General features: G+C 72.2%; 95 protein-coding genes, 1 tRNA gene, 1 rRNA gene and 1 pseudogene. 59 read left to right on the top strand and 39 right to left on the bottom strand.

Going from position 1 to position 102483, the window contains the following annotated elements; translation table 11 throughout:
* From rrf to ACZ4XJ_RS29580, 9 genes are all read left to right on the top strand, one after another.
* A 5S ribosomal RNA gene (gene rrf, locus ACZ4XJ_RS29620) occupies nucleotides 1-68 on the top strand; the annotation flags it as partial.
* A 167-nt stretch (nucleotides 69-235) separates the two neighbouring features.
* A complete protein-coding gene (locus tag ACZ4XJ_RS29615) occupies nucleotides 236-889 on the top strand; it encodes an HAD family hydrolase (protein WP_384002063.1) in 654 nt (217 codons plus the stop codon).
* A gap of 43 nt (nucleotides 890-932) precedes the next feature.
* A complete protein-coding gene (locus ACZ4XJ_RS29610; protein ID WP_468497983.1) occupies nucleotides 933-2156 on the top strand; it encodes an MFS transporter in 1224 nt (407 codons plus the stop codon).
* A complete protein-coding gene (locus tag ACZ4XJ_RS29605) occupies nucleotides 2128-3276 on the top strand; it encodes an acetoin utilization protein AcuC (RefSeq protein WP_468497992.1) in 1149 nt (382 codons plus the stop codon). Before ACZ4XJ_RS29610 ends, ACZ4XJ_RS29605 begins: the two co-directional genes overlap by 29 nt.
* A 79-nt stretch (nucleotides 3277-3355) precedes the next feature.
* On the top strand, nucleotides 3356-4186 hold the full coding sequence (locus tag ACZ4XJ_RS29600; RefSeq protein ID WP_468497982.1) for a phosphatase: 831 nt from the start codon (nucleotides 3356-3358) through the stop codon (nucleotides 4184-4186).
* Nucleotides 4187-4300: 114 nt separating this feature from the next.
* Nucleotides 4301-4510 (top strand): helix-turn-helix domain-containing protein, encoded by a 210-nt coding sequence (locus ACZ4XJ_RS29595; protein ID WP_162688852.1) that lies wholly within the window; start codon nucleotides 4301-4303, stop codon nucleotides 4508-4510.
* Between the two features lie 150 nt (nucleotides 4511-4660).
* Nucleotides 4661-4759, top strand: a complete 99-nt coding sequence (locus ACZ4XJ_RS29590) for a 30S ribosomal protein bS22 (RefSeq protein WP_003948845.1) — start codon at nucleotides 4661-4663, stop codon at nucleotides 4757-4759.
* Between the two features lie 95 nt (nucleotides 4760-4854).
* Nucleotides 4855-5934, top strand: a complete 1080-nt coding sequence (locus ACZ4XJ_RS29585; RefSeq protein WP_362884639.1) for an NAD-dependent epimerase/dehydratase family protein — start codon at nucleotides 4855-4857, stop codon at nucleotides 5932-5934.
* Nucleotides 5934-6962, top strand: coding sequence for a lysophospholipid acyltransferase family protein (locus ACZ4XJ_RS29580; protein ID WP_468497981.1), 1029 nt, complete (start codon nucleotides 5934-5936; stop codon nucleotides 6960-6962). Before ACZ4XJ_RS29585 ends, ACZ4XJ_RS29580 begins: the two co-directional genes overlap by 1 nt.
* 68 nt (nucleotides 6963-7030) lie before the next feature.
* On the opposite strand, the gene ACZ4XJ_RS29575 is transcribed toward ACZ4XJ_RS29580, so the two are convergent.
* The 3 genes from ACZ4XJ_RS29575 to ACZ4XJ_RS29565 form a co-directional block, all read right to left on the bottom strand.
* Nucleotides 7031-8263, bottom strand: a complete 1233-nt coding sequence (locus tag ACZ4XJ_RS29575; protein ID WP_362883990.1) for a DUF5667 domain-containing protein — start codon at nucleotides 8261-8263, stop codon at nucleotides 7031-7033.
* 295 nt (nucleotides 8264-8558) lie between these two features.
* A complete protein-coding gene (locus ACZ4XJ_RS29570) occupies nucleotides 8559-9368 on the bottom strand; it encodes an ECF subfamily RNA polymerase sigma factor, BldN family (protein WP_362883992.1) in 810 nt (269 codons plus the stop codon).
* A gap of 340 nt (nucleotides 9369-9708) precedes the next feature.
* Nucleotides 9709-10665 carry an HAD family hydrolase gene (locus ACZ4XJ_RS29565; RefSeq protein ID WP_362883994.1) on the bottom strand — a complete coding sequence of 319 codons (957 nt, stop codon included), beginning with the start codon at nucleotides 10663-10665 and terminating at the stop codon, nucleotides 9709-9711.
* Between the two features lie 99 nt (nucleotides 10666-10764).
* Here ACZ4XJ_RS29565 and ACZ4XJ_RS29560 point away from each other — a divergent pair, with 99 nt between their 5' ends.
* The 7 genes from ACZ4XJ_RS29560 (at nucleotide 10765) to ACZ4XJ_RS29530 (ending at nucleotide 19243) form a co-directional block, all read left to right on the top strand.
* A complete protein-coding gene (locus ACZ4XJ_RS29560; RefSeq protein WP_362883996.1) occupies nucleotides 10765-11043 on the top strand; it encodes a glutaredoxin family protein in 279 nt (92 codons plus the stop codon).
* Nucleotides 11044-11316: 273 nt separating this feature from the next.
* Entirely contained in the window at nucleotides 11317-12135 is an 819-nt protein-coding gene (locus tag ACZ4XJ_RS29555) for a redox-sensing transcriptional repressor Rex (protein ID WP_384002084.1), read from the top strand.
* On the top strand, nucleotides 12132-13847 hold the full coding sequence (locus ACZ4XJ_RS29550; protein ID WP_362883999.1) for a glutamyl-tRNA reductase: 1716 nt from the start codon (nucleotides 12132-12134) through the stop codon (nucleotides 13845-13847). The genes ACZ4XJ_RS29555 and ACZ4XJ_RS29550 overlap by 4 nt, the downstream gene beginning before the upstream one ends.
* Nucleotides 13844-14848 carry a hydroxymethylbilane synthase gene (gene hemC, locus ACZ4XJ_RS29545; protein ID WP_468497980.1) on the top strand — a complete coding sequence of 335 codons (1005 nt, stop codon included), beginning with the start codon at nucleotides 13844-13846 and terminating at the stop codon, nucleotides 14846-14848. The genes ACZ4XJ_RS29550 and hemC overlap by 4 nt, the downstream gene beginning before the upstream one ends.
* The gene (locus ACZ4XJ_RS29540) at nucleotides 14845-16512 is read left to right on the top strand and encodes a bifunctional uroporphyrinogen-III C-methyltransferase/uroporphyrinogen-III synthase (protein WP_362884003.1); all 1668 of its coding nucleotides are present in this window, start codon (nucleotides 14845-14847) and stop codon (nucleotides 16510-16512) included. Before hemC ends, ACZ4XJ_RS29540 begins: the two co-directional genes overlap by 4 nt.
* 187 nt (nucleotides 16513-16699) lie before the next feature.
* Complete coding sequence (locus ACZ4XJ_RS29535) at nucleotides 16700-17794, top strand: oxidoreductase (RefSeq protein ID WP_468497979.1); 1095 nt, start codon at nucleotides 16700-16702, stop codon at nucleotides 17792-17794.
* 111 nt (nucleotides 17795-17905) lie between these two features.
* Nucleotides 17906-19243, top strand: coding sequence for an ankyrin repeat domain-containing protein (locus ACZ4XJ_RS29530; RefSeq protein ID WP_468497978.1), 1338 nt, complete (start codon nucleotides 17906-17908; stop codon nucleotides 19241-19243).
* On the opposite strand, the gene ACZ4XJ_RS29525 is transcribed toward ACZ4XJ_RS29530, so the two are convergent.
* The gene (locus tag ACZ4XJ_RS29525; protein WP_468497977.1) at nucleotides 19221-19466 is read right to left on the bottom strand and encodes a DUF397 domain-containing protein; all 246 of its coding nucleotides are present in this window, start codon (nucleotides 19464-19466) and stop codon (nucleotides 19221-19223) included. The two genes, ACZ4XJ_RS29530 and ACZ4XJ_RS29525, sit on opposite strands and share 23 nt — an antisense overlap.
* Complete coding sequence (locus tag ACZ4XJ_RS29520) at nucleotides 19463-20248, bottom strand: helix-turn-helix domain-containing protein (RefSeq protein ID WP_468497991.1); 786 nt, start codon at nucleotides 20246-20248, stop codon at nucleotides 19463-19465. Before ACZ4XJ_RS29520 ends, ACZ4XJ_RS29525 begins: the two co-directional genes overlap by 4 nt.
* Nucleotides 20249-20285: 37 nt before the next feature.
* On the opposite strand from ACZ4XJ_RS29520, the gene ACZ4XJ_RS29515 reads away from it, so the two are divergent.
* The 3 genes from ACZ4XJ_RS29515 to ACZ4XJ_RS29505 all read left to right on the top strand — a co-directional run bounded on the left by ACZ4XJ_RS29515 (nucleotide 20286) and on the right by ACZ4XJ_RS29505 (nucleotide 22267).
* On the top strand, nucleotides 20286-20834 hold the full coding sequence (locus tag ACZ4XJ_RS29515) for an ATP-binding protein (protein WP_362884011.1): 549 nt from the start codon (nucleotides 20286-20288) through the stop codon (nucleotides 20832-20834).
* Between the two features lie 43 nt (nucleotides 20835-20877).
* Nucleotides 20878-21879: a porphobilinogen synthase gene (gene hemB / locus ACZ4XJ_RS29510; RefSeq protein WP_362884013.1), complete on the top strand. Its 1002-nt coding sequence runs from the start codon at nucleotides 20878-20880 to the stop codon at nucleotides 21877-21879.
* A gap of 121 nt (nucleotides 21880-22000) precedes the next feature.
* Complete coding sequence (locus ACZ4XJ_RS29505; protein WP_362884015.1) at nucleotides 22001-22267, top strand: DUF1876 domain-containing protein; 267 nt, start codon at nucleotides 22001-22003, stop codon at nucleotides 22265-22267.
* A 63-nt stretch (nucleotides 22268-22330) separates the two neighbouring features.
* On the opposite strand, the gene ACZ4XJ_RS29500 is transcribed toward ACZ4XJ_RS29505, so the two are convergent.
* Together ACZ4XJ_RS29500 and ACZ4XJ_RS29495 are read right to left on the bottom strand one after the other, a co-directional pair.
* On the bottom strand, nucleotides 22331-23095 hold the full coding sequence (locus ACZ4XJ_RS29500; RefSeq protein WP_468497976.1) for an ABC transporter permease: 765 nt from the start codon (nucleotides 23093-23095) through the stop codon (nucleotides 22331-22333).
* Nucleotides 23092-24018 (bottom strand): ATP-binding cassette domain-containing protein, encoded by a 927-nt coding sequence (locus tag ACZ4XJ_RS29495; protein WP_468497975.1) that lies wholly within the window; start codon nucleotides 24016-24018, stop codon nucleotides 23092-23094. Before ACZ4XJ_RS29495 ends, ACZ4XJ_RS29500 begins: the two co-directional genes overlap by 4 nt.
* A 112-nt stretch (nucleotides 24019-24130) precedes the next feature.
* Between ACZ4XJ_RS29495 and ACZ4XJ_RS29490 the strand changes: the two genes are divergently transcribed.
* Nucleotides 24131-24907: a TetR/AcrR family transcriptional regulator gene (locus ACZ4XJ_RS29490; RefSeq protein ID WP_362884021.1), complete on the top strand. Its 777-nt coding sequence runs from the start codon at nucleotides 24131-24133 to the stop codon at nucleotides 24905-24907.
* Between the two features lie 61 nt (nucleotides 24908-24968).
* Here ACZ4XJ_RS29490 and ACZ4XJ_RS29485 read toward each other — a convergent pair whose 3' ends face one another.
* From ACZ4XJ_RS29485 to argS, 3 genes are all read right to left on the bottom strand, one after another.
* Nucleotides 24969-25766, bottom strand: coding sequence for a VOC family protein (locus ACZ4XJ_RS29485; RefSeq protein WP_362884031.1), 798 nt, complete (start codon nucleotides 25764-25766; stop codon nucleotides 24969-24971).
* A 304-nt stretch (nucleotides 25767-26070) separates the two neighbouring features.
* A complete protein-coding gene (locus tag ACZ4XJ_RS29480; protein ID WP_468497974.1) occupies nucleotides 26071-27891 on the bottom strand; it encodes a hypothetical protein in 1821 nt (606 codons plus the stop codon).
* Nucleotides 27892-28079: 188 nt separating this feature from the next.
* Complete coding sequence (gene argS, locus ACZ4XJ_RS29475) at nucleotides 28080-29852, bottom strand: arginine--tRNA ligase (RefSeq protein WP_362884025.1); 1773 nt, start codon at nucleotides 29850-29852, stop codon at nucleotides 28080-28082.
* Nucleotides 29853-30005: 153 nt separating this feature from the next.
* Between argS and lysS the strand changes: the two genes are divergently transcribed.
* The gene (gene lysS / locus ACZ4XJ_RS29470; RefSeq protein WP_362884027.1) at nucleotides 30006-31766 is read left to right on the top strand and encodes a lysine--tRNA ligase; all 1761 of its coding nucleotides are present in this window, start codon (nucleotides 30006-30008) and stop codon (nucleotides 31764-31766) included.
* Between the two features lie 88 nt (nucleotides 31767-31854).
* Here the strand turns inward: lysS and ACZ4XJ_RS29465 are convergent, their stop codons facing one another.
* The 3 genes from ACZ4XJ_RS29465 to ACZ4XJ_RS29455 all read right to left on the bottom strand — a co-directional run bounded on the left by ACZ4XJ_RS29465 (nucleotide 31855) and on the right by ACZ4XJ_RS29455 (nucleotide 35250).
* On the bottom strand, nucleotides 31855-33243 hold the full coding sequence (locus ACZ4XJ_RS29465; protein ID WP_468497973.1) for a DUF2637 domain-containing protein: 1389 nt from the start codon (nucleotides 33241-33243) through the stop codon (nucleotides 31855-31857).
* 89 nt (nucleotides 33244-33332) lie between these two features.
* Nucleotides 33333-34148, bottom strand: coding sequence for a DUF3558 domain-containing protein (locus tag ACZ4XJ_RS29460; protein WP_468497972.1), 816 nt, complete (start codon nucleotides 34146-34148; stop codon nucleotides 33333-33335).
* 136 nt (nucleotides 34149-34284) lie between these two features.
* Complete coding sequence (locus ACZ4XJ_RS29455) at nucleotides 34285-35250, bottom strand: DUF3558 domain-containing protein (RefSeq protein WP_468497971.1); 966 nt, start codon at nucleotides 35248-35250, stop codon at nucleotides 34285-34287.
* 176 nt (nucleotides 35251-35426) lie between these two features.
* Here ACZ4XJ_RS29455 and ACZ4XJ_RS29450 point away from each other — a divergent pair, with 176 nt between their 5' ends.
* Nucleotides 35427-36620, top strand: coding sequence for an RtcB family protein (locus ACZ4XJ_RS29450; protein ID WP_468497970.1), 1194 nt, complete (start codon nucleotides 35427-35429; stop codon nucleotides 36618-36620).
* A 53-nt stretch (nucleotides 36621-36673) separates the two neighbouring features.
* Here the strand turns inward: ACZ4XJ_RS29450 and ACZ4XJ_RS29445 are convergent, their stop codons facing one another.
* Nucleotides 36674-36835 (bottom strand): hypothetical protein, encoded by a 162-nt coding sequence (locus ACZ4XJ_RS29445; RefSeq protein ID WP_468497969.1) that lies wholly within the window; start codon nucleotides 36833-36835, stop codon nucleotides 36674-36676.
* A 680-nt stretch (nucleotides 36836-37515) separates the two neighbouring features.
* On the opposite strand from ACZ4XJ_RS29445, the gene ACZ4XJ_RS29440 reads away from it, so the two are divergent.
* Both ACZ4XJ_RS29440 and ACZ4XJ_RS29435 read left to right on the top strand, forming a co-directional pair.
* The gene (locus ACZ4XJ_RS29440; RefSeq protein ID WP_468497968.1) at nucleotides 37516-38520 is read left to right on the top strand and encodes a DUF8094 domain-containing protein; all 1005 of its coding nucleotides are present in this window, start codon (nucleotides 37516-37518) and stop codon (nucleotides 38518-38520) included.
* A gap of 78 nt (nucleotides 38521-38598) precedes the next feature.
* Nucleotides 38599-38934 (top strand): polysaccharide deacetylase family protein, encoded by a 336-nt coding sequence (locus ACZ4XJ_RS29435; RefSeq protein WP_468497967.1) that lies wholly within the window; start codon nucleotides 38599-38601, stop codon nucleotides 38932-38934.
* 33 nt (nucleotides 38935-38967) lie between these two features.
* Here the strand turns inward: ACZ4XJ_RS29435 and ACZ4XJ_RS29430 are convergent, their stop codons facing one another.
* Nucleotides 38968-39738, bottom strand: a complete 771-nt coding sequence (locus tag ACZ4XJ_RS29430; protein ID WP_468497966.1) for an SDR family NAD(P)-dependent oxidoreductase — start codon at nucleotides 39736-39738, stop codon at nucleotides 38968-38970.
* Between the two features lie 89 nt (nucleotides 39739-39827).
* Nucleotides 39828-40163, bottom strand: coding sequence for a YnfA family protein (locus tag ACZ4XJ_RS29425; RefSeq protein ID WP_362879880.1), 336 nt, complete (start codon nucleotides 40161-40163; stop codon nucleotides 39828-39830).
* Nucleotides 40164-40295: 132 nt separating this feature from the next.
* On the opposite strand from ACZ4XJ_RS29425, the gene ACZ4XJ_RS29420 reads away from it, so the two are divergent.
* Entirely contained in the window at nucleotides 40296-40763 is a 468-nt protein-coding gene (locus tag ACZ4XJ_RS29420) for a hypothetical protein (protein WP_362879881.1), read from the top strand.
* A gap of 104 nt (nucleotides 40764-40867) precedes the next feature.
* Here the strand turns inward: ACZ4XJ_RS29420 and ACZ4XJ_RS29415 are convergent, their stop codons facing one another.
* The 3 genes from ACZ4XJ_RS29415 to ACZ4XJ_RS29405 all read right to left on the bottom strand — a co-directional run bounded on the left by ACZ4XJ_RS29415 (nucleotide 40868) and on the right by ACZ4XJ_RS29405 (nucleotide 43003).
* Entirely contained in the window at nucleotides 40868-41602 is a 735-nt protein-coding gene (locus tag ACZ4XJ_RS29415) for a Mut7-C RNAse domain-containing protein (protein ID WP_362879882.1), read from the bottom strand.
* 192 nt (nucleotides 41603-41794) lie between these two features.
* Nucleotides 41795-42316: a GNAT family N-acetyltransferase gene (locus ACZ4XJ_RS29410; RefSeq protein ID WP_468497965.1), complete on the bottom strand. Its 522-nt coding sequence runs from the start codon at nucleotides 42314-42316 to the stop codon at nucleotides 41795-41797.
* Between the two features lie 69 nt (nucleotides 42317-42385).
* A complete protein-coding gene (locus tag ACZ4XJ_RS29405; protein ID WP_362879884.1) occupies nucleotides 42386-43003 on the bottom strand; it encodes a hypothetical protein in 618 nt (205 codons plus the stop codon).
* Nucleotides 43004-43136: 133 nt separating this feature from the next.
* Here ACZ4XJ_RS29405 and hemL point away from each other — a divergent pair, with 133 nt between their 5' ends.
* The 7 genes from hemL to ccsB all read left to right on the top strand — a co-directional run bounded on the left by hemL (nucleotide 43137) and on the right by ccsB (nucleotide 50947).
* Nucleotides 43137-44471, top strand: coding sequence for a glutamate-1-semialdehyde 2,1-aminomutase (gene hemL / locus ACZ4XJ_RS29400; protein ID WP_468497964.1), 1335 nt, complete (start codon nucleotides 43137-43139; stop codon nucleotides 44469-44471).
* A gap of 23 nt (nucleotides 44472-44494) precedes the next feature.
* Nucleotides 44495-45142: a histidine phosphatase family protein gene (locus ACZ4XJ_RS29395; RefSeq protein ID WP_362879974.1), complete on the top strand. Its 648-nt coding sequence runs from the start codon at nucleotides 44495-44497 to the stop codon at nucleotides 45140-45142.
* Between the two features lie 257 nt (nucleotides 45143-45399).
* Complete coding sequence (locus ACZ4XJ_RS29390) at nucleotides 45400-46635, top strand: polysaccharide deacetylase family protein (RefSeq protein WP_468497963.1); 1236 nt, start codon at nucleotides 45400-45402, stop codon at nucleotides 46633-46635.
* 66 nt (nucleotides 46636-46701) lie between these two features.
* Nucleotides 46702-47343 carry a TlpA family protein disulfide reductase gene (locus ACZ4XJ_RS29385; RefSeq protein WP_468497962.1) on the top strand — a complete coding sequence of 214 codons (642 nt, stop codon included), beginning with the start codon at nucleotides 46702-46704 and terminating at the stop codon, nucleotides 47341-47343.
* A 4-nt stretch (nucleotides 47344-47347) separates the two neighbouring features.
* Complete coding sequence (locus ACZ4XJ_RS29380; RefSeq protein ID WP_362879888.1) at nucleotides 47348-48121, top strand: cytochrome c biogenesis CcdA family protein; 774 nt, start codon at nucleotides 47348-47350, stop codon at nucleotides 48119-48121.
* Nucleotides 48122-48134: 13 nt separating this feature from the next.
* Nucleotides 48135-49871 carry a cytochrome c biogenesis protein ResB gene (gene resB / locus ACZ4XJ_RS29375; protein WP_468497961.1) on the top strand — a complete coding sequence of 579 codons (1737 nt, stop codon included), beginning with the start codon at nucleotides 48135-48137 and terminating at the stop codon, nucleotides 49869-49871.
* Nucleotides 49868-50947, top strand: a complete 1080-nt coding sequence (gene ccsB / locus ACZ4XJ_RS29370; protein ID WP_468497960.1) for a c-type cytochrome biogenesis protein CcsB — start codon at nucleotides 49868-49870, stop codon at nucleotides 50945-50947. Before resB ends, ccsB begins: the two co-directional genes overlap by 4 nt.
* Before the next feature lie 130 nt (nucleotides 50948-51077).
* On the opposite strand, the gene ACZ4XJ_RS29365 is transcribed toward ccsB, so the two are convergent.
* Both ACZ4XJ_RS29365 and ACZ4XJ_RS29360 read right to left on the bottom strand, forming a co-directional pair.
* A complete protein-coding gene (locus ACZ4XJ_RS29365; protein ID WP_362879891.1) occupies nucleotides 51078-51614 on the bottom strand; it encodes a hypothetical protein in 537 nt (178 codons plus the stop codon).
* 141 nt (nucleotides 51615-51755) lie between these two features.
* The gene (locus ACZ4XJ_RS29360; protein ID WP_468497959.1) at nucleotides 51756-52184 is read right to left on the bottom strand and encodes a PLD nuclease N-terminal domain-containing protein; all 429 of its coding nucleotides are present in this window, start codon (nucleotides 52182-52184) and stop codon (nucleotides 51756-51758) included.
* A 90-nt stretch (nucleotides 52185-52274) separates the two neighbouring features.
* Between ACZ4XJ_RS29360 and ACZ4XJ_RS29355 the strand changes: the two genes are divergently transcribed.
* Genes ACZ4XJ_RS29355 through mqnP form a run of 3 tightly spaced genes read left to right on the top strand, consistent with a single transcriptional unit; the run spans nucleotide 52275 to nucleotide 55134 of the window.
* Nucleotides 52275-53732, top strand: a complete 1458-nt coding sequence (locus ACZ4XJ_RS29355) for a menaquinone biosynthesis decarboxylase (RefSeq protein WP_362879893.1) — start codon at nucleotides 52275-52277, stop codon at nucleotides 53730-53732.
* Nucleotides 53729-54214, top strand: a complete 486-nt coding sequence (locus ACZ4XJ_RS29350) for a hypothetical protein (protein ID WP_468497958.1) — start codon at nucleotides 53729-53731, stop codon at nucleotides 54212-54214. Before ACZ4XJ_RS29355 ends, ACZ4XJ_RS29350 begins: the two co-directional genes overlap by 4 nt.
* Nucleotides 54211-55134 carry a menaquinone biosynthesis prenyltransferase MqnP gene (gene mqnP, locus ACZ4XJ_RS29345; protein ID WP_362879895.1) on the top strand — a complete coding sequence of 308 codons (924 nt, stop codon included), beginning with the start codon at nucleotides 54211-54213 and terminating at the stop codon, nucleotides 55132-55134. The genes ACZ4XJ_RS29350 and mqnP overlap by 4 nt, the downstream gene beginning before the upstream one ends.
* On the opposite strand, the gene ACZ4XJ_RS29340 is transcribed toward mqnP, so the two are convergent.
* Complete coding sequence (locus ACZ4XJ_RS29340; RefSeq protein ID WP_468497990.1) at nucleotides 55131-55673, bottom strand: rhomboid family intramembrane serine protease; 543 nt, start codon at nucleotides 55671-55673, stop codon at nucleotides 55131-55133. The two genes, mqnP and ACZ4XJ_RS29340, sit on opposite strands and share 4 nt — an antisense overlap.
* Nucleotides 55674-55833: 160 nt before the next feature.
* Between ACZ4XJ_RS29340 and ACZ4XJ_RS29335 the strand changes: the two genes are divergently transcribed.
* Nucleotides 55834-56523 carry a UbiX family flavin prenyltransferase gene (locus ACZ4XJ_RS29335; protein ID WP_362879897.1) on the top strand — a complete coding sequence of 230 codons (690 nt, stop codon included), beginning with the start codon at nucleotides 55834-55836 and terminating at the stop codon, nucleotides 56521-56523.
* Here ACZ4XJ_RS29335 and ACZ4XJ_RS29330 read toward each other — a convergent pair.
* On the bottom strand, nucleotides 56520-56654 hold the full coding sequence (locus tag ACZ4XJ_RS29330; RefSeq protein WP_362879898.1) for a hypothetical protein: 135 nt from the start codon (nucleotides 56652-56654) through the stop codon (nucleotides 56520-56522). The two genes, ACZ4XJ_RS29335 and ACZ4XJ_RS29330, sit on opposite strands and share 4 nt — an antisense overlap.
* Before the next feature lie 121 nt (nucleotides 56655-56775).
* On the opposite strand from ACZ4XJ_RS29330, the gene ACZ4XJ_RS29325 reads away from it, so the two are divergent.
* From ACZ4XJ_RS29325 to ACZ4XJ_RS29310, 4 genes are all read left to right on the top strand, one after another.
* Entirely contained in the window at nucleotides 56776-57231 is a 456-nt protein-coding gene (locus tag ACZ4XJ_RS29325; RefSeq protein WP_281206151.1) for an Lrp/AsnC family transcriptional regulator, read from the top strand.
* 53 nt (nucleotides 57232-57284) lie between these two features.
* Nucleotides 57285-58448 (top strand): aminofutalosine synthase MqnE, encoded by a 1164-nt coding sequence (gene mqnE, locus ACZ4XJ_RS29320; protein ID WP_362879899.1) that lies wholly within the window; start codon nucleotides 57285-57287, stop codon nucleotides 58446-58448.
* Nucleotides 58449-58689: 241 nt separating this feature from the next.
* Nucleotides 58690-58959: a DUF4229 domain-containing protein gene (locus ACZ4XJ_RS29315; RefSeq protein ID WP_383996220.1), complete on the top strand. Its 270-nt coding sequence runs from the start codon at nucleotides 58690-58692 to the stop codon at nucleotides 58957-58959.
* A 417-nt stretch (nucleotides 58960-59376) separates the two neighbouring features.
* Nucleotides 59377-60729 carry a dicarboxylate/amino acid:cation symporter gene (locus ACZ4XJ_RS29310; RefSeq protein WP_468497957.1) on the top strand — a complete coding sequence of 451 codons (1353 nt, stop codon included), beginning with the start codon at nucleotides 59377-59379 and terminating at the stop codon, nucleotides 60727-60729.
* Nucleotides 60730-60849: 120 nt separating this feature from the next.
* On the opposite strand, the gene ACZ4XJ_RS29305 is transcribed toward ACZ4XJ_RS29310, so the two are convergent.
* Together ACZ4XJ_RS29305 and ACZ4XJ_RS29300 are read right to left on the bottom strand one after the other, a co-directional pair.
* Nucleotides 60850-61095 carry a DUF397 domain-containing protein gene (locus ACZ4XJ_RS29305; RefSeq protein WP_468497956.1) on the bottom strand — a complete coding sequence of 82 codons (246 nt, stop codon included), beginning with the start codon at nucleotides 61093-61095 and terminating at the stop codon, nucleotides 60850-60852.
* Complete coding sequence (locus ACZ4XJ_RS29300) at nucleotides 61092-61949, bottom strand: helix-turn-helix domain-containing protein (protein ID WP_468497955.1); 858 nt, start codon at nucleotides 61947-61949, stop codon at nucleotides 61092-61094. The genes ACZ4XJ_RS29305 and ACZ4XJ_RS29300 overlap by 4 nt, the downstream gene beginning before the upstream one ends.
* 156 nt (nucleotides 61950-62105) lie before the next feature.
* On the opposite strand from ACZ4XJ_RS29300, the gene ACZ4XJ_RS29295 reads away from it, so the two are divergent.
* The 3 genes from ACZ4XJ_RS29295 (at nucleotide 62106) to ACZ4XJ_RS29285 (ending at nucleotide 64323) form a co-directional block, all read left to right on the top strand.
* The gene (locus ACZ4XJ_RS29295; RefSeq protein WP_468497954.1) at nucleotides 62106-62564 is read left to right on the top strand and encodes an ATP-binding protein; all 459 of its coding nucleotides are present in this window, start codon (nucleotides 62106-62108) and stop codon (nucleotides 62562-62564) included.
* A gap of 276 nt (nucleotides 62565-62840) precedes the next feature.
* The gene (locus ACZ4XJ_RS29290; RefSeq protein ID WP_468497953.1) at nucleotides 62841-63734 is read left to right on the top strand and encodes a helix-turn-helix domain-containing protein; all 894 of its coding nucleotides are present in this window, start codon (nucleotides 62841-62843) and stop codon (nucleotides 63732-63734) included.
* A gap of 115 nt (nucleotides 63735-63849) precedes the next feature.
* Entirely contained in the window at nucleotides 63850-64323 is a 474-nt protein-coding gene (locus ACZ4XJ_RS29285; protein WP_468497952.1) for a MarR family transcriptional regulator, read from the top strand.
* A 63-nt stretch (nucleotides 64324-64386) separates the two neighbouring features.
* On the opposite strand, the gene ACZ4XJ_RS29280 is transcribed toward ACZ4XJ_RS29285, so the two are convergent.
* Nucleotides 64387-64782, bottom strand: coding sequence for a contact-dependent growth inhibition system immunity protein (locus ACZ4XJ_RS29280; protein ID WP_362879905.1), 396 nt, complete (start codon nucleotides 64780-64782; stop codon nucleotides 64387-64389).
* 66 nt (nucleotides 64783-64848) lie between these two features.
* On the bottom strand, nucleotides 64849-65670 hold the full coding sequence (locus ACZ4XJ_RS29275; RefSeq protein ID WP_468497951.1) for an LppU/SCO3897 family protein: 822 nt from the start codon (nucleotides 65668-65670) through the stop codon (nucleotides 64849-64851).
* Nucleotides 65671-66173: 503 nt separating this feature from the next.
* On the opposite strand from ACZ4XJ_RS29275, the gene ACZ4XJ_RS29270 reads away from it, so the two are divergent.
* Both ACZ4XJ_RS29270 and ACZ4XJ_RS29265 read left to right on the top strand, forming a co-directional pair.
* The gene (locus tag ACZ4XJ_RS29270; protein ID WP_362879907.1) at nucleotides 66174-68036 is read left to right on the top strand and encodes an AMP-dependent synthetase/ligase; all 1863 of its coding nucleotides are present in this window, start codon (nucleotides 66174-66176) and stop codon (nucleotides 68034-68036) included.
* Nucleotides 68037-68130: 94 nt separating this feature from the next.
* Entirely contained in the window at nucleotides 68131-68712 is a 582-nt protein-coding gene (locus ACZ4XJ_RS29265; protein WP_362879909.1) for a hypothetical protein, read from the top strand.
* Nucleotides 68713-68828: 116 nt separating this feature from the next.
* On the opposite strand, the gene ACZ4XJ_RS29260 is transcribed toward ACZ4XJ_RS29265, so the two are convergent.
* The gene (locus tag ACZ4XJ_RS29260; protein ID WP_362879910.1) at nucleotides 68829-69995 is read right to left on the bottom strand and encodes a lipase family protein; all 1167 of its coding nucleotides are present in this window, start codon (nucleotides 69993-69995) and stop codon (nucleotides 68829-68831) included.
* Nucleotides 69996-70120: 125 nt separating this feature from the next.
* Nucleotides 70121-71136: pseudogene (locus ACZ4XJ_RS29255) on the bottom strand (AraC family transcriptional regulator).
* Nucleotides 71137-71253: 117 nt separating this feature from the next.
* Between ACZ4XJ_RS29255 and ACZ4XJ_RS29250 the strand changes: the two are divergent.
* Both ACZ4XJ_RS29250 and ACZ4XJ_RS29245 read left to right on the top strand, forming a co-directional pair.
* The gene (locus ACZ4XJ_RS29250) at nucleotides 71254-72990 is read left to right on the top strand and encodes an AMP-dependent synthetase/ligase (RefSeq protein WP_468497950.1); all 1737 of its coding nucleotides are present in this window, start codon (nucleotides 71254-71256) and stop codon (nucleotides 72988-72990) included.
* Between the two features lie 261 nt (nucleotides 72991-73251).
* A complete protein-coding gene (locus ACZ4XJ_RS29245) occupies nucleotides 73252-74151 on the top strand; it encodes a hypothetical protein (protein WP_468497949.1) in 900 nt (299 codons plus the stop codon).
* Between the two features lie 240 nt (nucleotides 74152-74391).
* Here ACZ4XJ_RS29245 and ACZ4XJ_RS29240 read toward each other — a convergent pair whose 3' ends face one another.
* From ACZ4XJ_RS29240 to ACZ4XJ_RS29230, 3 genes are all read right to left on the bottom strand, one after another.
* The gene (locus tag ACZ4XJ_RS29240) at nucleotides 74392-74604 is read right to left on the bottom strand and encodes a DUF397 domain-containing protein (protein WP_383996146.1); all 213 of its coding nucleotides are present in this window, start codon (nucleotides 74602-74604) and stop codon (nucleotides 74392-74394) included.
* A gap of 214 nt (nucleotides 74605-74818) precedes the next feature.
* On the bottom strand, nucleotides 74819-75703 hold the full coding sequence (locus tag ACZ4XJ_RS29235; protein WP_362879917.1) for a helix-turn-helix domain-containing protein: 885 nt from the start codon (nucleotides 75701-75703) through the stop codon (nucleotides 74819-74821).
* Nucleotides 75704-76020: 317 nt separating this feature from the next.
* Nucleotides 76021-76761, bottom strand: coding sequence for a GOLPH3/VPS74 family protein (locus tag ACZ4XJ_RS29230; RefSeq protein WP_362879919.1), 741 nt, complete (start codon nucleotides 76759-76761; stop codon nucleotides 76021-76023).
* A 269-nt stretch (nucleotides 76762-77030) separates the two neighbouring features.
* Between ACZ4XJ_RS29230 and ACZ4XJ_RS29225 the strand changes: the two genes are divergently transcribed.
* From ACZ4XJ_RS29225 to ACZ4XJ_RS29215, 3 genes are all read left to right on the top strand, one after another.
* Nucleotides 77031-80537, top strand: coding sequence for a D-alanyl-D-alanine carboxypeptidase (locus ACZ4XJ_RS29225; protein ID WP_468497948.1), 3507 nt, complete (start codon nucleotides 77031-77033; stop codon nucleotides 80535-80537).
* Nucleotides 80538-80643: 106 nt separating this feature from the next.
* Nucleotides 80644-82563 (top strand): MFS transporter, encoded by a 1920-nt coding sequence (locus ACZ4XJ_RS29220; RefSeq protein ID WP_362879922.1) that lies wholly within the window; start codon nucleotides 80644-80646, stop codon nucleotides 82561-82563.
* Nucleotides 82564-82689: 126 nt separating this feature from the next.
* A complete protein-coding gene (locus tag ACZ4XJ_RS29215; RefSeq protein WP_468497947.1) occupies nucleotides 82690-82899 on the top strand; it encodes a hypothetical protein in 210 nt (69 codons plus the stop codon).
* A 107-nt stretch (nucleotides 82900-83006) separates the two neighbouring features.
* Here the strand turns inward: ACZ4XJ_RS29215 and ACZ4XJ_RS29210 are convergent.
* A tRNA-Arg gene (locus ACZ4XJ_RS29210) sits at nucleotides 83007-83082 on the bottom strand.
* 441 nt (nucleotides 83083-83523) lie between these two features.
* Between ACZ4XJ_RS29210 and ACZ4XJ_RS29205 the strand changes: the two genes are divergently transcribed.
* A complete protein-coding gene (locus tag ACZ4XJ_RS29205; RefSeq protein WP_468497946.1) occupies nucleotides 83524-87171 on the top strand; it encodes a HelD family protein in 3648 nt (1215 codons plus the stop codon).
* 12 nt (nucleotides 87172-87183) lie between these two features.
* Here the strand turns inward: ACZ4XJ_RS29205 and ACZ4XJ_RS29200 are convergent, their stop codons facing one another.
* The 3 genes from ACZ4XJ_RS29200 to ACZ4XJ_RS29190 all read right to left on the bottom strand — a co-directional run bounded on the left by ACZ4XJ_RS29200 (nucleotide 87184) and on the right by ACZ4XJ_RS29190 (nucleotide 90279).
* Nucleotides 87184-88173 carry an endonuclease/exonuclease/phosphatase family protein gene (locus tag ACZ4XJ_RS29200; protein WP_468497945.1) on the bottom strand — a complete coding sequence of 330 codons (990 nt, stop codon included), beginning with the start codon at nucleotides 88171-88173 and terminating at the stop codon, nucleotides 87184-87186.
* A gap of 91 nt (nucleotides 88174-88264) precedes the next feature.
* Nucleotides 88265-88747: a RidA family protein gene (locus tag ACZ4XJ_RS29195; protein WP_468497989.1), complete on the bottom strand. Its 483-nt coding sequence runs from the start codon at nucleotides 88745-88747 to the stop codon at nucleotides 88265-88267.
* Nucleotides 88748-89001: 254 nt separating this feature from the next.
* The gene (locus ACZ4XJ_RS29190; RefSeq protein ID WP_362879928.1) at nucleotides 89002-90279 is read right to left on the bottom strand and encodes a M6 family metalloprotease domain-containing protein; all 1278 of its coding nucleotides are present in this window, start codon (nucleotides 90277-90279) and stop codon (nucleotides 89002-89004) included.
* Nucleotides 90280-90629: 350 nt separating this feature from the next.
* Between ACZ4XJ_RS29190 and ACZ4XJ_RS29185 the strand changes: the two genes are divergently transcribed.
* The 4 genes from ACZ4XJ_RS29185 (at nucleotide 90630) to ACZ4XJ_RS29170 (ending at nucleotide 95437) form a co-directional block, all read left to right on the top strand.
* On the top strand, nucleotides 90630-91364 hold the full coding sequence (locus ACZ4XJ_RS29185; protein ID WP_362879929.1) for a TetR/AcrR family transcriptional regulator: 735 nt from the start codon (nucleotides 90630-90632) through the stop codon (nucleotides 91362-91364).
* Between the two features lie 62 nt (nucleotides 91365-91426).
* The gene (locus ACZ4XJ_RS29180) at nucleotides 91427-92968 is read left to right on the top strand and encodes an MFS transporter (protein WP_468497944.1); all 1542 of its coding nucleotides are present in this window, start codon (nucleotides 91427-91429) and stop codon (nucleotides 92966-92968) included.
* A gap of 205 nt (nucleotides 92969-93173) precedes the next feature.
* Nucleotides 93174-93998: a dioxygenase family protein gene (locus ACZ4XJ_RS29175; protein WP_362879933.1), complete on the top strand. Its 825-nt coding sequence runs from the start codon at nucleotides 93174-93176 to the stop codon at nucleotides 93996-93998.
* A 461-nt stretch (nucleotides 93999-94459) separates the two neighbouring features.
* Entirely contained in the window at nucleotides 94460-95437 is a 978-nt protein-coding gene (locus ACZ4XJ_RS29170) for a sigma-70 family RNA polymerase sigma factor (protein WP_362879935.1), read from the top strand.
* A 127-nt stretch (nucleotides 95438-95564) separates the two neighbouring features.
* On the opposite strand, the gene ACZ4XJ_RS29165 is transcribed toward ACZ4XJ_RS29170, so the two are convergent.
* Nucleotides 95565-96512, bottom strand: coding sequence for a helix-turn-helix transcriptional regulator (locus ACZ4XJ_RS29165; protein ID WP_468497943.1), 948 nt, complete (start codon nucleotides 96510-96512; stop codon nucleotides 95565-95567).
* A 62-nt stretch (nucleotides 96513-96574) separates the two neighbouring features.
* On the opposite strand from ACZ4XJ_RS29165, the gene ACZ4XJ_RS29160 reads away from it, so the two are divergent.
* The 3 genes from ACZ4XJ_RS29160 (at nucleotide 96575) to pfkB (ending at nucleotide 100038) form a co-directional block, all read left to right on the top strand.
* Nucleotides 96575-98179, top strand: coding sequence for an MFS transporter (locus tag ACZ4XJ_RS29160; protein WP_468497942.1), 1605 nt, complete (start codon nucleotides 96575-96577; stop codon nucleotides 98177-98179).
* A gap of 150 nt (nucleotides 98180-98329) precedes the next feature.
* Nucleotides 98330-99091: a DeoR/GlpR family DNA-binding transcription regulator gene (locus tag ACZ4XJ_RS29155; protein WP_468497941.1), complete on the top strand. Its 762-nt coding sequence runs from the start codon at nucleotides 98330-98332 to the stop codon at nucleotides 99089-99091.
* Nucleotides 99088-100038, top strand: a complete 951-nt coding sequence (pfkB, locus tag ACZ4XJ_RS29150; RefSeq protein ID WP_362879943.1) for a 1-phosphofructokinase — start codon at nucleotides 99088-99090, stop codon at nucleotides 100036-100038. Before ACZ4XJ_RS29155 ends, pfkB begins: the two co-directional genes overlap by 4 nt.
* A 33-nt stretch (nucleotides 100039-100071) precedes the next feature.
* Here pfkB and ACZ4XJ_RS29145 read toward each other — a convergent pair whose 3' ends face one another.
* Nucleotides 100072-100845: a DUF6227 family protein gene (locus ACZ4XJ_RS29145; RefSeq protein WP_362879945.1), complete on the bottom strand. Its 774-nt coding sequence runs from the start codon at nucleotides 100843-100845 to the stop codon at nucleotides 100072-100074.
* A 183-nt stretch (nucleotides 100846-101028) separates the two neighbouring features.
* Between ACZ4XJ_RS29145 and ACZ4XJ_RS29140 the strand changes: the two genes are divergently transcribed.
* The gene (locus tag ACZ4XJ_RS29140) at nucleotides 101029-101679 is read left to right on the top strand and encodes a vitamin K epoxide reductase family protein (RefSeq protein ID WP_468497940.1); all 651 of its coding nucleotides are present in this window, start codon (nucleotides 101029-101031) and stop codon (nucleotides 101677-101679) included.
* Between the two features lie 127 nt (nucleotides 101680-101806).
* Here the strand turns inward: ACZ4XJ_RS29140 and ACZ4XJ_RS29135 are convergent, their stop codons facing one another.
* Nucleotides 101807-102217, bottom strand: coding sequence for a rodlin (locus tag ACZ4XJ_RS29135; RefSeq protein ID WP_468497939.1), 411 nt, complete (start codon nucleotides 102215-102217; stop codon nucleotides 101807-101809).
* Nucleotides 102218-102483: the final 266 nt, after the last annotated feature.

Genomic DNA, 102483 nt, shown 5'->3' with positions numbered 1-102483 from the left:
AAGCTAAGCCTTTCAGCGCCGATGGTACTGCAGGGGGGACCCTGTGGGAGAGTAGGACGCCGCCGAACAATCATTGTGGGAAAGCCCCGCACCAGGTAACTGGTGCGGGGCTTTTCTGCGTTTACGGCCAGGTCGTTTACCGGCGGGCCGCCGGCCCGGCCGCGGGGCCAGAGTTCCTCCGTTTACCAGCACCGGCCTGCCGGGAACCCGGACCGAACGCTCGTACTGTGGGTGGATGGGCTATGAGCTGGTCATCTTCGACAACGACGGCGTCCTCGTGGACAGCGAGCCGCTCTCGAACACCATCCTCTCCGCGTACCTGACGGAGGTCGGGCACCCGACGACCTATGAGGAGTCCCTGCGCGACTACATGGGCGGCGCGGTGCACCGGGTGCACGACCTGATCCTCGAACGGACCGGGCAGCGGCTGCCCGCGGACTTCGACCGGGTCCTGCACGACCGGATCTTCGCCGCGTTCGAGCAGGACCTGCGGCCCGTCCCCGGCGTGACCGAGGTGCTGGCGGAGCTGTCCGCGCAGGGAGTGCCGTACTGCGTCGCCTCCTCCGGGAGCCACGAGCGGATCCGGGTCGGGCACCGCAGTGCCGCGCTCGGCGAGTGGTTCGAGGAGGAGTGGATCTTCAGCGTGGACGACGTCGGTCATGGCAAGCCTGCGCCCGACCTGTTCCTGCACGCCGCCGACATGATGGGCGTCCTGCCCGCGCGGTGCGTCGTCGTCGAGGACAGCCGGCTCGGGATCGACGCCGCCCGCGCCGCCGGGATGGACGTGCTCGCCTTCACGTCGATGACCCCCGCCGAGGGTCTCCCCGGTGCCAACGCCTACTTCGGGGAGATGAAGGAGCTCTACGGGCTGCTCGGATTGGGTGTGTGATCGCTCTACCCACCGGTAGCCCCTGGGCCTACGCTCAGCCGCCATGACAGTTGATGCGCGGCTGCGGCGTGGCCGCCGGGCCCTGGGGTTCAGCTTCTTCGCGCAGGGGGTGGCCTTCGCCCTCCTGGTCACCCGCATCCCGGCCATCCAGGACCGGTACGGGATATCCGACGGGCTGTTGCCCGCCTTCCTCGCCGCCGTGCCGGTCCTGGCGGGGGTGTCGAGCGTCGCCACCGAGCACCTGGTGAAGAGGGTCGCGCCCAGCGCCGTGCTGCGGTGGGCGCAGCCGGTCGTACTGCTGTCGCTGCTGGGGGTGGGGGCCGGCACCTCCATGTGGCAGGTCGCCGTGGCCCTCGGGGTGTTCGGGCTGGCCGTGGGCGTGTTGGACGCCTCGATGAACATGCTCGGGGTCAGCCTGCAACGCGCGTACGGGCGCAGCATCATGCTGGGGTTCCACGCCTCGTACAGCCTGGGCGGGATCCTCGGCGCGTCCGCGGCGTGGGCGGGGGCGCATTGGCACCTGGAGCTGTTCACCGGGTACCTGCCGGCGGTGGTCGTGGTGCTGCCGTTGGCGTTGCTGGCGAGCCGGTTCTACGTCGACGCGGTGGCCGGGGCGAAGGACGGGGCGCAGGGGTGGCCGGCCGGGGGCGGGAAGTTGTTGCTGCCGCTGTGCCTGGTGATGGCGTGCGCGTACATAGGGGACTCGACCGTCGCGAACTGGAGTGCCAAGTACCTCCAGGACGTGCTGGGGGGTTCGGAGCAGCTGGCGACGGTTCCGTACAACGTGTACATGGTGACGACGCTGATGGGGCGGGCCGTCGGGGACCTCGGGGTGCGCCGGTTCGGGGCGGTGGCCGTGGTGCGGGGCGGGACGGTAGTGGCCGCGGGCGGGTTCGCGGTGGTGGCGTCGGCGCCGGGGGCCTGGTGGGGGATGCTCGGGTTCACGTTGCTGGGGATCGGGCTGTGCGTGATCGTGCCGCAGACGTTCGCGGCGGCGGGGAGGCTGTTCCCGGGGGCGTCCGACACGGCCGTCGCGCGGCTGAACATCTTCAACTACGTCGGGTTCCTGATCGGGTCCCCGCTGGTCGGTGGGGTCGGGGACGCGTGGAGCTACCGGGGCGCGATGCTGATCCCGATGGTGTTGGTGTTGGTGCCGCTGTTCAGTACCCGCTCGTTCGGCTCCGGTGGGGCCCGATACGGTGGCGGGCATGAGCGGCGAGCCGGTGACCGGGTTGTTGATGTGGGACGAGGCGGTAACGAAGTATGACTTCGGGCCGAGCCATCCGATGGACCCGGTGCGTCTGGCGCTGACCATGGGCCTGGTACGGGCCTTCGGGCTCGACCGGGAGGTCGAGGTGCGGGCGGCCCGCGCGGCCGGGGATTCGACGCTGCGGCTGGTGCACCGCGAGGAGTACGTGGCGGCGGTGCGGGCGGTGTCGGCGGATCCGGGGGCGGCGGACGGCTCGTACGGGATCGGGACCCTGGACGATCCCGCGTTCCGCGGGATGCACGAGGCGTCGGCGCTGATCGCGGGTCAGTCGGTGGCGGCGGCGGAGGCGATCTGGCGGGGTGAGGCCGCGCACGCCGTGAACTTCGCCGGGGGGCTGCACCACGCGATGCCGGGCGGGGCCGCCGGTTTCTGCGTGTACAACGACGCGGCGCTGGCGGTGGCGCGGCTGTTGGAGCTGGGCGCGGAGCGGGTCGCGTACGTGGACGTGGACGTCCACCACGGCGACGGGGTCCAGGCGGCGTTCTGGGACGACCCGCGGGTGCTGACGATCTCCCTGCACGAACACCCGCGCACCCTGTTCCCGCAGACGGGTTGGCCGGAGGAGACCGGGGGCGACGGCGCGCCGGGGAGCGCGGTGAACGTGGCGCTGCCGGCCGGGACGGGGGACGAGGCGTGGCTGCGGGCGTTCCACGCGACGGTGCCCGAGCTGCTGGCGGACTTCCGGCCGCAGGTGCTGGTGAGCCAGCACGGCGCCGACACGCACTTCGAGGATCCGCTGGCCCACCTCGCGGTGTCGCTGGACGCGCAGCGGTCGGTGCAGGAGGCCTGCCACCGGCTGGCGCACGAGCACAGTGAGGGGCGCTGGCTGGCGTTGGGCGGCGGCGGGTACGCGGTGGTGGACGTCGTACCGCGATCGTGGACGCACCTGGTGGGGATCGCCGCGCACCGGCCGGTGGACCCGGCGGCGGAGGTTCCGCAGGCGTGGCGGGACGAGGTGTACGCGCGGACGCGGCAGTCGGCGCCGGCGCGGATGACGGACGGTCGGACGGTCGGGTGGCGGGAGTGGGAGGCCGGCTACGATCCGGCGGACCGTACGGATCAGGCCGTTCTCGCGACGCGGCGGGCGGTGTTCCCACTGCGCGGAATGTTGACCTGACGCAGCATGTGTTACGCCAACTGTGGGGCTGTTCGCTGGAATTGATGACCCGCCAGGTGGGGTGCGACAGCATCGGAGCGTGTTGAGCACCGGAGCGCTGCGTGCGCATCTGCTGGCCGCCCGGTTGGCCGGGCCCGTCGCCACGACGCGGGAGGAGAGCCTGCGCAGTTACCGTCTGTTCGCGGCGCGCGATCCGCGGGTGCTGCTGGGGCTCGACCCGGAGCGGGTGTGGGGCGAGGGCGAGTTGTTGGGGCTGATGGCGGCCAAGTGCGGGGTCTCGGCGGACCCCGCGCACGTCAGCGGACCGGACGTGATCGATCCGGAGCGGACGGTGGCCGCCCTGGGCGCGTTCGCGGAGCGGCTGGGTGCGGTGGCGGGAGCGCGGGCTCCCGTGCTGTTCGGGACGGGTCATCCGCATCGCCTCCTGGAGTTCTACGCCAGTTTGGCGGCGGCGCTGTCGGCGGCGGGATGTGATGTCCTCACTCCGGCGCAGGGGGTGCGTGTCGACATGGCGACCCGGTTCGGCGTACGCCCGCACCGCATCGATTACGTACGGGGAGTCGCGTTGGTGCGGGAACCCGGCGTGCGGCCGTCGGGGAGTGCGACCGGCGTGCACTCCCATTCGCCGCTGCCGGTTCGGGTCGCGCTCGGGGCGTTGGCGGAGGCCGGCGAGCGGCTGCCGGAGTTGGTGGTGGGGGATCACGGTTGGGTCTGCGGTGCAGGTCAGCTCGGTGTCGAGGCGATCGGGCTGGGGGACACGGATGATCCCGCGCTGTTCGTCGGGGAGGCCGAGGGGCGGCTGGCGGTGGCCGTTCCGCTTGATGACGGGGTGCGCCCGGACTACTACCGACCGCTTACGCGATACCTGCTGCACCGCGCAAGACTGCCGGGCCGCCAGGAGTGGCCGTAGCTCCTCTTCCCCACTCGTATCACCCGCCCCTACTCTGGGGAGTGAGCGTGCGACGACGATGAGTAACCGGAGGGGAAGCCGGTGCCCGTCCTGCGCGGAAGGTCAAGGTGTGTCATGGCTGCTGGCGAGAGGCCTCTCAGTGAGGTTCAGTTCCTGACCGTGGCGGAGGTCGCCTCGGTGATGCGAGTGTCGAAGATGACCGTGTACCGCCTGGTGCACAACGGTCATCTGCCCGCAATCCGGGTGGGCCGGTCCTTCCGGGTCCCCGAGAACGCGGTTCACGAGTACCTCCGGGAGTCGTTCGTGGGGGTGGAATCAGCCTGAGGAGGGGCTCCGGATCATCGGCGGAGGCCGCGGATTACAAGCTCCGAGCTCGGGCGGGTAGGCTAGGCCGACGTAGGTCGTGTGGGCCCAGACGCCCCGCACCGTTCTCCGTCAACACGGGGATGTTCCGAGAAGTGAGCGAGGGTAGTCGTGGGCTCTGTTATCAAGAAGCGGCGTAAGCGGATGGCCAAGAAGAAGCACCGCAAGCTGCTCAAGCGCACCCGCGTCCAGCGCCGTAACAAGAAGTAAACGGCAGCTGTACGTGTTCTCCGCAGCCCCTCCACCATCCTTGGTGGAGGGGCTGCGGTGCAGCCGGGGACTTCTTCGAGGGAGGCGCTGAGCTCGTGGGGAAGGTCGTGCTCGTCACCGGGGCATCCCGGCAGCTGGGGGGTCGCTTCGTGCGGCGGATCCAGCGCGACCCGGAAGTGGAACGGGTCGTCGCGGTCGACGCGGTCAAACCGCCGCACCGGCTCGGCTCGGCCGAGTTCGTACAGGCGGACATCAGACAGTCCGGGATCGCCCGCGTGCTCGCCGAGCACGCCGTGGACACCGTGGTGCACCTCGCGGTGACCGGTGGCGGCCCGGGATCGGCCGGCGCGCGCAGCGCGGTCAAGGAAACCAACGTCATCGGGACGATGCAGCTCCTCGGAGCCTGCCAGAAGTCGCCGACCGTACGCCGGCTCGTGGTGAAGTCGAGCACCAGCGTGTACGGGGGCACCTCCCGCGACCCGGCCGTCTTCACCGAGACGACCCAGCCGAAGTCGCTGCCGGCGGGCGGTTTCGCGAAGGAGGCCGCCGAGGTCGAGGGCTACGTACGCGGCTTCGCGCGCAGACGGCCCGACGTGGCGGTGTGCGTGCTGCGGTTCGCGAACATCCTGGGGCCCTGGGCGGATTCGGCGCTCGCCGAGTACTTCTCCATGCCGGTCATGCCGACGGTCCTCGGCTACGACCCCCGACTGCAGTTCGTCCACGAGGACGACGTCGTGGACGTGCTGCGCCTGGCGGCGGGGGAGCCGCGGCGCGGAACCCTGAACAGCGGGACGTTCAACGTCGCCGGTGACGGGGTGCTGTTGCTGTCGCAGTGCTCGCGCCGGCTCGGGCGGCCGACGGTGCCGTTGCTGCTGCCCGCGGTGACGTGGGTGGGGTCGGCGCTGCGCGCGGTCGGGGTGACGGACTTCTCGCCCGAGCAGATCCGGCTGTTGACGCACGGCCGGGTCGTGGAGACCACGCAGATGCGGGAGACCCTGGGGTTCCGGCCCCAGTACACGACCGCCGAGACGTTCGCGGACTTCGCGCGCAGTCGCGGGAGCGGGCTGCTGCCGGCGGATCGGGTGGAGCGTGTCGTGGAGCGGGTGGCGGGGTTGCTGAAGGTGGATGCGGGCGCGGGTGCGGGCGCCGGTGTGATCGAGGGAGCGAAGCGATAGTGGCGGACGCCAAGGTCATCCCGTTCGACGAGGAGCGGCCGCGCCGGCGGGGCGGGCCCCGTACGGTGCGGGCGGTCCCGACGCCGGCGCCCGATCCGGTGGCGGCCGATCCGGTGGCCGAACCGCTGGGCGAGCCGGTGGAGGTACCGCTCGTGGAGCCCGCCGCCGGGTCGGCGGCGTCGTCCGGTGCGGGCTGGGACCGGCGGATCGCGGGCGGGCTGGCGTTCCTGCGGCGCCGGATCACCGGGGACTACGAGGTCGACGACTTCGGCTACGACGAGGAGCTGACGGACCAGGTCCTGATGACCTTGCTGCGGCCGCTGTACGACAAGTACTTCCGGGTCGAGGTCAAGGGCATCGAGAACATCCCGAAGGAGGGCGGCGCGCTGATCGTCGCCAACCATTCGGGGACGTTGCCGCTGGACGGGCTGATGCTCCAGTTCGCCGTGCACGACCAGCACCCCGCGCAGCGGCACCTGCGGCTGTTGGCCGCCGATCTGGTGTTCATGCTGCCGGTGGTGAACGAGCTGGCGCGCAAGGCCGGTCACACCCTGGCGTGCGCGGAGGACGCGCAGCGGCTGTTGGAGGCCGGGGAGCTGGTCGGCGTGATGCCGGAGGGCTTCAAGGGGATAGGGAAGCCGTTCGGGGAGCGGTACAAGCTCCAGCGGTTCGGGCGGGGCGGGTTCGTGTCGACGGCGCTGCGCGCGGGGACGCCGATCGTGCCCTGCTCGATCGTGGGGGCCGAGGAGATCTACCCGATGGTCGGCAACGCGAAGACGTTGGCGCGGTTGTTGGGGGTGCCGTACTTCCCGATCACGCCGACGTTCCCGTGGCTGGGGCCGTTGGGGGCGGTGCCGCTGCCGACGAAGTGGACGATCCAGTTCGGCGAGCCGATCCCGACGGACGGGTACGCGGCGGAGGCCGCGGAGGATCCGATGCTGATGTTCAACCTGACGGACCAGGTGCGGGAGCAGATCCAGCACACGCTGTACAAGCTGCTGGTGCAGCGGCGGTCCGTGTTCTTCTGAGTCGTGAGTCGGCCGGTCGGTGCCGGAAAGAAGGAGGGGGGCCGCGCGGTGCGCGGCCCCCCTCTCCCTTACTGTTCCGCGTCCTCGCTGTTGAGGCCCAGACCCGGGAGGAGGCCTGGGAGGAGGGGCGGGAGGGTGATGTCCGGCTGGGGGAGCTCGGGGGTCCCCGGGGCGGACGTGCCCGGAGGGGCCTGTCCCCCCGCCGGCGGGTTCAGTAGGTCGCCCGTACCGCCCAGGAGGCCGCCACCGGTGGGTTCCGGGGTACGGCTGCCGGTGGACGGCGTCGGGGTGGCCGCGGGCGCCGATGAGGGCGTACTCGAAGCCGATGGCGCGGTCTGCTGTTTGCCGGTCGCCGGGGTGCTCGGTGTGGCCGAGCCGGTCGACGGGCGGCCGCCGCGGGTCTGCTCCGGGGGCTTGGGCAGCAGGCCCTGGAGCGGGGCGACGTCAGCGTCTATGGCCTGGAAGACCGATTCGACCTCGCCCCCGACGTCGGTGAGTTGCGCCGGGAGCTTCTCCCGGAGCTTGCCCCAGGCGTCGCGGTGGGAGCGGGAGAACGAGGACAGCGTCTGGATGGGGCCGAGCGAGCCGTCCCGTTCGTACGCGGCCTGGAGCAGCCGGTGGCCCTGTTCCGCGTCGTGCTTCATGCCCGCGAGGGCACGGCGGATGTCACCCAGGGATTCGTGGTCGAGTACGCCCGTCCGGCCCCTCTCCATCAGGCGGCGGGCTTCGGACAGCCGGTTCGAGGCCCGGTCGAGGTAGAGCTCACCCCGGTCCGCGTCCTCGTCGGCCATGCCCAGCTTGAGATCCTCCATGCCCCGTTTGATCGGGTACAGGGAATCACCGGGCAGGGCGTCCGTGCTGGCAGCGGCCACTCCGCTGAAGGCCCCTGCGGCCACACCCACGGTGAGGCCTCCTGCTGCGATGCCCTTGGACCAGCGGGAGCGGGGCCGCAATCTCCGGAGCGACGTCGCCCGGTGGGCGCCGCGGCCGGTCCGCTGTTCGGGCACCAGAGGGTCCGCGGCGGCACCGCCCCCGGCCCTCTCCTCCTTCACCATGGCCTCCATGGCGGCGACGAGCTGGGCTCGTTGCACCACTTTGACCTCGGGATCCAGCGCCGGGCGCGGCATTCTTTCGCCGAGCGCGTTCGCCAGGGCCAACAGCCGGTCGTGGTCGGCAGGTTCGGCAGGTGCCTCGGACTGCTCGGCCACCGGGTCCGGTTCTGAAAGATCGGATGGCTTCCGATCCTCCAGGGCCTGGGCGAAGGCGTTCGCCCGCCGGTGCGGAGTCACGTTCGCGATCACTGGCGGCACCTCCTCTCGTCATGACGATCGACTCCCCAAGGTGTCCGGAAGGTTGCCTGCCTTGAGCACATCCACACTTTCGGGTGAGCGGCTTCGGGCAGGGCGTGTCCACAGGGAGCCTGCATTCCGCACAACGAGCGGCGCGGCACTTGGGTTACGGACGAAGGATGATCGGACCACAGCGTCATCGAGGGGTCACCGGGGGTGAGGTCGTGTCGTCGTTGAGTGTTGTCTTGTGGAGCGTGGTCGTACGCGGTGGACGTACGGGTCGGATGGGCCGGATGGGACGGGTGCGTCAGCGGGCGTCTTCCGGGAGCAGGCGGGCCAGGGTGCGGACCGCCCGGTACTGGAGCGTTTTGATGGCGCCCTCGTTCTTCCCCATGACCCGGGCCGTTTCGGCGACCGAGAGGCCTTGGAGGAAGCGCAGGGTGACGCACTCCTGCTGCTGGGGGTTGAGTTTGCGCACGGCTTCCAGCAGGGCCGCGTTGGAGAGGGACTCCAGGACGGAGTCCTCGGGGCTGCGCTCCACCTCGTTGGCGTCGAGCATCTCGCCGGTGGTGACCTCCAGGCGGAAGCGGCTGGACTTGAAGTGGTCCGCCACCAGGTTCCGCGCGATGGTCACCAGCCAGGCACCGAAGTCTCGGCCCTGCCAGGTGAAGGTGGAGATGCGGCGCAGCGCGCGCAGGAAGGTCTCGCTGGTGAGATCCTCCGCCGTCGCCTTGCCGCCGACGCGGTAGTAGATGTAGCGGTACACCGTGTCGCTGTACTGGTCGTAGAGCCGGCCGAAGGCGTCGGCCTCGCCGGCCTGGGCGCGTTCGACCAGGTCCATCATGCGGGCCTGGTCGCTGTCCGCGGTGGGGCGGCGGTGGACGGGTGCGGTCGTGCCGGTGGAGCCGGCCGATCCGGAGCCCGCGCGACCGCGTCTGCCCACCGTCGCCCCACCGTCGGTCAGGGCGTAGCAAGGACCGGCCGGGCCGAGGCCGGCGGGTACGGCGGCGAAGGCGGGGACGGCGTACGCGGTGGGGACGAAGCCACGCAGGTGGTCGAGGACCGTTGCGCGCAGCGTAGCCAGGCCCGAGGCGTCAACCCCGACAGGTGGGTACACGGGACTCCCAGAGGCAGAGCTTCCATCACGTGCAGTGCGGGACCGTTCACCCGTCGTGGCGACAGATGGGCGGTGGCATGCGTTTGAGGAGAATAACGCTTCGTACAGGCAGCGCTACACCCAGTTGTCTAAATCACCGGTTCCGACACTTCTGTTGCGTGTCCAGGGCATATTCAGGCCTGATTGGTGATCGATTCCTGATCGCTTGGGTGCGCGGAATGGAAGCTTCCGCAGAGGCTCACGACCGAGTGGGGCAGGTCGGAGTGCCGCGCCGGAGGCGCGGGTAGAGGTGAGCGAATGAACGCCGGGCGGGCCGGAACCGGCCCCCGGCCCGGCGCCGCTACTTGCGGCGGCGGTGGAGGGCGATGGCGGCGGCCGTGCCGCCCGCGATCGCGCCGACCCCGGCGGCCGCCGGGACGCCGACCTTCACGGCCTTGCGGCCGGTCCGATAGTCGCGCAGTCGCCAGTCGTGGGTCCGGGCATGCTTGCGCAGTTTCGTATCGGGATTGATCGCATACGGATGTCCGACCAGCGACAGCATCGGAATGTCGTTGTGCGAATCGCTGTACGCCGCGCAGCGGCCGAGGTCGAGTTCCTCGGCGGCCGCGAGGGCGCGCACGGCCTCCGCCTTGGCGGGACCGTGCAGGGGCTCGCCGACCAGTCGGCCGGTGTAGACGCCGTCCACGGACTCGGCGACGGTGCCCAGGGCCCCGGTCAGGCCGAGCCGGCGGGCGATGATCGTGGCGGTCTCGACGGGGGCGGCGGTGACGAGCCACACCTTCTGGCCGGCGTCCAAGTGGGCCTGGGCCAGGGCGCGGGTGCCCGGCCAGATCCGCTCGGCCATGTACTCGTCGTAGATCTCCTCGCCGATCGACATCAGCTCGGAGACCTTGTGGCCCTTGACGATGGACAGGGCGCTGTCCCGCGCGTCCTGCATGTGCTCGGGGTCCTCGACGCCGGCGAGCCGGAACCAGGCCTGCTGCCAGGCGAAGCGGGCCAGTTCGCGGCGGCGGAAGAACTCGCGCTTGTAGAGGCCGCGACCGAAGTGGAAGATCGCGGCGCCCTGCATGACGGTGTTGTCGAGGTCGAAGAAGGCCGCGGCGAGGTCGTCGCCGGGGACCGGGAACTCGGGCTCGACGGGAGCGCCGACTTCCGCTTCCGGTTCGACGGCCGTGGGGAACGGTGGCGCTTCGGCCTGCGCGGTCTTGCGGGCGGCCTCGGCCGAGGCCTCGCCTGCCAGCACGCTCCGCGCGGTGGCGGAGCGCCTACGGGGGGTGAGCCATCCCAGAGCGGCCATGACGCGAGCATAGCCATTGTGTTCGGGACTTCCCGAACCGCCGGCATACGGGGTGGTTAACAGTTCGGGGCCCGTGCCCCGGCGCGGGACAATGAGGACATGAGTCCTCTGCTGCGCCGCAAGGAGAAGAAGCGTCCCGCCGAGCGGATGGTCACGCTGGTCGGGAAGCCCGGGTGTCACCTCTGTGACGAGGCCCAGGAGGTGATCGAGAAGGTCTGTGCCGAGACGGGGGCGCAGTGGGAGAAGAAGGACATCTCGCAGGACGAGGAGCTGTACCGGTTGCACTGGGAACAGATTCCGGTCGTGCTCGTCGACGGCGAGCAGCACACCTTCTGGAGGGTGAACCCGGACCGGCTGCGGCGGGCGTTGGGGGCCTGACCTTGCCGGCCGTTATCATCGTGGGCGATTTATGGGGACACGGGGGCGTATTGATGAGGAGTGTGCACGGTTTTGCCCCCTTCTGGATTTGAACGGGTTCGGCCCGTTCTCGGTTCCGGTCCCGGTCGCACGGCCCGCGTGACCCCGGTCACTTTGGCCGGACAAAGCGGACACAATCTTTGTGCACGCGTTCACAAAGACATAGCCTGCATTCGACGGGGCGGTCCTGGGACAAGAGGCCGCCTGCAGCCCCGCTCATCCCGCAGGAGCATCGTGGCAACTGGCCGAACTCACCGACCGGCGACCCGCAGCCGAGGTATTCCCGAGGCCACTGTCGCCCGGCTTCCGCTGTACTTGCGTGCCCTCACCGCGCTCTCCGAGCGATCGGTGCCCACGGTGTCCTCCGAGGAACTCGCGACCGCCGCCGGAGTCAACTCGGCGAAGCTGCGCAAGGACTTCTCGTACCTCGGCTCCTACGGTACCCGGGGCGTCGGCTACGACGTCGAGTACCTCGTCTACCAGATCTCCCGCGAGCTCGGCCTGACCCAGGACTGGCCGGTCGTCATCGTCGGCATCGGTAACCTCGGCGCCGCCCTGGCCAACTACGGCGGTTTCGCCTCCCGCGGGTTCCGCGTGGCGGCGCTGATCGACGCCGATCCCGCCATGGCCGGGAAGATGGTCGCCGGCATGCCCGTGCGGCACACCGACGAGCTCGAACAGATCATTGAGGACAACGGCGTCTCCATCGGGGTCATCGCGACGCCCGCCGGCGCCGCGCAGCAGGTGAGCGAGCGGCTGATCGCCGCGGGCGTCACCTCCATCCTGAACTTCGCGCCGACGGTGCTGTCCGTGCCGGAGGGCGTCGACGTGCGCAAGGTCGACCTGTCGATCGAACTGCAGATCCTCGCGTTCCACGAGCAGCGCAAGGCCGGCGAGGGCGCGGCGGCGGCCGCCGCCGAGGAGCTCGCGGGCCCGGCCACCGGTACGGGGGCCGCGCCGGCCGCCGCCGTCGTGCCGCCCGCCGGGCGGGCCGCCGCGGCCGCGCGCAAGGGCGGCCCCGAGGGTGACGTCCCGGCGGTGATGCCGGCATGAGCCTGCTCGTAGTCGGCCTGAGCCATCGCAGCGCGCCGGTGAGCGTGCTGGAGCGGGCCTCGCTGTCCGCCGATGCCAAGGTCAAGCTGTTGCACGACACGCTGGCCGCGGAGCCGGCGGCCGAGGCGACCGTCCTGGCCACCTGCAACCGCATCGAGCTGTACGCGGACGTGGACAAGTTCCACGCCGGCGTCGCCGAACTGTCGACGCTGCTGGCCCAGCACAGCGGGGTGGCTCTGGAGGAGCTGACCCCCTACCTGTACGTCCACTACGAGGACCGGGCGGTGCACCACCTGTTCTCGGTGGCGTGCGGACTGGACTCCATGGTCGTCGGCGAGGGGCAGATCCTCGGCCAGATCAAGGACGCGCTGGCGCTGGGGCAGGAGCTCCACACCGCCGGCCGGCTGGTCAACGACCTGTTCCAGCAGGCGCTGCGGGTCGGCAAGCGGGCGCACTCGGAGACCGGGATCGACCGGGCCGGCCAGTCGCTGGTCACGTTCGGGCTGGAGCAGCTCGCCGTGCGCGAGCCGGTCGGGCAGTGGGCCGCGGGCAAGCGGGCGCTGGTGATCGGCGCCGGTTCGATGTCCTCGCTGGCCGCCGCCACGCTGGCCCGGGTGGGCGTCGCCGACATCGCGGTGGCGAACCGGACCGCGGAGCGGGCGGAGCGTCTCGCCGAGATTCTGGTTGCCTCGGGCACCGGTGTGACGGCGCGGGCCGTGACCATGGGCGCGGTGGCCGAGGAACTGACACGTGTTGACGTCGTCGTGTCCTGTACGGGCGCGACGGGTTTGGTGCTGAGCGCGGACGACGTGCTCGCCGCGGTGTCCGGCGACCCGGCGGTGGAGCTTCTGCCGGTCGGCGCCCCCACGCAGGCCGTCGGGGCGCGGGCCGTAGGCGCGCCGGCTGTGGGGGTGCGGGTCGCGGAGTCCGCCGCCGGCGACGTACTGGCCCGGCTGGTCGCGGCCGCGGAGGCCGGGCGGCGCATCGCCGACGCCGGCGCCGTACGCACCATCCCGGCCGCCGAGCCCGACGGCTGCCCGCTGGGCCCGGACGTGCCCGCCGGTGACGGCCGGGCCGCGCTGACCGGCGTCGACGCGGGCTCGCTCGAACTGCACGGCACCTGGGCCGACCAGGGCGGGGCCACCGCTACGCGGCAGCCCCGCCGGACCGCGCGCAGCCGGGCGGACGGCGCCCCCGTACGCCTGGCGCTGCTGGACCTGGCCATGCCGCGGGACATCGACGCCGCCGTGCACCGGATCCCCGGGGTCCGGCTGGTCGACATCGAGTCGCTGGCGGAGACCTCCGCCGACGCCCCGATGGCGGCCGACGTGGACGCCGTACGTGGGATAGTCGTCCAGGAAGTGGCCGCGTTCGGGGCCGCCCAGCGGGCCGCGCACATCACGCCCACCGTCATCGCCCTGCGGGCGATGGCCGCCGAGGTCGTCGCCATGGAAGTGGCGCGGCTCGACGGACGGGTACCCGATCTCGACGAACGGCAGCGGGCCGAGGTCACCCAGACCGTGCGCCGCGTCGTCGACAAGCTCCTCCACGCGCCGACCGTGCGCGTCAAGCAGCTCGCGAGCGAGCCCGGCGGCGCCGGGTACGCGGAGGCGCTGCGCGAACTCTTCGACCTCGACCCTCAGACGGTGGCTTCCGTCAGCCGGGCGGACGCGGCCGATCCGAAGAACGACGACCCAGGACGGGCATCATGAACACACGTCCCGACCGGCCCCTCAGGCTCGGAACGCGGCGGAGCAAGCTGGCCATGTCCCAGTCCGGGCACGTCGCCGAGGCGGTCCGGGCGGTCACCGGCCGAGCCGTGGAACTCGTGGAGATCACGACCTACGGTGACGTGTCCCGGGAGCACCTCGCGCAGATCGGCGGCACCGGCGTGTTCGTCACCGCGCTGCGCGAGGCGCTGGTGCGGGGCGACGTCGACTTCGCCGTGCACTCGCTGAAGGACCTGCCGACCGCGCAGCCCGACGACCTGGTCATCGCGGCCATGCCGAAGCGGGAGGACGCGCGCGACGCGCTCGTCGCCCGCGACGGCCTGACCTTCGAGCAGCTGCCCGACGGCGCGCGGATCGGTACCGGTTCGCCGCGGCGCACCTCGCAGCTCCACGCGTACGCCAGGAGCCTGGGCAAGCGGATCGAGACCGTCGCCATCCGCGGCAACGTCGACACCCGGATCGGGTTCGTCCGCGCCGGTGAGCTCGACGCGGTCGTGCTGGCCGCCGCCGGCCTGAACCGGCTCGGCCGCGGCGACGAGGCGACCGACCTGCTGGCCGTCGACTGTGTGCTGCCCGCTCCCGGCCAGGGAGCCCTGGCCGTGGAGTGCCTGGCCTCCGACGCGGCCCTCATCGCCGCGCTCGGCGAACTCGACGACCCGCACACCCGGGCCGCCGTGACCGCCGAGCGTTCCCTGCTCGCCGCCCTGGAGGCCGGCTGCAGCGCACCCGTGGGCGCGCTCGCCGACCTTCCCCCACTCTCGGCTCCGCTCGAGTGGGGGGACCCCCTCGTCGAGGGGCAGATTGTCAATGAAATGCGCCTGCGCGGCGTCGTCGGCACCCTCGACGGCTCGACGCTGGTGCAGCTGTCCACCACCGGACCCGTGCCCCAGTCGTATGACGAGGCCATGGCGCTCGGCCGCGAACTCGCGGACGAGATGCTGGCCAAGGGCGCGGCCGGTCTTATGGGGGAGCGATCGCTTTGAACCCCTCACGTCCGACCACCTCCGCTTTTCCGGTCGTCGCCGCCCACGGACTCGTCACCTTCCTCGGTGCCGGCCCCGGCGACCCGGGTCTGCTGACGCTGCGCGCCGTGGAGGCGCTGGCCGCCGCGGACGTACTGATCGCCGAGCCCGAGGTGCTCGACGTCGTACGGACCCACGCGCGGGCGGGCATCGACACGCCGCAGCTGACGGTTGCTGACGAAGTGTCAGCCGCCGCCGGGGTCCCGGTGATCCGCGACGCCGCCAATCTTGTCATGGAGGCCGCACGGTCCGGCAGGCGGGTCGTCCGAGCCGTCACCGGCGACCCCGGGCTCGACGGGAACGCGTCCGGCGAGATGCTGGCCTGCGCCGCGGAGGGGATCCCCTTCGAGGTGGTGCCCGGTGTCGCCACGGCCGTCGGCGTACCCGCGTACGCGGGTGTCCCGCTGCGCGGGGAGCAGGGCACGGACGTCCGCTTCGTGGACGCCCGGCACGCGTCGGCGCAGTGCTGGAGCGAGGCGGGCGCCAGTGGCGGCCGCCTCGTCGTCACGGCGACGCTGGAGACGGTGTCGGCCGCGGCCGCCGAGCTGGTGGCCGCGGGCCGCAAGCCGGAGACCCCGCTGACGGTGACCGTCGGCGGTACGACGACCCGGCAGCGCACCTGGAGCGCGACGTTGGGCACGATCGCCCAGGTGTTCAAGCAGGGCAAGGTGCTCCCGTCGCCGGAGGGCGCGCGCCCGGTGATAGCCGTGGTCGGTGAGCAGGGCGCCGCCGAGCGGCGCGAGGAGATGGCCTGGTTCGAGTCGAAGCCGCTGTTCGGCTGGCGGGTCCTCGTACCGCGTACGAAGGAGCAGGCCGCTTCGCTCTCCGACCAGCTGCGTTCGTACGGCGCGGTGCCGCACGAGGTGCCGACGATCGCCGTGGAGCCGCCGCGCACCCCGCAGCAGATGGAGCGGGCGGTCAAGGGGCTCGTCACGGGGCGCTACGAGTGGATCGCCTTCACCTCGGTCAACGCGGTCAAGGCGGTGCGGGAGAAGTTCGAGGAGTACGGGCTCGACGCGCGCGCGTTCGCCGGCATCAAGGTCGCCGCGGTGGGCGAGCAGACGGCGGCGTCGCTGGTGGAGTTCGGTGTGAAGCCGGACCTGGTGCCGAGCGGTGAGCAGTCGGCGGCCGGGCTGCTGGAGGACTGGCCGCCCTACGACCCGGTCTTCGACCCGATCGACCGGGTGTTCCTGCCGCGCGCCGACATCGCCACCGAGACGCTGGTGGCCGGGTTGATAGAGCTGGGCTGGGAGGTCGACGACGTCACCGCCTACCGGACGGTGCGGGCGTCGCCGCCGCCGGCCGATACGCGCGAGGCGATCAAGGGGGGCGGGTTCGACGCCGTGCTCTTCACTTCGTCGAGCACGGTGCGGAACCTGGTCGGGATCGCGGGCAAGCCGCACAACGTGACGGTCATCGCGTGTATCGGGCCGGCGACGGCCAAGACCGCGGAGGAGCACGGGCTGCGGGTGGACGTGCTGTCTCCGGAGCCGTCGGTGTCGAAGCTGGCGGAGGCGCTGGCCGCTTACGGGGAGGCTCGTCGGGAGGCCGCGAAGGCCGCCGGGGAGTCGGTGGCCCGGCCGAGCGAGCGTCGGCCGGGGGCGCGGCGGCGTCGTACGACGTGAGCGCGTTAGACGGGCCGGCCTGCGGCCGGATGCGGGTGGTGCGGAGGGGTTCGGGCGCGGGATGCGCTCGGGCCCCTTTTCGTTGGTGGGGGTGCCCCGTTCGGACGGGCGCCCACCGCCCGAAAGGCCCCTGAGCAGCTGGGATACGTTGTGCGTTTCATCGAGGCGGCACGACGGGGGAAACCGAATGACGCAGAATCCAGGGTGGGGATCCGGACATCACGGCGGTTGGGGCGGATATCCGCCGCCCCCGACCGCCAAGCCCGGAGTGATCCCGCTACGGCCGCTGGGTGCGGGCGACATCATCAGCGGGTCGTTCTCGACCCTCGGCCGCTACTGGAAGCAACTGGGCGGCGTCTTCCTGGCCGTCCACGGCATCTGGCTGCTGATCGTCGTCGCCGCCGTGGGCATCGCCTTCGCCGCGGTGCACGAGCACGTCGCCCCCGTTTTCGACGCGACCGACGGCCGGGCGCCGGATCGCGAACATCTGACTCCGATCCTCCTCGCGGGCGCCACGCTCCTGGTCCTGCTGGTCGTTCTCGGAATCACGTCGTTGGCGCTCTCGGCCTCGCTCCACCAGACCGTCCTGCGGAACGCGGTCCTCGGCCGTCCCGTCGCCTTCCGCGCGCTGTGGCGGGCGACCTGGCGGCGGGCACCCGCGGTGGCCGGCACGGTCGTCCTCGCCGAACTGATCGCCGCCGCCCCGATGCTCGTCGTCATGGCGGTCTGGCTGCCCCTGACCATCGCCGGCGCCGGCGCCGCGGACGATTCCGCACCCGGGACGGTCGTACTGTTGCCGTTGCTCCTGATCCTCACCATGCCACTGATGGTCTGGCTCACCACGCTGTTCGGCCTGGCGCCGGCCGCCGCGGTCATGGAGCCGGCCGGTCCCGTCACCGCGCTGCGCCGCTCGGCGCGCCTGGTCAAGGGCGACTGGTGGCGCGTCTTCGGCGTCACCATGCTCGCCGGCCTCATCGCGGGGCTGGTCGCGTGGCTGATCCAGCTGCCGTTCCACCTCGTCGCCCTGTTCACGCTGATTCCGGCGGTGTCCGACGTACCCGACGGCGGGGTTCCCCCGCTCGGCGCGCTCTTCCTCTTCGTCCTGCTCGTGCTGGTCGGCGGGATCGGTGGCCAGCTGGTCCAAACCGGCTTCATGCAGTTGGTCAGCGGCCTGTTGTACGTCGACCTGCGGATCCGGCGCGAGGGCCTGGCGGCGGAACTCCTCCGCGCGGTCCCGGCCGGTTCGGCCGCTCCCGTGCCGTCGTCGTCGCCGGTCGGCTGACCCGAGGCACGCGGCCGACCGCGCCCCCGGTCACCCGGGGGGGACAGTGCCGGCCTTCCGGCGGGGCCGGGGCCGGCGACCATCGGCGCAAGGATCGACAGAGGGGGACTCGTGGGCGAGTTGGATGCTCTGCTGGTGGGTGCGGTGGGGGTGGGGGACGCGGAGGCCGTACGGGGGTTGGTGGAGGCGGGCGCGGATCCTGACGCGGTGGGCGGGGACGGGCTGCCGGTGTTGTGCGCGGCGGTGACCGCGTTCGCGGTGGAGACCGTACGGGCGTTGGTCGAGGGCGGGGCGCGGCCGGACCGGGTGCCGGCGGACGGTACGACTCCGCTGTTGCGGGCCGTCGAGGGTGGTTCTCCGGCCGTGTGGGAGGCCTGCCTGGGGGAGCGGGCTCGTGAGCGGCTGCCCGAGGGGGAGCGGGTGCGGCTGCTGGAGGTGGCTCGGCGGTGGTACGAGGTCGGCGCGGAGGCGGAGTTGCGCCGGGTGACGGGGGCAGAGGGGCCCGCGCGGATCGAGGTGGTCGCGGAGGGCGAGTTCGACCGGGTCGAGGAGATCACCCTCGGCGGGCGGACCGTGCGGGGTGGTCACGGGGCGGTTCTGACCCGGTTGGAGTGGGACTTCCGGATCCTGGCGCCGGTGGAGGAGTTGATGGGCCGGGCGACGAAGTACGAGCACGAGGACCACGTCGACAGGTCGGCGGTCGAATGGATTCTCCTGGTGCGGAAGAGCGCGGAAACCTGGTTGCAGGTGGTGGAGCACCACCGACACCCCTCGCCCACCCATCGGGCGTTCGTCGCCGACTTCCTGCGCAGGGGCGACCTGATGGCGGGCGCGGTCGCGCACCCCCGTTGGTACGAGAGGCAGCGGCTCGCGCTGCTCCCCGGGTGGGCGGACGTGGAGCCGGACGGTGGGGTTCTGGGGCTCGTGCTCGACCTGCTCTGCGCCGAGGAGCACCCGCAGGCTCGGGCGTTCGGGCTGCGGTACGCCGGGCATCCGGACCCGAGGGTGCGGCGGCGGGTGCCGCCGCTGTTCCTGCGACCGCTCGACCACGAGACGGCGCAGGTGGTGCAGGACCTCGGACGGGACGTCGACGCCGGGGTGCGGGCGGCTGCGGCGGAGGCGCTGGCGTGGGAGCCGCTGACACGGTCGGAGCGGGAGGTGCTGTTCGCCCTGCTTCGGGACGAGGATCCGCAGGTCAGGGAGCGGGCCGTGTACGCGGCCGGTCACGGCTGCGACCGGTCGCCGGCCATCGCCGAGGCGTTGATGGAGCTGCTCGACGTCGGGGATCAGGACGCCCGGCTCGCAGTCGCCTACGCCCTGTCCCTGCGCGACGACCCGCACACGCGGGAGGCGTACGCGCGGGTGGGACCGCTCGGCCCGGAGCTGGTGGGTGACCATCGGGCGGACGGCCTGTGGCGGTGGGAGCTCAGGAACGGACCCAGCGGGTGAGGTCGGTCCAGGCGGCGGGGGTGAGGGCGAGCGTCGGCCCGTCGGTGACCTTGGAGTCCCGGACGTGGACGGTGTCGGCGCAGGCGCAGGTCGCGACCTCGACGCAGGCGTCGCTTGCGCCGTTGCTGTGTGAGGACTTCTGCCAGGTGACGGCCACCTCAAGGCAGTTGCCGCCCTCGCTGGCGCTGTAGCTGGACTTGAACCACGTGAGTCGGGTGCTCATGGATCTCCTAGCAGCTTGTTCAACAGGTCCCTGGTTTCCTGGGGGCTGAGGGCCTGCGTCCGCAGCATCGCATATTTCGAGGTCAGGATGCTGACCTCATCGAGGTCGGAAACGACCAGGCTGCCACGGTGTGTTTCGAGGTACGCGATGTGTTGATGTTCCGCTGTTTCCAGGAGGACGAACGGGCCGTCGAGAGCAGGGTGGGTCCCTTGGCCGAGAGGAAGAACCTGGACCGTGACGCCGGGGAGGTGCGAGCACGTGGCCAGGTGTCGGAGCTGCTCGTTCAGGACGGCGCGCCCACCGACTGGGCAGCGTAGGACCGGCTCCCAGATTACGAAGCTCGCCAGTATGGGCTGAGTCCGGCGCAGGGCGGAGTGGCGGTCGATGCGTGCGGAGGTCTGCGCCGTGATCTCGTCCGCCGAGAAGAGCGGTAGTCGACTTCGGAAGACCGCCTCGGCATAGGCCGGCGTCTGAAGGAGTCCTGGCATGACCTGGTTCTCGTACGAGGAAATGGCCTGAGCCGTCTTTTCCAGGTTCATCAAGGGCTCTGCCCAGGGCGGGATGACGTCGATCTGCGGCATCTTGAGCGCGGCGACAGTGAGGACGCCGGGGAGTCCGAGTACCCGGTCCATCAGTTCCGCCACATCCGGCATCAGCGGCCTTCTGCCTTGCTCGATGGAGGCGATGGTCTCTTCCTGGAGCCCGACCAGCTTGCCGAATTCCTTCTGTGTCAGCCCTTTTGCGGTGCGGCAGACGGCAACCTGCTCGCCGACCATCTTCATCACCGTGGCATTGGGCCGTGTCCTCTTACGTGGTGGCATGACCGTGAACTCCCCGCCCGTGGACGCGAACTACCCGTACCAACCCGTACTGATCGTCGCGTACGGGTTGCCGCACTGCGCCAGGTTAGTTACGCACCGCCACGATCGACGCGTGAACGTGGAAATCCATCCGGCCCTGCTGCGTGAGCGGTTCTACCCCCGCAGCCGCCAAACCGTCCGCTCTGCCAGGGAGTTCGCGGCGGTGACACTGCACGCGTGGAGTGTCACATGCCGTCGGGACGACGTGTTGCTCTGCGTGAGCGAGCTGGCGACCAACGCCCTGCTGCACGGGGTCCCGGCCGGGCGCGGCTACCGGTTGCGGATGCTGCGGTTCGGGGAGGTCGTACGGGTCGAGGTGCACGACAGCGGGGGCGGGCGGCCTCGGATCGAGAACCGGGACACGGGGGCCGAGGGCGGGCGGGGGTTGTTGCTCGTGGCGGGGGTCGCCGATCGGTGGGGGGTCGGAGCGCGGGTGCCGGGCAAGGTGGTGTGGTGTGAGTTCGGGGTCGGGGCGTCCGGCGCGGGGACGGGCGGTGGCAGCGCCTAGGCTGGGTTCCGACTGCTGTCGATGCTCGAAGAGGCGACTGAGAATGAGCGCGTACGGATCCTTCCCCGGCTCGCGGCCCCGCCGGCTGCGCACCACCCCGGCCATGCGGCGCATGGTCGCGGAGACGCGGCTGCACCCTTCGGACCTGATCCTGCCCGCGTTCGTGCGCGAGGGGATCTCCGAGCCGCTGGCCATCTCCGCGATGCCGGGCGTCGTCCAGCACACCCGGGACACGCTGCGGAAGGCCGCCGCTGAGGCCGTCGAGGCGGGCGTCGCGGGCATCATGCTGTTCGGCGTGCCGGCCGACGAGAACAAGGACGCGCTCGGCACCGCCGGCACCGAGCCGGACGGGATCCTCCAGCTCGCGATCCGGGACGTGAAGACGGAGGTCGGGGACGACCTCGTGATCATGTCCGACCTGTGTCTGGACGAGTACACCGACCACGGGCACTGCGGGGTGCTGGACGAGCACGGCCGCGTCGACAACGACGCCACGCTGGAGCGGTACGCGGAGATGGCGCAGGTCCAGGCCGACGCGGGCGTCCACGTCGTGGGGCCGAGCGGCATGATGGACGGCCAGGTCGGCGTCATCCGTGACGCGCTGGACGAGACGGGCCACGAGGACGTGGCGATCCTCGCGTACACGGCGAAGTACTCGTCGGCGTTCTACGGGCCGTTCCGGGAGGCCGTCGCGTCGAGCCTCCAGGGCGACCGCAAGAGCTACCAGCAGGACCCGGCCAACGCCCGCGAGTCGCTGCGGGAGCTGGCGCTGGACCTGGAGGAGGGCGCCGACATGGTCATGGTCAAGCCCGCCGGACCGTACCTGGACATCCTGTACCGGGTCGCGCAGGAGGTCGACGTACCGGTGGCGGCGTACCAGATCAGCGGCGAGTTCGCGATGATCGAGGCCGCCGCGGAGAAGGGCTGGATCGAGCGCGACCGGGCCATCCTGGAGACCCTGCTCGGCATCAAGCGGGCGGGCGCGGACACGATCCTGACGTACTGGGCGACCGAGGTCGCCGGCTGGCTGCGCCAGGAGCGCTGAGCCCGGCCGCGCGTGCGGTGAGGCCCCCGGATCCCGGTCCGGGGGCCTTTCGCGTGTCGTTGCGGGGGCGTGCGTGCGGGCGCACCCTGGAGGGAGAGGCCGACTGTGGAGGTGGTCCGCGATGCCCACGCTCGTCGGATGGCATGTCGAGATGGAGTTCTCCGAGGAGGGCCACCGCACCGGTGCGGCGGCGATGCTCCGGCTCGCCGACGGCTCCGAGATGAGGGCGCGCGGCTACGCCATGCGCCACCCGTCCGACCCCGAACAGCTGCGGGTCGGTGAGGAGATCGCCGGCGCGCGTGCGCTCATGGATCTCGCGTCGCAGATGTTGCAGAAGGCGCACACCGAGATCGACGAGGCCACGGGCCGGCACTCCCACCCGCTGTAGCGGCGCCGAGCCGACGGGCCCCTGCCGGACCTCGGGGTTCGGCAGGCGCCCCGTGCGCGACGGTCAGCGGGTGCGGCGTTCGAACAGGGCCGATGACAGGACGACGGCCAGGGCGAGGATGCCGGCGCACCAGGACAGCGCCACCCAGGGGGAGTTGCCCGCCGGCTGGTCCAGCAGGAGGGCGCGCAGGGACTCGATCACCGGGGTCAGTGGCTGGTGGTCGGCGAAGCCGTGGAGCCAGCCGGGCATCGTGTCGATCGGGACGAACGCGCTGGACGGGTAGGGCAGGAACATCATCAGGAAGGTGAAGCCGCCGGCCGCCTCGGGGGTCTTGGCGAGCAGGCCGAGCGCCGCCGCCAGCCAGGAGATGGCCGTGATGTACGCGAGCAGCAGGGCGGCCGCAGCGAGGAAGCCGAGGGGGCCCGCCTGGGGGCGGAAGCCGATGGCGAGGGCCACGGCGAGGACGAGGGCGGTGGAGAGCAGGTTGCGCGCCACGGAGGCCGTGACGTGTCCGGCCAGGATCGGGACGCCGCCGACGTCCAGCGAGCGGAGCCGGTCGACGACGCCGTTGCGCATGTCGTCGGCGACGGCGACGGCGGTGCTCGCCGCGCCGAAGCCGGCGCACAGCAGCATGGCGCCGGGGACCACGTAGGTGACGTACGCGGTGCCGGTGTCGATGGCGCCGCCGAAGAAGTAGACGAAGATCAGCATCAGCATGACGGGCAGCATCAGGGCGGTGATCAGGGCGTCCGGCTGCCTGCTGCTGATGCGCAGGCTGCGGCCGGCAAGGGCGAAGGCGGTCGGGGCGAAGGCGGTCGGGGTCGTCACGGGGCTGCTCCCGTCAGGGTGAGGAACACGTCGTCGAGGGTGGCTGTGCGCAGGGTGAAGCGGTCGATGCCGGTGCGGTCGGGGTCGAGCTCGTCGAGCAGGGCCCGGACGTGGGCGGCTGTGCCGTCGGTGGGCAGGCCGAGGGTGAGTTCGTCCGGTACGAGGTGCACCGCGCGCGGGGCCAGCGCCTCGTAGGCGCTCCGGTCGGCCAGGGTGAGGTCGAGGCGGTGTCCGGCGACGCGGGACTTGAGTTCCGCCGGGGTGCCCTCGGCCGCGATCCGTCCGTCGGCGAGCAACGCGACGCGGTCGGCGAGCCGGTCGGCCTCCTCCAGGTACTGGGTGGTGAGCAGCACGGTGGTGCCGTCGGCGCGCAGTTCGCGTACGAGGTCCCAGAGGTCCTGGCGGCTGCGCGGGTCCAGGCCGTTGGTCGGCTCGTCGAGGAAGAGCACCTCGGGGCGTGAGACGAGGCTCGCGGCGAGGTCGAGGCGGCGGCGCATGCCGCCCGAGTACGTCTTCGCGGTGCGGTCGGCGGCTTCGGCGAGTCCGAAGCGTTCGAGGAGCTCGGCGGCCCGGGCCCGGGCGCGGGGGGCGTTCAGGCCGCTGAGGCGGCCCATCATGCGCAGGGTCTCGGCGCCGGTGCGGAGGTCGTCGACGGCGGCGAACTGGCCCGCGAGGCTGATGCGTTCGCGGACGCGGGCCCGTTCGGTGGTGACGTCGTACCCGGCGACGCGGGCGGTGCCCGCGTCGGGGGTGGTGAGGGTGGCCAGGAGGCGCACGGTGGTGGTCTTGCCCGCGCCGTTGGGCCCGAGGAGGGCCAGGACGCTGCCGCGCGGGACGGCGAGGTCGATGCCGTCGAGGACGCGGAGGGCGCCGTAGGACTTGGTGAGGGTGGTGGCGTGGATGCCGAGGGCGGTCGTGGTCATGGCGGACCCAGCTCCCTTCTTCGCTTCTTCTGCGTATGGGCTACGCGCTTCTGTGTAAGTAATACACAGAACTAGGATGTGGGTCAACGATCCAGGAGGGAGAGTGGGCGCCATGACGCGGGAACCGGCGGACGATCCGGCACGGGACACCGGGCTCCCGGCGAGCCTGGAAGTGGCCTGGGGGCTGCGCGAGCGCCCCGCCAAGGGCCCCAGGCCCACCCTCACCCTCACGAAGATCGTGGACGCGGCCGTCGCGCTCGCCGCCGCCGAGGGCACCGACGCCGTGTCCATGGGCCGCGTCGCCAAGGAACTCGGCGTCTCCACGATGTCCCTCTACCGGTACGTCACGGCCAAGGAGGAGCTCTACATCCTCATGTCGGACGCCGGCGTCGGCACCCCGCCCGAACCCGCCGGGGACCCCGGCGCGGGCTGGCGCGAACTGGTGACGCAGTGGGCGTACGCGCAGCGCGCCGTCCTGATGGCCAACCCCTGGATCCTGCGGATCCCGCTCACCGGGGCGCCGGTCAGCCCCAACCAGCTGGCCTGGATGGAACGCGGGCTCGCCGCGCTGGCCGACACCGGACTCGACGAGGGCGAGAAGATCTCGGCGATCATCCTGATCGGCGGGCTGGTGCGCAACGAGGCCACCATGGCCGCCGACATGATGGACGCCATCATCAAGTCCGGGGTCGCCCCCGACCAGGTGATGGCCCGCTACCTGCGCACGCTGCGCCTGATGACCGGCCCCGACACGCATCCGGCGCTGACCCGGCTGCTGGACTCCGACGCGTTCACGGGCTCCGACGAGCCCGACTTCCAGTTCGCCTTCGGCCTCGGCCGCGTCCTGGACGGCCTCGCCGCGCTGATCGGCGAGCGGTCCGCGCGGTAGGCGTGGTGGTGGGGGCGGGGCCCCGGGAGGTCCCGGGGGCCCGTCATGGTGGGGCGGGGGGTCAGACCGGCTGCTCCGGGGCGGTCGCCGTGATCACCGCGAACGGGCCGCCCTGCGGGTCGGTGAGGACGGCCATGCGGCCCACCGGCATGTCGAAGGCCGGGGCGATGACGTTGCCCCCGGCGCGGGTGGCGGCGGCCTGGATCTCGTCGACGCTGTCGACGTGGAAGTACGGCAGCCAGTGGGGCGGCGTACCGGGCGGCAGGTTGTCGGGGCCCATCAGGCCGGCGACCGCGCGCCCGCCGACCTTGAACTCCGTGTACCCCTCGGTGCCCGGCATCTCGGACGCGGCCGTGGTGACGGGCAGGACCGACGCGTAGAACGCGGCGGCGGCGGCGACGTCGACGGTGGTCAACTCGTTCCAGATGAGGGCGCCGTGCTCGTTGACGATGCCCGCGCCGTCGAAGGTGCCGGGCTCCCACAGCCCGACGACGGCGCCGGTCGGGTCGGCGACGACCGCCATCCGTCCGAGGTCCATGACGCCCATCGGGCCCATCATGACCGTGCCGCCGGCGTCGGTGACGGACTTGAGGGTGGAGTCAATGGCGTCGGTGGACAGGTACGTCGTCCACACGGTCGGCGGCAACGGGTCCGGGACGCTGCCGTCCGGGTTCAACGCCTTCATGATCCCGGCCACGGGCTTGCCCTTGAGGGTGCAGACGGAGTAGCCGCCCTGCTCGGCCGGGCCGACCTCGCCCTGCCAGCCGAAGAGGTCGCAGTAGAAGTCGAGGGCCGCCTGCTGGTCGGGGACGAACAGGTCGATCCAGCAGGGAGTGCCGGGCTTGTAGGGGCCGTTCATGTCGGGCACGGATGCCTCCGGATGGGCGCGGGGGCGGCCGGGCCGCCCGTCGGGGGAGGGACGGGCCGTCCCCTACCCGGACGATGCGGGACGAACCGGCCCGTCCGGGTGACGGGCGCCTGGCCGGCGGGGGGTGTGGGGCGGGGCCGTACGGGGCCGTCCGGCCGGTGGCCCCTTGGACGCCGGCCGGGCGGCGGGGCGGGGTGCGGCACCCGGGGTGGGGTGGGGTGCTGGGAGGCGGCCCCCGGGTGACTTCGGGGTGGCTGGGGGCCGCCGTGGGTGGTGGCGGGGGTGGTGGCCGGCGTCAGGTGGTGGTGCGGCGGCGGTGGCGGCCCGTGCCGGCGGCGAGGGCCGCTCCGAGGGCCACGGCGAGACCGGCGCCGCTGAGGGCCCAGCCGGTGGCGCTGCCCGTGGCGGCGAGTTCGCCCGACGGCTGGTCGCCGATCGGCTGGAGGCCGCCGTTGGGCACCGGCGCGTTCCCCGAGCCACCGGTGCCGGGTGCGCTGCCGCCGGGGGTGCCACCGGGCGTGCCGCCGGGTGCGCTGCCGCCGGGGGTGCCACCGGGCGTGCCGCCGGGTGCGCTGCCGCCGGGGGTGCCGCCCGGGGTCCCACCAGTACCGCCCGGCGTGCCGCCGGGGTCTCCGCCGGGCGTGCCGCCGGGGTCGCCTCCAGGAGTTCCGCCGGGCGTGCCGCCTGGAGTTCCGCCCGGGTCTCCGCCGGGCGTGCCGCCGGGGTCGCCTCCAGGAGTTCCGCCGGGCGTGCCGCCGGGGTCTCCGCCGGGCGTGCCGCCGGGGTCTCCGCCGGGCGTGCTGCCCGGGTCTTCGTTCGGGGTGGGGGCCGGGGGCAGGAGGGTGGTCAGGTGGCGGGGGGAGCGGGAGCCGGCCCAGGGTGGGGGGGTTTCGGCGTCGACCTGGGACGTGCCCCAGGAGAAGAAGGACACCGAGCCGGTCGGGGTGTCGGCGGCGAAGCGGACGCGGACCGGGACGTCGAAGGTCCCGCCGGCCGCGATCGGGCCCTGGGTGAGACCGGCCGCGTAGAAGAAGCCGCCCTCCTCGGAGAGGACCTCGACGGGCTGCCAGGCCGGCGCCCCGTCCGCGCCCGTGCGCCGGACCTCCACCGTGATCTGCGAGGCCTCCATCGCGACGAAGTCCGGTCGGGACATGATCAGTCCCAGGTCGAACGCGGCCAGCGCGCCCTTCCCGGTGTTGTCCACGCGCACCGAGAGGTTCGTCCAGTCGCCGCCCGCCCGCCCGCTCTCCGGTACGCCGCTCACCGTCAGCGCCGGGCCCACGACGTGGACCGGGTCCTCGTCGCCGCCGGCCGCGCCGGTGATCCGGGTCGGGTACGAGGTCGTGGGGGAGGTACCGGTCGAGTTGCCGACCCGGCTCCTCCCGTCCGACGTCAGGTCGAAGAGCACGACCGGGGTGTCCGCCGCGAAGCTGATCCGTACGTCGATCGTGCGGACCTGCCCGGCCGGCACCGCCGCCGAGGTGCCCAGGGCGTAGCCCAGGGCGGGCGCCGCGTCCGGGTCGTCGACGGGCGCCGCCGCCTGCCAGACACCGTCGCCCGTCCGGTACTCGACCTTGACCTGGGCGGACGTGAACGCCCCCGCGGCCTGCGCCACGCCCAGCTCCGCCGTGTAGCCGGGCACGGCCACGTGCCCCGAGTTGTCGACGGTCACCGTGAGCGGCGTCCAACTGCCGTCGGCCGGGAAACCGCCCTGCGGGATGCCCTGGACGGTGACCTCGGGCCCCATCAGGAGCCGGTCCGACGACGTCTCCTCGGCCGATTCCGCCGATCCCGCCGATGCCGAGGACGGTTCCGAAGTCGGCGCCGGCGGTGCTGCCCGGCCGGCCTGGGCCTGGGCCGGTACGGCCTGAACCGGGACCTGAACCGGGACCGGGACCGGCGCCGCTGCCGGCGCGGGCGCCGCCGCCTCGACCGGCGCCGCCGCCGCCGGCGCGGCCTCCGCCGCCCCCTCCGGCTCCGCGGCCCCGTCCCCCGCCGGCAAGGCGTCCGGCACGGTCACCGAGGGGTGGTCTTCGGCCATCGCCGGCGCCGCCATCAGCAGTGTTTGACCCGCCACCGCCGCGGCGGCCGCCACGGCCATGCGCTTGAGCTGCATGTTCTTTCCTCCCCGGGCTCCGAACGCACGCCCGGACCCACCCCAAACCCCTTGGAACGCGCCCAGGTTAGTGAGCCGGAAGGAGCCGGCGGGGAGATATGGAAATCAGAAATGCGTACGGCCCCGGCGGAGTGAGCAGGGGTGCCGGGGCCGTGCGCGAGTTCACCCGGCCGTGCGCCGGGCCGGTGTCAGAGCTTCTCGGGGGTGCGGATCCCGAGGAGGGACATGCCCTTGTTGAGGGTGCGGGCGGTCAGCTCGCACAGGAACAGCCGGTTCTCACCGACGACGAGCTCCGGCTGCGGCTTCACGACCGGGCACTCCGTGTAGAACGTCGTGAACAGCGAGGCCAACTGGTACAGGTACGCGGCCACCTTGTGCGGCGCGTACTCCGCGGCCGCCTCCTCCACGAGCGCCCCGAACGCGTCCAGGTGCAGACCCAGCGCCCGCTCCGCCGGCGCCAGCTCCAGCTCCGGGTGGGCCACCGGCGAACGGTCGCCCGCGTTGCGCAGGATGGACCGGATGCGGGCGTACGCGTACTGGAGGTACACGGACGTGTCGCCGGTCAGGGAGACCATCTGGTCCAGGTCGAACTTGTAGTCCCGCGCGGCCGAGGTCGACAGGTCCGCGTACTTGACCGCGCCGATGCCGACCTGGAGGCCGTTCTCGACGATCTCCTCCTCGGTGAGCAGCCCGCGCTCCGCGTCCTTGTCGCGGACCACGCCCGTCGCCCGCTCCACGGCCTCGTCGAGCAGGTCCACGAGCCGTACGGTCTCGCCCTCACGGGTCTTGAACGGCTTGCCGTCCTTGCCGAGGACGGTGCCGAAGGCCAGCTGGACGGCCTCGACCTCGTCGTTCAGCCAGCCGGCGCGGCGGGCCGTCTCGAAGACCATCTTGAAGTGCAGGGACTGACGGGCGTCGACGACGTACAGCAGCGTCGAGGCCTTCAGGTTGCCGACGCGGTCACGGATCGCTGACAGGTCGGTCGCCGCGTAGCCGAAACCGCCGTCGGACTTCTGGACGATCAGCGGGGTCGGGTTGCCGTCCTGGCCCTTGTACTCGTCGAAGAACACGCACAGCGCGCCGTTGGAGCGGACGGCGACGCCCGAGTCCTCCAGCAGCTTGCAGGTCTCCACCAGCATGTCGTTGTAGCCGGACTCGCCGACGACGTCCGCGTCCTGGATGTCCATGTCCAGCTTGTTGAAGACGGAGTAGAAGTAGATCTTCGACTCGTCCACGAACCGCTGCCACAGGGCGAGCGTCTCCGGGTCGCCGGCCTGGAGGCCGACCACGCGGGCCCGGGCGCGCGTCTTGAACTCCTCGTCGGAGTCGAAGACGGCGCGCGAGGCCTTGTACAGCCGGTTCAGGTTGGACATGGCCTCCTCGCCGGAGACCTCCCCGTCCGACTTGTGGTCCAGCTCGTGCGGGTGCTCCAGCAGGTACTGGATCAGCATGCCGAACTGGGTGCCCCAGTCGCCGATGTGGTGGCGACGCACCACGGTCTCGCCCGTGAACTCCAGGATCTCCACCATCGCGGCGCCGATCACGGCGGACCGCAGGTGGCCGACGTGCATCTCCTTCGCGACGTTCGGCTGGGCGTAGTCGATGACCGTCGTGCCCGGGTTCGCCGCGAGCGCGACACCGAGGCGGTCGTCCGCGGCGCGCGCCGCGAGGGTCTCGATGATCGCCCGGTCGGTGATCGTGATGTTGAGGAAGCCGGGGCCGGAGACCTCGATCTCCCGGATCAGGTCACCGGTCGCGATGGCCTCGACCACGGTCGTCGCCAGCTCGCGCGGGTTGGCCTTGGCCTTCTTCGCGAGCGCGAGGATCCCGTTGGCCTGGAAGTCGGCCCGGTCGCTACGTCGCAGCAGCGGGTCGGTCGCACCGGCCTCCGGCAGGGCGGAGGCAAGGGCGTCCGCGACGCGCTGATCGACGGAAGAAGCGAGGGAAGGGACCGAGGCCATGAGCTGCCGTTCCTGTGAGGTTGCACGTGAGGACGCACTTGGGTGTTCCGACAAGTGCCGAGTATCCCACGCGGGCGCCGAAGGCCTCGCGGGATATCAGCGGGACACCAAGGAGCGGAAGCAACCCCGGAGCGCTCCCCTCCGTCTGGGAGAATGGCTGAAGCCAGCATTCGAGTAGAAGGACGTGTCGTGGCTCAGAGCAGCACCGAGACCGACTGGGTCTCCCGTTTCGCGGACGAGGTCATCGCCGAGGCGGAGCGCCGAGCACCCGGCAAACCTGTCGTCGTCGCGTCCGGACTCTCCCCCTCGGGCCCGATCCACCTGGGCAACCTGCGCGAGGTCATGACCCCGCATCTGGTCGCGGACGAGATCCGCCGCCGGGGCTTCGAGGTCCGCCACCTCATCTCCTGGGACGACTACGACCGTTACCGCAAGGTGCCGGCCGGCATCCCCGGCATCGACGAGTCGTGGGCGCAGCACATCGGCCGCCCGCTGACCTCGGTCCCGGCCCCGGCCGGATCCGCGTACCCGAACTGGGCCGAGCACTTCAAGGCCGCCATGGTCGAGGCGCTGGCCGAGCTCGGCGTCGAGTACGACCCGATCAGCCAGACGGAGCAGTACACCTCCGGCGTCTACCGCGAGCAGGTCCTGCACGCGATGAAGCACCGCGGGGACATCGACGCCGTCCTCGACCAGTACCGCACCAAGCAGAAGCCGGGCAAGAAGCCCCAGCAGAAGCAGGTCGACGAGGCCGAGCTGGAGGCCGCCGAGGGCTCCGGCGCGGCCGCCGAGGACGACGGCAGCGCCGGCGAGGGCGGGTACTTCCCGTACAAGCCGTACTGCGCCGAATGCGGCAAGGACTTCACCAAGGTCACCTCGTACGACGACGCGACCACGGAGCTGACCTACGTCTGCGCCGAGGACGCGTTCACCGAGACGGTCAAGCTCAGCGAGTTCAACCGGGGCAAGCTCGTCTGGAAGGTCGACTGGCCGATGCGCTGGGCCTTCGAGGGCGTCATCTTCGAGCCCTCCGGCGTCGACCACTCCTCGCCCGGCTCGTCGTTCCAGGTCGGCGGCCAGATCGTGCACATCTTCGGCGGCGAGCAGCCGATCGGCCCGATGTACGCGTTCGTCGGCATCTCCGGCATGGCGAAGATGTCCTCCAGCAAGGGCGGCGTCCCGACGGCCGCCGACGCGCTGGAGATCATGGAGCCGCAGCTGCTGCGCTGGCTCTACGCCCGCCGCAAGCCGAACCAGTCGTTCAAGATCGCCTTCGACCAGGAGATCCAACGCCTGTACGACGAGTGGGACAAGCTGGAGGGCAAGGTCGCCGACGGCTCCGTGCTCCCGGCCGACGCGGCCGCGCACACCCGCGCCGTCCGCGTCGCCTCGCACGAGCTGCCCCGCACCCCGCGCCCGATGGCCTACCGCACCCTCGCGTCGGTCGTCGACATCACCGCCGGGCACGACGAGCAGACCCTGCGCATCCTCAGCGACCTCGACCCGGAGCAGCCGCTCACCTCGCTCGACGAGGTACGGCCGCGCCTGGACCGCGCCGAGAGCTGGATCACCACCCAGGTCCCGGCCGACCAGCGCACCCTGGTCCGCGAGGAGCCCGACACCGAGCTGCTGTCCTCGCTCGACGAGGAGGCCCGGCAGTCGCTGCGGATGCTCGTGGACGGCCTCGACACCCACTGGTCCCTCGACGGGCTGACCACGCTCGTCTACGGCGTGCCGAAGGTCATGGCCGGGCTGGAGCCCGACGCCAAGCCGACGCCCGAGCTCAAGGTCGCCCAGCGCACCTTCTTCGCGCTGCTCTACCGACTGCTCGTGACCCGGGAGACCGGTCCGCGCCTGCCCACGCTGCTCCTCGCGGTGGGGGCGGACCGGGTGCGCACGCTGCTGGCGGTCTGAGCCGGTACAGGTGGACGCGGACGGGCCCGCACCCCTCGGGGTGCGGGCCCGTCCGCGTTCTCCGGTGGCGGGTCGTCCGTCCGGTGACTCAGGCGATGAAGTCGTTCTCCAGGTCGCGCTGGTAGCGCTGCTTCAGCGTCGGCATCATCGCGTCGATGAACGAGACGCTGTCCGGGTGGATGGGCCCGTACAGCTCCGTGAGGGCCTGGTCCACCTGCTTGGCGCTCGGGTGCCCGTTGCGCTCCTCGACGTACGCGCGGTACGCCTCGTACGCCGCTTCCTCGAACTTCTCCTGGTCCAGGTCCGCGCCGGCCTCGTCCCGGGGGGCGGGTACGGGCGACTGCTCGGCCGGAGCCGTCGGAGCCGTCGGAGCCGCCGGGGCCGCTGGGGGTACGGGGGTCTGCGCCGCCGGGGTCTCGACCTGCTGGGGGTTGTAGTCGCCCTTGTACTTGGTCGCGTCCGGGGCTACGGGACCGGCGAACCAGGCGCTGTTGTGGGCGGCGGGCATGGCCGTCGGGTCCACCGCGAAGGCCGGCGGGGTGTGCGCGGCGGCGGGCTGGGGCTGGACCGCGGGCTGCGGCTGGGGTTGGGGCTGCGGCTGGTCCGGTGCCCGCACCTGGTCCGGGACCGTGGGGCCGGCCGTCGTCCCCGGCTCGGGGTGTGCGGGGGCGGCCGCCGCCGGCAGGGCCGGGGCGGCGGGGCCGGCCTGGGTGACCTGCGCGGCGGGGGCGGCCTCCGCCGCCGTAGCCGTCGTTGCCGTAGCCGTCGTTGCCGGGGGCAGCAGGACCGGGTCGATGCCCGCCGCCGCCAGGCCCTCCGGGGCGGTCTGCGACAACGGGACGCCGATCCGGGCCAGCCGCAGCGGCATCAGCGCCTCCACCGGCGCCTTGCGGCGCCAGGCCCGCCCGTACCGGGCCTGGAGGCGCGCCTGGTAGATCAACCGGTCCTGCTCCATGGTGACGGCCTGCTCGTAGGAGCGCAGCTCCCACAGCTTCATCCGGCGCCACAGCTTGAACGTGGGGATGGGGGAGAGCAGCCAGCGCGTGATGCGCACGCCCTCCATGTGCCGGTCCGCGGTGATGTCCGCGATCCGGCCCACGGCGTGCCGGGCGGCCTCGACCGTGACCACGAACAGGATCGGGATCACGGCGTGCATGCCGACACCGAGCGGATCCGGCCAGGCCGCCGCGCCGTTGAACGCGATGGTCGCCGCGGTCAGCAGCCAGGCGGTCTGGCGGAGCAGGGGGAACGGGATCCGCATCCAGGTCAGCAGCAGGTCCAGCGCCAGCAGGACGCAGATGCCCGCGTCGATGCCGATCGGGAACACCAGCGAGAAGCTGCCGAACCCTTTTTGCAGGGCCAGGGCCCGTACGGCGGAGTACGAACCCGCAAAACCGATGCCCGCGATGACCAGGGCTCCGGCGACCACGACACCGATGAGTATCCGGTGCGTACGTGTCAGCTGCATCGCGGCCACACGCGATCCCCTCCCCTGTTCGAGCTACGGCAGGCACAGCGTACGGGTGACTGGATGTCAGTGGTCCCGTAGGTCCCCCCAGCGGCGTGCTACTGGGCCGGAGCCGATGCGGACTCGGAAGCGGAACCCGACGGTGCGGCCGACGGGGAGCCCTCGCCGGCGGACTGCGAAGGCGCCGCCTCCTGGTTCGCGGTGGCGATCGACGCCACGCTCTCCTTGGCCGCCGCGATGGCGTTCTCCAGCAGCTTCTTCTTGTCCGGGGCGCCGGCGCCCTCGTAGGCGGCGCCGTTGTAGTCGACGGTGATCACGACGTTCTGGGTGCGGGTCACGATGGTCGTGTTCGAGAAGTCGACGTCCTTCTTGACCGCGTACACGACGGACGAGGCCTGGTCGCCGACCCCGCCGGCCTGCTCGACCTTGACGTCGTTCGCGCCCTCGGTGGTCTTCGACGCCTCGATTTGCTTGTTGTACTGCTCCTCGGCGCGCTTGTTGCCGCTGCCGAGCGAGGCGTGCGAGTCGTAGCGCACGAGGGAGATGGACAGCCAGCGGTACTGCGAGCCCTTCAGGCCGTCCGTGTCGAGGCCGTTCCAGGAGCAGCTGGCGCGGCTGGCGAGGTCGTTCGACTTGGTCGCCGTGCCGTTCTTCTCCTTCGCCTCGGGGACGTAGATGTCGATGGACTTCGCCGCGACGGTCTTGCAGGGGTCGGGCAGCTTCGCGAACGCCACCTTCTCCAGCACGGGCGCCGCCTTCGCGCTCGGCTTGGACGACGCGGTGGATTCGGACTTCTTGCCGGAGTCCTTCGCCGAGTCCTTGCCCGAGTCGGAGGAGCACCCGGCGACGGTGAGTATCACCGGGACGGCTGCGCAGGCGAGGACGCGGGTGAGGCGCGAGGCTGATCGGTGCATGGTTCCTTCAGACGTTGAGGGTCTACTTTCGGACCCGTTGCGGGCGCGGGACCCGTGCAACGGTAGCCCGACCGGGCGTCCGCCTGCTGTGCGCGCCGTCACGCGGGCCGCGCGCAACCCCCGGCGGGCGGGGCTGTCAGTCGCTGAACCGCTCCACCAGGGCCTCGGCCAACACGCGGGCCTTGTCCTGCGTTTCCGTACTCGGGGGCACGGCGCCCGGCCCGGTCGGCTGGACGCTGTACTCGACGGTGACGATCACGTTCGAGGTGCGGAACACGATCCGTACGGTGCGTGGTCGGGCGGCGGTGGCGCCGGCCGCGCTCAGCTTGTCGTCGAGGTAGGCCTCGTCGCCGAGCCCCTCCAGGACCCGGGAGCCGAGCTCGGGCGGGGCGCTGGGGGAGGGCGAACCGGAGGGGGAACCGGCAGGGGAACCGGAAGGCGCACCGGAGCCGGAGGCGGACGGCGCGGCGGGGCCGCTCGCGGGGGGCGCGGAGGGCGCCGTCGAGGGGGCGGCGGGCGGTGCGGTGGCCGGGGGGTTCGGGGCGGGGTTCGCGCCCGGGTTGGCGCCCGGCGTCGCGCCGGGGTTCGCGCCGGGGGTTCCGCCCGGGGTTCCGCCGGGGGTGGTGACCGGGCCGGGGAACGGCAGCTGGGCCGCCGTCAGCCGGCTGACGTAGACCTCGTGCGCCTTCTCGTCGTCGCTCGTGGTGGCGCGGTCGTACGAGACCACCCGCTCGAAGTTCACCGACAGCAGCAGGGTCCCCTCGGGGACCTGCGAGTTCCAGCGGCAGCCGACGTGCCGGTCGCCGTCGTACGAGGCGTCCGCGATCCCCTCGTAGAGCCGCTCGCGCGCCTCGGTGGTGAGGGAGTCGGCGGCCGGGAGCATCGCCCTGAGCGGCTTGCCGTCGGCGGCCTTGCACGGTTGCGGCAGGCTGCGGTACTTCCCGGGCTGGGCCGGCGGGGCGGTGCTGCCGCCGTTCTTCGGGTCGTTCGTACCGCCGCCGTTGCCGTCGGTGCAGCCGCCGAGGCCCGTCACGGCGGCCGCGATCGCGGTGAGCATCGCGATGCCCGGGAGGACCCGCCGACGTACCGTCTTGCGCTCCACGTCCACTGGCTCCCTGGCTCCCTGGGGAAAATGCGTTGCCGCGACTTGGGCGCGGATGGACACAATGTCTATCGCACACGCTGGTGCCGGCGCCGGTCCCCTGACTGTTTTGGGGTGATGAGCGCCGCTTTTTGCGTATTCCTAATTTTCTGTGGTTTCCGGGGGGTTGACGCCGTATGTCGTACGTAGAGGTTTCGGGAGGAAAGGTCCCGATCCGCATGTGGACGGATCCGGCGTCGGTCGAGGACAGCGCGATGCGCCAACTCCACAACACCGCCGGCCTCCCGTGGATCAAGGGCCTGGCCGTCATGCCGGACGTCCACTACGGCAAGGGCGCCACGGTCGGCTCGGTCATCGCCATGAAGGACGCGGTCTGTCCGGCGGCGGTGGGCGTCGACATCGGCTGCGGCATGTCCGCGGTGAAGACCTCCCTGACGGCGAACGACCTGCCGGGCGACCTGTCGAAACTGCGGTCCCGCATCGAGCAGGTGATTCCGGTGGGGGCGGGCATGCACCGCGAGGCCGTCGACCCGACCCGCCTGTACGGGTTCGCCGACGCGGGGTTCGGGGACCTGTGGCAGCGCTTCGACCACGTCGCGGACGCGGTGAAGTTCCGTCGGGAGCGGGCTGGGCGACAAATGGGAAGTTTGGGGCAAGGCAACCACTTCTGGGAACTTTGTATCGATGTCTCCGGTTCGGTGTGGATCATGTTGCACTCCGGATCCCGGAACATCGGCAACGAGTTGGCGGACTTCCACATCAACGTTGCCCGTGGGCTCTCCCACAACCAGGGCCTGGTCGACCGGGACCTCGCGGTGTTCCTCGCGGCGACGCCGGAGATGCGCGCCTACCGGGACGACCTCTTCTGGGCGCAGGAGTACGCGAAGTACAACCGCGCCGTGATGATGAGCCTCTCGAAGGAGGTCATCCGGAAGGAGTTCCGGAAGGCCAAGGTCTCCTTCGACCAGGAGATCAGCTGCCACCACAACTACGTGGCGGAGGAGCGGTACGACGGCATGGACCTGCTGGTCACGCGGAAGGGCGCGATCCGCGCCGGCAGCGGTGAGTACGGGATCATCCCGGGTTCCATGGGGACGGGCTCGTACATCGTGAAGGGCCTCGGCAACGAGAAGTCCTACAACTCCGCCTCGCACGGCGCGGGCCGCCGGATGAGCCGTACGGCGGCGAAGAAGCGGTTCTCGGCGCGCGACCTGGTGGAGCAGACGCAGGGCGTGGAGTGCCGCAAGGACTCCGGGGTCGTGGACGAGATCCCGGCCGCCTACAAGTCGATCGACCAGGTCATCGAGCAGCAGACCGACCTGGTCCAGGTCGTCGCGAAGCTGAAGCAGGTCATCTGCATCAAGGGCTGAACAGACCGTGCGAGGGGCGCCACTTCGGTGGCGCCCCTCGCACGTGCCCTCGCTTACTGCGGGGCGACGGCGACCCGGCCGCTGCGGATCCGCCACAGGCGCATGACGCAACTCTGTTCAGTGCGGTCCAGGGCCGTGGCCGCCGCGGCCGCGTCACCGAGGCGGACGAGTACGGCGTCGTCCTGGGCGGTCCAGGGACGTCGCGGCGGGGCCACCCGCATTCCGGCGGGCCTGATCCAAGCCTGGATCGCGTCGGCGTTCGCCCTTTTGTGGGCGAGGGCGAGGCAGCCGTCGTAGTAGAGGTGCGCGGCCAGTTGCTGGGCCGTCTCCTTGTAGTAGCAGACGTTGTAGACGCCGTCCCGCGCGTTCCGGGAGATGGTGCGCCCCGTTCCGGTGATCTTCTTGCCGTAGTGGCAGAGGAAGGCCGCCAGGGCCGTGCTCGCCGAGGTCAGGGACAGGAACGGAAAACCCTGGGCGGTCCAGCCGAGGGACCCGTCCGCGTCGATGATTCCGCGGAGGTAGTCGGGGCGGGCGAAGTCGGTGCGCGGCGGTTTGACGCTCAGGGACTTCTTGCCGTAAGGGATGCCGAGTTCGTTGATGATGGTCCTGGCCTCAAGAGAGCACAGGGTCCAGGTCGCCGAGTGGGGTCATCCGGGGAGGGGCGCGGTCGGCGCTGTTCCGATCGTGATCCGGGCGCGTCCGGGATGTGGTCGGCGGCGTGTTTCCATGCGCTGTTCCGGTCGTTCGGTGGGTGGGGGAGTGGGTCGTCGTGGCTGGTCGGTGGCGGGTGCGGGCGGTGGTGGCCGGGGTGGTGGCGGTATGCGTGCTCGGGGTCGGTGGGTGTGCGGGCGGGGATGCCGACGCCAAGGCTGCCGCGCGGCCTTCGGTGGCGCCCGTGGCGACGGTGATCGGGGTGTGGCAGGCGCAGCAGGTGTTCGACCGGTACGTCGCGGCGCGCGGGGCGGCCGTCGCGGGGCTGGACGCCGACGGCTTCGCCCGGGTGGAGACCGGGCCGCTGCTGGCGGAGAGCCTGGCCGTGGTCGAGGCGCGGCGCAAACGGAAGGCCGACTGGGAGGCGGGGGTGTTCCGGCGGCCGGAGTTCCTGATTCCGGCGGAGCGGGACCAGCCCGGGTACCCGCGTACGTTCGTCGCGTTGAGTCGGGGTGATTCGCCGATCGACAACCCGCGGGCGCGCGCCGTGCACTACTTCGTCCAGGAGGCGGCGGGAGCGGAGTGGAAGGCGGCCGTCCTGTCCTGGGTGTACGACACGCCCCGCAAAGCAGGGGTGTTCGAGGACAACGCCGCCGCGCTCCACGGCTACGACGTGCGACCCCGTGAGGTCGCGGCTTTCGTGCGGGGCGCGGGGGGCGAGGCCGCGCTCTCGCCGAGGGCCGGCGCGGACCGGGAGGTGTGCGGGCGGTACGCGGAGTGGATGAGCTTCACCGCGCCGGAGGGCCGGACGGAGAGCGCGGACTTCGTGCCGGGTCCGTTGACGAGCGGGGTGGTCGAGGCGGCCAACGCGGCGGCCGGTGGGAACTGGCGGATCGTGACCCGGGAGCAAGCCTTCGCGCCGGCGGCCGGCGGGGTCGAGCTGCCGGTGGTCCGGTTGGCGGACGGGAAGGCGCTGGTGACGTGCGCGTTCACCCGGACCGATCGGTGGACGGGCGACCGTTCGGTGACGTTCCCGCAGGGCGGCGTGGGTTCGCACGCCGACGTGGAGGTGCTGCTGGGCGCCGGGGAAGCGCCGCAGAGCGGTGGGGAGTCGCGCCGGTGGCGGCGGACGACGGTGCGGTGGAGCGTGACGGTGACGTTGGAGGTGCCGGAGCGGGGTCCGGCCGAGGCGGTGGCGTGCAACTGCCTCCGTCCGCGCCCACTTTCGGCGGAGGGAGACCCCGAGTAGGACCGCGACGGCGAAGGTGTTCTGGACCGGGGTGTGTGGCATGGGGAGATCCCGTGTGCTCGTCGCCGTGCTCGCTCGGTGAAGGATGCCGAAGTGTGCGGGGCCGGTGAGCGGGTGGAGGCTCCCTTCGGGGGAGCGCCGGAGCTGCTGCGGCCGCCGTACGGGGTCGTGAACGACGACGTACGGCTCGCGGCGAAGGCGTGCGGGGGCAAGGCGCTGATCACCTGGACGCACGACTTCACGACCTGGGGGCAGACGCCGCCGACGCCGCGGCTGCGGGCGGGGGACATCGTGCTGCCGCACTTCACGCCGACGCCGGCGGCCGACCTCCGGCGTGCCTTGGACGCGGCGAAGGCCGCCGGGCTGGAGCCGGCGGCCCTCGTGCGGCACCTGAAGTCGGCCGGGTTGGTCTGACCGGCGCGGCCGGACCGGGTCGGCCCCGAGGGGTTACAGCTCGCGGTGGACCTTCGTGTTCGAGGCCTGGGCGCGGGGGCGGACGACCAGGAGGTCGATGTTGACGTGGCTGGGGCGGGTCACCGCCCAGGTGATGGTGTCGGCCACGTCGTCGGCGGACAGGGGCTCGGCCACGCCCGCGTAGACCTTGGCGGCCTTCTCGGTGTCGCCGCGGAAGCGGGTGGTGGCGAACTCGTCGGTCTTGACCATGCCGGGGGCGATCTCGATGACGCGGACCGGCTGGCCGAGGATCTCCAGGCGCAGGGTCTCGGCGATGACGCGGGCGCCGTTCTTGGCGGCGACGTAGCCCGCGCCGCCCTCGTAGGTGGAGTGGCCCGCGGTGGAGGAGAGGACGACGACCGTGCCGTCGCCCGAGGCGGTGAGGGCCGGGAGCAGGGCCTGGGTCACGTGGAGCGTGCCGATGACGTTGACCTCGTACATCGTGCGCCAGTCCGCGGGGTCACCGGTGGCGACGGGCTCGGCGCCGAGGGCGCCGCCGGCGTTGTTGACGAGGACGTCGACGGAGGGGAAGCGTTCCAAGGAGACGGCGAAGGCGTCGACGGCGCCCCGGTCGGTGACGTCGAGGGCGTGGGCGGTGGCCTCGTGGCCCGCGGCGGTGAGCTCGGCGGCGAGGGCCTCGATGCGGTCCTTGCGGCGGGCGGTGAGGACGACGTGGTAGCCGGCTGCGGCGAGCTGCCGGGCGGTGGCCGCGCCGATTCCGCTGCTCGCGCCGGTGATGACGGCGGTGCGGGTGGCCGTGCTCATGGGCGGGGCTCCTCGTTCGTTCGTACGGGCGATTTCCGTCAGCATAGGCCGGGACGGGAGGTCGGGCGGGCGCGTGTCGGGCCGCCCGCTCAGTGACTGCGTGGCGCGTACATGATGATGGCCATGCCGGCGAGGCAGACGAGGGCGCCCGTGACGTCCCAGCGGTCGGGCCGGTAGCCGTCGGCGACCATGCCCCAGACCAGGGACCCCGCGACGAAGACCCCGCCGTAGGCGGCCAGGACCCGGGCGAAGTCGCCGTCGGGCTGGAGGGTGGCGACGAACCCGTACAGGCCGAGCGCGATCACGCCGGCGCCGATCCAGGCCCAGCCCCGGTGTTCGCGCACGCCCTGCCAGACGAGCCAGGCGCCGCCGATCTCCAGGAGGGCGGCGAGGACGAAGAGGAGCGCGGAGCGGGCGATCGGCATGGCCGGAAGCCTACGCAGGCGGACGGGGCGGGGGTCGTCCGGCGAATGGGGGGAGGGCTCGCCCTCGTTCGTGTGATGGTCCGATCGGGGGGCGGGCGGGCCGGCTAGCGTCCGCGCGAGGAGGTGGTCGCGGTGCGTCGTGGTGCCGTACGGAGTGTGGTGGTGGCGAGCCTGCTGGTGCTCGGCGGGGCCGGGCAGGCCGGCGCCTGGGCGGGCCCGGAGGCCGATCTGGCCTACCACGGGCGGGTGTCCCTGACCCAGGGGCAGCTGCGGGTGTGGATGGTCCCGGAGAACGACGGCCCCTCGGCGCTGGCGAACGCGACCCTGCGGGTCCGCCTGTCGGTGGACCTCGCCGACGTGCAGCACCTCGCCGGGGGCTGTGCGCGGGCCGGACAGCGCGAGGTGGTCTGCGAGACGGGCCCGCTCCCGGAGCACGGCAGGGGCCGGCACATCGGGCTGGCGCTGAACCTGCGGGAGCGGCCGTCGGAGGTGGTGGTGCGGATCGACACCTGGTGGAACGGCGGGGCGACCGACCGCAACCGCACCAACGACGACCACGTGGTGTTGGCCCTGGACACGGGCGACGACTACGCGTTCTGAGCGGCGGCGCCCCGAGCGGGGCGCGCGGTGCCGGGCGGCGCGCGGTGCCGGGCGGGCGTCTCCGATACCGGTCGCCCGCGCTCGGGCCGCCCCGCGCCCCCGTACTACCCCGCGCCGCCGCCGAACTCCGCCACCGCGTCGACCACGATGCGTTCCAGGCGGGCGTGGTGCGCGCCGCGCCAGTAGACGCGTTCGCAGGCCGTGCACTCGGCGAAGACGTCGTACGAGCGCTGCGTGCCGTGTTCCAGCCGGTCGCCGACGCTGTCCTTGTCGGCCGCGCTCAGCGGGCCGTTGCAGGCGGTGCAGCGGGTCCAGGGGGTGAGCACGGGGGCGAACCGACCCAGGACGTCGCGCAGTTGCTCGTCGGGGTTGTCGCTGTAGACGTACGCGCCCGCGAACAGCTCGCGGCGGCGCAGCAGTCCACGGTCGCGGGAGAGCAGGACGCGCTGTTCGGCCGCGGAGCGGGTGGCGAGTGCGGGGTCGCCGATGTCCTCGTTCTCGTACGCGGCGTCGACGCCGAGCAGCCGCAACCGGCGGGCGAGGGTGCCGAGGTGGACGTCGAGCAGGAAGCGCAGCGGTGCGCCGGCGACCCGTTGGGGCCGGTCCACGCCGAACACCTCGACGGACTCCCCCTCGCGGGGGACGTACGAGAGGGGTACCTCGGTGCCGTCGACGAGCAGTCGGCCGACCTCGGTCAGGGGGACGCCCGCCGACTCGACGACGTGGCCGACGCTGGACGCGCCGTCGGTGGTGGTCGGTACGCGTTCGGCGCGCCGGCTGGGCGGGGCGAAGAGGCGCAGTTCGGGGGCGAGGGTGAGCTGAATGTCGGGACCGTTCACGGGGTCAGCATGCCATCGCGGTCCCGGCCCGCGCCGCCGGATTACGGCGGTCGCGCCCGCCGCCGGAACGGCCGGAACCGAGCGGGCGGAGGGCACGGAGCCGAGCGGGCCGAACGGCGCGGAGCCGAGCGGGCCGAAGGCGCGGAGCCGAACGGCCGGGCGGCCGGAGCGCCCGCACGCCCGCCCGCCGGTTCAGGAAGCGGTCGGGGTCAGCTCCAGGCGCCAGTCGTTGCTGGGGTGCGGAACGCCGGCCGGGTACTCGAAGTCGACCTCCCCCCGGCAGGTGAACCCGCCGCGCCGGCAGACCGCGTTGGACGCCGGGTGGTCGATGCCAGGGAAGGCGTGCAGGGCGCGGCGGTTGCCGTGGGCGGTGGCGTGGCGGACGAGTTCCGCCAGGGCGGCGACCGCCAGGCCCCGGCCCTGGAACTCGGGGAGGACGGCCCAACCGGTCTCGTACACCGGCTCGTCGCGCCAGTCCCGTTCCCAGTAGCCGATCGAGCCGACGGTCTCGTCCGTGTCCGTGAGCACCACCCGGAACATCCGTCCGGCGGCCGGTTCGCCGGCGCCGAGTTCCTGGTAGCGGCGGTGCCGGTCGGCGAGCTTCTCCGGTGACTCGGGTCCGCCGAGGTGCTCGGTCATGACGGGCTCGTTCTTGCGCTCCAGCAGCCAGAAGTCCCCGGCGGCCCAGGGCTCCAACCGTACGTGTGTCTCCATGGACCCACGCTACGCACCCCGGCGCCCGGCCGGCCCTCCGCGCGGGTCGGCCCGGTCTGGTCGGCCCGGTCAGGGCCAGACCAGGCAGTACGGCTGGTGGCCCGCCTCGTGGAGGCGGTGGGAGAAGTCCTGCCACTCGTGCAGGAGCTGGTAGACGTTGAACGCGTCCCGCGGGCCGCCGCGGTCGGGGACCGTGGACCAGATGAAGGCGGCCGCGCCGACGGATTCCTCTCCCACGCCGCGCAGCGGGTCGACGACCGTCATGGGGAGCTTGACCACCGCGTAGTCGGGGTGGAGGACGACCAGCTCCAGCGGCGGAACCTTGTGGAGGGGTATGCCCTCGATGCCGGTCAGCACCATGGCGGCGACCGTCTCCGGCTTGATCTTGGTGAACATGCCGCCGGTGCCGAGCTCGTCGCCGCCCAGTTCCTCCGGCCGCATCGTGACGGGGACGCGGGCGGCGGTCGCGCCGTCGGGGGCGCCGAAGTACTTGTAGGTCACTCCCATGCCGCGGCCCCGGGGGAGGCCGTCCGGGCCGAGGGCGCCGTCAGGGTCTCGGGTGGGGCCCGGTACGGGGTCCGCGGCTTCCGCTCCGCGGCGCCGGTGCTTGCCTCGGCGGCGGGCATCACGGGCGCGCTGCGGGTCCAGGCCGTCCGTGCCCTCGCCCGGTCCACCACCGCGTTGCATATCTCCACCCGACTGGTATTGCCTGCCCCGGCCCCGCGGCCCCCGCCACGCAGCCTGATCATCATGGCAGTGACCTCCCCCGCGGCGGCGCGGTGAAACGCCCGTCCGCAAGTCTGTCGCGGCCTCTGAGACCATGGCTGGTGTGAGCTACCCGTACCCGTATGAAGCCCCAGTTTCGCAGACGCTCTTCGAGCGCGCGTCCCTCGTGACCCCCGGCGGCGTGAACTCTCCGGTCCGCGCCTTCCGTGCCGTGGGCGGTACGCCCCGGTTCATGGTGTCCGGTACCGGTCCCTACCTGACCGATGCCGACGGGCGTGAGTACGTCGACCTGGTCTGCTCGTGGGGACCGATGATTCTCGGCCACTCCCACCCGCAGGTGATCGAGGCCGTCCAGGCCGCCGTGGCCCGCGGCACGTCCTTCGGCACGCCCGGTGAGGGCGAGGTCGCCCTCGGCGAGGAGATCGTCGCCCGCATCGAGCCCGTCGAGCAGGTGCGCCTGGTGTCGTCCGGCACCGAGGCGACCATGTCGGCGATCCGGCTGGCCCGTGGTTTCACCGGCCGCGCCAAGATCGTCAAGTTCGCCGGTTGCTATCACGGACACGTCGACGCCCTGTTGGCCTCCGCCGGCTCCGGACTCGCGACCTTCGCGCTCCCGGACACCCCGGGCGTGACGGGCGCGCAGGCCGGGGACACGATCGTGCTGCCCTACAACGACCTGGAGGCCGTCCGGGCCGCGTTCGCCGCGCACCCCGGCGAGATCGCCTGTGTGATCACCGAGGCGGCGCCCGGCAACATGGGCGTCGTGACCCCGGGCGAGGGCTTCAACCAGGGGCTCGCCGACCTGTGCCGGGAGAACGGCGCCCTGTACATCTCCGACGAGGTGATGACGGGATTCCGTACCTCCCGCGCCGGTTGGTACGGCGTGGACGGGGTCAAGCCCGACCTGATGACCTTCGGCAAGGTCATGGGCGGCGGCTTCCCGGCGGCGGCCTTCGGCGGGCGCGCCGACGTGATGGGGCACCTGGCCCCGGCCGGCCCGGTCTACCAGGCGGGCACGCTGTCCGGTAACCCGATCGCCACGGCCGCCGGTCTCGCGCAGCTGCGGCTGCTGGACGACGCGGCGTACGAGAAGGTCGACGCGGTCTCCCGGGAGATCCAGGGTCTGGTGACCGGCGCGCTGACCAAGGAGGGCGTCACGCACCGGTTGCAGACGGCCTCCAACATGTTCTCCGTGTTCTTCACGGCGGACGAGGTCCGCACCTACGACGACGCGAAGAAGCAGGAGAGCTTCCGCTTCAACGGGTTCTTCCACTCGATGCTGGCGCAGGGCGTCTACCTGCCGCCGTCGGCGTTCGAGTCCTGGTTCGTGTCCACGGCGCACGACGAGCGGGCGGTCGAGCGCATCGCCGCCGCCCTGCCGGCCGCGGCCCGCGCCGCCGCCGAGGCGAAGCCGGAGGCGGGCGCGTGAGCGACATCACCGTGGTCCACCTCATGCGGCACGGCGAGGTGCACAACCCGGACGGCGTCCTCTACGGCCGCCGGGCCGGCTACCACCTCTCCGAGCTCGGCCGGCAGATGGCCGACCGGGTCGCCGAGCACCTCCAGGACCGGGACATCAGCCACGTGGTGGCGTCCCCGCTGGAGCGGGCGCAGGAGACGGCCGTGCCGATCGCCAAGACGCACGGCCTGGACCTGGCGACCGACGGGCGGTTGTTGGAGGCGGGCAACGTCTTCGAGGGCAAGACCTTCGGCGTCGGCGACGGCGCGCTGCGCCGGCCGGGCAACTGGAAGCACCTGACGAACCCGTTCAAGCCGTCCTGGGGCGAGCCGTACGTCGAGCAGGTCGTGCGGATGATGAGCGCGATCGAGGCGGCGCGGGACGCCGCGCGCGGGCACGAGGCGGTGGCGGTCAGCCACCAGCTGCCGATCTGGATCGTGCGCAGCTTCGCGGAGAAGCGGCGGCTGTGGCACGACCCGCGGCGCCGGCAGTGCACGTTGGCCTCGCTGACGTCGTTCACGTACCAGGGCGAGCGGCTGGTGTCGGTGGGCTACAGCGAGCCGGCGCGCGACCTGGTTCCGGCCCACCTGCTGGCCGGGGCGAAGCCGGTGAAGGGCAAGTCGAAGGCCTTCGGGGCCTGATTCCCGCTCGGCCGGGGGGCCGTGCGATCCCCCCGGCCCGGGCCGGCCGCCGTCCTCGGTCGAGTGGGCCCGCCGCCGGCCGCCCCGGGGCCCCCGCTGCCTGACGACCCCGGCGCCCCCGCGACCGTGCCTCGCGGTCCGGTTGCGCCGTGAAGGTCAAAAGGACGCCATGGTTGGGGATGAGTTCGCTCAAGTTCCGTGCGCTCGGGCGGGGCGGGGTGTCGGCGCCCCTGGATTGTCCGTTTATATGACATTTCATGAGCGACGTACGAGACTTCAGTCGAAGGACACTGCTCGGACTCGGTGCTGCCGCCGCCGCCGCGATGGGCGTCGCGGGCTGTGGCGGCGGAGGCGGCGGATCCGAACAGGGCGGCGCGGGCCCGGACTCCACCGCGGGCCCCGCGAAACCCGACGCCAAGCCGATCGGTGACGGCTCCACCGCCGACACCGGCGGGCAGCCCCGGCAGCCCCCGGCGCCCGTGCCGCTCCAGCCGGGCGAGACGCCGCCGCAGTTCGTCGTCTTCAGTTGGGACGGGGCGGGCGAGGTCGGCAACGGCCTGTTCCCGCGCTTCCTCAAGCTCGCCCGCGACCACGACGCGACCATGACCTTCTTCCTCTCCGGCCTCTATCTGCTGCCCGAGTCGAAGAAGCACCTCTACAAGCCGCCGCGCAACCCCGTCGGGGCCTCCGACATCGGCTACCTCAAGGACGAGAACATCCGCGCCACCCTCGGCCACGTCCGCCAGGCCTGGCTCGACGGGCACGAGATCGGCACCCACTTCAACGGCCACTTCTGCGCCGGCCCCGGCTCCGTGGCCCGCTGGACCTCCGAGGACTGGCGCACCGAGATCGACCAGGCCGTGTCGTTCGTCACGGGCTGGCGCACCAACACGGGCTTCGTCGATCTCGAACCGCTGCCCTTCGACTACCGCAAGGAACTGGTCGGCGGGCGCACCCCCTGCCTGCTGGGCCGCGACACCCTGCTGCCCGTCGCCCGCGAACTGGGCTGGCGCTACGACGCCAGTTCGCCCGGCGGCCTGCAGACCTGGCCGGTGAAGAAGGAAGGGATCTGGGACCTGCCGCTCCAGTCGCTGCCCTTCCCCGGGCACTCCTTCGACGTGCTGTCGATGGACTACAACATCCTCGCCAACCAGTCGAAGAACTCGACGAAGGGCGTCCCCGCCAACTACCCCGGCTGGCGCTCCCAGGCCACCGCCACCTACCTCGGCGGCTTCCGACGGGCCTACGAGACCAACCGCGCTCCCCTCTTCATAGGCAACCACTTCGAGGAGTGGAACGGCGGCATCTACATGGACGCCGTCGAGGAGGCCCTCAAGAGCATGGCGCGCAAAAAGGACGTACGCCTCATATCCTTCCGGCAGTTCACCGACTGGCTGGACGTCCAGGACCCCGCCGTACTGGCCAAACTGCACGCCCTCGGACCGGGCAAGCAGCCGGACGGTGGCTGGTCCACGTACCTCTCCCGTACCTGACCAGCGCATTGACTTCGCGTCGGGGGGTGCGGAAGATCCGCAAATCGGTCATGCGAAACTTTTCACATGAGCCTTAGCCGCGCCCTTCGCCGCCGAAGTAGCCGCCGCTCGACCAGCGGCCGCGCCGCCCTGCTGACCGCGGTGGCCCTCGCGAGCGCCCTGACCCTGACGGCGTGCGGCGACGGGGACGGCGGCAAGCCCTCCGGGTCCGCCGGCGGCAACTACGTGGCGGGCCCCAGCGGCATCGCCACCGTTGCCTCGGCCGACCGCAAGGAAGCCCCCAAGCTCGACGGCGAGACGGTCGCCGGCCCGACGCTCGACACGACCACCCTCAAGGGCAAGGTCGTCGTCCTCAACGTCTGGGGCTCCTGGTGCCCGCCGTGCCGCGCCGAGGCCCCGTACTTCGCGAAGGTCTCGAAGGAGATGGCCGACGCCGGCAAGGACGTCACCTTCGTCGGCCTCAACACCCGCGACAACAGCAAGCAGAACGCGGCCTCCTTCGAGGAGACGTACGGGATCACCTACCCCAGCCTCTACGACCCGGACGGCAAGCTGATGCTCCGCTTCCCCAAGGGCACGCTGAACCCGCAGGCCATCCCCTCCACGATCGTCCTCGACAAGCAGGGCCGGATCGCGGCCCGCGCCCTCGTCGCGCTCAACGAGGAGCAGCTGCGCTCGATGATCGACCCGCTCCTCGCGGAGAAGTGACCTCGTGGTCGAGTACCTCCTGGCCGCCGAGCCGATCGGCGTCAACACCACGGTCCTGAACGGCGGCCTGCTGGCCGCCCTGCCGATCGCCCTGTTCGGCGGTCTGGTGTCCTTCTTCTCGCCCTGCGTGCTGCCGCTGGTCCCCGGCTACCTGTCGTACGTCACCGGCGTCGGCGGGGTGGACCTCGCCGAGGCGCGGCGCGGCCGGATGGTCGCCGGGGCCACCCTCTTCGTCCTCGGCTTCACCGCCGTCTTCGTCTCGACCGGCGCGCTCTTCGGGTACTTCGGCCAGACGTTGCAGGCCCACCAGGACGTGATCTCCCGGGTGCTCGGCGCCCTGGTGATCGTCCTCGGCCTGTTCTTCATGGGGCTCATCCCCGGCCTGACGATGCGCGAGTTCCGCTTCCACAGGAAGCCGACGGCGGGACTGCTCGGCGCGCCCGTGCTCGGCGTCCTGTTCGGCGTCGGCTGGACGCCCTGCATGGGCCCGACCTTCGCAGCCGTCAACAGCCTCGCCTTCGAGCAGGCGAGCGCCGGCCGCGGCGCGCTGCTGACCACCGTCTTCTGCCTCGGACTCGGCGTACCGTTCATCCTCGCCGCCGTCGCCTTCCGCAAGGCGCTCGGAGCGTTCGGCTGGGTGAAGAAGCACTACGCGTGGGTGATGCGCATCGGCGGCGGCATGCTGGTCCTCACCGGCATCCTGCTCGTCACAGGATGGTGGGGCAGCATCGTCATGGAGATGCAGAGCTGGAGCGAGAGCTTCACGGTGGGGATCTGAGGACTACACGGACATGAGTACGACCGACAGGGCGCCCGGCGAGGCGCCGCACGACTCCGCCCCCGCGGACCCCACCGAAGTCGTCGACCCCGCCGCGGACGCCACCGACGCCGCGGCCGGCGCGCAGCTGTCCACGGCCCCGCTGGAGGACGCGCCGTCGGCCCCCGTCGGCATCGGCGTGATCGGCTGGGCCCGCTGGTTCTGGCGGCAGCTCACCTCCATGCGGGTGGCGCTGATCCTGCTCTTCCTACTGTCCCTCGGCTCGATCCCCGGCTCGCTCGTCCCGCAGACGCAGGTCGACGCGATGAAGGTCGCCGAGTGGAAGGACGCGCACGAGTTCTGGGTGCCGATCGCCGAGAAGCTCCAGCTGTTCGACGTCTACAGCTCGGTGTGGTTCTCCGCGATCTACATCCTGCTGTTCGTGTCGCTCATCGGCTGCATCGTGCCGCGCACCTGGCAGTTCGTCGGCCAGCTCGCCGGCCGCCCGCCGGGCGCCCCCCGGCGCCTGGACCGGCTGCCGGCGTACGCGACCTGGCGCACGGAGAAGTCCCCCGAGGAGGTCCTCGCCTCGGCGAGGACCCTGCTGGGCGGCCGGCGCTTCCGTACGGAGGCCTCCGGGACGGCCGTCGCCGCCGAGAAGGGCTACCTTCGCGAGGCCGGGAACCTGGCCTTCCACATCGCCCTGATCTTCATGCTGGTGGCCTTCGCGGTCGGGCAGCTCTACAAGTCCGAGGGCGGCAAGCTCGTCCTGCGCGGCAAGGGCTTCTCGAACACGCTGACCCAGTACGACGACTTCAAGTACGGCGGCCTCTTCTCGCCCGACAGCCTGCCGCCGTTCTCGTTCACCCTGGACAAGTTCGACGCGACGTACGAGACGAGCGGCCCGCAGAAGGGCACCCCGCGCGACTTCAAGGCGTACGTCTCCTTCAGCGAGGGCGCGCACGGCAAGCCGGTCAGGACCGAGATCGAGGTCAACAAGCCGCTGGAGGTCGACGGCTCCAAGATCTTCCTCCTCGGCCACGGCTACGCGCCGGTCATCTCGGTGACCGCGCCCGACGGCAAGGTGATCTACAAGGACGCCGTGCCGATGCTGCCCTTCGACGCGAACCTCAGCTCCTCGGGCGCCATCAAGGTCACCGACGGCTACAAGGACAAGGACGGCAAGGCGGAGCAGCTCGGCTTCAACGCCATGTTCGTGCCGACCTTCGCCGGCGAGGGCCATGGCACGATGCTCTCGCAGTTCCCGGCGCTGGACTTCCCCGTCCTCGCGCTCAGCGCCTACCACGGCAGCCTCGGCGTCGACTCGGGCCTGCCGCAGAACGTGTACCAGCTGAACACCTCGAAGATGAAGGAGTTCAAGGACGAGCAGGGCGAGCTGTTCAAGAAGCGGCTGCTGCCCGGCGAGACGATGACCCTGCCGGACGGCGCGGGCACCGTGAAGTTCGAGGGCATCGAGCGCTGGGCGACCTTCTCGGTCACCCAGCAGCCCGCCAACGGCCTCGCCCTCGCGGGCGCCGTCGTCGCCATCGGCGGTCTGGCCGCCTCACTGTTCATCCAGCGCCGCCGGATCTGGGTCCGGGCGGTGACCGGCAAGGACGGCGTCACCGTCGTCGAGATGGCGGGCCTCGGCCGCAGCGAGTCCGCCAGGCTCCCGGAGGAACTCGCGGTGCTGTCCGCCGCCCTCCACCAGCAGGCGCCCTCGGCGCCCGGACAACCTGTCAAGGAAAACGTTGAAGGGGAGCGCGGATGACGCCGCTCGCAGTCGCAGCCAATGAGAACCTGGCGCAGATCAGCAACTACCTGATCTATTCGTCGATGGCGGTCTACACGCTCGCCTTCCTCGCGCACATCGCCGAGTGGACCTTCGGCAGCCGCAGCAAGGTGGCCCGAACGGCCGCGGCGCTGACGGCGCCGCAACCGGCCGGGGCGCCCGCGGTGCAGGTCCGCGGCAAGGGCGGCACCGCCGTCCTCGACAAGCCGAAGGTCATCACCCGCTCGGCCACCGGCTCGCGCGACGTGCCGGACGGCCCCGGCGCCGCCGGCGGGGACCAGCAGGGCGACCTGTACGGGCGGGTCGCGGTCTCGCTGACCGCGCTCGGCTTCCTCATCGAGGCGGCCGGCGTCGTGGCCCGCGCGCTGTCGGTGCAGCGGGCCCCCTGGGGCAACATGTACGAGTTCTCGATCACCTTCTCCACGGTGGCCGTCGGCGCGTACCTGCTGCTCCTCGCGCTGAGGAAGAACGTCCGCTGGCTCGGTCTGATCCTGGTCACCACCGTCCTGCTGGACCTCGGCATCGCGGTCAAGGTGCTCTACACCGACAGCGACCAGCTGGTGCCGGCGCTGGACTCGTACTGGCTGTGGATCCACGTCTCCACCGCCATCTTCTGCGGCGCCGTCTTCTACATCGGCGCGGCCGGCGCGGTGCTCTACCTGTTCCGCGACAGCTACGAGAGCCACCTGGAGGCGGGCCGCACGCCGGGCCGCTTCCGCACCTCGGTGATGGAGCGGCTGCCCTCCTCGGCCTCGCTCGACAAGTTCTCGTACCGCATCAACGCGGCCGTCTTCCCGCTGTGGACGTTCACCATCGTCGCCGGCGCGATCTGGGCGGGCGACGCCTGGGGCCGCTACTGGGGCTGGGACCCCAAGGAGGTCTGGTCGTTCGTGACGTGGGTCGCGTACGCCTGCTACCTGCACGCGCGCGCCACGGCCGGCTGGAAGGGCCGCAAGGCCGCCTACCTGGCGCTGTTCGCGTTCGCCTGCTGGATCTGGAACTACTACGGCGTGAACATCCTGCTCAGCGGCAAGCACTCGTACGCCGGCGTCTGACGCCCACCGGCGGCTCCGAGCGGCCCCGCCGCCCACCATCGACCACGTCGGGGCGGGCGGCGGGGCCTTCTCGTGCTCGGGGGTCCCCGCGTGCTCGGGGGCCCCTTCGTGTTCAGGGGGGCCCGCGTGCTCAGGCGTCCTTCTCCAGGACGTAGGCGCCGTGGCCCTGCGCGGGGCCGAGGAAGAAGTAGAGCTCCAGGGTCCGGCGTTCGTCGCGGCGCAGCTCGAAGGTCCAGGAATAGCGGCCGGGCGTGCGGGTGACCGTGTTGCTGCGGGTCGCGGTGCCGGTGGCGGCGGGCAGGTCCAGGCGCAGGTGCTGGCCGAGGTTGCGGCCGGCGGACCGGTCGTCGGTGAGCGTCCAGGTGGCCGGCCCGGACAGCCGCCAGCCGGCGGCGTAGTCGCGTTCCTGGCCGTCGAGGAGGGTGACGGAGGCGGCGCCGCCGGCGTGGAAGACCACCACGGTGCCGTCGACGCAACGCCAGGTGCCGACGATCTCGGAGAGCCGGGCGTCGTAGACGGCGGGGACGGGGCCGGGGGCGGAGCGCTGCGGGTTCCAGCCGGTCATGGCGAGCAGGGCGGCGACGAGCACGCCGTACGCGAGGAGATTGCGCAAGGCCGTGTCGACGATCCGCGGCCCGCCGTACCGCGGGGGCCGTGACAGTGGCATGGGGCCATTCTGTCAGCCGACTTGAACGCGTTCAATCATCTTTCGCGTCACACGCCGACCCGCTTCCCCTCCAACGCGCCGACCCCGCGCGCGAGTTCCCGGCGGGGTGGAGGCGGCGGTGGGGTGGGGTGTCGCGGTGCGTCAGTCCTTGTCCTTGTCGCGGTCGCGGTCGCGGTCCTTGTCGCGGTCCTCGTCCCGGTCGCCGTCGCGCTCGCCGTCCGTGCCGTCCGCACCGTCCGCGGCCCCCTCGGCCTCCGCGGCCTCCGCGGCCTGCCGGTCCTCGTCCTTCTTGTCCTGCTCGGCGCGCAACGACTTCAGGAAGTCCGGGTTGTCGTCGGGGGCGACCCACTGGTTGCGGCGGGACCGGCCGCCGCCCGCGCCACCGACCGCGGAGCGCTTCTTGCCCGCGAAGAGCCACACCAGCGGACCGACGATCGAGAACAGCAGGATGATGATCACCCAGACCGCCTTGGGGAGGGCCTTGACCTCTTCCTCCGGGGTGTTCAGGCAGTCGACGAAGGCGTAGATGGTCAGTGCGAGGAGCAGCAGGAAGGGCACAAGGCGCAGCACGGTGTGGGACCGACTCCCGGACAGTGGCGGCGGGCCCGCGTCGGGCCCCGGTGACGCTTCCAGGGTAGAGGGTGACGGATACTGGGCCCCATGGCTTACGACGATCTCCGCTCGCTGCTCCGGGCTCTGGAGCGGGAGGGCGACCTCAAGCGCATCAAGGCCGAAGTCGACCCGTACCTGGAGGTAGGGGAGATCGTCGACAGAGTGAACAAGGCGGGGGGTCCCGCGCTGCTCTTCGAGAACGTCAAGGGCTCCGCGATGCCGCTCGCGATGAACGTCTTCGGGACGGACCGGCGGCTGCTGAAGGCCCTCGGTCTGAAGTCGTACGCGGAGATCAGCGAGAAGATCGGCGGGCTGCTCAAGCCCGAACTCCCGCAGGGCTTCATCGGCGTCCGCGAGGCCTTCGGCAAGCTCGGCTCGATGGTGCACGTCCCGCCGAAGAAGGTGAAGGGCGAGTCCGCACCCGTCCAGGAGGTCGTCCTCACCGGCGACGACGTCGATCTCGACCGGCTCCCGGCGCTGTTCACCTGGCCCAAGGACGGCGGGGACTTCTTCAACCTCGGCCTGACGCACACCAAGCACCCCGAGACGGGCGTGCGCAACCTCGGCCTCTACCGCCTCCAGCGCCACGACAAGCGCACCATCGGCATGCACTGGCAGATCCACAAGGACAGCCGCAACCACTACGCCGTCGCCGCGGCGAAGGGCGAGCGGCTGCCCGTCGCGATCGCCTTCGGCTGTCCGCCGGCCGTCACCTACGCCTCCACGGCGCCGCTGCCGGGCGACATCGACGAGTACCTGTTCGCCGGCTTCGTCGCGGGCAAGCGGATCGAGATGGTCGACTGCAAGACGGTCCCGCTCCAGGTCCCGGCCAACGCCGAGGTCGTCATCGAGGGCTGGCTGGAGCCGGGGGAGATGCTCCCCGAGGGCCCCTTCGGCGACCACACCGGTTTCTACACCCCGCAGGAACCCTTCCCCGCGTTGAAGATCGACTGCGTGACGATGCGCAAGCGTCCGCTGATCCAGTCGATCGTGGTCGGCCGCCCGCCGACCGAGGACGGCCCGCTGGGCCGGGCCACCGAGCGGTTCTTCCTGCCGCTCCTGAAGATCATCGTGCCGGACATCGTGGACTACCACCTGCCGGAGTCGGGCGGCTTCCACAACTGCGCGATCGTCTCGATCGACAAGAAGTACCCGAAGCACGCGCAGAAGGTCATGCACGCCGTCTGGGGCGCCCACATGATGTCGCTGACCAAGCTGATCATCGTGGTGGACAAGGACTGCGACGTCCACGACCTGCACGAGGTGTCCTGGCGGGCGCTCGGCAACACGGACTACGCGCGTGACCTGACGGTGGTCGAGGGCCCGGTGGACCATCTGGACCACGCCTCGTACCAGCAGTTCTGGGGCGGCAAGGCGGGCATCGACGCCACGAAGAAACTCCCGGAGGAGGGTTACACGCGCGACGGCGGCTGGCCCGACATGGTGGAGTCCGACCCCGCGACGGCGGCCCTCGTGGACCGCCGCTGGAAGGAGTACGGACTGTGAGCCCCATCGCCGTGGGCGGACCCGCCCTCTTCATCGGTACCGACACGCCCTGTGTCGCGCTCGTGCGGCCCGAGATCGATCCGGCGCAGCCGGGTGTGCGGGAGGCGGCCGAGCGGGCCGGGGTGAGCCCCGAGGAGTTCGCGGGGCCGTCCGACCTGTGGCAGTTGATCGCCGACCGGACGGACGGGGAGGGCCGCGAGATCGCCCTGACCGAGCTGTCCACCGCCGACGCCGACGCCTTCGCGGGCAGCCTGCTGGACGCGACCGCCGACCCGGACGCCGAGTTCACGCTCGTGCTGACCGTGGCCGCCCACGACGTCCTGCGCCTCAGCGGCCGGCCCGCCGGCGAGGGCTTCGCCTTCCTGGCGTCCGTCGTCCCGCCGCCGTCGGAGGGCACGCCTCCGCTGGAGGTGGAGATCGGCCCGACCGCCCTCGCCGACCTGCGCGTCGAACTCGAACAGTTCCGGAGGTCCCTCCGATGACGTCGGCCGCCGAAGGGGTCCTCGGATCCGGGCCCGCGCCCCGCGCGAACGGCAAGGTGAAGGCGTTCCTACGGCTCGTGATGATCGAGCACTCGGTCTTCGCGCTGCCGTTCGCCTACATCGCCGCCTTCACCGCGATGTTCCGGCTCGACGGGACCGTGCACTGGGGCACGCTGCTGCTCGTGACCATCTGCATGGTCGGGCTGCGCACCTTCGCGATGGCCGCCAACCGGATCATCGACCGGGAGATCGACTCCCGGAACCCGCGCACCGCCGGCCGCGAGCTCGTGACCGGAGCGGTGTCGGTGCGCTCCGCCTGGACCGGGGCCGGGATCGCGCTAATCGTGTTCCTCGGCTCGGCGGCGCTGTTGAACCCGCTGTGCCTGATGCTGGCGCCGATCGCCGTGGTGCCGATGGTGGTCTACCCGTACGGGAAGCGGTTCACGGACTTCCCGCACGCCATCCTGGGCGTCGCCCAGGCCATGGGGCCCATCGGAGCCTGGCTGGCCGTCACCGGTGAGTGGTCCTGGGACGCGGTCGTGCTGGGGCTCGCCGTCGGCGTGTGGATCGGCGGGTTCGACCTGATCTTCGGCTGCCAGGACGTGGCGGCCGACCGGGCCGAGGGCGTCCGCTCGGTGCCGGCCCGTTTCGGCATCCCGGCGGCCCTGTGGGGCGCCCGCGGCGCGCACGTGGTGACCACCGGCCTGCTGGCCTGGTACGGCGTGCTGACGGGCGCGGGCGTGCTGTTCTGGGCCGGCCTGGTGATCGTCATCGGCGCGTTCCTGTACGAGCACACCATCGTCAGGCCGCACGACCTGTCCCGCCTGAACCGCGCGTTTTTCACGGTGAACGGGTTCATCGGGATGGCCCTGTTCGTGTGCGCGCTGCTGGACCTGATCGTGCGGGGGCTGACCTTCTAGAGCGTGAGGGTGGTGCGGGGGGCCGGCCGGCGGAAGAAGAGGGCCGTGACCACGCCGGCCGTGAGGCCGCAGAGGTGGCCCTGCCAGCTGATCCCGTCGTCGTCGGGCAGGAGGCCGTAGAAGATGCCGGCGCCCCAGTAGAGGCCGATCACCACGCCCACCACGATGCCCAGGACCTTGCGCTCGACGAAGCCCCGTACGACGAGGTAGCCGAAGAGGCCGAAGACGAGGCCGGAGGCGCCGGCGGTGATGCTGTCCGTCTCCGCGATCAGCCAGGTGCCGATGCCGTCGGCGACGATGATGATGGCGCTGACGGCGAGGAAGCGGCGGATGCCGCTGAGCGCTGCGACGAAACCGAAGACCAGCAGCGGCACGCTGTTGGAGGCGACGTGGTCGAAGCCGAAGTGCAGGAACGCGCCCAGCGGGGACCGCAGGAGGCTGTAGGGCTCCCGGGCCACGATGCCGTACTCGTCGAGCGCGTGGCCGGTGGCGTGGTCGACCGCTTCTATCAGCCAGAGCAGGCCCACCCACCCCAGCATCAGCAGGGCGGCCGCCTTGGCCCGCCGCGTTCGGCTCCACTCCTCCAGGTGTGCTTCCGCCACGGCGGCCCCGCCCCCTCGTGTGTCGTACGTCCCACCCCTTGAACGTCGGGTCACCTTACCCAGTGCCCTTCCGGTGTGGCCGGATAGTCTCGGAGGTATGACTGAGCGCAATCGCACCCCGTGGGTGGTCGGGGTTTCCGGGGCGTCCGGGACGCCGTACGCGGCGGCGGTGCTCCGCGGGCTGCTGGCCGCGGGGGAAAGTGTGGACCTGGTGGTGAGCAGGGCCTCCCGGCTCACCCTCCTGGACGAGACCGGCATCGCCTTCCGTGACGCGCACTGGCGCGAGGACCTGTCCCGGTGGCTGGAGCGCGGGGCGGACGGGAAGCCGGGTACGTTCGCGGCGCCGGTACTGGACGACGTCCGGCACTGGGCGGCCGGCGACCTGGCGGCCGGGCCGAGCTCGGGGTCGTACCCCGTGCAGGGGATGTTGATCGTGCCGGCGTCCACGGCCTGTGTGGCCGGAGTGGCGCTCGGGCTGTCGAAGGACCTGCTCCAGCGGGTGGCGAGCGTGACGCTCAAGGAACGGCGCCGGCTGGTGGTCGCGGTGCGGGAGACCCCGCTCAGCGGGCAGACCCTGAAGCAGCTGGTGGCGCTGGACGAGGCGGGCGCAGTGGTGCTGCCCGCCTCTCCGGCGTTCTACGCGGGGGCGACGCACATCCAGGATCTGGTGGACTTCGTCGCGGGGCGGGTGCTCGACGCGGCGGGTGTGCCGCACCGGCTGTACCGCCGGTGGGAGGGGGAGCTCGGTGGCTCCCGTCCTCCCGAGGGGGCAAGCGGCGGTGACTAGCGCTTCTTGGTGCTGCGCGGCTTGCGGGTCTTGTCCACGCGGTGAGCGGCGGACGGCTGGTCGGTGCGGGATCGGTTGGCCAGCTCCTGGAGCTGTCGCATGTGCGCGTAGGCCATCTCGATCGTGTACACGGTGAACCACTCCTGAAGATCGTCATCGATCTGTTGAAAGATTCGCAGGGTGTTGACCCTACGTGCCTTTGATTCTATACCTAGACTTGCAGCATCGCCGAATAATGGAAGGCTCCACGTAATGGACACGGTGGACAGGCAGCTCATCCAGGCACTTCGCGAGAACGGTCGTGCCTCGTATGCGGAGCTGGGCCGTCTCGTGGGCCTCTCCGGCCCCAGCGTCACCGACCGCATCAACCGGCTGGAGACGGCCGGCGTCATCACCGGCTACCGCGCGACGGTGGCCGCCGCCGAGCTCGGGCTCGGCGTCACCGCACTGATCGGCATCTCCCTCTCCGACGCCGCCGACCACGAGGACGTGGCCCGTCGGCTGCGCGACCTCGCGGAGATCGAGGACTGCTGGTTCATCGCGGGCGACGACTCCTTCATGCTGAAGGTCCGCGCCAGCGACGTCGACGGCCTGGAGAAGATCATCCGTAGGCTCTCGGGCACCAAGGGCGTCTCGCGCACCCGCACCACGATCGTGCTCTCCACGAAGTGGGAGAACCGGGTCGGGGAGCTGCCCGAGGAGAGCTGAGAGTACGGTGGGTGGCGGTTGCAGGCAGGTCGGGACAAAGAGGAGACACCGGCATGGACGCTGGGCTCAAGCGTGAGCTGGAGGAGAAGGTCCGCTCCGGCGAGCGGCTGACACGTGAGGACGGCATCGCCCTCTACGCGTCGGACGACCTGGCGTGGCTCGGCGGCCTCGCGCACGAGGTGCGCATGCGCAAGAACGGTGACGTGGTCCACTTCAACGTCAACCGCCACCTCAACATGACGAACGTGTGCACCGCCTCCTGCGCGTACTGCTCCTTCCAGCGCAAGCCGGGGGAGAAGGACGCGTACACGATGCGCATCGAGGAAGCCGTCCGCCTGGCCAAGGCCATGGAGAACGAGAACCTCACCGAGCTGCACATCGTCAACGGCCTGCACCCCACCCTGCCGTGGCGGTACTACCCGCGTTCGCTGTCGGCCCTCAAGGAGGCGCTGCCGAACGTCTCGCTGAAGGCGTTCACGGCGACGGAGATCCACCACTTCGAGACGATCTCCGGCATGTCGGCCTCCGACATCCTGGACGAGCTGATCGAGGCCGGTCTGGAGTCGCTGACCGGCGGCGGCGCGGAGATCTTCGACTGGGAGGTCCGCCAGCACATCGTGGACCACCGCACGCACTGGGAAGACTGGTCGCGCATCCACCGCCTCGCGCACTCCAAGGGGCTCAAGACCCCGGCGACGATGCTCTACGGGCACATCGAGGAGCCGCGCCACCGCGTGGACCACGTACTGCGGCTGCGCGAGCTCCAGGACGAGACCGGCGGCTTCCAGGTCTTCATCCCGCTGCGCTACCAGCACGACTTCGTGGACATGAAGGACGGCAAGGTCCGCAACAAGCTCCAGGCGCGCACCTCGATGGCGACCGGCGCCGAGGCGCTGAAGACCTTCGCGGTCTCCCGGCTGCTCTTCGACAACGTCCCGCACGTCAAGGTGTTCTGGGTGATGCACGGCGTGCAGACCGCCCAGCTCGCCCTGCTGCACGGCGCGGACGACATGGACGGCTCGGTCGTCGAGTACAAGATCACGCACGACGCCGACAACTACGGCACCCCGAACAAGCTCGGCCGCGAGGACCTCCTCGACCTCATCCGCGAGGCGGGCTTCCGCCCCGTGGAGCGCAACACGCGCTACGAGATCATCCGCGAGTACCCCGGCCCGGACGCCGACCTGCGCGAGACCCCGCAGGCGATGCGCCTCTGAGCGAGCCCGGCGATGACGGAGCCCCGGTCCCCAGGGACCGGGGCCTTCCGGTTCCCCGCCCCGGCCGCGCCCCGGCCGGTGCGGTGCGGTGCGGTGCCGAGGCGGCACCGACCCCCGGCGAGCCGTCGAGGGGTGCCGGCGTGCTTCACTGGACGGGCAAACGCCCTGTCCGTAGGACGACGAGAGAGAAGGTGGGGTCACCGTGTCCCTCAAGACGAGCGCGACGATCCGCTACACCGCGATGCGCCTGGGCATCTTCGTCGGATGCCTGGTCCTCGTCGCCCTGCTGGTCCGCCTGGGCTGGGTGCCCTCCGGCCTCGGCGACGCCAACCCCGCCTGGATCGTGCTGCTCGCCCTCGTGCTGTCCGCGCCGCTGTCGTTCGTCCTGCTGCGCAAGCAGCGCGACGCGATGTCCGTGCAGATCTCCGGGCGCGTCGCGGGTGCGAAGGACAAGCTCGCGGCGAACCGCAGCCAGGAGGACGTGGCCGACGACGCCGCCCGCGTCGGCTGACCGGAGCCGCGTTGGCTTCCTCACACACCGAACCGCCCCAGCTACGGGACCACCGCCCGTAACGCTGGGGCTTTCGTGTTTTCCGGGCCGTGCGGGGCGGGCGCCGCGGTCTTGTGGATCAAAGAATGACTTTGGGCTTCTCAAAGGAGAAGTGTTAGCGTGTTCAACATGTTGACCACAGTTGCGCACCCGATGACCGCGAGCGTCCCGCTCGTGGCGCGCCTGCACGTCGACCTCTGCCGCCGCGTGTCCGCGGCCTGTTGCTGTTGTCGCTGATTCCCTCCGCAGTCGAGCTTCCCTCCGCAGTTGAGCTGAATCGATACAGCAGCGGTCCCGGCCGGCCCGGCCCCTTCCGGCTGCTGCCGCACCGCACCCCTCGCAGAACCTTCCGCCGTACCTCGTGCGTCCCCCCGGAGAGTGTCCGTGTCCGCCACGCCCCAGGCCCAGGCTCCCGCCAAGGCCTCCTTCAAGTTCCCGTTCTGGGCCCAGATCGTCGCCGGTCTCGTGCTCGGTGTGCTGTTCGGCTGGCTCGCCCGCAGCCAGGACATCAGCTGGCTGAAGACCACCCTCGAACAGGTCGGTGACATCTTCGTCCAGCTGCTGAAGCTGGCCGTCGCCCCGCTCGTGTTCTTCGCGATCCTGGTGTCCATCACCAACCTGCGGAAGGTGAACAACGCCGCGCGGCTCGCCTCCCGCACCCTGCTCTGGTTCATGATCACGTCGCTGATCGCGGTCGGCATCGGCCTCGCGATCGGCCTGCTGACCGACCCGGGCGCGGGCACCGGCCTCACCCCGGCCGACGGCAAGGAGCCCAAGCGGACCGGCTCGTGGATCGACTTCCTGACCGGCATCGTGCCGAAGGACATCATCACGCCGTTCACCGAGCTGAACGTGCTCCAGATCGTCTTCCTGGCCGCCGTCGCCGGCATCGCCGCCCTCCAGCTCGGAGCCAAGGCCCAGCCGGTCCTGAACCTCGCCGAGTCGGTCCTGGAACTCCTCCAGAAGGCCCTGTGGTGGGTCATCCGCCTCGCCCCGATCGGCACCATCGGCCTCATCGGCACCGCCATCGCGAGCTACGGCTGGGACCTCCTCGGCAAGTACGCCACCTTCACCGCCGACGTCTACATCGGCTCGGCGCTCGTCATGTTCGGCGTCTACCCGCTGCTGCTGTGGGCCGTCGCCAAGGTCAACCCGCTGCACTTCTACAAGGGCGCCTGGCCCGCGATCCAGCTCGCCTTCGTCTCCCGCTCCTCGGTCGGCACCATGCCGGTCACCCAGAAGGTCACCGAGCGCCTCGGCGTCCCGAAGGAGTACGCCTCCTTCGCCGTCCCGTTCGGCGCCACCACGAAGATGGACGGCTGCGCCGCGATCTACCCGGCGCTGGCCGCGATCTTCATCGCGAACATCTTCGACGTGCAGCTGGGCATCAAGGAGTACCTGCTCATCGCGTTCGTCTCGGTGGTCGGCTCCGCCGCCACGGCCGGTCTGACCGGCGCGACCGTGATGCTGACCCTGACACTCTCCACGCTGGGTCTGCCGCTGGCCGGTGTCGGCCTGCTCATGGCGATCGACCCGATCCTCGACATGATGCGCACCGCCACCAACGTGGCCGGCCAGGCCGTCGTCCCGGTCATCGTCTCCGCGCGTGAGGGGATCCTGGACAAGGAGGCGTACGCCACCGCCTCCGCCTCCCCGCTGGACGAGAAGGCCGAGCAGGCCGAGACCCCGGCCGAGGAGAAGGCCGGCGCCCCGGTCCCCGTCACCGCCTGATCCGGACGCGCCCCGAGCGCGCCCGCCACCGCGACCCCCGCCCCCGTCCGGGCGGGGGTCGCGGTGTTTCGCGTACGGGGCGTCGTCCGCGCGGGGGTCACACGGGCTTCACGGGCGGCGTCAGGAGCGTGCGACGAACTCGGCCCAGGCGCCCGGGGCGAACGCGAGGTGGGGGAGCGCGGTGTCCTTGGAGTCGCGGACGTGGACGGTGGCGGGGGTACGGGCCACCTCGACGCAGTCGTTCCCGTCGCTGCTGTCGCTGTAGCTGCTCTTGAACCAGGTGTAGGCCACCTCGACGCAGGAATCGCCTTCGCTGCCGTCGCTGTAGCTGCTCTTGAACCAGCGCGGCTCGGGGTAGTCGATCATGTCTCTCCCAGCAGGTTTTCGATGAAGCCCCGCGACTCCACGGGCGTGAGCGCTTGGGCTCGGATCATTCCATAGCGCAGTTCAAGGATCCGAAGATGCTTCGGGTCGGTTACGGGGCGCCCGCCGAAGGCGCCTTCCGAACGCCCGACAGCCGTTCCGTCTCCGAACTTCAGCACCTCGATGCCGCCATCCATACCGGCATGGACCTCGCAGTCGGTCGGCATCACTTGAAGGGCCAGGTGCCGCAACCGGCTCACCTCCAGCAGGCGTTCAAGCTGTTCGCGCCACACCATTGTGCCTCCGATGCGCCGCCTGAGGCTCGCCTCTTCCTGGACGATGCTGAGAGACGGTGAGGGGGTCCGGTCGAAGAGCGACCGCCGGGTCATCCGGGCGGAGACGTACCGTTCCACTTCGTCCTGCGAGTAGGCGGGCTGGCGCATCTCGAACAAGGCCCGCGCGTAGTCCTTCGTCTGCAGAACCCCGTGTATTCCGTGGATGCGGTAGGCCCCGATTTCGACTGCACGGGCCTCCATGTTCGCCAGGTCTCGGACCTTCTTCGGGTAGCGGACCCGTTCCATGTCCGCCTTCATCGCGGCGATCTTCCCGTTCGCCCGTAGGGCGTCGTCGGCCTTGTCCAGGTATTCCGGGCGCGGGATTCGCTTGCCCGCCTCGATCTTGCGGACCAGGTCCTCCCCGTACCCGACTTCTACGCCGAAATCGGCGGCCCGCTTGCCGGCCTCCTCACGCCACACCCTCAGCTGGCGGCCGAGCGCCGACAGGACGGCGACGCCCTGTTCGTCATCCGGGTCGACGTCCCAGCCCGCGTCTTCCGTACCGTCCGTGTCCATCGTCATGCCCGCTCGCTCCCGACGCACCGAAAATCGACTCAGCAGTCCTGCCCCTACGGCGTCCGGGACAGCCCCTACAGCGCGGGACAAGCGCGGGACAAAGTCCGGACCGAAGGAGGTTCGCCCTGAAAACGGTAGGCAGGGCGCTCCACGCTGGGCGATGTGAATACTCAAATCTGGTTCACCGAATACCAGTTCGGCGTGCGGCTCGCCGCGACCCCGTACGGCGCGCACCGGGCGCGGCGGCTCGCCGTCGAGCAAGTGCGGTCCTGGGGACTGCCGCCGGACGGGCCCGCGCTGATCGTGGGTGAGTTGGCGGCCAACGCGGTCACGCACGGGCGGGTGCCGGGGCGGGACTTTCAGGTCGTGCTCACCCGTGCCGGCAGTGTGCTCCGGATCGAGGTGGTGGACACGCGCCGGGACCGTGTCCCGGGTCTTGGCGACGCGGACGTGGACGCGGAGTCCGGGCGGGGGCTGGCACTGGTGGCCGCGCTGGCCGACCGGTGGGGCGTGGATCAGGGGCCGCCGCCGCGCAAGGTGGTCTGGGCGGAACTGGACCTGCCCGGAGAGGGCTCGGACCGTGACGCGGCGGGTCGGGACGCGGTCGTGCTCGACCTTTGAATACCAAGTACCGAGGTGAAACCAACCCACCCCACCCCTCCGGCTCCCCGCTCACTCACACGAGTGAACTACGCCAACTGGGCTGGCTTTTGCTGCGGTTGAGCGGCATATGCTCGGCCCCACAACCCTCAGACATGAGACGGCCCCCGCCGGGACTGGCATCCCGAGCGAGGGCCTGACCAATCAGGAAGAAGCACCTTCCCCATGGCTTCAAGGCACCCTAGCGCGCCCCAGCGCGCCTCGTCCCGTGTTCCTGCCGGGACCATTCGATCCGGTGTGGTCCCCGTCAACGTGCGGCACACCAGTCACTACACCGTGGTGGGCAACCACCTCGCCCAGCACCGTTCCCTGTCGCTGGTGGCGATCGGGCTCGCGCTGCACATCCAGTCCCTGCCGGCCGGCGCCAAGATCGGCATCAAGGCCCTCTCGAACCGCTTCCCCGAGGGCGAGGTACGCATCGCCAGGGCCCTGCGGGAGCTGGAGGAATACGGCTACCTGGAGCGCATCCGGGAACGCACCACCGGCGGACGCATCCTGACCCGGACGGTCTCCTACAACCACCCCGGGGCGGCCCGTCCGGAGCTGTCGATCCCGTCGCCGCTGCCGGTGCCTGTGCCTGTGTCGGCGCCCGTTCCGGTGCCGGTGCGGGTGTCGGTTCCTCTGTCGCCGCCGCTCGCCCCCGAGCCCGCTCCGGCTCCGAAGCCCGCCCCGGCCCCCGAGCCCGCCCCCGCCCCGGAGCGGGCCCCGGCCCCCGAGCCCGCCCCGGCCCCCGAGCGGGCTCCCGGTCCCGTGCGCGCCGGCTGCCTGCGGCAGGACGCCGTGGACCTGCTCGCGCGGCTGCGGGTCGACGATCCCCGGTTGCTGCTCTCCGAGCGTGCCGTCCGGCAACTCGCGCCCGACGTCGCCTCCTGGCTGGACCGGGGCGCCGCACCCGAGGCCGTCCGGCAGGTGCTCGCCGCCGACCTGCCCGCCGACCTCCGGCACCCGGCCGCGCTGCTCGGCCACCGCCTCAAGGAGTCGCTGCCCCCGTACCTCCCGCCGCCGTCCCCGGTCTTCGCGTCCGCGCGCCCCGACCCGCTGCAGAACTGCGACGGCTGCGACCGCGCCTTCCGCGCCCCGGCCCCGGGCCGCTGCGCCGACTGCCCGCCCGAGGGTGTCGCCGCCGCTTGAGCCGCCCCGCAGGGCCTCTCAACCCCTTGTCCTCAAGTGGGCTTGAGCTTCTAGGGTCTCGACATGGCCGTATCGGGTGCGGACTCCGTGTCGAAGTACCAGGAGGGGACTTTCCATGACGACCCAGCAGGGACCGGACGCCGAACTCGCGGGGCAGCCGGCCGCGTACTGGACCGGCGTCGCCCATGAGGCGCTCACCGCCCACACCCGGGCCCGCCAAGTCGAACTGGGTTACACCCACCCCCAGTTCTGGCTGCTGCGCCATCTGTCGGCCCACGACATCTCGCCCGACGGCGAGGGGATGACCCTGGACGCGCTGCGCGAGGCCATGACCGGGTACATCCGTCCCGAGGACGACCTGGCCGCGGAGGCCGAGGTGCTCCTGGAGCGCGGCTGGTTGACCCGGGACGCCGAGCGGCGGCTGTCGCTGACCGAGGCGGGGGAACGGGCCCGTGTCGAGCTAGGACGCAACGGGCCCGCGATCCGCGCCGCCCTGCACGAGGGCATCGACGACGCGGACTACGTCACCACCCTGAAGGTGCTCCAGCGGCTGATCCACAACGCCGGCGGTCTCCCGCAGGTCCGCTGAGCCCGCCCCCCGAGGGGCGGGGGCGGGTCCCGGACGTACGGCTCCGGGCCGAGTCGGCCGCGCTCAAGGGCGGTTGCCGGCGTGGGTGGTCAGGAACTCCGTGCGTTCCGGGGTGGCCGGGAGGGGGGCCACGGCCGCGGCGAGGCGGGCCGCGAGGTCCGGGAAGAGGAGCCAGGCCGTGGCCGGGCGGGTGACGGCGGCGTGCAGGAGGTCGCCCTCGTAGAAGCAGGCGTCCAGCAGCGGGTCGTCGACCAGCAGGTCGACCGCCAGCGGCAGGACGTGGGGGAGCGCCACGTCCTGGCTGATCAGGGTGCGCAGGTCCGCGGGCGCGAGGCTGCCCAAGGGACGCCGGCGCAGGGCGTGGACCTTGGTGGCGAGGCTCGTCGCGTTCGGCGACGCGGGTGGCCACGGGGGGCCGTCGATCTCGTCGAGGGTGCGGTCCAAATGGTGGAGCATCATGTCGCCCTTGCGTCTGCCGGGTTGCGGAAGAGTGGAGAAGCCTCCCTGTCTACCAGTCGGGAGCGCCTATCGGCGGGAGTACGAGCCGATGCCGACGAGGCAGTACACGTACTCGTTCAGGACGCTGCCGCCCAACGTGTAGCGGTAGGAGAAGGCGTATTCGGTCTTCGAGTTGGTGTTGCAGCGGTCCATGTCCGAGGTGAACGGGATGCTCTCGATGACCCGGTAGTGCGCGTCGGACGCCGTGCAGGGCACCTCGTTCACGTCCGTGACGCGCTGTGCCGTCGTCGAGTCGGGGAGCTGCCCGTTGAGGCAGGTGCCCCGGTCGAAGGGGGTGGGCGCCTCGCTGGTGGGGGTGACGGGGTAGGCCGCCGAGGGGGTCGCGTCCGGTGCCGGGGCGGCGCTCTGCGAGGGGGTCGACTCGGTCGCCATGTAGGTGGGGGCGGGGGTGGCGGGTGGCGAGTACTGGCCCGGGACGGGCGTGTCCGAGGGGCTCGCGGAAGCGGAGGCCTTGTCGTTGGAGTTGGCGGTGTTGCGGGAGTCGTCGTCGTTGTTGACGAGGAGGACGACGACGGCGAAGGCCGCGATCAGGCCGAGAGCCCCCAGGATGCCGGCTCGGACGTTCTTGGTGGGCGCGCCGGGTGCGCCGGGCGACCCCGGGCCGGCGGGTGCCGCCGCGGCCATCGGGGTCGTCGTGCCGAACGTGCCGCCGGTCACGAGGATCCGCAGCAGTACGTCCTTGCCGGCCACCTGCGCCCGGATGAGGTCGCCGTTGCGGGTGGGCGGGATGCGCAGGTTGACCGGGCCATCCGCGAGGTTGACGCTGATGACCGTCCCCGCCGCGGCCTGCTCGGCGGTGAGCGTGAGCTGGATTTCCTGTGACGACACCGGAGTCCCCTTCCGATCGCGGGCCCGAAGCCGTCGGACGGACCGCCCCGATTCTGCCCGCTGCGTGTCGGCGAGCGCATGCGTTCGGCCGTACTCAGTAAGGCGGTTGGGAGCCACGGGCGTCAAAGGGATTGCGGCGGCGATTCGTTCGGCGGCCCTCGGACCGGGGCGAGGCGCACCGGGCGGTGTGCCGACGGCTCGGGCCACCGGATCGAGGAACTCGGCGCGACCGTGAGGACGTGGCGGCGGGGAGTGCCTCGTCGGCTGATCCGCGGCACGGAATTTCACGGCGGGCGTGGACGGCGTCCGGCGCGCCGCCGCTCCGCCGAACTCCCGTGCGGTCGGGGACGGTCGGCCCGGGGACAGCCCTCCGGCGGCGGTCCCGAGGGCCGCCGAACGGGCCTCCGGGAGGAGGAAGACCCGGTCCGGGGGGTGGTCGGACCGGGTTACCCGTGCGTAGATTACCGGCGGTAACTCCGATCGCCGACCGAGGAGAGCACGCCGTGCATGCCGAACCGAAGCTGGTGGAGCCCGTCAAGACGACCGTCGCCGGGGTGGTGCGGGAGGTCTCCGTGCCCCCACTCGCGGGGATGCCCCAACGGGGCTCCCTCGGGGACCTACCGTTCGACAACGCCCGCGAGGCCCCCGGCGAGGCCGTCCTCGCCCGCAAGGCCCCCGACGGCACCTGGCACGACGTCACCGCCGACCGGTTCGCGGCCGAGGTCCTCGCCGTCGCCAAGGGGCTCATCGCCGAGGGACTCAGGGCGGGCGACCGGCTGGCCATCATGGCCCGCACCACCTACGAGTGGACCCTGCTGGACTTCGCCGGCTGGGCCGCGGGCCTGGTCACCGTACCGATCTACCCCACCTCCTCCGCCTCGCAGGCGCGGTGGATCCTCCACGACTCCGGCGCCGTCGCCTGCGCCGTCGAGGACACCGCCCAGGCCCGGATCATCAGCGCCGAGCGCGGCAACCTGCCCGGACTGGCGCACCTGTGGGAGTTCGACACGGGCGCGGTGGCCCGCCTCGTCAAGGCCGGGGAGCACCTGCCCGACGCTCTCGTCCACGCGCGCCGGGAGGCCCGTACGCCGGACACCGTCGCCACGCTCGTCTACACCTCCGGCACCACCGGCCGGCCCAAGGGCTGCGTCCTGACCCACGCCAACTTCTTCGCCGAGGTCGACAACGCGGTGGGGCTGCTGCACCCGGTCTTCAAGTCGGTCACCGACGAACCGGCCTCCACCCTGCTGTTCCTGCCGCTCAGCCACGTCTTCGGGCGGATGGTCGCCGTCGGCTGCATGCGGGCCCGGGTCAGACTCGGCCACGCGCCGAGCATCCGCACCGAGGACCTGCTCGCGGACCTGGCGGGCTTCCGGCCGACGTTCCTGCTGGCCATCCCGTACGTCCTGGAGAAGGTCTACAACACCGCCCGCGCCACCGCGGAGCGGATGGGCCGCGCCGCCTCCTTCGACCGGGCCGCCCGGATCGCGCAGAGCTTCGGCGAAACCGTCGAGGGCAAACGCCCCGGCATGGGACTGCGCGCCGCCCACGCCCTGTACGACCCGCTCGTCTACCGGCGCGTCCGGGCCGCCCTCGGCGGACGCGTCCGCTACGTCCTCAGCGGCGGCTCCCCGCTCGGCCGGCGGCTCGCCGCCTTCTACACCGGCGCCGGCGTCGAGGTCTTCGAGGGCTACGGACTGACCGAGACCACGGCCGCCTCCACCGTCACCCCGCCGCTGCGCCCCCGCCTCGGCACCGTCGGCTGGCCGCTGCCCGGCACCTCCGTACGGATCGCCGACGACGGGGAGGTGCTGTTGCGCGGTGCCCACGTCTTCGCCGGCTACTGGAACGTCGCCGCCCAACCGGCGGGCGAGTGGCTCGCCACGGGGGACATCGGCGAACTCGACGCGGACGGCTACCTGACCATCACCGGCCGCAAGAAGGACATGATCATCACCTCCGGCGGGAAGAACGTCGCCCCCGCGCCCCTGGAGGACTGGTTGCGCGCCCATCCGCTCGTCGGCCAGTGCATGGTGATCGGTGACAACCGGCCTTACGTCACCGCCGTCATCACGTTGGAGCCCGACGGGTTGGCGCACTGGCGGCAGATGAACAAGAAGCAGGGCGTGCCGATCCGTGAGCTGGTCACCGACGAGGTCCTCCTCGCCGACCTCCAGCGCGCGGTGGACGAGGCGAACGGGACGGTCTCGCGCGCCGAGTCGATCCGCCGCTTCGCCGTCCTGCCGGGGGACTTCACCGAGGAACGCGGGCACCTGACGCCCTCGCTCAAACTCCGGCGCGGCGCCGTCGCCCGGGACTGGGCCGCCGAGATCGACGCCCTGTACCGGGGCCCGCGGGAGCGGTGAGGGCCGGGGGGCGTCCACGACGGCGGTCATATGATCACGGCGACCCGGTGCGCGGAGATCGACCGCGCGCCCGAGCTTGGGGGGAGCCGTGACCGTGAGCCTGTCCGCAATCGTGCGCGAGGCCGTGCGCAGAGCCGTGCCCGGGGCCTTGCCCACAGCCGTGCCCGGAGCCGTGCCCGGGGCCTTGCCCACAGCCGTGCCCGGAGCCGTGTCCGTGCTGGTGGCGGTCGTCTGCGCGGGTGGCGCGCTGGCCGGGTGCACCGGTGCCGAGCCGACGCCGAAGTCCACCGCGGACGCCGCGCCGACCCCGCCCCCGATCGTCACCCGTACCCCGGCCCCGGCCACGACCCCGCCGCCGGCGGGCACCGAGGAGTTCGGGCCGGTCGTCGCCCGGGAGGGTGACGCCAGCGCCTACGCCCCCGTACGGGGCGCCGACGGCGTGCTGCGGGTACCCGTCTCCCTCACCAACGGGGGCACCGTGCGGGCCTTCTACGAGGTCACCCTGCGGGTGACCGGCCCCGACGGCTACGAGGCCACGGGCAGTCTCAGCACGGACACCGTCGGCGTGTACCCCGGCGCGTCCTGGCCCACCGAGGTCGAGGTGTCGATGCCGGGCCGGGCGGCGCCGGCCGACCCGAAGGTGGAGATCGCCCGGGTCGAGGTGGACCGGCATTAGCCCCTCTCCTCGGATCTTGCCGGTTGAGCCCGTGTCGTCCGGTGCCGTGCATCGCCCTCCGGACGGCCCCGCGCCCCGGCGGGAAGGCCCGCCGGGGCGCGAGGGGTGGCGACGGTCTAGCAATTGCCGCGTGCCGGGCGGCCCGCGAAGCGGTCCGCGAGCCAGTTGCCGGCCGCCAGGGAGTGCGTGATCACACCGCTGACGTGCTCGCCGAGCCAGATCGTGTCGAACTCGACGTTCGCGCCCCGCGCGCACCAGTCCGCACGCAGCCGGCTGCCGACCCCGTACGGGATCAACTCGTCGGCGAGCGCGTGGTACTGGTGCACCGGCGCGGCCGGGGCGGTGCCGCCGAGCCGACTCTGCCCGAGCCGGGCCCGCCAGTCGGGCCGCTCCAGCGGGTTGCGGGTGGTCAGGTCGGAGATCCGCTTGAAGGAGCCGGCGATCGCGTCGATGGCGACGCAGTGCTCCTTCATCCCGGCCACCAGGGCCTTGCCGGCCGGGTTGAGGTAGGAGTCCAGCCGCAGTTCGGGGAAGGCCGCGTCCTGCCCGGCGGCCGCCATGAAGATCAACCCGGAGCCGTAGGAGCCGTCGTTGAAGTCGGCCACCTTGAGCAGGTCCGCCGGGACGCCGCCCGTCGCCGTGCCCTTCACTTTCAGCTCCGGTGCGTACGCACCCTGCAACTCGGCGGCCCACCCGGCGGCCTGACCGCCCTGCGAGTACCCCATGATGCCGACCGGGGTGTCCGGGCCGAGCCCGGCCGCGGGGAGGCGGACCGCGGCGCGGGCGGCGTCGAGGACGGCGTGGCCCGCCGACGGGCCGACGGTGTAGGTGTGCACGCCCGGAGTGCCGAGGCCCTCGTAGTCGGTGACGACCACGGCCCAGCCGCGCAGCGTCAGCTGCTGGATGAGGTTGGCCTCCATGGAGGTGCCGTACGGCAGGTTGTTGCTCGGCGCGCAGGAGTCGCCCATGCCGACCGTGCCGACGGCGTAGGTGACCAGCGGGCGCGGGCCGCTGCGGCCGTCCTGCGGGACGATGACGGTGCCCGAGACGACGTTGGGGGCGCCGTCGGCGGTGGTCGAGCGGTAGTGCACCTTCCACGCCTTGGTGTTCGTGGGCTGACCGGGCAGCGGATGGAAGGCGGAAGGCGCGCTGGAGACGAGGTCACCGGGGGCGCCGGCGGTGGGGGCGGCGGCGGTGTCGGCGCCGGCGGCGGAGGCGGAGGGGATCCAGGCGGACATGGCCATGGCGGCCACGACGGCGAGGGCGGTCCTGCGAAAGCGCATGGGGCGGCTCTCCCAACGGTCCGTACGGGGTGGGTGAGGAGAAGGTAGTGACCGACCGGTCAGGATGTCGCTGACCGCGCAGCTCACCTTTCCTGACCCGGAGGCCCACCACCGTCCGGCGCGCCCTACCCGCCGGACGCGATCCGGTACGCCCCCGGCGTCGTGCCCGTCCAGCGACGGAACGCGCGGTGGAACGCGGTGTCCTCGGAGAACCCCAGCCGGGCGGCGAGTTCCGCGATCGGCTCACCGCTCTCGGCCAGCCCCGCGATCGCCGCGTCCCGCCGCACGTGGTCCTTGAGCTGCTGGAACGACGTCCCCTCCTGCCGGAGCCGGCGGCGCAGCGTCGCGGGGGACACCGCGAGCCGGGCCGCCACCTCCCCGAGCTCCGGCAGCCGCGGGGAGGTCCGCAGCCGCCGCGTCAGGGTCCGGCGCACCTGCTCCGCGACCGTGGTCCCGTACGCGGGGCGCGAGAGCAGGTCGAACGGGGCCCGGCGCAGCATCGCGTCCAGCGCGGCCTCGTCCCGCACCAGGGGCGCGGTCAGCCAGTGCGCCCCGAACACCGCCTCGGTGCGCCCCGCGCCGAAGCGCACCGGGCAGTCGAAGAGCAGCGCGTACTCGTCCGCGTGCGGCGGCGCCGGATAGCTGAAGGACGCCGAGGCCAGCGGGATGCGCCGGCCGATCAGCCAGCTCGCGAGGCGGTGCCAGATGGCGAGCACGCACTCGGTGAGGAACCGTTCCTCGTCCCGCTCGAAGTCGTTGCCGACGGTGAACCGCGCCTCGCCGCCCTCCGCGTCGACGTGCAGCGCCAACTCGGGCCCGCCCGGGAACAGTCCGTAGAAGGCCGCCCCGCGTTCCACGGCCGCCCCCAGGTCCCGGCAACCCAGTGAGGCGTGGCACATCATCGCGAAGGTGCCGGGCCGACTCGGGACCGCCGACAGGCCGAGGAACTCGTCCTGAGTGGCCCGGTACAGCGCCCGGAACAGCCGGGCGAACTGCGCGGACGTGATCAGCGCCCGGTCGTCGCCCAGCAGCAGCGGCGGGATCTGCGCCTCCTGGAGCAACGGCAGCAGGTCGAAGCCGGCGCCGCGCGCCCCGCGAGCACGGCGCGCACGTGGTGCACGGTGACCGTCCGCCTCCCCATGACCTCGACGGTAGCCGCAATGAGCGCTGGGGTCAGTGGGGGTGACGCGTCCGGTCATGCCGGAGCGGGCCCGCCGGTGCCTAGCGTCGAGGGTCACCTACTGCGGGAGGGCACGCGATGGACGGTCGGCCGGACACGCTGGCGGAGTTCACCCGGTGGACCGAGGAGAGGTACGGGCCCGGCACGGCCCTGCGCTTTCGCGCGGGACCGGACGGCTGGACGACCCGGACCTACGCCGAACTGGCCGCCGCGGTAAGGGCGGTCGGGCGCGCGCTGATCGGCCCGGACCTGGCCGTCGCGGCGGGCGAGCGGGTGGCCGTCCTGGCGGAGACCGGGCCGCTGTGGACGTACACGCACTTCGGGGTGCTGGCCGCCGGCGCCGTCCTCGTCCCCGTGTACCCGACGGCGGGGGAGGAGGAGCTGGCGTGGGTGCTGTCCGACTCGGCGGCCGTCGTGGCCGTCTGCGACGACGCCGCCCAAGCGGCCCGGGTGGAGGCCCTGCGGTCGAAACTGCCCGCGCTGCGGGCCGTCGTACGGATGGACGCCCTGGCCGGTCGGGCCGCCGCCCCCGCGGCGCGCCTGCGGGAGCGGGCCGCCGCGGTGGGCCCCGACGACGACGCCTCGATCGTCTACACCTCGGGCACCACGGGCCCGCCCAAGGGCTGTCGGCTCACCCACGGCAACTTCGGGGCGGTGCAGGACGGCACGCTGCCCCTGGTCCGGGGCGGGCCGGGGGACTCCACGTACCTCTACCTGCCGCTGGCGCACCTGCTGGCGCAGCTGATCCAGTTCACGACGCTGCTGGAGGGCGGCGAGCTCTGCTACTTCGGCGGCCGGGTCGAGGACGTCGTCGCCGAGCTGGCCGAAGCCCGGCCCACCCACCTGCCGTCCGTGCCGCGGCTGTTCGAGAAGGTCCACGCGGTGGTCCTGGCGCTGGCCGAGGGACAGGAGGGCGGCCGGGAGCGCTTCGCGGAGGCCGTCCGGCTGGGGGTGCTCGCCCGCGAGGGCCGGCTCCCCGAGGAGGCGCGGGCCGCCCACGCGGCCGCCGAGGAATCGCTGTACTCCCCGGTCCGGGCGGTCTTCGGCGGTCGCCTGACATGGGCGCTGACCGGCGGCGCCCCCATCGCCCCCGACACGCTGGACTTCCTGCGCGCCTGCGGGATCAGGGTCTTCGAGGGCTACGGGATGACCGAGTCCGGCGGGGTGATCAGCCTCAACCACCCGGACGCCGTCCGGTACGGCACGGTCGGCCGACCCATCGCGGGCTGCGAGGTCCGGATCGCCGCGGACGGGGAGATCCTCGCCCGCGGCCCGATGGTCTTCCCCGGCTACCACGCGAACGCCGCCGCCACCGCGGAGACCGTCGACGCCGACGGCTGGTTGCACACCGGCGACCTCGGCGAACTCGACGCCGACGGATTCCTGTCGGTCACCGGCCGCAAGAAGGAACTCATCATCACCTCGGCGGGCAAGAACATCACCCCGACCGAGGTGGAGTTCGCCGTCAGGGCCGCCTCCCGGTACGTCTCCCGGGCCGTCCTGATCGGCGACCGGCGACCCCACCCGGTGGCCCTGATCACCCTGGACGCCGAGGAGATCGCCGGCTGGGCGGCCCGCCGCTCCCTCGACCCCGGGCCCCGCCCGGGCGCCCACCCGGAGGTCCGCGCCCTGGTCGCGGAGGCCGTCGCCACCGCCAACGCCACCGTCTCCCGCCCGGCCCGCATCCGCGCCTTCCACGTCCTCGACGCGGACTTCTCCGTCGAGGACGGCACCCTCACCCCGACCCTCAAACTGCGCCGCGGCGCGGTCGCCGAGCGGTACGCGGCGCAGATCGAGGCGCTGTACGGGCAGTGAGGTCCGGCTCGCCGGCGCCCGGCCGAGGCGCGCGTCGCAGGGGACCGGTACGACCCGACCCGGGCCCCGGCCAGGTCAAGCACTGGAGGGCGAAGAGTTCGAGGTCGGGGAGGCCGCCGGCGAAGGAGACCACCCCGGGGCGTTCGGTCAGCGCCGGGATCTCGCGTACGCATGAGAAGGAGTGGGCGGCACCTACTCGTTCACCAGGTGAACGCTCCCCGCCCCCTCGCCAACTGATGCCCCATCAGCTACACCGGAGCCATGACAACGGACGAGCGAGCAACAGACCGGGACGACGCGCCGACCCCGGGCGCCGGCGACACCCGGGGCCAGGACACCCGGGCCGAGGACTACGCCGCGCTCGCGGCCGTCGGCCCGTACGGCGTCCGCCCGGGCCACGCGCTGATCACCATGGTGGAACCGCACCCGGGCCACGAGTTCGCGTACAACCGCTGGTACGAGGACGACCACTACTACGCCGGCGCGATGGCCATGCCCTGGATGTACGCGGGCCGCCGCTGGGTGGCCACCCGCGAGCTCCAGGAGCTGCGCTACCCGGAGAAGTCGGCGGTGGTCCAGCCCGTGACGGCCGGGTGCTACATATCGACGTACTGGGTGACCCAGGGCCGCTACGACGAGCACATGAAGTGGACCGTCGGCATCAACAAGCGGCTGAACCGCGACGGCCGCGTCTACCGCGACCGCACCCACGTCTTCACGGCCTTCCAGGACCACGCGGCCACCGTCTACCGCGACGGCGCCGCCGGCCCCCGGGACTTCCACGCCCTCGACCACCCGTACGCCGGGCTGGTGGTCCAGGTCGTCGACGCCGAGGGGCCCGAACAGCGGGCGGAGCTGCTGGAGTGGCTGCGCTCCCGGGCCCTGCCGAAGAGACTGAACGGTTCTCCGGCGGCGATGGTGACCGTCTTCCGGCCGACGCCACTGCCCGGCGACCGGATGACCTACGTCAAGCAGGTCGAGGGGGTCGACACCCGACTGACCCTGCTGTGGTTCCTGGAGGCCGACCCGCGGGCCTGCTGGGAGCACTTCCGCGGGCTGGACGCGGAAGTCGCGGGATCGGGGCTGGGACGGGTGGAGCTGGTGGCGCCGTTCATCCCCACCGTGCCGGGGACGGACCGGTACGTCGACGAACTCCGGTAGGGGCTCGCGTCGACGTTCCGTTTGGCGTTCCGTTCGGGCTTACGTTCGGGGTTCCGTTCGGCGTTCCGGGTGGAGCTCCGAACGGCCGGTCCGGCGGGCGGGGTGCCGCCCGGAACCGGTTTCCGGTCGCCGCGCCCCGGGTGCGGGCACGGCCGAGCCCCCTCGGCCAGGACGGCGGGCCGGTCGAGAGGGCTCCAGTCAGTGGTGCGCTTACAACGGTCGAGGTGGACGGCGTGATGTTCAGACGAGGCGCCCCGACCGGCCCTCGGTGACGTCGGTGACGAAGGAGGTCCAGGAACCCGGGGCGAAGGTGAGGGACGGGCCGTCCTGCACCTTCGAGTCACGGACCGAGATGGACGCGACGACGGGGGACTTGACCTCGACGCAGGCGCCGTTTCCGCCGGAGTAAGAGGACTTGGTCCAGTTTTCCGTGGCGCCCTGACGAATAGCCATGTTTCTCTCCGGTTCAGCGAGTAGTTCCGGTTCGCGCCGGCCGAATTCTCCGACCGACGTGATCGACGCTACCCGCACCTCCCGATGGGTGAAGGAGGCATTCACTCGACCGGGTGGCATATTCCATTCAGGCCTTCTGTGGCTGGGGATGGACGGTGTACCGTACCCGGCCCTCCGTCATCCCCCGTCGCTTTCGCCACCCCGGCACCACCCGTTACCCGGCTTTGACCGCGTAGTGCTCGATGATCTCGCCGATGAACTGCCTGGTCTGCTCGACGTTGAGCGCCTGGGCGCGCAGGTGCTCGTACATCACGCTGTACTTCTGGACGTCGTTGGCCTTCTCCAGGTACAGGTCGCTCGTCACGCCCTCGATGTAGACCACCGTCGAGTCCGAGGCGTCGGGGAACTCCAGGATCGCGTACTGGCCGTTGACACCGGGGTGCGCGCCCATCGAGAAGGGCATCACCTGCACCGTGATGTACGGCTGCTCGGACTGCTCTATCAAGTACTCCAACTGCCGCACCATCAACTGCGGATCGCCCACGTGCCGGCGCAGCGCGGCCTCGTCGATGACCGCCCACAACCGCAGCGGACCGACCTCCGGATTGTTGTTGTCCGTCTCCGAGAGCCGCTTCTGACGGTGCATCCGGACCTGGACGCGCTTCTCCACGTCGGCCGGCGCCGTCTCCGGCAGCGCGCCCCGGATCAGGGCCTGCGCGTACTCGGGCGTCTGGAGCAGCCCGGGGACCATCTGAGGCTCGTAGGTGCGCAGGCTGGCCGCGTCCGTCTCCAGACCGATGTAGACGCTGTACGGGATGTCTCCGAAGGCGTGCCACCAGCCCTGTTGGCGCGAGTCCTTCGCCATCTGCATCAGCGAGTCCACGAGGCGCGGGTCCTCGACCTCGTACACCTCGCACAGGTCGCGGACGTCGCGCTGGCTGATGGACCTGCGGCCGTTCTCCAGTCGGCTGATCTTCGACTGGGAGACGAGGAGGCGCTCGGCGACCTGTTCGGCCGTCATGCCCTTGTCCTCGCGGAGCTTGCGCAACTCCATGCCCAGTCGGCGGCGTCGGACGGTGGGATTGACATTGGACGCCACGGGTCGGCCCCTCTCTCTGTGTGTCTGCTGTTCAGCAGACTGCCACCGAAGGGCGCGACGCCGCTGGGGAACGGCAGGGAAATGCGAACGCGCGGGGTGGCGGAGCCGGTGGTCCGGCCCCGCCGCCCCGCGCGCAGGCGACCTGCGGACCGGGTCTTTGGGGGACTTCCGGTCGAGGTGCCGACGAAGCGGTGGAACGGTGGAACGGTGGTGCGCAGTGGGCCCCGCGGCGGTGTACCAGGGGTGTCGCGGGCCCCACGGGGGTCGTGCCTGCTGCTGCGGTCCTGCTCCGCCCGCAGGCGGTGCTGCTCCGTCCGCTAGTGCGCGGCCACGCGGGCCATCGCACCCGTCCGGCGCGGCTGCAGCGGTACGCCGCCGCTCGCCGTGGGCCGGGCGGCCGGCGGAGCCGGTGCGCGGTCACGGCGCGGCTGGGCGGCCACGCCGTTCTGGACGTCCATCACGGCGTGCGCCACGAGACCGCCCATGGGGTCGTGCCGGATCAGGTCCCGCAGTCGGGACCTGGACGACCGCCCCTCGTTGCCTGGGTACAGGTGCTTGCCGAGTCCGACCGCGTGGGCCAGAGCGGCGAGCGCCGCGGTCCGCGGGTCCGGCGGTACACCGGTGCGGATCGCACTGTCCAGCCGGGCACGGATCTCCCGGCTGATCGCCGTGTCGGTCGCCTGGTAGCGAGTCGTCGGCAGCACCCCGCACATCTGACCGGCGACGGCATGGACCATGCCGCAACGCTCCAGATGGGCGAGGTAGATCTGGCGGAGCCCCAGCCGGGGTCCGCCGATCCAGTGGACGGCCCGTACCGGGCTGCCGCGCCTGCGCAGCAGTTCCAGTGCGGAGTCCAGTGTCGGATCTCCTGTCGGCCGTGGCATCACCACGGCGATACGATCCCCGTCAGGGGCTATCCGTCCTGCCAGAGCCAGCTCCACTAGCTGTGCCCCGGCCAGGCCGAGGTCGAGCGACTGCGGCTGCGCCGTGGTTCCCGTGGTCGGGTCCAAGGCGAGCAGCAGGAGCTCCTCCGGAATTGTTCTGCGGCTCTTGCCCATCCATGCCTCCCCGCGTGGATGAGTGACAGGGTGACGCCTCTCACATTCATCTGTCGAGAGCGCGTGGCCGCTTTGTGGGGGAACCCGCAGCTATGTCGTTCTCGTCTCGCGCGGGGGCGATGCCCCCTAGACGGGACACTGTTAGACGGTTCGGACAGCGACCGGACGGCGATCGAGGAGGAACGGTGGCGGGCGAGTCCCCCGACAAGTCGGTAGATGAAGGAGCGTCGGGGGCGGCGGAGTCCTCGTCCGCGGAGCGGGATCCGAGGATGTCGGTGTTCCAGCCGCGCGACCCGCTGAAGGAGGCCGTGGCGGCCTGGGTGGCGACGGCCGGGCCGACCGCGTCGGCCGGCGGCGCGGACGCGGACGCGCGCGCCGAGGCGGGTGTCGGGGCGGACGCCGAGTCGGGCTCGGGCTCCGGTGGAGACGCCGGCGCGGGCGCCGACGAGACGCAGGCGCTCGAGGCGGTTGCCGACGCCGAGCCGTCCTCCGGTCGGGTGGACTCCCCGGCCGGGCCTTCGAAGCTCGCGGGCCTCGTACGGCAGTCCCCGCCCGCCTCGGCGTCTGCGGACGCGGCGGCGGATGCGGCGGCGGACGCGGCGGCGACGGACCGGGAGCCGGGTTCCGCTTCGGCGGATGGGGCGGGTGCGGCGGATGCCGGTACCGACACGCCCGGCGTGACGGCGTTCGGAGTGGCCAGGTCCGGTTCCGTTTCGAAGTCCGGTACGGATTCCGCTTCGGGTGCCGGCGCTGCTTCCGGTACGGGTTCCGCGGGCGCCGGCGACGGTACGCGGGAGCGGGCCGGGGACTCGGCGCGGGATCCGCGTGCCGCGGACGAGCCCGCGACCACGGCCTTCGGTGCGGTGAAGTCCGGCCCCGCCCGAGAGGGTGGGCGGGCCGACGAGAGCGAGCGCACCGCCGTGTTCCGGGTGCCGAAGGTGGACGCCGCCTCGACTGCCGGGTCGCCCGCCGCGGACCAGCCCGAGGTGACCGCTTTCGGGGTGGTCAAGTCCGGTTCCGCTTCCGACGCCGCCCGGGACGGCGCGGCGAAGCCCGCGCACGATGCCCGGACGACGGCGTTCGGGGTGATCAGGCCCGAGGAGAACCCGAAGGACACCCCCCGCGCCGAACCCGGTGCGGAGCCGAGGCCGCAGGGCGGCTCGCAGCCCGGGCCGGACGCCGAGCGGCGGCCGCAGGGCGGCTCGCAGGCCGAGTCCGGTAGGGAGCAGAAGTTGCAGGGCGGCTCGCAGACCGCGCCTGGTGCCGAGCAGAAGTCGCAGGGTGGCTCGCGGCCCGGGCCGGATGCCGAGCGGCGGCCGCAGGGCGGCTCGCAGGCCGAGTCCGGTAGGGAGCAGAAGTTGCAGGGCGGCTCGCAGCCCGGGCCTGGTGCCGAGCAGACGTCGCAGGGTGGCTCGCGGCCGGAGCCGGACGCCGAGCCGAGGCCGCAGGCCGTGCCCGGCACCGAGCGGCGGCCGCAGGGCGGCTCGCGGCCCGAGCCGGATGCCGAGCAGAAGTCGCAGGGTGGCTCGCGGCCCGAGCCGGACGCCGGGCAGCAGCCGCAGGCAGGCTCGCGGCCCGCGCCCGGCGCCGGGCCGGACGCCGCTTCGGCTGGGGCCGGCGGTGAGCGGACCGCCGTCTTCCGGACGGTGAAGCCGGGGTCGGCGCCCGCCGCCCCGCCCGCCCCCGACAAGTCCGCCCGGAGCGCTGCTCCGGCCGAGGACGCGCAGGACACCCCGGGGGCCGAGGCCACCGACGCCCCCCGGCGCGGCGGTCCCGACAGCGAGCGGACGGCCGTCTTCCGCGCGGTGAAGGCGGACTCCGCGCCGCCCGCCCCGGCGAAGACCCCGCCTGGGGCCCCCGACAGCGAGCGGACGGCCGTCTTCCGTACGGTGCGGCCCGACGCGGCGCCTCCCGCCCCCGGGAAGACCCCGCCGGCCGCGCCCGACAGCGAGCGCACGGCGGTCTTCCGCGCCGTGAAGCCGGACTCGGCGCCCCCCGCCGGCCCGCGCGGCCCCGGCGCGGCCACGGCCGGGCCGAAGAAGCCCGCCGCGGACGCCGCCGACCCCACGAGCGCCGCAGCAGCCAAGGACGGCCCCACCGTCGGCAAGGCGGCCCCGAGCCCCACCGCGGGCAAGGGTCCGGGCGGCGGCAAGGACAGCCGGGACGGCGACGGCGCCGGCTCCGACAGCGAGCGCACCGCCGTCTTCCGCGCCGTTAAGCCGGGCGGCGCTCCGCCGGCTCCCGCCGGGGAGGCCGCCAAGGCCGCGGGGGAGCGTGCGTCCAGCACCTTCGTCCCGCTGCGCGGTGACCTCCCGGCCCCGCCGAAGCCGACCCGGGTGGCCGGATCCCCGGCCCCGCCGAAGCCCGCGCCGGCGTACCCGACCGGACCCAAGCCGTCGACCCCTTCGACCCCGTCGACCGCCGCCTCGGCCGCCGCCGCGGCGGCGAGCGGGCTCGACTCCAGCGAGCGGACCACGCAGCAGCCGCTGCCGCCCAGGCCGCCGCTCGACATGCTGGCGGACCTGACGAACAACCCGCCCCCGCCGCCGAGCCCGCTGCGCACCGCCGTCCGGCGGTTCAAGATCTACGCCCCGATCGTGCTGCTGCTGGCCGTCGTGCTCGCCGTCGTGCAGCTGGTGCGCCCGCTGCCCGCGCCGACGCTCGCGATGACCGAGAAGGCCTCGTACACCTTCCCCGGCGGGAAGCCCGACCTGCCCTGGCCCACCGAGGGGCAGGCCTCCATGGCCGCCGCCGGCCTCGGCACGATCGGGTCCTCCGGCGAGCAGAAACCGGTGCCGATCGCGAGCGTCACCAAGTCGATGACGGCGTACATCATCCTGCGCGACCACCCCTTCAAGAAGGGTGAGAAGGGCGCGATGATCGACATCGACAAGACCGCCGAGACCGAGGGCCAGAAGGACAAGTCGGACAACGAGTCGACCCTCAACACGGTCAAGGAGGGCGACAAGATCTCGGAGTACGACGCCATCGCGGCCCTCATGATCCCGTCGGCCAACAACATCGCGCGGCTGCTCGCGCGCTGGGACGCCGGTTCCCAGGAGGCGTTCGTCAAGAAGATGAACGACACCGCCAAGGAACTCGGCATGACCAACACCACGTACACGGACCCCTCGGGTCTGGACGCGACCACGGTCAGCACCGCCGAGGACCAGGTCAAGCTGGGCCTGAAGATCGTCGAGATGGATGCGCTGGTGGACATCACCCGCAAGCCGGCCTGGGTCGACCCGTACGGCAAGACCTGGTCGAACTGGAACCGCCTGGTCCCGCTCAACGACTCCCTCGGCATCAAGACCGGTACGACGACCAAGGCCGGCGGAAACCTGCTGTTCGCCGCCCAGAAGAAGGTCGGCGGCACCAACCAGCTGATCGTCGGCGCGGTCCTCGGACAGCACAAGCCGCCGATCATCGACAGCGTCATCGCGGCGAGCCGCACGCTGCTCATCGCCACCCAGAAGTCCCTCGAAGGCGCGGTCGTCGTCAAGAAGGGCGCCGTCGTCGGGTACGTCGACGACGGCCTCGGCGGCCGGACCCCGGTCGTCGCCACGGCCGACGTCCAGGCCGTCGGCTGGTCCTCGCTGACCGTGGACGTCAAGCTGGGCGACGGCGGTACGAAGCTCCCCGCGACGGCCAAGGCCGGCACGGAGGTCGGCGTGCTGACCATCGGCGACGGAGCCAGCCAGGTGAAGGTGCCCGTGGCGCTGAAGACCGAGCTGGCCGAGCCGGGCATCGGCAGCAAGCTCGTCCGCGTCGGCTGACCGCAGCCGCGCCGGACCGGCGCCCCGGGCAACCCCGGGGCGCCGCGGCGCGTCCAGGTAACCGGGACGGCACCCACGTGCGCGTGTCGGGGAGAGAGCGTCATCGGTGACCACCGCTGAGCAGCACCAGAAGTCCGGACAGCCCCGGCCCGCCGGGCCGTCGGGCCGGTCCGACGCGCCCCCGGGCGGTTCGGGCGCGTCCGGCGGGTCGGCGCCCGGCCCCTCCGGCGCGGGGGAGCAGCCGGCGGCGCCGGCCGGCCCCGACGGCATAGCGGCGCGTGCGCTCGCCGGTGCGCACCGGCACCCGGTGGCCGTCGCCACCGCGCTCGCCGCCGTGCTGCACGTCGTCTGGTTCTTCACCTTCGCCAACAGCGGCGGCGACCTGGCCGCGCAGGACGCGTGGGCCGAGTTCGTCGGCCGACATCCCGACACCGCGTACAACCTGGCCTGGTACGGGGGCATGCACCCGGTCTCGTACAGCGTCGTGTCCCCGTACGTCATGCACATGATCGGCGTCCGGACCACGATGATGATCGCCGGGACCTGCTCGGCAGGGCTCCTCGCGCTGGTCCTCACCCGCTGCCGGAACACCGTCCGGCGCCCCCTGTGGCCGGCCCTGGCCGGGGTCTACGGGCTGCTGTGCAACGCGCTCTCCGGCCGGGTCACCTTCGGCCTCGGCGTGCTGTTCGCGCTCGGGGCCGTCGCCGCCGTCTTCTGCTGGCCCCGCAAGTGGGCCCACCGGCGCTGGGCGAAGGCCGCCGTCGCCGCCCCGCTCGCCGCACTGGCCACCGCCGCCAGTCCGGTCGCCGGCCTGTTCCTCGGGGTGGTCGCCGCCGCGCTGTTCCTGAGCGGCCGGCGGCCGGGCGCGTACGCCCTCGGGCTGGCGCCGGTGGCCGTCGTCGGGCTGTCCGCGTGGCTGTTCCCGTTCTCGGGGACGCAGCCGATGAAGATCGGCTCGGCCTGGCTGCCCTTCGTGTTCGGCCTGGCCATCGTCTTCCTCGTGCCCAAGCGGTGGAAGACGGTCCGGATCGCCTCCGCCGTCTACGCCCTCGGGGTGTTCCTGACCTGGGCGATCGACTCCCAGGTCGGTTCGAACGTCACCCGGCTGGTCATGCTCTTCGGCGGCGCGGTGCTCCTGGCCGCCGTCCCGTACGCCGCCCCGCGCTCCCGGCGCCGACGCGCGCTGCTGCTCGCCTTCGCCGGCCTCACCGTCTGGATCACCACCAACAGCGTCACCGACATCGTCCGCACCACACCGGTGGCCGCCTGGAACCGCGAGCTGGCCCCGCTGATCGCCCAGCTCCAGAAGGCCGGCGCCGACCGCGGTCGGGTCGAGGTGGTCCCGGCCAGCAGCCATCGCGAATCCTCGGCGTTCCCCGCGTACGTCAACCTCGCGCGCGGCTGGAACCGCCAGGCCGACCTCGAACGCAACCCGCTCTTCTACGACGACACCCTCACCGCCGAGACCTACCGGACCTGGCTGGACCGCTGGGCCGTGCACTACGTCGTCCTGCCCGCCGACAAACCCGACTCGGGCGGCGAGGACGAGGCGAAGCTCCTGCGCAAGGGCCTCCCGTACCTGCGCGAGGTGTGGGGCGACGCGAACTGGAAACTGTTCCAGGTCCAGGACCCGGGCAGTCTGGTGGCCGGCCCCGCGAAGGTCGTCCGGGCGGGCGCGGACCAGATGGTCATCGACGTCGAACGGCCCGGCCGGGTCCTGGTCCGCATCCCGCACTCGCCGTGGCTCGGCCTGGTCGACGCCACCGGCAAGCCGGTCCTGCCCCCGCAGGAAACCTTCGCCTCCCGCGCCCGCGGCGCCTCCGCGGCGCCGAAGGAGTACGCGAACACCGCCGGCTGCCTCTTCAAGGCGGCCCCGGACGACGCCGGCGACGTATGGACGGAACTGCTGGTCCCGGCCCCCGGCCAGTACCGGGTGTCGGCGAAGTACCAGATCCCGCGCGGCACACCCTGCCCCGAGCCACTGATCCAGGCCGGCCTCGGCACCCCGGAACCGGTACAGCCCTGAGCCCTCGTTCTTGCGGCAGCGGCTGCAAGCGATTTCTTTACGCGCGCTTCCGGGTGCATTGGTCCGCATATCTGCATACGATCCGAGTAGTCCGATTGGGTGCTTCCCGAGGGAGTTGACGACGGGATGAGCAAAGAGCACAAGCATGACGTCCAAGCGGCACGGGCAAGGATGACGGAGCAGCTCCCACTGCCCCCCACGCCCGCCGGGCACGGCTTCGACGGTCCGATCCGGAGCAAGGTGAAGGGCGGGGCCCACACCAAGGCCGCCGCCCTCAAGCGCGCCGGCACTCCCCAGGGCGACCGCATAGGCGAACGCAGCAGAGGCCTCAGCTGACCCGCCCGCCGAGGACGGCGACCCCTCCCGACCCGCAGGACCTTCTCGCACCGCCCGCCCCGCGAACGCCGAAGACCCCCCAGCCGACCGGCTGGGGGGTCTTCGCGTGGTGCCCCCGGCAGGATTCGAACCTGCGACACCCGCTTTAGGAGAGCGGTGCTCTATCCCCTGAGCTACGAAGGCATCGTGCGCGGTGCGGAGCCAGGGCCGCGCACCGGCGCCAGTGTAGCGGGTGGGGGCCACCGGTCGCTGTCGGATTCGGGGGGAAGTGATCTTGGGGGAGTGCGGCGGGCCTGCGGGGGGCGCACCGGGTGTGCCGACGGCGGTTGCGCGGGGCCGTCGCGCGGTGCGGCGGCGAGGCGGTCGGGCGGTGGTGCGCGCGGCGGTCGGAACGTGCCGTGCCGGGGCGGGCGGTGTGTGGATGCGGGTTCGGCGGCGGGGTGAGTGGGTGGTCGCGGTGGGCGGGGTGCGGGCGGGGAGGGACGGGGCGGGCTCCGTGGGTCTCGTACGGGGGAAAGGGGGCGGTGACCGGGCGTCAAGATCGGCTTTCTGGTAGTTCTTTCAGCGGGGTACGGGTCGCAGGCCCGGGGGCGGCGTTTCGGCGATGCCGCAGGGAGGACGCACATGGGCACCACCACTCGGGACGAGGTCCTCGCGGTCGAACAGCGGGCCGTGGACCACGCGTACGACTGCTACGCGGCGCGACTGGCCGAGATGAGCGGCACGTCGGCGGCCAACGCCTCGGCGAGCGGCAAGGACGGGATCGCCAACCGGATGGAGGCGGAGGCGCGGGCCGCCGCGTACGGGGGACTCGGCGACGAGGCGCTCGTCTTCGCCCGGGTCGACGCGCCGGACGAACCCGGGACCGAGCCGCGCCCCTGGTACATCGGGCGGCGAGGCGTGCGGGACGCGTCGAACGAGCCGGTGGTCCTGCTGTGGACGAGCCCGTTGGCGAAGAGGTGGGCGGAGTTACGGGCCGAGGAACCGGGGGAAGTGACGCTGCGGCGCCAACTGCGCTGCGTGCGGCGCGTGGTCGACAACTACTTCGACGACATCGTGGTCGGAGCGGCCGTCACCGAACCCACGACCACGACCCCGACCACAGCCCCGACCCCGACCGCGACCGGCCCCGAACCCGTTCCGGTCGCCCACCCCTCGCCCCCGCCCGTCCCGGAACCCCGCACGGCCCCCGGCGACCGCACGGCCCCCGACGACCGCACGGCCCCCGACGACCGCACCGCCCCTGGGCAGCCGCCCCCCACCCCCGGCGACCTCGTCCGGCGGCAGCGGCGCAAGGCGCTCCAGCCGGACGACTTCCTGCTGCGCGAGCTCCAGCGCTCGCGCGGCGGCCGGATGCGGGACATCGTCGAGACCATCCGCCGCGACCAGATGGACCTGGTCACCGGCGCTCCCTCGGACATCCTCGTCGTGCAGGGCGGTCCGGGTACGGGCAAGTCCGCCGTCGGGCTCCACCGCGTGACCTGGCTCGTCAACAACGAGCACTTCAAGGCGCAGGACATCCTGGTGATCGGTCCCCACCAGCGGTTCCTCGACTACGTCGGCCAGGTCCTGCCCACGCTCGGCACCCGGGACGTCAACGCCGTCCAGCTGAGCCGGTTGTGGGACGGCGAGATCCTCGGCGCCGACTCCCCGCGGGCCCGGATCGTGAAGTCCGACGAGCGCATGGCTGCCGTGCTGCGGCGCCGCGTCGAGCACGACTACCGGCCCGAGGTGCTCGACGACCTCGTCGTCGCGCCCTCCTTCGAGGGCGACGAGCCCGCGGTCGTCGTCACCGCCGGCAGTACGACCCTGCGCGTACCGCGCTCCGAGGTCCGCGCCCTCCTGGACCGGGCGCACCAGGGCGACGGCCCCTACCGGGAGCGCCGTGACCGCTTCCGCGGCCTGCTCGTCGACCGTCTCCTCCAGGAGCTCTCCGGCATCGCGCCGCGTCGCGGGCAGGCCGGGACGATCCGCCGCGACCTGGAGCGCAACCGCAGGGTCGAGCGGCTCATCGAACGCGTCTGGCCGTCCCCGGGTGCCCGGGAGGCGCTGCGCGGCCTCTACGACTCGCCCGAACTGCTGCGCGCGTGCGCCGACGGCATCCTCGACGAGGGCGAACAGGCGGCCCTGCTGCGCGCCCGCGCCGCCAGCGCCGAGGACGATCCGTGGACCCTCGACGACCACGTCTGCCTCGAAGAGCTCAGGGTCCTCATCAGCGGGGAGGTGCCGAGGCGTTACGGACACATCGTCGCCGACGAGGCGCAGGACCTCACGCCCATGCAGGCCCGCGCCCTGCGGCGACGCTGCGCCGTCAACGGATCCATGACCGTCCTGGGCGACCTCGCGCAGGCGACGGGACCCCACGTCCCGGACGGCTGGGACCGGCTGGGCACGCTCCTGTCCGACGACGGTGACTGGCGGGTCGCGGAGCTCAACACCAGCTACCGCGTGCCCGCCGAGATCATGGAGTTCGTCGCCCCTCTCGCCCGGGCGATCGCGCCGACGCTGCCCTACCCGCGGGCCGTGCGCGAGGCCGGCGAGGACGCCGTGCGGACGGTGGCCACGGAGCCGTGGAAGCTCCTCGACGACACCGTCGCGCAGGTCAGCCGCCTCGTGGGGACCAGTGACGGGAACACCCCGCGCTCGGTGGCCGTCATCGTCCCCGACGACTCGCACTGGCTGGACGCGATCAGTGACCGGGTCGACGGGCCCGAGGACATCGGCCCCCGGAACCGCGGCGCCGTCTCCGTCCTGGCCGCCGCTCAGGCCAAGGGCATGGAGTACGACCACGTCCTGGTCATCGAGCCCGCCACCATCGCCGACCGAGGTCCGGCGGGCCTGCGGCAGCTGTACGTGGCCCTCACCCGCAGCACCCAGAGCCTGACCATCCTGCACACGGCCCCGCTGCCGACCGTACTGGCGGACTCCGGGACCGCGGCGCCCACGGCCGCCGCGGAGCCGGATGCCGAGGCTACGGCCCCCGAGCGACTTCCCCGGATCGGATCCGATCTGCGGGTCGAGGTCGTGGACATGGCTCCCGGCGGGCGCTTCAAGGTCAAACCCGTCTCCCCGGGGGTCGGCCGTCCGCTCGTTCTCGCCGTCCGCCACGGATCGGTTCCGCCGCGCCGCGGCGAGAAGCTGGACTGTTGGGTGTTCGCGAACGAGTCGAACCAGACGGTCCTCACCTCCGACCAGCGGGGCCGGTCGCCCGTCTCCCCGCGGATGGCGGGACGCTACATCGCGGCCCTGGACGTGCTGGGCGAGCTGACCGGCGGCGACGGGGACGTGCCCGATGCCCGGGGCCGGCTCTCCGAGTTGCAGGGCATGGCCAACCGCGTCCTGCGGCGTGACCAGGCCGACTGGGTCGACGTGCTCCACCTGTTCGGCTCGCCGGACAGGGAGAAGCTGGGCGTCCTGCGCGACCTCGCCGCGACGGCCAACCGCGCCTTGAAGGAGGGCACCTTGGACGCGGCCCGCCTCGGGGAAGCCCTGGCGGTCTCGGGCTGGACGCAGACGCTGACCGAGGCCCGACGCACGCTCCGGGACCGGTTCGCCGCCGGCCATGAGGGGGCGGCCCCCGACCCCCCGGACCCCGACGCCCCGGACCCCGACGCCGCAAACCCCGACGCCCCGGCCCCCGACGCCGCAAACCCCGGCGCCCCGGCCCCCGGCGCCGCAAACCCCGGCGCCCCGGCCCCCGGCGCCGCAAACCCCGACGCCCCGGACCCCGGCCCCCCGCACCAGCCCGAGCCGAAGGACGAAGAGCAGATGACCCTCGCGGACAGCACGACCGCGCCGGCCCCGGCCCAAGCCACAGCCACAGCCCCGGCCCCGGCCCCGGCCACGGCCACGAAGGATGGCTTCCTGCGCGCGCTGGAGGCGTCGGCCGCCGCCGACCGGACGTGCACGAGGCACGAGGCGGTCCGCCACGCCCTGAAGTCGTCCCTGTTCTGGGCCGACCTCCAGCCCACCGACTCGCCCGTCGTCGACGTCAGTTGCGTCACCCCGCACGGCTTGTTCCTCTACGAGGCGCTGGGCTCGGGACTGGCCGGCTACGCGGACCTCCGCTCGGGAGCGACCCGCCTGCTGGAGATCAACCACACCCTGCCCACCCGGGCCGACGGCCTCTACCTGGTCCTGTCCGAGCCGCCCGCCGAGGAGTGGTCGGCGGACACCGTCCGCGACGTCTTCGACGTCCACGTCATCTGGCGGAGCCCCGAAGGCTGGGGCGGCCGGGACACGGACATCGCGTTCGGCTCCGCGCGGCCGTGACCGGGACGACCGTCAGAAGCGGAGGGACGCGACGACCGGTAGGTGGTCGCTCGCGGTCGCCGGGAGGGTCCGGGCGGAGACCGGGGTGAGGCCCCGTACGAGGATCTGGTCGATCCGGGCCACCGGGAAACGGGCCGGCCAGCTGAAGCCGAGGCCGACGCCCGCCTCCTCCTGCGCGGAACGGAAGCGGGACGTCAACGGGGCCAGGGCGGCGTCCGCGGTGGTGCCGTTGAGGTCGCCGAGCAGGAGCGTACGGCCGGCGGCGCCGGCGGGGTCCGCGCGCAGGGCGGCGTCCAGGTTGCGGGCGGCCGCGTTGCGGCGCTCGGTGACGAAGCCGCCGGGGCGCAGCCGGACGGAGGCCAGGTGGGCGACGTACACCCTGACGGGCCCCCTCGGGGTGTCGGCGGTGGCGCGCAGGGCCCGGGTCCACGGCATGATCGGGACGGCCTCGGCGTCGCGCAGCGGGAACGTGCTCCAAAGCCCCACCGTGCCCTCCACCACGTGGTACGGGTGGGTCGCGGCCAGCTCCCGCTCGTAGGTCCGGGTCGCGGGCCAGGTCAGTTCCTCCAGCGCGATCAGCTGCGCGCCGGACGCGACGACGGCCCGGGCGGCGCCGGCCGGGTCGGGGTTCGCGTCGTCCACGTTGTGGGTGACGACGGTCAGCTCGGCGGGGCCGCCGGTGCCCCGGTCGGTCAGCAGGGCCGGACCGTGCAGCCCCGTCCACGTCAGCGCGGGCAGCAGGACGGCGATCAGGGCCGTGCGCGAGCGGCGCAGCAGGGCGCCGACGAGCAGCGGTAGGACCAGCAGGCCGGTCCAGGGGAGGAAGGTCTGGACGAGGCTGCCGAGGTTGCCGGCGGCGGGGCCGTTCGGGATCCAGCGGTTCAGCGACACGGCCAGGGCGGTGAGCACGCAGCATCCGGCGATGACCCGGCCGCGGCCGGCTACGGTCCACCGACCCGCGGGTGGGGGCGGGAGCGGGGGTGGTGCGGGTGTCGCGTTCATGCCCTGGAGGACGCCGGGAACCGGCCGGGGGTTCGGCCGCGCCCCGCCGCATCCGCGCCCCGCACCCGAGCCCCCACTTTCCCCCGGCGCCTCACACCCCCATCGGAGTGTGCAGTTCCACGAGCAGTTCCACCTCGACGGGTGCGTCGAGCGGCAGCGACGTCACGCCGACCGCGCTGCGGGCGTGGATGCCCGCGTCACCGAAGGCGGTGCCGAGCAGCTCGCTCGCGCCGTTCACGACGCCGGGCTGGCCGGTGAACGAGGGGTCGCTCGCGACGAAGCCCACCACCTTCACCACCCGCTTCACCGCGGACAGGTCCCCGGCGACCGACGCGACCGCGGCGAGCGCGTTCAGCGCGCACTGCCGGGCCAAGTCCTTGCCCTGCTCCGGGGTCACCCCGGCGCCCACCTTGCCGGTCAGCGGAAGGGCCCCGTCCACCATGGGCAGTTGGCCGGAGGTGTACACGTGGTGCCCGTTCAGCACGGCCGGTACGTACACGGCGACCGGCGCGGGGGCGGGCGGCAGGGTCAGTCCGGCCGCGGCCAGACGCTCTTCGGGGGTCGTGGGGGTCACGGTCACGACGGGCTCCTCCGGGGGAAGTGGACGATGGGTTCGACCATGCCCGGCTCCCGCGCCGAAAGCCGCCGAAAGGCCTGCTCCACCCGGGTGAAGGGGAATTCGTGGGTGGTCACTTCACGGCGGTCGGCCTCCCGGGGTCGTCGCGGTGCTGGTCGGGACCGGCCGACGGGCCGCGGCGAACGCCCCGACCCCCGAACCCGGCCCGGGCGCCGTGCCCGCGCCGGTCCCGCGCCGGGCCCCGGGCGCCGTCAGGGCCGGGTGATGCGGACCTGGTAGCTGCCGTTGCGCAGTTCCCCCACCACCGAGACGCTGATCCCGGACTTGTCGTCGGTGAAGGTCTCGCCCGGCACGAACGGGGCGTCCGACAGTTCGGCGTGCACGTTGGGCCGCCGGGTGCAGCCACCGCTGTCGGCCGCGCTGTCCCGTACGGTGACGGGCCCGCGCCCGGTGTCCACGCCCGAGTCCACCTTGTAGATGAGCACGCCGGGCCGGCACACGGCCTCGTCGTTCCCGGCCCGCGTGCGCACCTCCACCGCGTACCCGGAGCTCTCCGACAGCGGGACGAAGGCCAGCTTCGTGCCGCCCGTCACGGCCAGCGGCGACAGGACGTGGTCACTGACCCCGGACTTGGAGGCGCAGCTGATCTGCTCCCCGTCCAGCCACCCCAGCTTCCACTTGTGCCAGCCGAGCAGGTCGTTGTTGGCACCCCAGTCCTCGCTCATGATGTCCCAGTGCCCGACCGTGCCGCCGCCGTCGGCGGTGTAGAGGTCGGGCAGTCCGAAGACGTGCCCGTTCTCGTGGGGGAGCACCCGGTAGCCGGTCTCCCGGTAGGAGCCCGAGCCGTCGTCCTGCCGGCTGTAGACGAACGAGGTGTTCGCGAGCGGTACGCCGTCCGCGACCGGGGCCTCGGCGTTGCCCGAGAAGGTCACCGACAGGACGGTGTCCAGGGCCGACGGGCCGGCGTTCGGCGTGACCAGGATGTTGACCAGGTCGTACTTGCCGAAGTCGACCTCGCTGTCGGCGGCCTTCGCGATGTGCTCGACGAGCTGGCGGTACCCCGGCTCGTACGGGGACCCGCGCTCGATCCCGTACTGCGCGAACGGCATCGGCATCCGCAGCCAGTCCGTTATCGGGGCCTCGGCCCGGTAGCTGAGCCGGCCGTAGGAGCTGGTCCGGAACCAGTCGGAAGTCTGCGGGAAGAACTCCGACAGGCGGTCCATCGCCGTGCCCTCGCCCTTGGCGTCCGGGAAGTCGATCATCAGGTTCAGGGCGCGCACCTCGCCGGTCGACCGCGAGTACCCGGGCGGTGTCGGCAGGCCCTCGGACATCTGCACGCCCATGGTCCCGGCGAGCCGGCAGGGCGCCAGCACCGACTCCGCGGTGGCGGCCACGGGGCCGGCCGCCGAATGCCCGCGGCCGGAGATGCCGGTGCTCGCGGTCGCCGTGACGCCGAGGGCCAGCGCGGTCAGACCGACGTACGCGCAGGCGCGGCAGGGTCTGCGTATCCGGCGGCGGGTCTGCGGCATGGAGATCGCCTTCGGGTCCGCGGCAGCCGGCCGGGTCCGGACTGCGCTCTGTCCGTTCACCCTCCGTCGGCTGCGGCGCGCCCGCGCGTCGGGAGCGTCCAATCGGGCCCGGCCCCCGAACCGGCCGGTGGGCCGGCCCCGCGCCGCCCCCCGGCCTGTGAGTCAGGTCACACGCGCCGGCGAAATAACCGGGGACTCCCTCCCCGTTTGCACCTACGTCCCACGAAGCGGGGACGGGCTCCCCGTTTCGGACCGCGCAACGCGCAGGCGCCGAACCGGCGTCCGTGGCCCGAGCCGCAGTCCCGCCCGCACCCCGCCCGAACCTCCCGCCCGTCAAGGAAGGCCCCGGAATGAAGAGCCCGACCCGCACCCGCGCGGCCGCCCCCGCGGTGACGGTGGACCTCACCACCGCGCCGATCGCCGCCGCCCCGGAGCCGGTCGTCGTGGGCGCGGCCCCCACCCGGGTGCCGAAGCCGCGCGCGGACGCCGTGCGCAACCGGGAGCGGATCCTGGTCGCGGCCCGCGAGATGCTGGTGGAGTTCGGCTCGGAGGCGCCGCTCGACGAGATCGCCCGTCGCGCCGGCGTCGGCAACGCCACCCTCTACCGGCACTTCCCGGACCGCTCCGCCCTCGTCCACCACGTGGTGCTCTACGTGACGGGTCGGGTCGCCGCCCTCGCCGAGGACGCGCTGGCCGAGGAACCCGACCCGTTCACCGCGCTCTGCCGCTTCGCGCACGCCGCGGCCGACGAGCGCATCGGCGCCCTGTGCCCGATGCTCGCGGCCGGCTTCGACCCCGATCACCCCGAACTGATCGCCTCCCGCACCGCGTTGGAGGAGTCCGTGGAAGCCCTGGTGGCCGCCGGGCAGGACGGCGGTCTCGTCCGCGCCGACATCGGTGTCGGCGACCTGATGGTCGCCCTGTCCCAGCTGAGCCGCCCCCTCCCGGGCACCGGCTGCCCGGACCTGGACCGGTACGCGCACCGGCACCTCCAGCTCTTCCTGGACGGGCTGCGCGGCCCGGCCCGCTCCGAACTGCCCGGTGTGGCCGCCTCCTTGCGGGACCTCAGACGTAAAACCACGTGACGCGCCAAACCCTCGTTAACTAGGCTCTTTCAGTCATTCCGCACAGTGAAGCAGGTACCCCCATGTCAAAAACAGCCGCGACCGCTCCGCCGGTCGTCGCCGATCCCAATCGCTGGAAGGCGCTCGTCTTCATAGCCCTGGCGCAGCTGATGGTCGTCCTCGACGCGACCATCGTGAACATCGCGCTCCCGTCCGCCCAGACCGATCTCGGCATCTCGGACGGCAACCGCCAGTGGGTCATCACCGCGTACGCGCTCGCCTTCGGCGGGCTGCTGCTCTTCGGTGGCCGCATCGCCGACAAGTGGGGCCGTAAGAACGCCTTCGTCGTCGGCCTCGCGGGCTTCGCCCTGGCCTCCGCGCTCGGCGGCGCCGCCACCAGCGAGGCGATGATGCTCGGCGCCCGCGCCCTCCAGGGCGCGTTCGGTGCGCTGCTGGCCCCGGCCGCGCTCTCCCTGCTGGCCGTCAGCTTCACCGACGCCAAGGAGCGGGCCAAGGCCTTCGGCATCTACGGTGCCATCGCGGGCGGCGGCGGCGCCGTCGGCCTGATCCTCGGCGGCTTCCTCACCGAGTACCTGAACTGGCGCTGGACGTTCTTCGTCAACATCCCCTTCGCGATCGTCGCGGCCGTCGGTGCCTGGATGGTCATCCGCGAGCCGGCCGGCTCCCGCAACCCCGCGAAGCTCGACGTCCCCGGCGTGCTCCTGTCCACCACCGGTCTCGTCTCGCTCGTGTACGGCTTCACCCGCGCCGAGTCCGAGGGCTGGTCGGACCCGCTGACCATCGGCCTGTTCGTCGCCTCCGCGGTGCTGCTGCTGGCGTTCGTGTACGTCGAGTCCAAGGTGAAGTCCCCGCTGCTGCCCCTGCGCGTCCTGCTGGAGCGCAACCGCGGCGGCGTCTACCTCTCGCTGGGCCTGGCCGTCATCTCGATGTTCGGCCTGTTCCTCTTCCTCACCTACTACCTCCAGGTCGTGAAGGGCTTCTCCCCCGTCAAGACCGGCTTCGCCTTCCTGCCGATGATCGCGGGCATGATCACGGGATCCACCCAGATCGGCGCCCGCCTGATGACCCGCGTGCCGCCGCGCCTGCTGATGGGCCCGGGCTTCCTCGTCGCCGCGACCGGCATGCTGCTGCTGACCCAGCTGGAGGTCGGCTCCTCCTACCCGGCGCTGATCCTGCCGGCGCAGCTGCTGCTGGGCCTCGGCATGGGCACCGCGTTCATGCCGGCCATGTCGCTGGCCACGCACGGCGTGAACCCGGCCGACGCCGGTGTGGCCTCGGCCATGGTCAACACCTCGCAGCAGGTCGGCGGTGCGATCGGCACCGCCCTGCTGAACACGATCGCCGCCTCGGCGACGACCGCGTACCTGACCGACCACGCGGCCGAGGTCGCGGCGGGCGGGCCGGCCGCGCAGCTGGTGCAGGCCAAAGCCATGGTCGAGGGCTACTCCTCCGCGATCTGGTGGGCCGTCGGCATCCTCGTGATCAGCGCGGGCATCGCGTTCACCCTGATCACCACGGGCCGACCCGGCGCGGGCGCGCCCACCGCCGGCTCGGGCTCCGACTCCGAGGACGCCGAGTTCAAGATCCCGGTGATCGCCCACTGACCGGGACCCCGGTACGGGAATGACTGACGACCCCGCTTCGTTCAAATTTGAACGAAGCGGGGTTAGTCTTTCCACGGCAGCCACGGCAGCCACGGCAGCCACGGCAGCCCCGCCGACAGTCGGGGGAGAGCTCTGTCGAGGGCCCGCTCCGCCGCCACCCGACGGCTCCCGCACCGACCTCCCGACCAGCACCGAGGAGCGCCCGATGACCTCCGCGCCCGCCCCCGCCCGCATGCCGGCGCTGTACCTGAGCCACGGCGCCCCGCCGCTCGCCGACGACCCCGTCTGGCCCGGCGAGCTCTCCGCCTGGTCGGCGGCGCTGCCCCGGCCGCGCGCGATCCTGATGGTCTCCGCGCACTGGGAGGAGGCCCCGCTGGCGCTGAGCGCCACCGAGCCCGTCCCCCTCGTGTACGACTTCTGGGGCTTCCCCGAGCACTACTACGCCGTGCGGTACGGGGCCCCCGGCGCCCCCGAACTCGCCGCCTCGGTCCGCGCCCTCCTACGCACCCCCGGCACTCCCGTCCAGGACATGCCCGACCGGGGCCTGGACCACGGCGCGTACGTCCCCCTCGTCGAGATGTACCCCGACGCCGACATACCGGTCCTGCAGATCTCCCTGCCGACCCTCGATCCGACCCGCCTGATGGACATCGGCCGCCGCCTCGCGCCGCTGCGCGACGAGGGCGTGCTCATCGTCGGCAGCGGGTTCTTCACCCACAACCTCGCGGCGCTGCGGCACCCCGGCCCCGGCGTCCCCGGCTGGTCGGCGGAGTTCGACGACTGGGGCCGCGAGGCCCTCGCCGCCGCCGACGTCGACGCCCTGCTCGACTTCGAGGCCAAGTCCCCGGCGGGCCGGCTGGCCCACCCCCGGACCGAGCACTTCGCCCCGCTGTTCGTCACCCTCGGCGCCGCCGAAGCCGACCTCGGCGCCCAGAGCACCCCGGTGGACGGCTTCTGGCTGGGCCTGTCCAAGCGCTCCCTCCAGTTCGGCCAGGGCGCGGCGGGAACCTCGCGCACCGTGCCGGGTTAGGGCGGAACGCGCTGCTTGTCGGATATCCGGGCATTCGATCGCCAGTCCAGGCAACCAGAAGGCGGTGCGGCCCGTCTTCAGGGTGGGAGTGCGGCCACGGGCGGCGCTGTTCCGGGCCGAAGAGCGCCGTATCGCATGTGACGGCGGTCTCACGGGCGTCGTTGTCGTACGGCCCCCGTGAGGGCTTCGCGGTCCGCTTCGATTCCGGGCCTGACCTGCACCCCTTCGGTTTCTCGCCGCCTTTCGCGCCCCTCCGTCACCGGGCGGGGGCGGGGCAGGATACTGCAAGATCTCGAAAAAGAGGGAGCAGCGTGGGAATTCTGTCCCGTTTCCAGTCGTTGTTTCCATCGGAAGCGGGCACTCGGGAGAGTGTCCGAAGGATGAACCGCCGCAGCGCCGGCTGTTCCGGTCCGTCCTCCAGCCGCACCGCGACCGACTCATCGCACCGCAAGGGAGCACGCATGGCAACCCGCGCCGTCGCCCGTCGTCAGTCCACGAGCAGCGCCCGCGCCGTGGGCGGGGAGATCGCCGACCGTGACCTGGTCGGCATGTACCTGGACGAGATCGCGCGCACCCCGTTGCTCGACGCCGCCAAGGAAGTGGAGCTCTCGCAGATCATCGAGGCGGGCGTGTACGCCCAGCAGATCCTCGACGAAGCGATAGAGCGGGCGGGGGACGCCCCCGCCCGCGAGGAGCTGGAGCTCTTGGCCGCCGAGGGCGAGCGCGCCAAGGAAGTCTTCATCCGGTCCAACCTCCGCCTGGTCGTGGCCGTCGCCCGCCGCTACCCGCGCAGCGGGCTGCCCCTCCTCGACCTGATCCAGGAGGGCAACGCCGGCCTGGTCCGCGCCGTGGAGAAGTTCGACTACGCCAAGGGCTTCAAGTTCTCCACGTACGCGACGTGGTGGATCCGGCAGGCCATCACGCGTTCCATCGCCGACCAGTCCCGTACGATCCGCCTCCCCGTCCACCTGGTCGAGGAGCTCGGCCGGATCCGTCGGGTGCAGCGCGAGTTCAACCGCGAGAACGGTCGCGACCCGGAGCACGCGGAGATCGCCGCCGAGCTCGACTCCACGGAGAAGCGCGTCGGTGACGTCCTGGATTGGGCGCGGGACCCGGTCAGCCTGAACATGTCGGTGGACGACGAGGGCGACACCCAGTTCGGCGACCTGCTGGAGGACACCTCCGCGATCTCGCCGGAGCAGTCCGTGCTCTCGTTGCTGCGCAGCGAGGAGCTGGAGGACCTGCTCGGCAAGCTGGACCAGCGCACCGCGTCCATCATCAAGATGCGGTACGGCATCGAGGACGGCCGGGAGCGGACCCTGACCGAGGTCGGCAAGCAGCACGGCCTGACCCGCGAGCGGATCCGGCAGATCGAGAAGCACGCCCTCCTCGAACTGAAGCGGATGGCCCGCGACACCGGCTTCGACGCGGTGGCCTGACCACGGCCTGACCGGTACGCGACCCCGCGGCCCGACCGGCCCGCGTCGCACCCCCCTGACGAGCCCCGGCACCTACCCCCCCCCAGGTGCCGGGGCTCCCCCCTGCCCCGCCCCCGCCCGAGCGGGGTCAGGCCGCGCCCGCCGCCTCCGACAGGCGGCCGGCCAGCGTACGGGCGGCGTCCGACAGGAACGCCGGCGCCAGCACCGTGAACGGCAGTCCCGTCAGCGCCAGCCGGGCCACCAGCCACTCCGGGGCGTCCGCGGTCTCGAAGCGCACCCGCGCCCCGCCCGGCTCCTCCCGCGCCGCCTCCCGCAGCCAGCCCGGCAGCTCCGCCGGAGCCACCGCGAAGGACACGTCGACCCCGTACCGCTCCCCGCCCCGCAGCCCGCGCCGGACGAACTCGGCCGCCTCCATCGGCAGCTCCCGCGCCGCGAACCGGGCCCCCGTCGCGAACGGCTCGCTGACCCGGTCCACCCGGAAGGTCCGCCAGTCCTCCCGCTCCAGGTCGAACGCCACCAGGTACCAGCGGCTCCCCGTGCTCACCAGCCGGTACGGCTCCACCTGCCGCCGGCTGTCCGCCCCGTCCCGCGCCCGGTACGCGAACCGCAGCCGCTCCAGCCCCGCGATCGCGGCGGCCATCGTCGTCAGCGTCCGCGGATCCACGCTCGCCCCGTCGCCACGGGTCACGGCGACCGTCGCCGACTGGAGCGCGCCCACCCGGTGCCGCAGCCGCGACGGAAGCACCTGCTCCAGCTTCGCCAGGGCCCGTACGGAAGCCTCCTCGACCCCCTCGATCGCGTGCCCGGCCCCCGCCCGCAGCCCGACGGCGATCGCCACCGCCTCCTCGTCGTCCAGCAGCAGCGGCGGCATCGCCGCCCCCGCCACCAGCCGGTACCCGCCCTCCGCGCCCAGCGAGGCCTCCACCGGGTAGCCGAGGTCGCGCAGCCGGTCGATGTCCCGCCGGATCGTCCGCGCGCTCACGCGCAGCCGCGCGGCGAGTTCGCTGCCCGGCCATTCGCGGGGGGTCTGCAACAGGGACAGCAGGGTGAGCAGCCGCGCCGGGGTGTCGTTCATGACCCCAGGCTGCCATCCAAATAGGACACCATCTGGCCTACATGCCGTCTAGGTTTCTCTCCATGAGCACCGAGACGTCCCGGACATCGCCCGAAAGAAAGACCGGGCCCGTACGAGAAGAGCGGAACGAAACCACCGCCCCAGCACCGGACCCGGCCGCCGCGCCGGCCGCCGCCGCCGAGGAGGGCGCCGCACCGCCCGGCGACCGCCGACGCTGGCTGGCCCTCGCCATCGTGATGACCGCGGCCTTCATGGACCTGGTCGACGTCACGATCGTCAACATCGCGATACCCAACATGCGCGAGGGCTTCGGCGCCTCTACCAGCGCGATCCAGTGGATCACCGCCGGGTACGCGCTCGCCTTCGCCGCCGGTCTGATCACCGGCGGCCGTCTCGGTGACATCTACGGCCGCAAGCGCGTCTTCCTGATCGGCATCGCCGGGTTCACCGCCGCCTCGCTGCTGTGCGGCATCGCCGCCGACCCGTCCATGCTCGTCGCCTCCCGCATCCTCCAGGGCGCGATGGCGGCCCTGATGGTCCCGCAGGTACTGGCGATCATCCACGTCACCTTCCCGCCGCACGAGCGCGGCAAGGTCTTCGGCATGTTCGGCGCGATCGTCGGCCTCGGCGCCGTCTCGGGCCCGATGCTCGGCGCGCTGCTCACCCAGTGGAACCTCTTCGGCCTGGAATGGCGCCCGATCTTCCTGATCAACCTGCCCGTCGGCATCGCCGGGGTGATCCTGGGCCGCAAGTTCATCACCGAGTCCAAGGCACCCAAGGCCCTGCGCCTGGACCTGCTCGGCGTCGTCCTCGCCACCGTCGGTCTCGTCATGCTGATCTTCCCGCTCACCCACGGCCGGGAGAACGACTGGCCGCTGTGGGGCTTCCTGTGCATGGGCGCGGTGCCCTTCCTCTTCGTCGGCTTCATCGCCTACGAGAAGTGCAAGATCAAGAAGGACGGCTCGCCGCTCGTCGAGCTCTCCCTCTTCAAGGTCAAGAGCTTCGCGGGCGGCATCACCGTCCAGCTGACCTTCGGCATCGCGACGGGCATCTTCTTCCTCGTCTGGACCCTGTACATGCAGATGGGCCTCGGCTGGACCGCCCTGCGGGCCGGCGCCACGGGCATCCCCTTCTCCCTGGCCGTCTCGGCCGCCGCGGGCATCTCCGTCCAGAAGCTCGTACCGCGCTTCGGCCGCAAGGTGCTCCAGGCGGGCGCGCTGATCATGGCCTCGGGCCTGCTCCTCTACATCTGGGAGTCCGAGCACTACGGCATGGGGATCACCTCCTGGCAGATGGCGGCCCCGCTGGTCGCCATGGGCATCGGCATGGGCCTGATCGTCGCCCCGCTGACCGACACCGTCCTGTCCCAGGTCCCGCGCGAGCACGCCGGCTCGGCTTCCGGCCTGATCAACACCACCGGCCAGGTGGGCAACGCCCTGGGCCTCGGCCTGACCTCCGTCGTCTTCTTCGGGCTCATCGACGACGACCGGGTCTACGGCGCCCCCTACGTCGAGGCCTTCCGCGGCGCGCTGTGGTGGGTCGTGGCGGTCCTCGTCGTGATCTTCGCGGTGATGTTCATGCTGCCGCGCAAGCAGGTCCCGATGGGGGAGCGCGAGGGCGGCGACCCGCAGGCCGCCCCGTCCCCGGAGAAGGCCCGCACGGTCTGACGGTCCCGCGCGGCCCGGCCGGCGCGCACCCGTACGGACATGCCCGTCCCCGTGGACCGGGCATGTCCGTTTTGCTTTGCTTCTCCGGGTCTGTGGGCGTACGGTAAGGGTGAAGCCACACAGTCGGGCACAGGACGGACCGAAACCCACATGTACGGACCCGAGCGCCAGCAGGAAATCCTGCGCCTGGCCCGCGAAGCGGGGCGCGTGGACGTGCTCTCCCTGGCCGAACGTTTCCAGGTCACCGCCGAGACGGTACGCCGCGACCTGACCGCCCTCGACCGGGCCGGCCTGATCCGCCGCGTCCACGGCGGCGCCATCCCGTCCGGCCGCCTCGACTTCGAGCCCGACCTCAACGAACGCGAGGCCACCGCCGCCGACGAGAAGGACCGCATCGCGGCCGCCGCCCTCCTGAGGATCCCCGACGGCGCCGGCATCATCCTCGACGCCGGCAGCACCGTCGCCCGGCTCGCCGCGCGCATCCCCGTCGACCACGCGCTGACCGTCGTCACCCACGCCCTGCCCGTCGCCGCCCGGCTCGCCGACCACACCGGCATCGACCTGCACCTCGTCGGGGGCCGCGTACGCCACCGCACCCGGGCCGCCGTCGACGCCTGGGCGCTGCGCGCCTACGCCGAGGTCCGCGCCGACGTCCTCTTCCTCGCGACCAACGGCTTCACCCCCGAAACCGGCCTGACCACGCCCGACCTGGCCGAGGGAGCCGTCAAGCGGGCCGCGATCGCCGCCGCCCGCCGGGTCGTGCTGCTGGCCGACTCCGCGAAGGCCGGCCAGGAACACTTCGCCCGCTTCGGCACCTTCGCGGACGTGGACCTCCTCATCACCGACACCGGGCTCGCCCCGGCCCACAAGGCGGCGATCGAAGCCGCCGGTACGGAAGTCGAACTCGTATGATCGTCACCGTCACCCCCAACCCCTCCCTGGACCGGACGTACGAGGTCCCCTCGCTGGAGCGCGGTACGGTCCTGCGCGCCACCGGCGACCGGGTCGACCCGGGCGGCAAGGGCGTCAACGTCTCGCGGGCCGTCGCCGCGGCCGGCGTCCCCACGACGGCGGTCCTCCCGCTCGGCGGCACCCCCGGCATACTGCTCGCCGAACTGCTCGGCGCGCAGGGCGTGGACGTCACCGCGGTCTCCATCGCCGGCCGGACCCGCTCGAACATCTCGGTCGCCGAACCGGACGGCACCCTCACGAAGATCAACGCGCCCGGCCCCGAGCTGCTGCCCGAGGAATCGGCCCTGCTCCTGGAAACGGTCCGCACCTGCTCCGCCGAAGCGGACTGGATCGCCTGCTGCGGCAGCCTGCCCGGCGGCGCCGGCACCGACTGGTACGCCGAACTGGTCACCCGCGCCCACGAGGGCGGAGCCCGCGTCGCCCTCGACACCTCCGGCCCGGCCCTCCTCGCGGCGCTCCCCGCCCGCCCCGACGTGATCAAGCCCAACGCCGCGGAACTGGCCGAAGCCGTCGGTCGCCCGCTGCCCACCCTCGGCGACGTGGTCAAGGCCGCCGAGGAACTCCGCTCGCTCGGCGCCGGATCCGTCCTGGCCTCCCTCGGGGCCGACGGACAGCTCCTCGTCTGCGCGGAGGGCACCTTCCACGGCACCGCGCCCGTCACCACCGTCCGCAGCGACGTCGGCGCGGGCGACGCGGCCCTCGCCGGGTTCCTCATCGCGGGCGGCAACGGCCCGGCGGCGCTCGCCTGCGCCCTGGCCCACGGGGCGGCGGCCGTACAGCTCCCCGGCAGCGCCATGCCCACCCCCGCGGACCTGCGTCCCGCGGAGGTCCGCGTCACCGCGGACCCGCCCCTGGACCTCCCGCTGACCGGATCCGCCGCGCTCTGATCCCCGGTCCCCCCGCCCGGGCGGGCAGGGGCGTCATCGCACCCGGGCGCGGACCTCCATGGCGCCGCGCGCGACGGCCTCGCTCTCGTAGACCTCGCACATGTGTCGGCCGTCCGGCGTGGCCGTGTGCTCGACCTCCCACAGGCTGAGCTCGCTGCCGTCCAGCAGCACGAACGCGTGCTCGTACAGGCTGAACCCCGCGTCCCGCCCGTCGGCGAGACACTGCCGGCCGCCGAACGCCTGCGTGATCCGGTGCCCGTACGCCGACCGCAGCAGCGCCGCCACCGACTCACCGGGCCGGTCGAGGTTCTCGGCGCGCCGCAGCACCCGGCGGGCGTGGTCCGCCGACTCCTCCATGGCGTACTCGCGGTTGCGCTCCTGCGGGGTCGACGCCGCGAACAGGGCGCTCAGCGCGGAGAGGTCGTCCTCACCTTCGCCGTCGTGCCCGCCCGCCGGCGAGGGATCCAGCACCGACTCGGCGGGCGCCTCACCGAACAGCCCGGTCACCGCGAGGCCCAGCTCCGCCTTGCTCGCGAACACCTCGCAGCGGGTGTCGCGATCACCCCGCAGCCGGTAGGCGAGCTCCCACAGGGACGCCGAACCGCCGTCGGCCAACAGGTAGGTGTGCCGGTGCGTCTCCCGCCACAGGTCCGCCGCGGGACTGTGATGCGTGGTGTACAGCGAAGAGCTGTGGGCGAGCGCGGTACCCAGACGCTCCACCAACGGGTCCGGCAGGTCGAAGGAGTTGAGTGCGCGGCCGAGGAGTCGGTCGAGGTGCGCCTCGGTTGTCTCGTACGGATCGCTCAAGGTGGGTCTCCAGGCCGTCGCAGGTTGTCACTTCGCAGACGCTCAACGTAGCCCCTGGTTCTGACATCACGTCCGGGGTTCGGTAAAACGTCCGGGAAGTACCAGGGGTTCCCGCCACACCTTCAGGTCAACTTCCTGCTGTATAGGCATGATTCAGGCCCCTCTGTGCAACTGCGGGGGACTATGGGTGACATGGCAACGAATACAGTGGGCGTCCCCCGTCAGCAGGGGCTGCCCGGCAGTCGACCCGAGGACGAAGCCGCACCGGCCCCGAAGGGGCCGGCATGGCTGCTGGTGCTCACCGGCGCCGCGGGACTGCTGGCCTCCTGGGTCATCACCCTGGACAAGTTCCTCCTGCTGGAGGACCCGGACTTCAAGCCCGCCTGCAGCCTCAACCCCGTGGTCTCCTGCGGCAGCGTCATGAAGAGCGACCAGGCGGCCGTCTTCGGCTTCCCCAACCCGATGCTGGGCCTGGTCTGCTACGCCGTCGTGGTCTGCGTGGGCGCGGGTCTGCTCGCCGGCGCCCGCCACCGCGGCTGGTTCTGGCTGGGACTGAACGCCGGCACCCTCTTCGGCACCGGCTTCTGCGCCTGGCTGATGATCCAGTCGCTTTACGAGATCAACGCCCTGTGCCTGTGGTGCAGCCTGGCCTGGGTGGCGACGCTGCTGATGTTCTGGGCCGTCACCGCGCACAACGTCCGCGCCGGACACCTGCCCGCGCCCGCCCCGGTACGGGTCTTCTTCGCCGAGTTCGGCTGGGCGCCGCCCGCCCTGCACATCGGGGTGATCGCCATGCTCGTCCTGACCCGGTGGTGGGACTTCTGGACCGGCTGACGGCCCCGCCCCACCACGCACGGGAGCCCCGGCAGCCGCAAGCTGCCGGGGCTCCCTCGTCACCCGGTCACGACCGGGGCACCCCCTGCTCCACGGGCACCGGGGGCCCGGCCGGAGGGGGCGGTGATCAGCTGCCGATGGAGCCGTTGCCCGAGAGGACCGGGATGTTGCTGAGGATGTGCGAGAGCGGCTCGTCACCCTTGGCCTGGGTGGAGTTCTCGGCGCACTGCTGGTTCTGCGGGTTGGACAGGACGTTGATGTCCTGGATACCGACGTTGACCAGGGCCAGGACGGACTGGACGTTGAGCTTCGCCGGCAGGCCGATGCAGGGCTTGTTGAGCGTGCCCTGGACCAGGCCGAGCTGCGGGCTCTGGTCGCCGTGGGTCTTCTGGTTGCCGTAGACCTGGGAGGCGCCGTTGCCGTTGACGGTGTTGATCCCGTTGTCGTTGCCGATGGCCATGGCCGGAGCCGCGGCCGCGGCTCCGGCGCCGATGGCAACGGCGGAAACCGCGGCAGCGGTCATGATCTTCTTGAACATCGTTGGTCCTTTTGTCGCACGAGTGCCCGTTGGCGGAGCTCCCTGGACAACTCCCGCTCGCGGGGTTGGTTCCGCTCGTTCACTCAAACGGCCCGTTCGCGCCGCGCCATTCGCCGGAGCGGGTGAGCCCGCCCCGGACGCGTGCGCGAAGCCCGTACGCAACCACCGGTTTCCACCCGGGCGCCTCCCGTCCGGTTGCGGTCCGTGGAAGGTGTTCGCACGGTGGGTAAGGAGGCGGATCGCTCGGGTCCGCTTCTGGACGACCA

The organism is Streptomyces sp. NPDC029836 (assembly GCF_055574495.1).
This window is presented reverse-complemented; position numbering and strand designations above follow the sequence as displayed.

Excerpts from the sequence above, each read along its gene's own strand:
- ACZ4XJ_RS29520 (WP_468497991.1), bottom strand. The coding sequence starts at position 20,248 with ATGAAGATGGTCGGCGAGCAGGTTGCCGTCTGCCGCACCGCAAAAGGG.
- ACZ4XJ_RS29140 (WP_468497940.1), top strand. The coding sequence starts at position 101,029 with ATGGGTGACATGGCAACGAATACAGTGGGCGTCCCCCGTCAGCAGGGG.
- ACZ4XJ_RS29280 (WP_362879905.1), bottom strand. The coding sequence starts at position 64,782 with ATGATGCTCCACCATTTGGACCGCACCCTCGACGAGATCGACGGCCCC.
- ACZ4XJ_RS29410 (WP_468497965.1), bottom strand. The coding sequence starts at position 42,316 with ATGGAGACACACGTACGGTTGGAGCCCTGGGCCGCCGGGGACTTCTGG.
- ACZ4XJ_RS29355 (WP_362879893.1), top strand. The coding sequence starts at position 52,275 with ATGGCTTACGACGATCTCCGCTCGCTGCTCCGGGCTCTGGAGCGGGAG.
- ACZ4XJ_RS29180 (WP_468497944.1), top strand. The coding sequence starts at position 91,427 with ATGTCAAAAACAGCCGCGACCGCTCCGCCGGTCGTCGCCGATCCCAAT.
- ACZ4XJ_RS29615 (WP_384002063.1), top strand. The coding sequence starts at position 236 with ATGGGCTATGAGCTGGTCATCTTCGACAACGACGGCGTCCTCGTGGAC.
- ACZ4XJ_RS29245 (WP_468497949.1), top strand. The coding sequence starts at position 73,252 with ATGACAACGGACGAGCGAGCAACAGACCGGGACGACGCGCCGACCCCG.
- ACZ4XJ_RS29340 (WP_468497990.1), bottom strand. The coding sequence starts at position 55,673 with ATGCTGGGGTGGGTGGGCCTGCTCTGGCTGATAGAAGCGGTCGACCAC.
- ACZ4XJ_RS29165 (WP_468497943.1), bottom strand. The coding sequence starts at position 96,512 with ATGAACGACACCCCGGCGCGGCTGCTCACCCTGCTGTCCCTGTTGCAG.
- ACZ4XJ_RS29550 (WP_362883999.1), top strand. The coding sequence starts at position 12,132 with ATGAGCCTGCTCGTAGTCGGCCTGAGCCATCGCAGCGCGCCGGTGAGC.
- ACZ4XJ_RS29490 (WP_362884021.1), top strand. The coding sequence starts at position 24,131 with ATGACGCGGGAACCGGCGGACGATCCGGCACGGGACACCGGGCTCCCG.
- ACZ4XJ_RS29300 (WP_468497955.1), bottom strand. The coding sequence starts at position 61,949 with ATGACGATGGACACGGACGGTACGGAAGACGCGGGCTGGGACGTCGAC.
- ACZ4XJ_RS29215 (WP_468497947.1), top strand. The coding sequence starts at position 82,690 with ATGAGCAAAGAGCACAAGCATGACGTCCAAGCGGCACGGGCAAGGATG.
- argS (WP_362884025.1), bottom strand. The coding sequence starts at position 29,852 with ATGGCCTCGGTCCCTTCCCTCGCTTCTTCCGTCGATCAGCGCGTCGCG.
- ACZ4XJ_RS29395 (WP_362879974.1), top strand. The coding sequence starts at position 44,495 with ATGCGGCACGGCGAGGTGCACAACCCGGACGGCGTCCTCTACGGCCGC.
- ACZ4XJ_RS29260 (WP_362879910.1), bottom strand. The coding sequence starts at position 69,995 with ATGCGCTTTCGCAGGACCGCCCTCGCCGTCGTGGCCGCCATGGCCATG.
- hemC (WP_468497980.1), top strand. The coding sequence starts at position 13,844 with ATGAACACACGTCCCGACCGGCCCCTCAGGCTCGGAACGCGGCGGAGC.
- ACZ4XJ_RS29305 (WP_468497956.1), bottom strand. The coding sequence starts at position 61,095 with ATGATCGACTACCCCGAGCCGCGCTGGTTCAAGAGCAGCTACAGCGAC.
- ACZ4XJ_RS29135 (WP_468497939.1), bottom strand. The coding sequence starts at position 102,217 with ATGTTCAAGAAGATCATGACCGCTGCCGCGGTTTCCGCCGTTGCCATC.
- ACZ4XJ_RS29155 (WP_468497941.1), top strand. The coding sequence starts at position 98,330 with ATGTACGGACCCGAGCGCCAGCAGGAAATCCTGCGCCTGGCCCGCGAA.
- ACZ4XJ_RS29240 (WP_383996146.1), bottom strand. The coding sequence starts at position 74,604 with ATGGCTATTCGTCAGGGCGCCACGGAAAACTGGACCAAGTCCTCTTAC.
- ACZ4XJ_RS29315 (WP_383996220.1), top strand. The coding sequence starts at position 58,690 with ATGCGCCTGGGCATCTTCGTCGGATGCCTGGTCCTCGTCGCCCTGCTG.
- ACZ4XJ_RS29285 (WP_468497952.1), top strand. The coding sequence starts at position 63,850 with ATGACGACCCAGCAGGGACCGGACGCCGAACTCGCGGGGCAGCCGGCC.
- ACZ4XJ_RS29425 (WP_362879880.1), bottom strand. The coding sequence starts at position 40,163 with ATGCCGATCGCCCGCTCCGCGCTCCTCTTCGTCCTCGCCGCCCTCCTG.
- ACZ4XJ_RS29225 (WP_468497948.1), top strand. The coding sequence starts at position 77,031 with ATGTCGGTGTTCCAGCCGCGCGACCCGCTGAAGGAGGCCGTGGCGGCC.
- ACZ4XJ_RS29385 (WP_468497962.1), top strand. The coding sequence starts at position 46,702 with ATGAGCCTTAGCCGCGCCCTTCGCCGCCGAAGTAGCCGCCGCTCGACC.
- ACZ4XJ_RS29205 (WP_468497946.1), top strand. The coding sequence starts at position 83,524 with ATGGGCACCACCACTCGGGACGAGGTCCTCGCGGTCGAACAGCGGGCC.
- ACZ4XJ_RS29390 (WP_468497963.1), top strand. The coding sequence starts at position 45,400 with ATGAGCGACGTACGAGACTTCAGTCGAAGGACACTGCTCGGACTCGGT.
- ACZ4XJ_RS29525 (WP_468497977.1), bottom strand. The coding sequence starts at position 19,466 with ATGAGCACCCGACTCACGTGGTTCAAGTCCAGCTACAGCGCCAGCGAG.
- ACZ4XJ_RS29495 (WP_468497975.1), bottom strand. The coding sequence starts at position 24,018 with ATGACCACGACCGCCCTCGGCATCCACGCCACCACCCTCACCAAGTCC.
- ACZ4XJ_RS29605 (WP_468497992.1), top strand. The coding sequence starts at position 2,128 with ATGTGGGACGAGGCGGTAACGAAGTATGACTTCGGGCCGAGCCATCCG.
- ACZ4XJ_RS29480 (WP_468497974.1), bottom strand. The coding sequence starts at position 27,891 with ATGCAGCTCAAGCGCATGGCCGTGGCGGCCGCCGCGGCGGTGGCGGGT.
- ACZ4XJ_RS29405 (WP_362879884.1), bottom strand. The coding sequence starts at position 43,003 with ATGCAACGCGGTGGTGGACCGGGCGAGGGCACGGACGGCCTGGACCCG.
- ACZ4XJ_RS29160 (WP_468497942.1), top strand. The coding sequence starts at position 96,575 with ATGAGCACCGAGACGTCCCGGACATCGCCCGAAAGAAAGACCGGGCCC.
- resB (WP_468497961.1), top strand. The coding sequence starts at position 48,135 with ATGAGTACGACCGACAGGGCGCCCGGCGAGGCGCCGCACGACTCCGCC.
- ACZ4XJ_RS29365 (WP_362879891.1), bottom strand. The coding sequence starts at position 51,614 with ATGCCACTGTCACGGCCCCCGCGGTACGGCGGGCCGCGGATCGTCGAC.
- ACZ4XJ_RS29610 (WP_468497983.1), top strand. The coding sequence starts at position 933 with ATGACAGTTGATGCGCGGCTGCGGCGTGGCCGCCGGGCCCTGGGGTTC.
- ACZ4XJ_RS29170 (WP_362879935.1), top strand. The coding sequence starts at position 94,460 with ATGGCAACCCGCGCCGTCGCCCGTCGTCAGTCCACGAGCAGCGCCCGC.
- ACZ4XJ_RS29485 (WP_362884031.1), bottom strand. The coding sequence starts at position 25,766 with ATGAACGGCCCCTACAAGCCCGGCACTCCCTGCTGGATCGACCTGTTC.
- lysS (WP_362884027.1), top strand. The coding sequence starts at position 30,006 with ATGGCTGAAGCCAGCATTCGAGTAGAAGGACGTGTCGTGGCTCAGAGC.
- ACZ4XJ_RS29230 (WP_362879919.1), bottom strand. The coding sequence starts at position 76,761 with ATGGGCAAGAGCCGCAGAACAATTCCGGAGGAGCTCCTGCTGCTCGCC.
- ACZ4XJ_RS29335 (WP_362879897.1), top strand. The coding sequence starts at position 55,834 with ATGACTGAGCGCAATCGCACCCCGTGGGTGGTCGGGGTTTCCGGGGCG.
- ACZ4XJ_RS29430 (WP_468497966.1), bottom strand. The coding sequence starts at position 39,738 with ATGAGCACGGCCACCCGCACCGCCGTCATCACCGGCGCGAGCAGCGGA.
- ACZ4XJ_RS29560 (WP_362883996.1), top strand. The coding sequence starts at position 10,765 with ATGAGTCCTCTGCTGCGCCGCAAGGAGAAGAAGCGTCCCGCCGAGCGG.
- ACZ4XJ_RS29325 (WP_281206151.1), top strand. The coding sequence starts at position 56,776 with ATGGACACGGTGGACAGGCAGCTCATCCAGGCACTTCGCGAGAACGGT.
- ACZ4XJ_RS29250 (WP_468497950.1), top strand. The coding sequence starts at position 71,254 with ATGGACGGTCGGCCGGACACGCTGGCGGAGTTCACCCGGTGGACCGAG.
- ACZ4XJ_RS29535 (WP_468497979.1), top strand. The coding sequence starts at position 16,700 with ATGACGCAGAATCCAGGGTGGGGATCCGGACATCACGGCGGTTGGGGC.
- ACZ4XJ_RS29505 (WP_362884015.1), top strand. The coding sequence starts at position 22,001 with ATGCCCACGCTCGTCGGATGGCATGTCGAGATGGAGTTCTCCGAGGAG.
- hemL (WP_468497964.1), top strand. The coding sequence starts at position 43,137 with ATGGCTGGTGTGAGCTACCCGTACCCGTATGAAGCCCCAGTTTCGCAG.
- hemB (WP_362884013.1), top strand. The coding sequence starts at position 20,878 with ATGAGCGCGTACGGATCCTTCCCCGGCTCGCGGCCCCGCCGGCTGCGC.
- ccsB (WP_468497960.1), top strand. The coding sequence starts at position 49,868 with ATGACGCCGCTCGCAGTCGCAGCCAATGAGAACCTGGCGCAGATCAGC.
- ACZ4XJ_RS29460 (WP_468497972.1), bottom strand. The coding sequence starts at position 34,148 with ATGCACCGATCAGCCTCGCGCCTCACCCGCGTCCTCGCCTGCGCAGCC.
- ACZ4XJ_RS29595 (WP_162688852.1), top strand. The coding sequence starts at position 4,301 with ATGGCTGCTGGCGAGAGGCCTCTCAGTGAGGTTCAGTTCCTGACCGTG.
- ACZ4XJ_RS29175 (WP_362879933.1), top strand. The coding sequence starts at position 93,174 with ATGACCTCCGCGCCCGCCCCCGCCCGCATGCCGGCGCTGTACCTGAGC.
- ACZ4XJ_RS29565 (WP_362883994.1), bottom strand. The coding sequence starts at position 10,665 with ATGGCCGCTCTGGGATGGCTCACCCCCCGTAGGCGCTCCGCCACCGCG.
- ACZ4XJ_RS29450 (WP_468497970.1), top strand. The coding sequence starts at position 35,427 with ATGTCGTACGTAGAGGTTTCGGGAGGAAAGGTCCCGATCCGCATGTGG.
- pfkB (WP_362879943.1), top strand. The coding sequence starts at position 99,088 with ATGATCGTCACCGTCACCCCCAACCCCTCCCTGGACCGGACGTACGAG.
- ACZ4XJ_RS29200 (WP_468497945.1), bottom strand. The coding sequence starts at position 88,173 with ATGAACGCGACACCCGCACCACCCCCGCTCCCGCCCCCACCCGCGGGT.
- mqnE (WP_362879899.1), top strand. The coding sequence starts at position 57,285 with ATGGACGCTGGGCTCAAGCGTGAGCTGGAGGAGAAGGTCCGCTCCGGC.
- ACZ4XJ_RS29515 (WP_362884011.1), top strand. The coding sequence starts at position 20,286 with ATGACCGTGAACTCCCCGCCCGTGGACGCGAACTACCCGTACCAACCC.
- ACZ4XJ_RS29185 (WP_362879929.1), top strand. The coding sequence starts at position 90,630 with ATGAAGAGCCCGACCCGCACCCGCGCGGCCGCCCCCGCGGTGACGGTG.
- ACZ4XJ_RS29190 (WP_362879928.1), bottom strand. The coding sequence starts at position 90,279 with ATGCCGCAGACCCGCCGCCGGATACGCAGACCCTGCCGCGCCTGCGCG.
- mqnP (WP_362879895.1), top strand. The coding sequence starts at position 54,211 with ATGACGTCGGCCGCCGAAGGGGTCCTCGGATCCGGGCCCGCGCCCCGC.